90 protein-coding genes, 15 tRNA genes, 1 rRNA gene, 1 pseudogene and 1 riboswitch are annotated in these 92,162 nt (G+C 41.5%); of the genes and pseudogenes, 28 read left to right on the top strand and 79 right to left on the bottom strand.

Annotation, left to right across the window (positions count from 1 at the left end; genetic code table 11):
- Positions 1-553 (top strand): hypothetical protein (locus tag BLL40_RS13470; protein WP_073712391.1); only part of this gene is annotated, 553 nt, incomplete at its 5' end.
- A 49-nt stretch (positions 554-602) separates the two neighbouring features.
- Here BLL40_RS13470 and BLL40_RS13465 read toward each other — a convergent pair.
- Genes BLL40_RS13465 through BLL40_RS13450 form a run of 4 tightly spaced genes read right to left on the bottom strand, consistent with a single transcriptional unit; the run spans position 603 to position 3,315 of the window.
- Complete coding sequence (locus BLL40_RS13465; protein ID WP_083566524.1) at positions 603-1,508, bottom strand: RluA family pseudouridine synthase; 906 nt, start codon at positions 1,506-1,508, stop codon at positions 603-605.
- Positions 1,486-2,280 carry an NAD kinase gene (locus tag BLL40_RS13460; RefSeq protein ID WP_073712390.1) on the bottom strand — a complete coding sequence of 265 codons (795 nt, stop codon included), beginning with the start codon at positions 2,278-2,280 and terminating at the stop codon, positions 1,486-1,488. The genes BLL40_RS13465 and BLL40_RS13460 overlap by 23 nt, the downstream gene beginning before the upstream one ends.
- A 25-nt stretch (positions 2,281-2,305) precedes the next feature.
- On the bottom strand, positions 2,306-2,923 hold the full coding sequence (yjbM, locus tag BLL40_RS13455; RefSeq protein WP_073712389.1) for a GTP diphosphokinase: 618 nt from the start codon (positions 2,921-2,923) through the stop codon (positions 2,306-2,308).
- A gap of 11 nt (positions 2,924-2,934) precedes the next feature.
- Positions 2,935-3,315 (bottom strand): UPF0738 family protein, encoded by a 381-nt coding sequence (locus BLL40_RS13450; protein ID WP_073712388.1) that lies wholly within the window; start codon positions 3,313-3,315, stop codon positions 2,935-2,937.
- 130 nt (positions 3,316-3,445) lie between these two features.
- On the opposite strand from BLL40_RS13450, the gene BLL40_RS13445 reads away from it, so the two are divergent.
- The 4 genes from BLL40_RS13445 (at position 3,446) to BLL40_RS13430 (ending at position 5,946) form a co-directional block, all read left to right on the top strand.
- Complete coding sequence (locus tag BLL40_RS13445; protein WP_073712387.1) at positions 3,446-4,018, top strand: CYTH domain-containing protein; 573 nt, start codon at positions 3,446-3,448, stop codon at positions 4,016-4,018.
- Between the two features lies 1 nt (position 4,019).
- Positions 4,020-4,631, top strand: a complete 612-nt coding sequence (locus tag BLL40_RS13440; protein ID WP_073712386.1) for a lytic transglycosylase domain-containing protein — start codon at positions 4,020-4,022, stop codon at positions 4,629-4,631.
- A gap of 92 nt (positions 4,632-4,723) precedes the next feature.
- On the top strand, positions 4,724-5,122 hold the full coding sequence (locus BLL40_RS13435; protein WP_073712385.1) for a globin domain-containing protein: 399 nt from the start codon (positions 4,724-4,726) through the stop codon (positions 5,120-5,122).
- Between the two features lie 5 nt (positions 5,123-5,127).
- Positions 5,128-5,946 carry a ClpXP adapter SpxH family protein gene (locus BLL40_RS13430; protein WP_073712397.1) on the top strand — a complete coding sequence of 273 codons (819 nt, stop codon included), beginning with the start codon at positions 5,128-5,130 and terminating at the stop codon, positions 5,944-5,946.
- Between the two features lie 198 nt (positions 5,947-6,144).
- Here BLL40_RS13430 and BLL40_RS13425 read toward each other — a convergent pair whose 3' ends face one another.
- The 8 genes from BLL40_RS13425 to BLL40_RS13390 all read right to left on the bottom strand — a co-directional run bounded on the left by BLL40_RS13425 (position 6,145) and on the right by BLL40_RS13390 (position 14,315).
- Positions 6,145-6,525: an SET domain-containing protein gene (locus BLL40_RS13425; protein WP_073712384.1), complete on the bottom strand. Its 381-nt coding sequence runs from the start codon at positions 6,523-6,525 to the stop codon at positions 6,145-6,147.
- Positions 6,526-6,593: 68 nt separating this feature from the next.
- Complete coding sequence (locus BLL40_RS13420) at positions 6,594-7,679, bottom strand: CotH kinase family protein (protein WP_073712383.1); 1,086 nt, start codon at positions 7,677-7,679, stop codon at positions 6,594-6,596.
- Positions 7,680-7,954: 275 nt separating this feature from the next.
- A complete protein-coding gene (locus BLL40_RS13415; RefSeq protein WP_143180122.1) occupies positions 7,955-8,395 on the bottom strand; it encodes a hypothetical protein in 441 nt (146 codons plus the stop codon).
- Positions 8,396-9,074: 679 nt separating this feature from the next.
- Complete coding sequence (gene pepF / locus BLL40_RS13410) at positions 9,075-10,889, bottom strand: oligoendopeptidase F (RefSeq protein WP_073712381.1); 1,815 nt, start codon at positions 10,887-10,889, stop codon at positions 9,075-9,077.
- Between the two features lie 67 nt (positions 10,890-10,956).
- Positions 10,957-12,084, bottom strand: a complete 1,128-nt coding sequence (locus BLL40_RS13405; protein ID WP_073712380.1) for a competence protein CoiA — start codon at positions 12,082-12,084, stop codon at positions 10,957-10,959.
- A 147-nt stretch (positions 12,085-12,231) separates the two neighbouring features.
- On the bottom strand, positions 12,232-12,873 hold the full coding sequence (mecA, locus tag BLL40_RS13400) for an adaptor protein MecA (RefSeq protein ID WP_073712379.1): 642 nt from the start codon (positions 12,871-12,873) through the stop codon (positions 12,232-12,234).
- 216 nt (positions 12,874-13,089) lie between these two features.
- Positions 13,090-13,485: a transcriptional regulator SpxA gene (spxA, locus tag BLL40_RS13395; RefSeq protein ID WP_073712378.1), complete on the bottom strand. Its 396-nt coding sequence runs from the start codon at positions 13,483-13,485 to the stop codon at positions 13,090-13,092.
- Positions 13,486-13,733: 248 nt separating this feature from the next.
- The gene (locus BLL40_RS13390) at positions 13,734-14,315 is read right to left on the bottom strand and encodes a GNAT family N-acetyltransferase (protein WP_073712377.1); all 582 of its coding nucleotides are present in this window, start codon (positions 14,313-14,315) and stop codon (positions 13,734-13,736) included.
- A gap of 156 nt (positions 14,316-14,471) precedes the next feature.
- Between BLL40_RS13390 and trpS the strand changes: the two genes are divergently transcribed.
- Complete coding sequence (gene trpS, locus BLL40_RS13385; RefSeq protein WP_159434226.1) at positions 14,472-15,464, top strand: tryptophan--tRNA ligase; 993 nt, start codon at positions 14,472-14,474, stop codon at positions 15,462-15,464.
- A 35-nt stretch (positions 15,465-15,499) separates the two neighbouring features.
- Here the strand turns inward: trpS and BLL40_RS13380 are convergent, their stop codons facing one another.
- The 5 genes from BLL40_RS13380 to BLL40_RS13360 form a co-directional block, all read right to left on the bottom strand.
- The gene (locus BLL40_RS13380; RefSeq protein WP_073712376.1) at positions 15,500-16,240 is read right to left on the bottom strand and encodes a DUF3603 family protein; all 741 of its coding nucleotides are present in this window, start codon (positions 16,238-16,240) and stop codon (positions 15,500-15,502) included.
- A gap of 56 nt (positions 16,241-16,296) precedes the next feature.
- Positions 16,297-16,485 (bottom strand): YuzI family membrane protein, encoded by a 189-nt coding sequence (locus BLL40_RS13375; RefSeq protein WP_073712375.1) that lies wholly within the window; start codon positions 16,483-16,485, stop codon positions 16,297-16,299.
- A gap of 80 nt (positions 16,486-16,565) precedes the next feature.
- A complete protein-coding gene (gene fabF, locus BLL40_RS13370) occupies positions 16,566-17,807 on the bottom strand; it encodes a beta-ketoacyl-ACP synthase II (RefSeq protein ID WP_073712395.1) in 1,242 nt (413 codons plus the stop codon).
- A 29-nt stretch (positions 17,808-17,836) separates the two neighbouring features.
- Positions 17,837-18,769, bottom strand: a complete 933-nt coding sequence (locus tag BLL40_RS13365; protein WP_073712374.1) for a beta-ketoacyl-ACP synthase III — start codon at positions 18,767-18,769, stop codon at positions 17,837-17,839.
- 135 nt (positions 18,770-18,904) lie between these two features.
- Positions 18,905-19,087, bottom strand: coding sequence for a YjzD family protein (locus BLL40_RS13360; protein WP_073712373.1), 183 nt, complete (start codon positions 19,085-19,087; stop codon positions 18,905-18,907).
- 298 nt (positions 19,088-19,385) lie between these two features.
- Between BLL40_RS13360 and BLL40_RS13355 the strand changes: the two genes are divergently transcribed.
- Positions 19,386-19,571 carry a ComZ family protein gene (locus tag BLL40_RS13355; RefSeq protein ID WP_073712372.1) on the top strand — a complete coding sequence of 62 codons (186 nt, stop codon included), beginning with the start codon at positions 19,386-19,388 and terminating at the stop codon, positions 19,569-19,571.
- A gap of 95 nt (positions 19,572-19,666) precedes the next feature.
- Here the strand turns inward: BLL40_RS13355 and clpB are convergent, their stop codons facing one another.
- A complete protein-coding gene (gene clpB / locus BLL40_RS13350; protein WP_073712371.1) occupies positions 19,667-22,252 on the bottom strand; it encodes an ATP-dependent chaperone ClpB in 2,586 nt (861 codons plus the stop codon).
- 162 nt (positions 22,253-22,414) lie between these two features.
- Here clpB and BLL40_RS13345 point away from each other — a divergent pair, with 162 nt between their 5' ends.
- Positions 22,415-23,107, top strand: coding sequence for a Crp/Fnr family transcriptional regulator (locus tag BLL40_RS13345; RefSeq protein ID WP_073712370.1), 693 nt, complete (start codon positions 22,415-22,417; stop codon positions 23,105-23,107).
- 42 nt (positions 23,108-23,149) lie between these two features.
- Here BLL40_RS13345 and BLL40_RS13340 read toward each other — a convergent pair whose 3' ends face one another.
- Positions 23,150-23,458 (bottom strand): metal-sulfur cluster assembly factor, encoded by a 309-nt coding sequence (locus tag BLL40_RS13340; RefSeq protein WP_073712369.1) that lies wholly within the window; start codon positions 23,456-23,458, stop codon positions 23,150-23,152.
- A gap of 145 nt (positions 23,459-23,603) precedes the next feature.
- Here BLL40_RS13340 and BLL40_RS13335 point away from each other — a divergent pair, with 145 nt between their 5' ends.
- Both BLL40_RS13335 and BLL40_RS13330 read left to right on the top strand, forming a co-directional pair.
- Positions 23,604-24,422: a Cof-type HAD-IIB family hydrolase gene (locus tag BLL40_RS13335; RefSeq protein ID WP_073712368.1), complete on the top strand. Its 819-nt coding sequence runs from the start codon at positions 23,604-23,606 to the stop codon at positions 24,420-24,422.
- Between the two features lie 24 nt (positions 24,423-24,446).
- The gene (locus tag BLL40_RS13330) at positions 24,447-25,337 is read left to right on the top strand and encodes an aldo/keto reductase (RefSeq protein ID WP_073712367.1); all 891 of its coding nucleotides are present in this window, start codon (positions 24,447-24,449) and stop codon (positions 25,335-25,337) included.
- Positions 25,338-25,846: 509 nt separating this feature from the next.
- On the opposite strand, the gene BLL40_RS13325 is transcribed toward BLL40_RS13330, so the two are convergent.
- The 11 genes from BLL40_RS13325 to BLL40_RS13280 all read right to left on the bottom strand — a co-directional run bounded on the left by BLL40_RS13325 (position 25,847) and on the right by BLL40_RS13280 (position 41,311).
- A complete protein-coding gene (locus BLL40_RS13325; RefSeq protein ID WP_159434225.1) occupies positions 25,847-27,349 on the bottom strand; it encodes an alpha-amylase family glycosyl hydrolase in 1,503 nt (500 codons plus the stop codon).
- A gap of 130 nt (positions 27,350-27,479) precedes the next feature.
- The gene (locus BLL40_RS17430) at positions 27,480-27,620 is read right to left on the bottom strand and encodes a hypothetical protein (RefSeq protein ID WP_159434224.1); all 141 of its coding nucleotides are present in this window, start codon (positions 27,618-27,620) and stop codon (positions 27,480-27,482) included.
- A 90-nt stretch (positions 27,621-27,710) separates the two neighbouring features.
- A complete protein-coding gene (locus tag BLL40_RS13320; RefSeq protein ID WP_073712365.1) occupies positions 27,711-28,058 on the bottom strand; it encodes a DUF1516 family protein in 348 nt (115 codons plus the stop codon).
- A 40-nt stretch (positions 28,059-28,098) separates the two neighbouring features.
- Positions 28,099-28,956, bottom strand: a complete 858-nt coding sequence (locus BLL40_RS13315; RefSeq protein ID WP_073712364.1) for a fumarylacetoacetate hydrolase family protein — start codon at positions 28,954-28,956, stop codon at positions 28,099-28,101.
- A gap of 2 nt (positions 28,957-28,958) precedes the next feature.
- The gene (locus tag BLL40_RS13310) at positions 28,959-30,131 is read right to left on the bottom strand and encodes a DUF418 domain-containing protein (RefSeq protein WP_073712363.1); all 1,173 of its coding nucleotides are present in this window, start codon (positions 30,129-30,131) and stop codon (positions 28,959-28,961) included.
- Positions 30,132-30,192: 61 nt separating this feature from the next.
- Complete coding sequence (gene addA / locus BLL40_RS13305) at positions 30,193-32,670, bottom strand: helicase-exonuclease AddAB subunit AddA (protein ID WP_245797951.1); 2,478 nt, start codon at positions 32,668-32,670, stop codon at positions 30,193-30,195.
- Positions 32,671-32,743: 73 nt separating this feature from the next.
- Positions 32,744-34,540 (bottom strand): group II intron reverse transcriptase/maturase, encoded by a 1,797-nt coding sequence (gene ltrA / locus BLL40_RS13300; protein ID WP_083566525.1) that lies wholly within the window; start codon positions 34,538-34,540, stop codon positions 32,744-32,746.
- Positions 34,541-35,319: 779 nt separating this feature from the next.
- Positions 35,320-36,570, bottom strand: a complete 1,251-nt coding sequence (locus tag BLL40_RS13295) for a UvrD-helicase domain-containing protein (protein WP_083566523.1) — start codon at positions 36,568-36,570, stop codon at positions 35,320-35,322.
- Positions 36,548-40,024 (bottom strand): helicase-exonuclease AddAB subunit AddB, encoded by a 3,477-nt coding sequence (gene addB / locus BLL40_RS13290; protein ID WP_073712360.1) that lies wholly within the window; start codon positions 40,022-40,024, stop codon positions 36,548-36,550. Before addB ends, BLL40_RS13295 begins: the two co-directional genes overlap by 23 nt.
- 91 nt (positions 40,025-40,115) lie before the next feature.
- Positions 40,116-40,697 carry a TVP38/TMEM64 family protein gene (locus BLL40_RS13285; RefSeq protein WP_073712359.1) on the bottom strand — a complete coding sequence of 194 codons (582 nt, stop codon included), beginning with the start codon at positions 40,695-40,697 and terminating at the stop codon, positions 40,116-40,118.
- Between the two features lie 23 nt (positions 40,698-40,720).
- Positions 40,721-41,311 carry a competence protein ComK gene (locus BLL40_RS13280; protein WP_073712358.1) on the bottom strand — a complete coding sequence of 197 codons (591 nt, stop codon included), beginning with the start codon at positions 41,309-41,311 and terminating at the stop codon, positions 40,721-40,723.
- 168 nt (positions 41,312-41,479) lie between these two features.
- Between BLL40_RS13280 and BLL40_RS13275 the strand changes: the two genes are divergently transcribed.
- Complete coding sequence (locus tag BLL40_RS13275; RefSeq protein WP_073712357.1) at positions 41,480-41,713, top strand: IDEAL domain-containing protein; 234 nt, start codon at positions 41,480-41,482, stop codon at positions 41,711-41,713.
- A 97-nt stretch (positions 41,714-41,810) separates the two neighbouring features.
- Here BLL40_RS13275 and BLL40_RS13270 read toward each other — a convergent pair whose 3' ends face one another.
- The 3 genes from BLL40_RS13270 to BLL40_RS13260 all read right to left on the bottom strand — a co-directional run bounded on the left by BLL40_RS13270 (position 41,811) and on the right by BLL40_RS13260 (position 43,640).
- Positions 41,811-42,113: an AzlD domain-containing protein gene (locus BLL40_RS13270; RefSeq protein WP_073712356.1), complete on the bottom strand. Its 303-nt coding sequence runs from the start codon at positions 42,111-42,113 to the stop codon at positions 41,811-41,813.
- The gene (locus tag BLL40_RS13265) at positions 42,113-42,823 is read right to left on the bottom strand and encodes an AzlC family ABC transporter permease (RefSeq protein ID WP_073712394.1); all 711 of its coding nucleotides are present in this window, start codon (positions 42,821-42,823) and stop codon (positions 42,113-42,115) included. Before BLL40_RS13265 ends, BLL40_RS13270 begins: the two co-directional genes overlap by 1 nt.
- A gap of 82 nt (positions 42,824-42,905) precedes the next feature.
- A complete protein-coding gene (locus tag BLL40_RS13260) occupies positions 42,906-43,640 on the bottom strand; it encodes an MBL fold metallo-hydrolase (protein WP_073712393.1) in 735 nt (244 codons plus the stop codon).
- A 219-nt stretch (positions 43,641-43,859) separates the two neighbouring features.
- On the opposite strand from BLL40_RS13260, the gene yhfH reads away from it, so the two are divergent.
- Complete coding sequence (yhfH, locus tag BLL40_RS13255) at positions 43,860-43,994, top strand: protein YhfH (RefSeq protein ID WP_073712355.1); 135 nt, start codon at positions 43,860-43,862, stop codon at positions 43,992-43,994.
- A gap of 172 nt (positions 43,995-44,166) precedes the next feature.
- On the opposite strand, the gene BLL40_RS13250 is transcribed toward yhfH, so the two are convergent.
- The 4 genes from BLL40_RS13250 to hemE all read right to left on the bottom strand — a co-directional run bounded on the left by BLL40_RS13250 (position 44,167) and on the right by hemE (position 49,604).
- Positions 44,167-46,449 carry a YhgE/Pip domain-containing protein gene (locus BLL40_RS13250; RefSeq protein WP_073712354.1) on the bottom strand — a complete coding sequence of 761 codons (2,283 nt, stop codon included), beginning with the start codon at positions 46,447-46,449 and terminating at the stop codon, positions 44,167-44,169.
- 74 nt (positions 46,450-46,523) lie between these two features.
- The gene (locus BLL40_RS13245; protein WP_073712353.1) at positions 46,524-47,096 is read right to left on the bottom strand and encodes a TetR/AcrR family transcriptional regulator; all 573 of its coding nucleotides are present in this window, start codon (positions 47,094-47,096) and stop codon (positions 46,524-46,526) included.
- A 458-nt stretch (positions 47,097-47,554) separates the two neighbouring features.
- Entirely contained in the window at positions 47,555-48,499 is a 945-nt protein-coding gene (hemH, locus tag BLL40_RS13240; protein WP_073712352.1) for a ferrochelatase, read from the bottom strand.
- Between the two features lie 73 nt (positions 48,500-48,572).
- Complete coding sequence (gene hemE / locus BLL40_RS13235; protein WP_073712351.1) at positions 48,573-49,604, bottom strand: uroporphyrinogen decarboxylase; 1,032 nt, start codon at positions 49,602-49,604, stop codon at positions 48,573-48,575.
- 179 nt (positions 49,605-49,783) lie between these two features.
- Between hemE and BLL40_RS13230 the strand changes: the two genes are divergently transcribed.
- Entirely contained in the window at positions 49,784-50,293 is a 510-nt protein-coding gene (locus tag BLL40_RS13230; RefSeq protein ID WP_073712350.1) for an antibiotic biosynthesis monooxygenase family protein, read from the top strand.
- A 21-nt stretch (positions 50,294-50,314) separates the two neighbouring features.
- On the opposite strand, the gene BLL40_RS13225 is transcribed toward BLL40_RS13230, so the two are convergent.
- Genes BLL40_RS13225 through BLL40_RS13215 form a run of 3 tightly spaced genes read right to left on the bottom strand, consistent with a single transcriptional unit; the run spans position 50,315 to position 52,838 of the window.
- On the bottom strand, positions 50,315-50,893 hold the full coding sequence (locus BLL40_RS13225; protein WP_073712349.1) for a phosphatase PAP2 family protein: 579 nt from the start codon (positions 50,891-50,893) through the stop codon (positions 50,315-50,317).
- A complete protein-coding gene (locus BLL40_RS13220) occupies positions 50,890-52,104 on the bottom strand; it encodes an ABC transporter permease (protein ID WP_073712348.1) in 1,215 nt (404 codons plus the stop codon). The genes BLL40_RS13225 and BLL40_RS13220 overlap by 4 nt, the downstream gene beginning before the upstream one ends.
- Positions 52,101-52,838 carry an ABC transporter ATP-binding protein gene (locus BLL40_RS13215; RefSeq protein WP_073712347.1) on the bottom strand — a complete coding sequence of 246 codons (738 nt, stop codon included), beginning with the start codon at positions 52,836-52,838 and terminating at the stop codon, positions 52,101-52,103. The genes BLL40_RS13220 and BLL40_RS13215 overlap by 4 nt, the downstream gene beginning before the upstream one ends.
- A gap of 126 nt (positions 52,839-52,964) precedes the next feature.
- On the opposite strand from BLL40_RS13215, the gene BLL40_RS13210 reads away from it, so the two are divergent.
- The 6 genes from BLL40_RS13210 (at position 52,965) to BLL40_RS13185 (ending at position 56,576) form a co-directional block, all read left to right on the top strand.
- Positions 52,965-53,375, top strand: a complete 411-nt coding sequence (locus BLL40_RS13210; protein ID WP_073712346.1) for an HIT family protein — start codon at positions 52,965-52,967, stop codon at positions 53,373-53,375.
- Positions 53,376-53,474: 99 nt separating this feature from the next.
- Positions 53,475-53,843, top strand: a complete 369-nt coding sequence (locus BLL40_RS13205) for a YtxH domain-containing protein (RefSeq protein ID WP_073712345.1) — start codon at positions 53,475-53,477, stop codon at positions 53,841-53,843.
- A 172-nt stretch (positions 53,844-54,015) separates the two neighbouring features.
- Entirely contained in the window at positions 54,016-54,588 is a 573-nt protein-coding gene (locus BLL40_RS13200; protein ID WP_073712344.1) for an HTH-type transcriptional regulator Hpr, read from the top strand.
- A 143-nt stretch (positions 54,589-54,731) separates the two neighbouring features.
- Positions 54,732-55,280 (top strand): DUF3267 domain-containing protein, encoded by a 549-nt coding sequence (locus tag BLL40_RS13195; protein WP_073712343.1) that lies wholly within the window; start codon positions 54,732-54,734, stop codon positions 55,278-55,280.
- Positions 55,281-55,359: 79 nt separating this feature from the next.
- Positions 55,360-55,548 (top strand): hypothetical protein, encoded by a 189-nt coding sequence (locus tag BLL40_RS13190; RefSeq protein ID WP_073712342.1) that lies wholly within the window; start codon positions 55,360-55,362, stop codon positions 55,546-55,548.
- Positions 55,549-55,658: 110 nt separating this feature from the next.
- Positions 55,659-56,576 carry a peptidylprolyl isomerase gene (locus BLL40_RS13185; RefSeq protein WP_073712341.1) on the top strand — a complete coding sequence of 306 codons (918 nt, stop codon included), beginning with the start codon at positions 55,659-55,661 and terminating at the stop codon, positions 56,574-56,576.
- 23 nt (positions 56,577-56,599) lie between these two features.
- On the opposite strand, the gene yhaM is transcribed toward BLL40_RS13185, so the two are convergent.
- A complete protein-coding gene (yhaM, locus tag BLL40_RS13180; protein WP_073712340.1) occupies positions 56,600-57,544 on the bottom strand; it encodes a 3'-5' exoribonuclease YhaM in 945 nt (314 codons plus the stop codon).
- 132 nt (positions 57,545-57,676) lie between these two features.
- On the opposite strand from yhaM, the gene BLL40_RS13175 reads away from it, so the two are divergent.
- Entirely contained in the window at positions 57,677-57,856 is a 180-nt protein-coding gene (locus BLL40_RS13175) for a YhzD family protein (protein WP_073712339.1), read from the top strand.
- 49 nt (positions 57,857-57,905) lie between these two features.
- Here BLL40_RS13175 and BLL40_RS13170 read toward each other — a convergent pair whose 3' ends face one another.
- Entirely contained in the window at positions 57,906-59,162 is a 1,257-nt protein-coding gene (locus BLL40_RS13170) for a DUF445 family protein (RefSeq protein WP_083566519.1), read from the bottom strand.
- Positions 59,163-59,412: 250 nt separating this feature from the next.
- Between BLL40_RS13170 and BLL40_RS13165 the strand changes: the two genes are divergently transcribed.
- Positions 59,413-59,622 (top strand): alpha/beta-type small acid-soluble spore protein, encoded by a 210-nt coding sequence (locus tag BLL40_RS13165; RefSeq protein WP_073712338.1) that lies wholly within the window; start codon positions 59,413-59,415, stop codon positions 59,620-59,622.
- A 52-nt stretch (positions 59,623-59,674) separates the two neighbouring features.
- On the opposite strand, the gene fumC is transcribed toward BLL40_RS13165, so the two are convergent.
- From fumC to BLL40_RS17835, 12 genes and pseudogenes are all read right to left on the bottom strand, one after another.
- The gene (gene fumC, locus BLL40_RS13160; protein WP_073712337.1) at positions 59,675-61,072 is read right to left on the bottom strand and encodes a class II fumarate hydratase; all 1,398 of its coding nucleotides are present in this window, start codon (positions 61,070-61,072) and stop codon (positions 59,675-59,677) included.
- A 581-nt stretch (positions 61,073-61,653) separates the two neighbouring features.
- A complete protein-coding gene (gene leuD / locus BLL40_RS13155; protein ID WP_073712336.1) occupies positions 61,654-62,253 on the bottom strand; it encodes a 3-isopropylmalate dehydratase small subunit in 600 nt (199 codons plus the stop codon).
- Positions 62,254-62,269: 16 nt separating this feature from the next.
- Positions 62,270-63,682: a 3-isopropylmalate dehydratase large subunit gene (leuC, locus tag BLL40_RS13150; protein WP_073712335.1), complete on the bottom strand. Its 1,413-nt coding sequence runs from the start codon at positions 63,680-63,682 to the stop codon at positions 62,270-62,272.
- Positions 63,683-63,788: 106 nt separating this feature from the next.
- A complete protein-coding gene (leuB, locus tag BLL40_RS13145) occupies positions 63,789-64,898 on the bottom strand; it encodes a 3-isopropylmalate dehydrogenase (protein ID WP_073712334.1) in 1,110 nt (369 codons plus the stop codon).
- A gap of 18 nt (positions 64,899-64,916) precedes the next feature.
- Positions 64,917-66,464: a 2-isopropylmalate synthase gene (locus BLL40_RS13140; protein ID WP_245797950.1), complete on the bottom strand. Its 1,548-nt coding sequence runs from the start codon at positions 66,462-66,464 to the stop codon at positions 64,917-64,919.
- Positions 66,451-67,473 (bottom strand): ketol-acid reductoisomerase, encoded by a 1,023-nt coding sequence (gene ilvC, locus BLL40_RS13135; RefSeq protein ID WP_073712332.1) that lies wholly within the window; start codon positions 67,471-67,473, stop codon positions 66,451-66,453. Before ilvC ends, BLL40_RS13140 begins: the two co-directional genes overlap by 14 nt.
- 38 nt (positions 67,474-67,511) lie before the next feature.
- A complete protein-coding gene (gene ilvN / locus BLL40_RS13130) occupies positions 67,512-68,033 on the bottom strand; it encodes an acetolactate synthase small subunit (RefSeq protein WP_073712331.1) in 522 nt (173 codons plus the stop codon).
- Entirely contained in the window at positions 68,030-69,766 is a 1,737-nt protein-coding gene (gene ilvB / locus BLL40_RS13125) for an acetolactate synthase large subunit (protein WP_073712330.1), read from the bottom strand. The genes ilvN and ilvB overlap by 4 nt, the downstream gene beginning before the upstream one ends.
- A 452-nt stretch (positions 69,767-70,218) precedes the next feature.
- A complete protein-coding gene (gene ilvD / locus BLL40_RS13120; protein WP_073712329.1) occupies positions 70,219-71,886 on the bottom strand; it encodes a dihydroxy-acid dehydratase in 1,668 nt (555 codons plus the stop codon).
- A gap of 251 nt (positions 71,887-72,137) precedes the next feature.
- Positions 72,138-74,096: a transglycosylase domain-containing protein gene (locus BLL40_RS13115; RefSeq protein WP_073712328.1), complete on the bottom strand. Its 1,959-nt coding sequence runs from the start codon at positions 74,094-74,096 to the stop codon at positions 72,138-72,140.
- Positions 74,097-74,273: 177 nt separating this feature from the next.
- Positions 74,274-74,450 carry a twin-arginine translocase TatA/TatE family subunit gene (locus BLL40_RS13110; protein ID WP_073712327.1) on the bottom strand — a complete coding sequence of 59 codons (177 nt, stop codon included), beginning with the start codon at positions 74,448-74,450 and terminating at the stop codon, positions 74,274-74,276.
- 144 nt (positions 74,451-74,594) lie between these two features.
- Positions 74,595-74,750 (bottom strand): annotated as a pseudogene (locus BLL40_RS17835) (cation:dicarboxylate symporter family transporter); the annotation flags it as partial.
- 202 nt (positions 74,751-74,952) lie between these two features.
- Here BLL40_RS17835 and BLL40_RS13100 point away from each other — a divergent pair.
- Positions 74,953-75,390, top strand: a complete 438-nt coding sequence (locus BLL40_RS13100) for a low molecular weight phosphatase family protein (RefSeq protein ID WP_073712326.1) — start codon at positions 74,953-74,955, stop codon at positions 75,388-75,390.
- An 81-nt stretch (positions 75,391-75,471) separates the two neighbouring features.
- Positions 75,472-76,296 carry an EcsC family protein gene (locus tag BLL40_RS13095; RefSeq protein ID WP_073712325.1) on the top strand — a complete coding sequence of 275 codons (825 nt, stop codon included), beginning with the start codon at positions 75,472-75,474 and terminating at the stop codon, positions 76,294-76,296.
- 42 nt (positions 76,297-76,338) lie between these two features.
- Here the strand turns inward: BLL40_RS13095 and BLL40_RS13090 are convergent, their stop codons facing one another.
- Positions 76,339-77,664: a SpoVR family protein gene (locus tag BLL40_RS13090; RefSeq protein WP_073712324.1), complete on the bottom strand. Its 1,326-nt coding sequence runs from the start codon at positions 77,662-77,664 to the stop codon at positions 76,339-76,341.
- Positions 77,665-77,746: 82 nt separating this feature from the next.
- Positions 77,747-79,480, bottom strand: coding sequence for a phospho-sugar mutase (locus BLL40_RS13085; RefSeq protein ID WP_073712323.1), 1,734 nt, complete (start codon positions 79,478-79,480; stop codon positions 77,747-77,749).
- 150 nt (positions 79,481-79,630) lie between these two features.
- On the opposite strand from BLL40_RS13085, the gene BLL40_RS13080 reads away from it, so the two are divergent.
- Together BLL40_RS13080 and BLL40_RS13075 are read left to right on the top strand one after the other, a co-directional pair.
- The gene (locus BLL40_RS13080; protein WP_073712322.1) at positions 79,631-80,050 is read left to right on the top strand and encodes a disulfide oxidoreductase; all 420 of its coding nucleotides are present in this window, start codon (positions 79,631-79,633) and stop codon (positions 80,048-80,050) included.
- Positions 80,051-80,053: 3 nt separating this feature from the next.
- On the top strand, positions 80,054-80,527 hold the full coding sequence (locus BLL40_RS13075) for a thioredoxin family protein (protein ID WP_073712321.1): 474 nt from the start codon (positions 80,054-80,056) through the stop codon (positions 80,525-80,527).
- A 43-nt stretch (positions 80,528-80,570) separates the two neighbouring features.
- Here BLL40_RS13075 and BLL40_RS13070 read toward each other — a convergent pair whose 3' ends face one another.
- The gene (locus tag BLL40_RS13070; RefSeq protein ID WP_073712320.1) at positions 80,571-80,927 is read right to left on the bottom strand and encodes a DUF5365 family protein; all 357 of its coding nucleotides are present in this window, start codon (positions 80,925-80,927) and stop codon (positions 80,571-80,573) included.
- 90 nt (positions 80,928-81,017) lie between these two features.
- Between BLL40_RS13070 and BLL40_RS13065 the strand changes: the two genes are divergently transcribed.
- Both BLL40_RS13065 and BLL40_RS13060 read left to right on the top strand, forming a co-directional pair.
- Positions 81,018-81,920, top strand: coding sequence for an RluA family pseudouridine synthase (locus BLL40_RS13065; RefSeq protein ID WP_073712319.1), 903 nt, complete (start codon positions 81,018-81,020; stop codon positions 81,918-81,920).
- A 51-nt stretch (positions 81,921-81,971) separates the two neighbouring features.
- The gene (locus BLL40_RS13060) at positions 81,972-82,151 is read left to right on the top strand and encodes a hypothetical protein (protein WP_073712318.1); all 180 of its coding nucleotides are present in this window, start codon (positions 81,972-81,974) and stop codon (positions 82,149-82,151) included.
- Positions 82,152-82,297: 146 nt separating this feature from the next.
- Here the strand turns inward: BLL40_RS13060 and yhbH are convergent, their stop codons facing one another.
- Positions 82,298-83,428 carry a sporulation protein YhbH gene (gene yhbH / locus BLL40_RS13055; protein WP_073712317.1) on the bottom strand — a complete coding sequence of 377 codons (1,131 nt, stop codon included), beginning with the start codon at positions 83,426-83,428 and terminating at the stop codon, positions 82,298-82,300.
- Positions 83,429-83,498: 70 nt separating this feature from the next.
- Here yhbH and BLL40_RS18135 point away from each other — a divergent pair, with 70 nt between their 5' ends.
- Positions 83,499-83,675 (top strand): hypothetical protein, encoded by a 177-nt coding sequence (locus BLL40_RS18135; RefSeq protein WP_425429425.1) that lies wholly within the window; start codon positions 83,499-83,501, stop codon positions 83,673-83,675.
- A gap of 29 nt (positions 83,676-83,704) precedes the next feature.
- Here the strand turns inward: BLL40_RS18135 and BLL40_RS13050 are convergent, their stop codons facing one another.
- The 21 genes from BLL40_RS13050 to rrf all read right to left on the bottom strand — a co-directional run bounded on the left by BLL40_RS13050 (position 83,705) and on the right by rrf (position 92,143).
- A complete protein-coding gene (locus BLL40_RS13050; protein ID WP_073712316.1) occupies positions 83,705-85,588 on the bottom strand; it encodes a PrkA family serine protein kinase in 1,884 nt (627 codons plus the stop codon).
- 306 nt (positions 85,589-85,894) lie between these two features.
- Positions 85,895-86,368: a tRNA (uridine(34)/cytosine(34)/5-carboxymethylaminomethyluridine(34)-2'-O)-methyltransferase TrmL gene (gene trmL / locus BLL40_RS13045; protein WP_073712315.1), complete on the bottom strand. Its 474-nt coding sequence runs from the start codon at positions 86,366-86,368 to the stop codon at positions 85,895-85,897.
- A 27-nt stretch (positions 86,369-86,395) separates the two neighbouring features.
- Positions 86,396-87,532: a tRNA epoxyqueuosine(34) reductase QueG gene (gene queG / locus BLL40_RS13040; RefSeq protein WP_073712314.1), complete on the bottom strand. Its 1,137-nt coding sequence runs from the start codon at positions 87,530-87,532 to the stop codon at positions 86,396-86,398.
- A 221-nt stretch (positions 87,533-87,753) separates the two neighbouring features.
- Entirely contained in the window at positions 87,754-89,505 is a 1,752-nt protein-coding gene (gene thiC / locus BLL40_RS13035) for a phosphomethylpyrimidine synthase ThiC (RefSeq protein ID WP_073712313.1), read from the bottom strand.
- Between the two features lie 122 nt (positions 89,506-89,627).
- Positions 89,628-89,742, bottom strand: a riboswitch (TPP riboswitch).
- Positions 89,743-89,827: 85 nt separating this feature from the next.
- Positions 89,828-90,544, bottom strand: a complete 717-nt coding sequence (locus BLL40_RS13030) for a metallophosphoesterase family protein (protein WP_073712312.1) — start codon at positions 90,542-90,544, stop codon at positions 89,828-89,830.
- 133 nt (positions 90,545-90,677) lie between these two features.
- A tRNA-Leu gene (locus tag BLL40_RS13025) sits at positions 90,678-90,761 on the bottom strand.
- Positions 90,762-90,770: 9 nt separating this feature from the next.
- A tRNA-Cys gene (locus BLL40_RS13020) sits at positions 90,771-90,844 on the bottom strand.
- A gap of 13 nt (positions 90,845-90,857) precedes the next feature.
- Positions 90,858-90,932 (bottom strand) — tRNA-Gly (locus tag BLL40_RS13015).
- Positions 90,933-90,936: 4 nt separating this feature from the next.
- Positions 90,937-91,011, bottom strand: a tRNA-Gln gene (locus tag BLL40_RS13010).
- 16 nt (positions 91,012-91,027) lie between these two features.
- Positions 91,028-91,103: transfer RNA gene (locus BLL40_RS13005), tRNA-His, on the bottom strand.
- Between the two features lie 19 nt (positions 91,104-91,122).
- A tRNA-Trp gene (locus BLL40_RS13000) sits at positions 91,123-91,196 on the bottom strand.
- 5 nt (positions 91,197-91,201) lie between these two features.
- Positions 91,202-91,285 (bottom strand) — tRNA-Tyr (locus tag BLL40_RS12995).
- Between the two features lie 26 nt (positions 91,286-91,311).
- Positions 91,312-91,384 (bottom strand) — tRNA-Thr (locus tag BLL40_RS12990).
- 7 nt (positions 91,385-91,391) lie between these two features.
- Positions 91,392-91,464, bottom strand: a tRNA-Phe gene (locus tag BLL40_RS12985).
- A 20-nt stretch (positions 91,465-91,484) separates the two neighbouring features.
- Positions 91,485-91,561, bottom strand: a tRNA-Asp gene (locus BLL40_RS12980).
- Between the two features lie 5 nt (positions 91,562-91,566).
- A tRNA-Met gene (locus tag BLL40_RS12975) sits at positions 91,567-91,640 on the bottom strand.
- A gap of 18 nt (positions 91,641-91,658) precedes the next feature.
- Positions 91,659-91,734, bottom strand: a tRNA-Val gene (locus BLL40_RS12970).
- Positions 91,735-91,737: 3 nt separating this feature from the next.
- Positions 91,738-91,812 (bottom strand) — tRNA-Glu (locus BLL40_RS12965).
- A 30-nt stretch (positions 91,813-91,842) separates the two neighbouring features.
- Positions 91,843-91,934 (bottom strand) — tRNA-Ser (locus tag BLL40_RS12960).
- A gap of 4 nt (positions 91,935-91,938) precedes the next feature.
- Positions 91,939-92,013, bottom strand: a tRNA-Asn gene (locus BLL40_RS12955).
- A gap of 14 nt (positions 92,014-92,027) precedes the next feature.
- A 5S ribosomal RNA gene (gene rrf / locus BLL40_RS12950) occupies positions 92,028-92,143 on the bottom strand.
- Positions 92,144-92,162 lie beyond the last annotated feature (19 nt).

Raw genomic sequence — 92,162 nt, 5'->3', positions numbered from 1 at the left:
TCTGTTTGACGAACAGTCCGCTCTATACGCGCCCGGCAATCACTGCAATAAATTATACCGTTATCTTGTTGGAAATAAGGTTCAAAAAACACACGGTTTAGAAACAACAGTAGCTGAACTCGATTCGCTTTCAGCACGGGACTATAAAAAGATTCGCAACCGCTTTTTATCGATGTATGAACAGTCGCCGCTTTATCAAATGGTGGACAGTGGGGCGCTCATTATTGCCCATGCCGGCATACGCGCTGACTACATCGGGCGGCATGATTCACGAGTGAAAACATTTGTCCTCTATGGGGATATTACCGGCGAGAAACATGCGGACGGTTCACCTATTCGGCGCGACTGGGCAAAAAATTATACTGGTGATCCATTTATCGTGTATGGACATACGCCTGTTAAAGAGCCTCGTGCATTAAACGGAAGCATCAACATTGATACTGGTTGCGTCTTTGGCGGCAAACTGACAGCACTCCGCTGGCCTGAACGCGACACCGTATCGATCCCTTCCAAACAGCCTCTCGTTCCAGAAAAATTCCGAGAGTTTGATTGAACATAATAAACATAAACAAACCGTACTCCATAATGGATGTACGGTTTGTTTAGTTAAGCATTTCTTTCATATCATCCGGCATTGGCATGACAATGTTCATCTCTTCACCCGTCAACGGATGCATAAATGAAAGATGACCGCAATGCAATGCTTGCCGCTTTATCCGCTGCAGATGGCCGCCATACAAATCATCGCCAGCAAGCGGATGGCCGATATGGGCCATATGTACACGAATTTGATGCGTTCGGCCCGTTTCCGGTTTCACTTCAATGTGCGCGAAGTGAGCGTACTGCTTCAACACACGATAACCGGTCCGCGCTATTTGCCCGTCCGGCCGTACTATTCGCTCAATAATGCTGTCATCACGCCGGCCAATCGGCGCATCAACAACACCGTTTTCATCAGAAAATACACCTTCAGCGAAGGCTTCATACCGGCGAAAAACGAGTTTCTTTTTCTGCATTTCAGACAGTAAATGATGAATATAACGGTTTTTTGCGACCATCACAATGCCCGATGTATCCCGGTCGAGCCGTGTAATAATATGAGCCGTTGCTGCAATCCCCCGCTCTTCATACAATCCGAGCAATCCTGCAGCAAGCGATCCGCCCGGATGTTCACGCGACGGAATAGTATTCATTCCTGTCGGCTTCCCAATCGCGATCAGCACCTCATCTTCATACAGTACATGAAGTGCTATTCGTTCTGCCTGCATACTGTCTGACGGCACTTCCCTCGGAAAAATGACCCGTACAGCGTCACCCGTTTTCAATACGTGACGTACGTTTACTTCCGCTCCGTTTACTAAAATAAAACCACCGGCAAATTTTATGTCAGTAAGCGCCCGCTTTGAAATCGACTTTTTCTGCAAAAATGTTCGCAGTAGCATGCCATCTTCATCCGCCGTCCAGTTTAATTCAAAGGGTATCATGTTAGTTGCTGACAAACGAATCATGCACCCTTTTCCAAAACGGGAAAGGACGGAAACGCGCAAATCGAATTTTTTCACTGGCAACACGATATTGAATCGACTTGACGTCTTTGTGCAAAATTGTCAAATGGTCAATGGTCACCAAAAAGTCCAGCCGGTTGACCGGTTTTAACATACATGTGTGATGTGCCGGTAAAATAAGCGGTGAACCGACTGTCCGAAACACACGGTTATTGATCGAAGCCATTTCCGCAAGCTGTAATGCACGGATAGACGGATGCAAAATTGCTCCACCAAGCGCTTTATTATATGCCGTACTTCCAGATGGAGTCGACACACATAATCCATCGCCGCGAAACCGTTCAAAATGTTCGCCGCGTATTTCAACATCCATGACAAGCGTCCCATCCACACTTTTCACCGTTGATTCGTTTAATGCCAAATAACGCGTTTCTTTGCCATCATGCTGGTAGCGAATAATCGCTTCTAAAAGCGGATATTCGATAATTTGATAGGGCGTCCGTGCAATAGCAATGACAAGCTTCTCAATTTCATTCGGCGTCCAGTCTGCATAAAAGCCGAGGTGCCCGGTATGAACTCCCACAAACGCCGTTTTATCCAGCCGTCCGCTATACCTGTGAAACGCGTATAGAAGTGTTCCATCACCGCCGACTGATATGACAATATCCGGCTCATTTTCATCATAAGCCAGCTTAAAATCAGTTAAATAATTACGAATTTTATGCATTAATGCATTGGACTTCGCATCACCTTTTGACGTAATTGCAAACTTCATCTGCCTCACCTCTGCCGATTATTCTTCATTCCTTTTTCTTCGTAAAAAACTTTTGCGCTTCCTGTATTTCTTCACGGATGAGCGACATCTCTTCATCAAGCCGAAATGCTGCTTCTGCCGCGCGTTGCAAACGCATTTGAATTTCTGTAGGAAAGTCGCCATTATATTTATAGTTTAGCGAATGCTCTATCGTTGCCCAAAAATTCATCGCCAGCGTCCGAATTTGAATTTCTGCCAAAATTTTCCTTTCTCCTTGAATCGTCTGGACCGGATACTCTATAACCACATGATAAGACCTGTAGCCGCTCGGTTTTTTGTGGGATATATAATCTTTTTCTTCTACAATTCTGAAGTCATTTCGCTTACGGATAATATTAACAACCTTTTTAATATCGTCGACGAACTGGCACATCATACGCAACCCGGCAATATCCTGCATATCACAGTGAAGGCGGTCCATCCGAATTTTTTTCTTATTCATTTTATCAAGGATGCTCGGGACCGGCTTCACCCGGCCTGTGACAAATTCGATTGGTGAACGATCATCATTCATCGTAAATTGCTTTCTAATACCCCGCAGTTTCACCTTCAATTCTTCTACTGCCTGCTTATACGGAGATAGAAACTCATCCCAATTGTCCATTGCACCCTCCATCAGCGCTGTTCAGCGAAAAAGACTCGTTCTACTTTCTCCACCATTTCCTCACCGTAATTGCCATTCCCCTCAATATTAGCAACTAGCTCTTCCATTTCTTCTTGAAAAGAAGAAAGTGTGAATACTCCGTCCGTACCGACTGCTTCGAGTGGATGCTTGCCATCAATCGCTTTTTTTACATCTAGCCATGTGCTTTCATGCAAATATACATACACATATCCTGGCTCTGCTTCAGCCAAGTATACAAAGGCAACAGCATCTGAATCAGTAATTACCTGGTTTCTTGCCTTCAAGTGTGTGACTTCAACGTCTTCTTCCGATAATAGACGAAGCACCCCGTCCACCCATTCTGTCTTCGTAAAATGCCATTTTGTTCTCATGTCTAATTCTCCTTTATAACGTCCGTTCATTCAAAACATCGTAACCATTTTACCACATTTTGTCCTTTTAAACATTGCCTGAACAGGATACAATGAGAGAAAAGAATTTTTTCAAAAAAGAGGCAGATAAATGAATCAAGAAATTGAAATTGAATTTAAATGTTTGCTGTCAAAAGAACAATTTGAGCAATTAGTTGAATCCTTTCAACCCGGCCCTTTTGCCACGCAGCATAACCATTATTTCGACACGGCTGACTTTTCACTGAAAGAAGCCGGGGCTGCTCTGCGCATTCGCGAAAAAAAGGGATGCGCTGAAATGACATTAAAGGAACCGGCTGAAGTCGGACTGCTTGAATCCACCGTTGCTCTCTCAATTGATGACGTAACTGCTGCCCTATCTGGTGCCATTCCGGATAACGATGTGATGGCTACTGCCCGTAAACGTGCCCCTGTGAATGAATTTCTTCATTTCGGCACATTGTCCACATCGCGGGCAGAAGTAGAGTATAAAGGCGGGGCTCTTGTTTTTGATCATAGCACCTATGTGAACCAAGAAGATTACGAGATTGAATATGAGGCAAAAGACCTTTCAGGTGAGCAGACTTTTCTTGCACTTCTAAATTCATTCAATATCGAATATAAACCGGCTAAAAATAAAATTCGCCGTTTTTATGATGCACAATTTCAAAACGGAGGCCATTAACATGGATACAAGCTTCTTTAATACGATGATTCGTTCAACGATGATAAATGCCTTGTCAGAAACGAGGAATCCTTCTCCTATTCCGACATCAACAGCTCATTCTATGGGCTTTGGATCCATTTTACAGCAAGCGCTTCTGCATGGATTTGAAATTATGAATGCAAATGAAACAATTCCCTCTGCCGGCGGGCCCGCTCTTTATACGAAAGCTGGTGCAGATATTTTATCGGCCAAAGCAACACATTATGATGAGATTATTACAAGAGCTGCCGACACATATCATGTGCCGAAAAAACTCATTCAATCTGTGATCAAACAAGAATCCAATTTTAATCCGAACGCTGTCAGCTATGCAGGCGCGTCCGGACTTATGCAAATCATGCCAGCAACCGCACGTGATCTTGGTGTACAAAATTTGTTTGACCCAGAACAAAATGTGTTTGGTGGTACCAAATATTTGCGTCAAATGCTCGACATGTTTGATGGCAACACAACACTGGCACTTGCAGCCTATAATGCCGGGCCAGGCAACGTAAAAAAGTACGATGGCATTCCGCCATTCAACGAAACACAAAATTATGTAAAAAAAGTAACCAGCTACTACAATGCGTAGAGCTGGTTTTTTTGTATGAAGCACTTCATTTGTTTTATAACAGAAGCCTTGTTAAAATGAATATACACTATGAAATAAAAGGAGAACATTTTATGGCCAAGCAATCCAATGTTCCATACGACATCATTGGCGAAGAACAGCTTTCAAAGCTAGTTGACGCATTTTACAGCCGTGTTTCGCAACATCCGGATCTTGCGCCGATTTTTCCTGATGATATGACGGAGACGGCTCGGAAACAGAAACAATTTTTGACACAATTTTTGGGCGGTCCTCCCATTTATACAGACGAACATGGACACCCTATGCTTCGGGCACGCCATATGCCATTTCCGATCACACCGGTACGGGCAGAAGCCTGGCTAACTTGCATGAATGCAGCAATGGATGAGGTGCAGTTACACGGAGAATTGCGGACTTTCTTTTTTGAACGGCTTACACAAACGGCACGCCACATGGTGAACCGGCCGAATGATAAGGATGATGTTCTGTGAATTCAATGCAATTACCTGATCGGATTTGCTCTAACCGGCAAAAACCACTCGAACTATATGTATTTGTTGATCCACTTTGTCCAGAATGCTGGGCTCTTGACCCGATACTTCGGAAGCTGCAGCTAGAATACGGACATTATTTTACGCTAAAGCAAGTGCTAACCGGAAAACTGTCCTCTTTAAATGCACCAAGACAGCCCCTTGCTGTTGAACATAGCGGACTTGCTTGCAATGAATCACTCTGGTTAGATGATACTGTTTCCTCACCTTTCCTTGCATCGATTGCGATCAAAGCAGCAGAACTGCAAGGAAGACGGGCGGGAAGTAAGTTTTTGCGTAAACTGCAAGAACAGTTTTTTTTAGACAGAGAGAATGTATCTGATATAGTTGTATTGAGCCGCTGTGCAGAAGAAGCGGGACTCGATAAAGGAGAATTTTTAAATGATATTCATTCTGCTGGAGCGACGAAAGCCTTTCAATGTGATATGACCATCACATGTGAAATGGATGTAGACAAAGCGCCAACAGTGGTGTTTTTCAATGAACGAATAGAAGATGAAGGCATTAAAATTGCTGGACTTTATTCTTATGATATTTACGTTCAAATTTTGCAGGAAATATTAGAAGAAATACCCGAACCGCTCGATCCACCGCCACTTGAAGAATTTATGCAATATTTCAGGATTGCGGCAACGACCGAAATTAGTGGAGTGTACGACTGTTCAGAAGTTTATGCTTTACGTGAAATGAAAAAGCTGCTGTTACAACAAAAAGTACGCAAAATCGATACAAAGCATGGTACCTTTTGGGAATACACACAATAAGAAAAGACGTCGTTGGCGCCTTATATTTTCAACAACTCCGCTTTTCAACAGTTCAACTTGAAGCGAGGTTGTTTTTTATTTATTTCATTTGTTTCATTTTAATAAAGGCAGATCTTGTCTTCAAAAGAAGACGAGATCTGTCGGTTGATGTTACCATTTTTACACTCAGCGATGGCTATTAGCACGACATCACTTAGGTTAATCAATGACATCAAACCATAATGGAGATGTATCTTCATGGTCCCAGTTATAATTTATCGTGATTTCTTTATCCTCCTTAATGTCAGCTATTGCAAAAAATGCTATCGATAAAATATCTGGTTTGTATATAAACGTCGCATTGGGAGTATATGAATGATTAAATAGCGATCCATATCCCAGAGCAATCGCTTTATGCTCATAATTTTCACCCCAAGTGAAGTAGTATTCAGAAAGTATTGTCTTCTTCAAATACTTCCATTCGGTTTGAGGGGATACTATAACAGGTGATACTTCAATACATTTACCTGCTTTAATATCACGTGTAGCATATACCCCTCTACCGTACTTTCCACTATCTTTTATACATAATGATTCCAAAGTGGTTTTCCCCTTCCTGGATGCTTGAACTTCCCCCAAGTTGGACGATTGAGATGGCGATTATTCTTCTAGTCAAGTTTATTTAGGCGCTTTTTTAAATAGCTGTTGCGTTTGCGAATAAAATTAAAGATAAACTCGGGTTCTTCATCGAATGTATCAATCGCTTTCTTTTTATAAGGATCTAGAATGATGTGTGGTCGTAGAGACTGATGGAGTGAAATTACCTTATGTTCTAAGTATTCGACTGTAAACTTAGTTTCCAAAGTTTCTTCTAATATGTTCCGATAAAGTTTGCGGAATTCTGGTACTTGCAGGAGAAGATTGCAAAGATGGTTTGCCTTCTTTCCTTTAATAGAAACGTAATTGTGCTCCATGATTCCACCGTCGACTTTTCGTCCCCATGTTGCATCATAGTCCCAAGGAATTATTTCGAACAAACCAGTCTCATTATTTCGGTACAGTGCATAGTTATGAGTAAACCCATCATTATTCATTGTACAAACAGCTCCAACGAGCCAGCGTAAAAAAGCCTCAATATTAAGGTAGCGAGGGATTTTATTAGGTAAATCAAATAGGGAAGTTGTGTTGATTTTGTATATTAATTCATGAAGGAGATCATCGTCTGATTTACTTCCTAACACTCGTCTATAACCCGAAAGAAGTGACTTTTTTCTCTTCCCATCTCTTGCTAGGGAAAAATTAGCATTATTGTTGACAGCATAATAAATGGCCCCCGAAGGAAGACCTCTCTTTTTCAAGAACAAATCATCAACGGACTCCAATTGCAAATAGACTCCTTTAAAAGAGCCATTTCGTATTAAATTTATATGTTGACTATTTGGCGATAGAATACCAAGATCCTGGAAAAAATCAAAAGAAAGTTTATTGCGGATAAGAGAGGGATCCCTGTATTCCGCATTGAGATGAATGATACGGGCCCCAGAGCATCTATTTGGATTGACAAATTCAATCCAGAAAGATCTTTTGCGAAATTTCCGCGTATAGGATCCCCGGTAGGCAATGTTAATATTATAGGTGACGTTTCCCACCTTTAAATAGGCGGAAACAGGGTTATCACTTGATACATCTCTTCTTAGATCATCTAGATTACTTTCTTTGATTATCAAAAAATAAGATGGAATTAGATAAGGCATACACTCTCTATCCTTTCTTTGATAATACCGATGCGCTCACGTATTATCTTTTTTCACTGTTATTATCACTATTGTACGCAGCTACTGAATAATAAAGGACATAAACTTAATTCATGATCTACAAATAAAAACCTAGAGATCATATCCTAGGTTTTGAATTTTATACAATATTTGATTATTTAATCTTAAGAAGTTTTTCTATTTAAATGATCTCAAATCAACTTTGGTACTATACTCACTTTTTTGAATGATCCTTTAATTTAGTCTATAGAGTACTATTTAAGAATTAAATGCTTCCGCCTGATCAATGGATGATTGATCAAGCAGAAGCATTTGTTTGCTCTATCTTCTCTATTATCGTTTCCTTTTAGAACCTTTGCTTTTATGTTTACCAGTGCTTGTTTTACCAGTTGTAGTACAGTTTCATCAGTTGTAGTACAACCAGTGCTTGTTTTACCTGTACTCGTTGTTTTTCTTTTAGGTCTTTTCCCTTTAGGACCCTTCCCTTTAGGACCTTTTCCTTTAGGTCCTTTCCCTTTATGTTTACCAGTGCTTGTTTTACCAGTTGTAGTACAACCAGTGCTTGTTTTACCAGTTGCAGTACAACCAGTACTTGTTTTATCAGTTGTAGTACAACCAGTGCTTGTTTCATCAGTTGTAGTACAACCAGTGCTTGTGGTCTGGTACCTTTTTTTCTTATTTCTATCTTTCCCCACAAATATCCCTCCCTTTTAATTGAATACAAATACAGTGTATGCAAGCGGTCACAAATATGAACCAATGGAGCACCTATTTAGCATTTTCAAAAAAAAAGAATATTCAATCATAAAAGAGGTTATAAAAATAATTTATAAAAGCCTACAGAATAAATATGATGGCTAGGGAGGGTCTATAAACGTAAAAGTTAACCTCACTTGGCTAGACTACGCTATTTGTTAATAAGCAAATCGTTCGTAAAGATACACTCGTATTGATTATCAAAAGTCAGACTAACCTTTCCTATGAATGTTACATTAATTATTTAGATATAACGCCATTTTGGTATGTCATTTCGGTAGTAGCGCTCCTACAAGAAACATTCGTTGAAAACTAGCGAGAGACAATTTGACTTGCGAAAAGAAGTGGTGATTAAACTGTTTGATTCTGCGGTTTATGTTCATCATCTAACTGATATGAGTTTTTATCTCAATTAGAAAAAGCCCCGCCAAAGCGGAGCTTTTCCTTACGAACAAAGGGGATGGAAGAAATTTTTCACAGTCAAACAAAGGGGTATATGTTTATAAGTGATCAATTTCACACCCTTATCCTATCATACTTGGCATACATATTGCAAGACGTGTCTGATCCATTCACTTGATTGTCATAACAATGGATTTGACAGTATTAAATCCCATATTAAGACAACAATTTTTCCATTTCTTCAAGTGACTGTTCAAACACTTTGCACGCAGATTCAATAGCATCAGCTGCCGTCATATCTACACCCGCACTCTTTAATACGTCAATTGGATCAGCTGAGCTGCCTGCCTTCAAAAATTCATTAATGTATCGTTCTGCAGCGGGCTCGCCGTCTTCTAAAATTTGTGAAGACAACGCAATCGCCGCACTTAAACCAGTCGCATATTGATATACATAATAATTATAATAGAAATGTGGAATTCGTGCCCATTCAAGGGCAATTTCTTCATCAATGACCATATCGTCGCCAAAATATTTTTTATTTAATTCATAATACGCCTCGCTTAATCCGTCCGCTGTCAATGCTTCTCCATTTTGCGCTTTTTCATGAACAAGATGTTCAAATTCAGCAAACATCGTCTGGCGGAATACCGTACCGCGGAACGTTTCCAAAAAGTGATTCAACAAGTACATACGCTTTTTCGCATCTTCTGTCGTTTTCAGCAAATAGTCATTCAATAGCGATTCGTTGCACGTGGATGCCACTTCCGCAACAAAAATTGAATAATCACCATAAATATATGGCTGATTCCCACGCGTATAGTAACTGTGAATGCTGTGACCGAATTCATGAGCGAGTGTAAATAAGTTATTTACATTATCTTGCCAGTTCATTAAAATGTATGGATTCGTGCCATACGCACCGGATGAATACGCCCCGCTGCGTTTCCCTTTATTTTCAACAACGTCCACCCAGCGGCCTTCAAGCCCTTGTGCGAGAATGCCATTATACTCTTCCCCAAGCGGTTTCAATCCTTTCAATAAAAGGGCCTTTGCTTCATCATAATTCACGTCAAACTTGCCTTCTGCGACGAGCGGCGTGTACAAATCGTACATATGCAGCTCATCGAGGCCAAGTACTTTTTTACGCAGCGCGATATACCGGTGCAAAAGCGGTAAGTTTTTATTGATGGTGCTGACGAGATTGTCATACACCTCTTCCGGAATATGATTACGTGATAACGCAGATTCACGCGCACTTCCATAATGTCTGACATGAGCGGAAAAATTATCTTTTTTAATTTGCCCTGATAACGTAGAAGCAAACGTGTTTTTGAATTTTCCATATGTTGCGTATACCGCTTTAAATGCTTCTTCGCGCACACGGCGGTCTGATGACTCTAAAAAGCGAACATAATTGCCATGCGTTATTTGCACGTTTTCCCCATTTTCATCTTGAATGACCGGAAACTCAAGATCTGCGTTATTCAGCATCCCAAACGTTGCACTTGATGATCCAAGTACGTCTGACGCCTGTGCCAGCAAGTTCTCTTCCACCGCCGACAATACGTGTGGACGCTGCTTATTCAAATCATCAAGCACTTTTTTGTAAAGTAAAAGCGGCTCGTAGGAAGCAACAAAGCCATTAATTTTTTCCTCATTAATAGACAAAATTTCTGGATCAGCAAACGACAATGCGCCGGCAATTTGTGTATACAGCATCTTCGCCCGGTCATTCATTCCTTGATAATGGCCATTTTGTGTATCTTCATCGTAACGCATATGTGCATACGTATACAGCCTGCCCATGCGCTCTAAAAGTGTATCCTGCCACGTAAAAAACGAATATAGCTGCTCTGCACTGTTACCGAGTGTGCCATTATAAGAGGCCGCAGCACCAGCAAGCTTCCCGATCGCTTTAAATTCTTCTTCCCACGCTGTATCTGTTTCAAAAATATCTTCCAGACGCCACTTTAATTCTTCCACAATCTCACTGCGTGCCGGAAGCTGTTTTACTTGATTGTCTGCCACGTTAAAAAACCTCCTTCTATTTATAAACCATTCTCCTTCTTTATTGTATATTCCTTTATCTTATTCCTCAAAAAATCAGCCTGTCTATAATTCGTTTTTCATGTAAGAGACAAAATTCTTCTTCTCTCCGTATTTTTCCACCCCTCGATTGACTGTCTATCCCTCTTTTTATCTTGATTTCTTTAAGAAGCGCTACGTAATCTTCTGCTGCTTGTTCCGGTGTCATCATCGGAGCGAGCGGCATGATCGTTTCTTTTAAATGACCCTTCTGAATCCGTCTGCGGACAATGTTTGCCGCTTCTTTCGCCGATCCGTTTTTACGATCATATGCAATATAAAACTGCCACTCGGCCGCATGATTACGAATGGCCATGCCGCTTCGTACCGGCAGACCGATTTCTTCCGACAATAAGTGTGGATTTCGACCTGATTCATAAACAGTTCGAAAAAACGGATGATTTCGTGCATTGCTGTAATTAAGCGATTGGTCAATCCATTTTCGTTTTTCATCAAAAAAGGGTGCTAGTGGATACGTAAATTCAGTTAAAAATACAGCAGACGGCGGAAAGGGCATATCCTCTACTTTTACATCAAGGCGCACTGCCAGACAGAGCGATATAGTTACCGGTATGATCCGTCCATAAATGGTGAAAAACTTCAAATCTGGGCAATACGAAATGAAATAAAAGCCAAGCTGTGCATGATAGCGTAAAAAAAGCCGTTGAAACGGTGTTAATTTCACATATCGCCCTTTTCGTTCAATCGAAGGACCACCATATATCCAAAACGGATTTAAACCGCCCACCCTATATTTCTTCGTCCGTTCCCGGAATAACGAAGCTGAGATGGTTGAACATTGGTATTCAACGGCAATCGTTCCTGATAATATATCAGGCCGCTGCGATCCATTGGGCAGACGTGCTTCCATTACAGCATCGTGCGTTCTTGTTATCCAGTTAAATAAATCGATTTTGGCTGCAAGGTGACGTGGTGATTCATGTTCAGAAAAAGAGTCACAGGAAGAGTATGTTTCGTGAGCAAAGTGCGGAATGTTGACATCTCCCGCTTTAATGACGACCGGGCAGCCGCACTGCGGGCAAAAATGAGGGGTTTTTTTCAAACTTAATGCTGTCTGTTTCGCATCAGTTCCGGCAAGCACAACGGAAGATCCATTTATATCGACTGCCGCTAGCATATAACCACTTCCTTTCACACTGTATGATTCGACATATGATTAGGAATTCCTTTTAGTTAAACGTCATACATGATCAAAATCTCCACTTAAAATCCTTCTTTCTACGCAGGTCGACAAAAAAGCCTTCTGAATCAGAAGGCTCTCCCATTATGAAAAGTATTGGCGTACTGTTTCAAATACATTTTCATTTATTACACATTTTCCGTATTCTTGCAGCGTATGAATGGTCATTCGTGATTCGTGCGTATATTCAAGCAAAATGCTAAGCGCATCGTCAATAGCTTTTTCTCCAAATAGCTCTTCTTCAAATTCAACAAATAAATAATAGCGGTTTTCATGTGCGTAAAGAGATGTGATCAAATGATCGAGACCGCCACGATTGCTAATCGTAATGACATCTTCAAAATCTTGGAACGAAAGAACAAAATCAAGTGGTTGTTCATCTTCTTCCGCCCGATCAAAATGCTCTTCAAGCAAGTCTTCAATCTGTCCTTCTACATCAAGCTTATCACTTGTGAATGGAAGCTCAAGCTTTTGGCCGTCTTTCGTTAAGTTTGCTTGTGTTACTAAAATTTCAAGCCCTTTATCAAGTGCATGCACTTGAATCCAGAGGGGACCATCCACTGTGAAATCTTCTTCATCATGGACTTCCTCCATCATATCCCAGAACAGTTCTTCGCTCCGCTCCCTGTTGTACCAGATTTCTTCGCGATCAAATCCCCGTTCTTCTATATCAACATACGATATGAAAAACTTCACCGTATTCTCATTAATGCGTTCGATTTCCATAATTGCGGTCTCTCCCTTCCATTTAGAGGGTTGTCGGGAGTACGGAAAATAAACTCCTCATCCCTTTGTTCTATTGTATGATAAACAGGTCATAAATGAAAATAGAAAGACTCCAAAATCGGAGGGCTGTCCGCTTATTCTATCTGAATTTTTTGATTTATTCAAGTGAATTATACAAAAAAAATCCCTGCATGATTGGCAGGAATTCTCTCTTCATTAGTTAACCATACGCCGTGCTTCCAGCAACTGGAACGTACGAACTTTCCTTGGTAAAAAGCGGCGGATTTCATCTTCATTGTAACCGACTTGCAAGCGCTTTGCATCCATAATAATTGGACGGCGAAGCAATCCCGGATTTTGGCGAATCAATTCAAACAAATCTTGAAGTGGAAGCGTTTCAAGATCTACATCCAATTTTTGAAAAGTCTTTGAACGTGTTGAAATGATTTCATCTGTTCCATCCTCCGTCATACGCAAAATCTCTTTAATTTCGTTAATGCTTAACGGTTCAGAGAAGATATTGCGTTCCACGTAAGGTATTTCGTGTTCTTCCAGCCATGCTTTCGCTTTACGGCAAGATGTGCAGCTTGGTGATGTGTATAGTGTAACCATTCCTCATTCACACTCCTTAATTAAAATGTATAATACCTGTCAATTTACACCTGTAAATTTGAGGAATTGAACGTTCATGGAGATTTCAAATAGTTAGTGAAACTCCTCAACAACCGGCTACATTAGTATTATACCATGAAATGACATTCATTGAATATGATTTTCATTATATCGTAAAAATTATGTGTTTTGTTCTACACAATAGATTATACCCGAGAAATATGTCCACTAAACGTCAAAATCATTTTTTAAACAAGTATAAATGGTTTTAAAATATTTTCATTTCGTTCTTCTTCAAAAGAGAGTGTCCGCTCAACCGATTCAAATGGCGCACCGTATATTTCTGTATCTTTATATTTATGAATGTCGCGATAGGTTGTCACCATTGCATCATAAATGACTTCTTCATCTGCCTCATTTGGGCTCCAATATAAAATTTCCATAACTGTGTCTTGCCCCGTTGTCAACGACCGCCGGCAATAGCCAATTTTTGATGCGTGCTGAAATTCCTCTCTCGCATAAAAGCGTAGCCTTTTTTCCGTATCAGTGTCTTCATAGTGTACGGGTTCAACTTCGAGAATAACCGGTTTGTTTTTCGACTTTAATTTATTGATCAGCTGTTTACCCAGCCCTTGTCCCCGCGCCTCCCGCGACACAAACAAATAGTCGACGAAAACAAACCCGTTAAACTCCACGTAAATAAGCACATGGTGAGGGCCTTCATCTTTATGGTACACATCACCGCGCTCTTTTAAAAGTAAATCCATCTGCTCTTTTGATTTCATTTCTTCAATTGGAAAATATTGATTCAATTTTTTATACCAGTTCATGCATTTCTCCTTTGTTAAATAATTTTTTGGGAACATGTTCTTTATTAGTATAAGCATAGTTCTAATTTGATTACAACCGCGCACTCCTTGAATATTCAGTCTGCTTTGTTTATAATCAAACTCATAATAATGATAAAGCGAAGTGAGAATTGACTTATGATGAAAACGATTTTTTCCGGCATTCAGCCGAGTGGAATGATCACACTAGGAAATTATATTGGCGCATTAAAACAGTTTGTAGAACTGCAAGATGATTATAATTGTTATTTTTGCATCGTCGATGAGCATGCCATTACCGTACAGCAAGATCGTCTTGAATTACGAAAAAATATTCGCAGTCTGGCAGCGCTTTATGTCGCCGTTGGACTTGATCCAGCAAAAGCAACATTGTTCATTCAATCCGAAGTGCCCGCACATGCGCAAGCAGGATGGATGCTACAGTGTGTTGCCTATATTGGTGAGCTTGAGCGTATGACACAGTTTAAAGACAAATCAGCAGGCAAAGAAGCGGTCTCAGCGGGTCTCCTTACTTATCCGCCATTGATGGCTGCCGATATTTTGCTCTATAATACGGATATTGTGCCGGTTGGCGAAGATCAAAAGCAGCATTTAGAATTAACACGTGATTTAGCGGAACGCTTTAACAAAAAATACAATGATATTTTTACGATTCCTGAAGTGCGCATTCCGAAGGAAGGCGCGCGCATTATGTCTTTGCAGGAACCGACGAAAAAAATGAGCAAGTCTGACCCGAATCAAAAAGCATTCATCACACTTCTCGATGACCCGAAACAAATTGAAAAAAAAGTAAAAAGTGCGGTCACAGATTCTGATGGCATCGTAAAATATGATAAAGAAAACAAACCAGGCGTTTCCAACTTGTTGTCCATTTGTGCTGCCTTTGAAGGTGTACCTGTTGCGGAAGTCGAAAAGCGATTTGATGGAAAAGGGTACGGCCATTTCAAACAAGAAGTGGCCGACATCATTATTCGTAATCTTGCTCCCATTCAATCCCGCTATCATGAGCTTATTAACTCAGATGAACTGGATCGTATTCTTGATGAAGGTGCAGAAAAAGCGCGCCGTACAGCAGGCAAAACGCTTAAGAAAATGGAAAATGCAATGGGCCTCGGCCGTAAACGTAAATAAAAGAATCCCGCCAAACTGATTGGCGGGGTTTCTTTCTATGTGGCTACACTCATCTCATGCTCATACATTTTCTCGAAAAATGGACGCCCTTTAATAATTTGACCGCATATTTGTTCATGTCGTGAGCTCCATCCAATTTTTACTGACTCACTAAATGTGCTCGCTGCCATATCCCAATCCATTTCTCGAATCTCTTCATATCGCTCCGGCATCCATTCCGTCAGCCAATACTTTAACTCGGGTACATTTTTTGATTCAATAAGCTGATCAACAGCGAGTAATAATAACTGCTTTAACTGCCGTTCTTTCCGCGTCAGACCGGTCATCCATTCGGGTGCTGGCTCAATTAAGCTGTATGTTTTCTCATTCATTTCTGGAAAATAAAATGGTTCTGCTGCATGACAGTCCGCCATTTCACGGACAATTAGTTCATGCTGTGGCATAAGGCGACTTTTTTTCACAGGTACACGGTACCCCATCGTCTCAATCGCCATCATTCGTTCTCCGTCTGAAGCAATAAAACAGTATTCCAACATTTCCACCTTACTGCCTTTTCGAATAAACGCTTTGCTTTCAATTTTTTTCAATAAATCATCAGGTAGTTCTCCTAGCGAATTTTCCATATAATCCATGGCTGATTTTCTCACAATCAATACAGGGACCTGATCCAACATCACCATGCCGTCATCTTTACGCCACTCATGAAACAGACATACATTGCATCCATTTTCTTCTCCCTCAAACCAGTTGACCCATACATCATGAAGGTATAGCATCAAATTCCTCCTTGAACTCCTTATTATGGGTTCATTATCGTCACGTTTCCGTTAATTTATTCCTTCAAACCCAAAATAATGAGTATCCAGCCAAGGAAAAATAAATAACATTCTGGCCTACTGATTGTAAAAGATAAATAATCTGTCCATGTTATACCTGCTGCAAGAAAATTGAAATACATAATAAAACTAACACCGCCAGCAACAGCAAAGCCGTATCCTGTTAAAAAGATCATGAATCGCATCTGCTCACATCCCCGCTGCTTGTCCTGTATGTATATGCGGCACCAAGACAAAAAAAAACAGGCCGCGGCCTGTTTTAAGATTAATCATTATATTTGGTTAACACGATCGTTGCATTGTGACCGCCAAATCCGAGTGAATTGCTCAGCGCGGAACGAACTTCTTGCTTTCGTGCTTCATTCGGCACATAATCCAGATCACATTCCGGATCGGGATTGACTAAATTAATCGTTGGCGGTACAAGATCATTTTTAATAGTCAACGCCGTGAAAATCGCTTCCACTCCACCTGCTGCACCGAGCATATGTCCCGTCATTGATTTCGTAGAGCTAATCGAAAGTTTTCGTGCATGGTCGCTGAAAACCGTTTTAATGGCATCTGTTTCGTACTTATCATTGTACGGTGTACTTGTACCATGTGCATTGATATAATCAATATCTTCTGGTGCAAATCCTGCATCATTAATGGCCATTTGCATTGCACGTGCTCCGCCTTCACCTTCTGGCGTAGGTGCTGTAATATGATAAGCATCACCTGTCGAACCATATCCAACAATTTCCGCATATATAGTCGCACCACGTTTTTTCGCGTGCTCCAATTCTTCAAGAACGACAATACCTGCTCCTTCGCCAATGACAAACCCATCACGATTTGAATCGAAAGGACGGCTTGCTGTTGCTGGATCGGGATTACTTGAAAGCGCCGTATTTGAACAGAAACCAGCTACGGACATTTGGGTAATCGGAGCTTCTGCACCACCTGAAATCATCGCATCTGCATCGCCGCGTTGAATCACTTTAAACGCATCTCCAATGGAGTTTGTGCCCGATGCACATGCGGTTACGGTACATGAGTTTACTCCTTTTGCACCTAAATAAATGGATACTTGTCCTGATGCCATATCAGGAATGATCATCGGCACAAAAAACGGACTGACCCGGCGATAGCCGCGCTCTAAAAATATTCTATATTGGTTTTCAAATGTTTCCATACCGCCAATACCCGAACCGATCCAGACACCGATGCGTGGCGCATTTTCATCATTAATATCAAGGTTCGCATCAGCAACCGCCATTTTCGCCGCTGCAACAGCATATTGAGTGAAACGATCCATTTTACGTGCTTCTTTTTTTTCCATAAATTGTTCAGGATCAAAGTCTCTAATTTCTGCCGCCACTTTGGCAGGATAATCGTCTGCGTTCAATCTGGTTAACTGCTTAATACCACTTTTTCCTGTTGTGACGCTTTCCCAGGCCTCTTCTATTGTACTTCCAACCGGTGAAACAATGCCGAGACCGGTAATGACTACTCTTCGCTTTTCCACGTTTTCCACCTCTTCATTGTATTCTGCTATTAGCGTCCCCACTTCATCGCGATAGCGCCCCATGTTAACCCTCCGCCAAAACCGACCATCACAATAACATCATCATCTTTAATCTTTCCCTTTTCCAATTCTTCTACAAATGTAATCGGAATCGACGCAGATGATGTATTACCAAATTGATTGATCGTCACCGACATTTTTTCAGGCGGCAAACCGAGACGTTCACGGGATGATTCCATAATGCGAATATTTGCCTGATGGGGCATTAAAAAGTCAACATCATCTTTTGTTAAACCCGCTTTTTCGATCACGTTAATCGCTGATTCACCCATTTGACGAACAGCAAATTTAAATACTTCACGGCCATTCATTTTTACGTATTCATCCTGATATAAATGCTTCGCTCCCCGTCCATCTGCACCGAGTTCAAATGAAAGGATACCCCTCCCATCTGCAACTGGCCCTAGAATAGCCGCTCCAGCACCATCTCCAAATAAAACGGCTGTATTACGGTCTTCCCAGTCAACGGATTTTGACAATTTTTCCGCACCAATGACGAGAATATGTTTATACGTGCCTGTTTCCACAAACTGTTTCCCTGTAATGATGGCGTACATAAACCCCGCACATGCTGCACTTATATCCATCGCTGCCGCATTTACTGCACCGATTTCGTGTTGAATCAAACATGATACAGAAGGAAAACGTTGATCCGGTGTCACCGTTGCTGTAATGATAAGATCAATTTCTTCCGGATGGATCCCTGCATGCTCAATCGCTTTTTCCGCTGCTTTAATCGCCATGTACGACGTGTCGACATCATCTCCAGCAATACGGCGTTCTTCAATACCTGTACGCGTGCGAATCCATTCATCTGACGTATCCATTCTTTTTTCCAGATCGGCATTCGTCACCACATTTTCCGGAATGTATCTGCCCATTCCCCATATTCCAGCGTTCATCAAAACGCACCTTCTTTCACATACATTAGTAATATCAATTATTAAGACTTGGTCCTAATTTTACTGAAAACAATTCACGATTGCAACTAAAAAAACGAAAGCGGACTCCTATGACTAGGAACCCGCTTTCATCTATCAATGTTTCTCAATAGGATCGTTTGGAATAAGCGCTGTCAAAATGAACAACAAAATCGTAGCGATAACGGCAATCAAAATACCTGTTTCAACATGAAACGGAGCGCCGTTCATCGATGACACAACGTATACAACCATTTCAGACAAGACAAGTGTCCAAACAAATGTCATAATATATTGCACGGGTAAACCTCCTTCACCTTACATTTATGTACTCTGTTCATAATCTTAGCATATTACGGGATCAGCGGCATGAAAAAGTTTTTCTTTTTCTTGACGATTTTTGCAGTAAAATAAAGGGAAACTGCATTCAGTGGGGGTTTTCTTCATCCCCCACTGGATGTTAGTTGAACCAATCGGGCTTTTACGGGCAGTAATCCCCCGCTTAGAAGTCTTGATAGCGGGGGATTACTGCCCGTTAATGCGGGATAAAAATAAAAGAATCTAGGCCATAACCTGGATAAAAAAGGGAGATAATACGATGGATAACAAACAGATGGAATTTATGCAAATTGCGATGAACTACTTACCGGATGCACAGGAAAAAATGAAAGAAGCCGGTATCGAATTCTCACCTGCGATGGCAGAGCCCTTTTTTGGCTTATTTATGAACGTCATGCAAGAAGCGTACGAACTCGGCAAAAAAGATGCACAAACGGAAAAATAAGAAAAAGCGGTGCTGTCCATAATGCAGCACCGCTTTTTATCTCATTACATATTGTTTCTAACCACTTACATCGTTTTATGACCATTCTCTGACCATCACTTTCTAACAATGAGTTCCCCTTCTTTTACATCAATGACTGCCGTTGCACCTGGCAAAATTTCACCTGCAATAATTGCACGTGCTACTTTTGTTTCAATTTGCCGTTGAATAAACCGTTTCAATGGACGGGCACCGAAGACTGGATCATACCCTTTTTCGACAATGATATCTTTTGCCTCATCCGTTACAGAAAGGGTAATTCCCCGATCTTCAAGACGTTCATCCAATCCAGCCAAAAGTTTACTTGCAATGCCTTTTAAATTGGCTTGTGTGAGTGGTTTAAATAGCACGACATCATCGACCCGATTCAAAAACTCCGGACGGAAATGAGCATGTAGCTGATTCATCACATTAGTTTTTGCTTCTTCCGGAATTTCTCCTTCGCCTTCTATTTCAAGCAAATGAGATGATCCAATATTAGACGTCATAATGAACACTGTATTTTTGCAGTCCACCATGCGCCCTTGCGAATCGGTAATCCGGCCATCATCAAGTATTTGCAGCAATATATTAAACACATCCGGATGCGCTTTCTCCACTTCATCCAGTAGCACAACAGAATATGGACGGCGGCGGATCGCTTCAGTCAGCTGACCTCCTTCTTCATATCCAACATACCCTGGAGGTGCTCCAACAAGCCTCGATACAGAGTGTTTCTCCATATACTCCGACATGTCAAGACGAATCATCTGCTCATCACTGTCAAACAGTACATCGGCAAGTGTCTTTGCCAGCTCCGTTTTCCCGACCCCGGTTGGCCCAAGGAATAAAAAAGAGCCGATTGGACGATTTGGATCTTTAATGCCTGCCCGCGCCCGCAATACTGCATCACTGACTAGCGACACTGCTTCATCCTGTCCGATCACCCGTTCATGTAAAATGTCCTCAAGACGCAGTAACTTTTCCCGTTCACCTTCTACCAGTTTCGTTACCGGAATACCCGTCCAGCGTGCAACAATCGATGCAATTTCTTCCTCGGTTACTTCTTCACGAAGGAGCCGGTTCTCTCTTTCATCCGCAGTGCCCGCTTCCAATTCTACTAATTCTTTCTCTACGGCCGGAATTTGTCCGTGGCGCAGTTCAGCTGCTCGATTTAAATCATAACGGCTTTCCGCATCTTCTAGTTCACGGCGCAGACGGTCTAGTTCTCCCCGCTTCTCTTTCACATCCATAATTGCTTCTTTTTCGCCCATCCATTGGGCTTTCATCGTGTCTGCTTGTTCTTTTAAATTGGATAATTCCTTTTGAATGTGAACGAGACGCGTAGCACTTTCTACATCTTTTTCTTTTCGTAAGGCTGCTTCTTCAATTTCAAGCTGCATAACACGTCTCATTACGGCATCGAGTTCCGTCGGCATCGAATCAATTTCCGTCCGGATCATCGCACATGCTTCATCCATCAAGTCAATTGCTTTGTCTGGTAAAAAACGATCTGTAATGTAGCGGTTGGACAAGGTGGTAGCCGCAACGAGCGCCCGGTCGTGAATATTCACGCCATGATGAATTTCAAATCTTTCTTTTAAGCCACGCAAGATCGAAATGGTATCTTCAATCGTCGGTTCTGATACGAGTACGGGCTGAAAACGCCGCTCCAGCGCGGGATCTTTTTCAATGTATTGGCGGTGTTCATCAAGTGTCGTTGCACCGATACAATGAAGCTCTCCTCGTGCGAGCATCGGCTTGAGCATATTGCCGGCATCCATCGATCCTTCTGTTTTCCCCGCACCGACAATGGTATGAATTTCATCAATAAACAATAAAATATTGCCGTCGCTTTTCTTTACTTCATTCAACACCGCTTGTAACCGTTCTTCAAACTCCCCGCGAAATTTTGCACCAGCAATAAGTGAACTCATATCAAGCGAAAAAATCGTTTTATCCTTCAACCCATCTGGTACATCTTTGCGAACAATTCGCCAGGCTAATCCTTCTACAATAGCGGTCTTTCCTGTCCCCGGCTCTCCAATTAATACTGGATTGTTTTTCGTTTTCCGCGATAAAATACGAATCACATGCCGGATTTCATCATCACGGCCAATGACTGGATCGATTTTCCCTGCGCGCACTTCTTCAACTAAATCACGCCCATATTTTGCTAGTGCTTCGTAGCCTGCTTCTGGATTTTGTGTCGTCACTTTTTCATTCCCCCTGATCTCTTGAATGGCTCTTAAGATAGCCTTTTCCGTCACATTTTCTTTTTTCAATACGTCTACAATCACTTTGCCTGCTGAAAAAATTGATGCAGCCATATGTTCAACAGATAAATACGCATCATCAAATTCTTTTTGAATATTCGTTGCTTTTTGAAACCATGCGTTCAATGCACTTGATAAATAAGCACCGTACTGCGCGTCTCCAGAAACGATCGGCTTTATTTGAATCGCTTGCTGCAGGGCGCGGAGCAACACAGCTTTTTTCATTCCTGCACGTTCGAGAATCCGGCTGAACAATCCGACTTCTTTTGAAGCGAGTGCCATCATCATGTGTACGGTGTCCACGTCAGAATGATTTCGTTCAACGGCGCTTTGCTGAGCTGAAGTAAGTGCTTCTTGCATCGTATATGTCATGTTGTCCATCTTCACCTAAAAACCCCCTTGACCTTTCTTGACCTTTCATTCATTTTAATTTATCCCCTTCTTTTTGGCAAAGAAAATGGTTTGAAAAACTTATTTTATACTTATAAATAACTAGTTGTTATGCACACTTAACACCTTTACAATAGGAGATAAGGAGGTTGGACTCGAGTGGTATTTGATCCGTCGCTTTTACGTACACTGGAAGCCTTATTTGCAGAAGAGCAACATGTGCGATCGTTTAAAAAAGGCACTTACTTGTTTCAAGAAGGAGATTCAGCATCTAACATTTTCTGGATGCAGTCTGGCAAAATACAGATTAGCAAATTTATACCGGATGGCCGTGAGTTGACCATTCGGATTTCAAAAGCTCACGATATGCTGATTGAAATGGCACTGTTTGAAGAAGATGCGAATTATACAATGAATGCGAAAGCCATCGAATCTGGTGAAGCACTTGTCATCTCCCGCCACAAATTAGAATCAGCGTTGTCATCAAAAACGGAATTAATGGTGCATTGGCTTCGCTATACACATAACAACCATTTACGGACGCAGTCAAAGCTTCGTGATCTCGTCTTAAACGGAAAAAAAGGCGGTGTTTATTCAACACTAATCCGGATGGGTAACACATTTGGGGAAAAAACGGCAGAGGGTCTACAAATAAATGTGTCGCTGACGAACCAAGAAATGGCGAACTTATGCGGCACGTCCCGTGAAGTCGTCAACCGGCTGCTTTCGGAACTGAGAAAAGAAGGCATTATTAAAATGAAGCGTAACCGCATCACATTATGCGACATTGATTATTTAAAACAGGAAATTAACTGTGAAAACTGTCCGATTGATCTGTGCCAAATTGATTAAAAAAGATGGAGGATCCCCAGATATCTGAGTCCTCCATCTTTTTTATTGAATGCCTAATGCAATTTTTGCATAGCGTGACATCATGTCGCGTGACCATGTCGGCGTCCATACGATGTTCGCTTCGACTTCTTTCACCTCTGGAATATCGGCAAGCGCTGCTTTCACTTGATCGACGATAACCCCAGCAAGTGGACAACCCATTGACGTCAATGTCATCGTAATTGTTGTTTTTCCTTCCTCGTCCATATCAACGTCATAGACGAGCCCAAGGTTGACGATGTCAATACCGAGTTCCGGATCGACAACCTGCTCAAGCGCACCCATAATATTTTCTTTTAAATCTTGATCCATGTTGAAAAACACTCCTTCCTTTTCTCATCTCTTCTTATCATAACAGACAAATATATAAATAAACAAAAAGCCTGCCTCTTTACAAATAAGGACCCTACCCTCTACACTTAAAAGGAGAAACAGGAAAAGGAGAGAGAGATGCAGAATGGAAAAACATTTAATTGTACTTGATCTCGATGGAACGCTATTGACGGATGAAAAAACGATCTCTTCCCGAACAAAGCAAACGATTCATGCCGCAATGGAGCAAGGCCACGAAGTAATGATTGCAACAGGCCGCCCTTTTCGCTCTAGTATGCCATATTACAGCGAGCTTGGATTAAAAACACCGATCGTCAACTTTAATGGGGCATTCGTTCATCACCCTGGCAATGCGGGATGGGGAATGTTCCATGAACCGATGGAGTTAAAAACAGCAATCGATATCGTTGAAGCATGTCAATCGTTCACTTTTCATAATATCATCGCTGAAGTACTCGATGATGTCTATCTCCACTATCACGATGAAAAACTCATCAATGTATTCGAAATGGGAAGTGCCGGCATTACAAGCGGTGATTTGCGCAACATGCTGACGGATCATCCAACGAGTATGCTCATTCACGCGACAGAAGAACAGGTGCCAGAAATACGACGGCATTTAAGCGATGTTCATGCCGAAGTGATCGATCACCGGCGTTGGACAGCCCCATGGCATGTTGTTGAAATCGTTAAAAGCGGCATGAGCAAAGCAGTTGGCTTAAAGCGCATTTCCGACTGGATGGGCATTCCGCCCGAACGCATTATTGCTTTCGGTGATGAAGACAATGACTTAGAAATGATCGAGTTTGCCGGCACCGGTGTCGCAATGGGCAACGGGATTAAGGAATTAAAATCGATCGCGAATGAAACGACCGCTTCAAATCAAGAAGACGGCATTGCCCTTTTTCTAGAAGAACGGTTATCGCTAAACCTACACGTTTAAACTGAATAAACAAGGATGGTTACGATGGAACGCATTCAATTAACAAATGATCTGTCATTTTCCCGATTCATTCACGGATCATGGCGGCTTGCCGACTGGCAATATTCTACTAAAAAAACACTTGATTTAATTGAGCACGCAATGGAGCGTGGGATTACAACGTTCGATCATGCTGATATTTATGGAGGCTATACATGTGAAACGCTATTTGGCGACGCACTAAATGAAAAACCGTCATTGCGTTATCAAATGGAACTCGTCACGAAATGCGGCATCGTTTTGCCATCTGAACAGCTTCCTAAACATTATAATACGACGAAATCCCATATTATCGCGTCTGTTGAGCAATCATTGCGTAACTTGCGAACGGACTATATTGACTTGCTGCTTATTCATCGACCTGATCCGTTTATGGACCCTCATGAAACGGCCGATGCATTTGTTCAGTTAAAAGAAGCGGGGAAAGTACGCCACTTTGGTGTGTCCAACTTTAAAGATCATCAATGGCGTATGCTTGAATCATACATGACGTTTCCGCTCGTAACAAATCAGTTAGAGTTATCTGCCTATCATCTTGAAAACTTCGAAGACGGCACACTTCATTTATGCCAGGAAAAACGAATTGCACCTATGGCCTGGTCGCCACTGGCAGGCGGTTCTATTTTTAATGGGACCGATGAAAAAGCGGTCAGACTTCGGCAAACACTTCAAGATGTCGGCCATGAAATCGGTGCAGACAGAATAGACGAAGTCCTTTACGCATGGCTCATTCGTCATCCGGCGCAGATTATGCCGATCATTGGTTCCGGCAAAAAAGAACGGATTGACGCTGCTGTAAAATCGCTCGATCTATCACTCAATCATGGCCAATGGTTTGCTATTTTGCACAGTTCTATGGGCCATAGTGTCCCATAAAGTGAAACTTCATTCAGTGGGGTTAGATTTACAGGATGTGAATTATGCAGACGTTGTCACAGGACGTGACGTTCTTAGTCTGCCTTCCTCTTAGCCCTACTGAATAAACAGGAACTCAAGTAAAGAGCGCCGCGTCCTGTGGCAAGACCTTAGTAACCGGCTTCAGCCGGCCCGAACCAATCGGGCTTTTACGGACAGTAGATCCCCCGCTTATCCACCTTTTCTTTTCGACATCTTTAAGCGAGGGTCTTACTGCCCATTAATGCGGGATAAAGTAATACTTCATTCAGTGGGGTTTTCTTCATCCCCCACTGAATGTTAGTTGAACCAATCGGGCTTTTACGGGCAGTTGATCCCCTGCTTATCCTTCTTTTCTTTTCGAAGTCTTGAAGAAGGGGATCTTACTGCCCGTTAATGCGGGATAAACAACGCTAATCTATCTTTTTCAAACAAAAAATAGAGCTGCCCTAGGTCAGTTATTCCCTGACTTTTGGGACAGCTCTTTTAGTTTATTCCTTACTTGCTGCACGTTTTCCACGTTTCCAGACGACGTAAAGGAAAATGATAAAGGTTATATAAACGGCGGTCATTGCACCGACAAATGCATAGTTGATCCCTGTTTTTTCCGCAAGTGCATAAACTTCCGCTTCTTCACGGTCTAAAATAATAGTGAACTCCCCATCTGCAGCACGTGACATATCACCCGCTAAAAGTCCGCGCAATTCTTTGTCAGGATCAAGTTCATCTGCAGATATCGTTACTTTTTGTGTTTCTCCTGTATTATTAATCGCAACAATCAACGTCTCATTTTCATATTCCCGTTTAAAAACGGATAGGCCCTCTTTTTCGTAAAGGGGCTCGTACGACCCTTGTCGCAGTGCCGGTAAATCGGCACGCAGTGTAGCAATTTGCTTTATATAGTCAACAAGTTCCTGATCCGTCCGAAAATTCATTAATCCGTGTGCAGCAACACCAGATTCTCCATTTTGCGCAATTTCTGATCCGTAAAAAACAGCCGGTGTTCCCGGTGTCGTATACATATACGTCAGCGCCATTTTCCAGCGTGCGCCAGGGAACATGTTCTCATTCGCCATATCAAGCGTAAATCGGTCTGTTAACGCAGAATCTGCCACATGGATGATCTCCAATGGATCTTTGAACACATCCTGCTCTTTAAGCAGAAGCTCTTTCACTTCTTCTGAAGAACGGTCAACCGTCGCAAACTGCTTGCGAAGCGGCTCTTGCATCCATGAAGCTGTCACGGAATCAAGTCCTGCTTCTTCATAAGCAGCTGCCTCTTCCGGCGTCACATCATTCATTTCACCGATTAAGTGAAGAGCTGGTAATTTCTCATCAAAAGCTGTCCAGAAAGAAGGATCAGCGCCAGATGCATTGCTGAAAAAGTATCCGTCAATGCCTGTATCATTGGCAAGATTAACCGCTGCATTAACAAGCGCACTTTGCACGTCTACATTTGCTGTATCAAGCTCAGCCATGTCTCCTAACCAATTTGGCTCTTGTGCGCTTGACAGCGACACAAACCAATCTGCTTTAGCAGGTTCAGTTGTCCACACATGCTCCGTGCTCACACGCGTTGCAGGAAAATCTACAAGAACCCGAATATCCAGTTCATGCGCCTTTTTCACGAGATGCTGCAGTTCTTTTTTCGATCCGAACTGCTCATTCATTTTGCTATAATCCGTCACACTGTAGCCATGATAGGCCCCTGCCTTATTTTCAAAAACAGGCGACATGACAATCGATGTGATCCCGATTTTTTGCAAATAATCAAGCTGGTCTTCCACACCTTTGAAATCTCCACCTTGATAAGCTGTTGGATCTTCATTGTTTACTTGCGCATTATTCGTAGGATCACCATTCATAAAACGGTCTGTCATTAAAAAATACATCGTTTCATCATGCCATTCCTCGCTTTTTTCTTCCGCGAATACGGTACTTCCAGAAAAAAGGAGAAGCGGGATCATGACGAGCGAAAATAATCGTCTTTTCACTGCCTTTTCCCCCTGCGTTAAAGTCATTATACTAACCTTTAGAGTACGCTTTTTACTACTTTGCGTCAAACAATGTTGACATTGTTCAAGAAACGGACAAAAAACGCCTCTTCCTTTTCGGAAAAGACGGTTATTTGTCAGTCGGTTCTTTTTCAGTTGAAGAAGATTCGGGAGAGATCAACGTTTCAGACGGTGCCATATGAATCGACACAGCCCTCACCGTGTATATAAACAAAACGGATACAAGCAGCCATAGTAAAACAGGAAACACTAGATCAGCTCCTTTTCTGTTTATGTTAACAAAAAAGCTGCACTTTTAAATAACCGCGCAGCTTTTTTTCGCCGAACTAGGAATCTACTTTTAAGCGATTCCTGGTAGTGCAAAACCAAGAATAATTGTAATAAGCAGCAAAAGAATAGCCCCAACTAGCACGCCGCCTGTCCCTTTGCCTTTCTTTTTGCGGACAAGTGTCATTTCCATTAAACCAATCGTTAAAATTCCGCCAAGCATTTTAAGTCCGTAAAGCATCGGATTTAAACTGTCAAATGTTACAAACAGCATGAACCCTGTGATCAAGATGAGCACGTAAAACAGGCGCAGTGCCATATGCAACCCTTTAGATGGTTTGCCAAATGCAATAAAAAACAAAATAATTGCCACGACCCATGTTGTAATGTGCACATGTGTTGATGATGTCAAAAAGTCCATAATTTCCCCTCCTTTTCCTCACTATTATCTTACCACATAATCACTGTACGTTATTTGTCAAAGTACCGACACCTTCAATTGTAATATCAACAGAGTCGCCAGCTTTCAGCGTTCTTTTTGGATTCATTGCATAACCAACACCAGACGGAGTACCTGTCGCGATAATGTCACCCGGTTCAAGCGTCATACCTCTTGATAATACATGAATAATTTCATCGATTGGAAAAATCAACTGTGATGTATTCGACTGCTGTCGTACTTCTCCATTTACTCTCGTTTCAATCGACAGGTTATGCGGATCTTCAATCTCCTCTTTCGTTACAATCCATGGCCCCATCGGACACGTTGCATCCAAACTTTTTCCTAGAAAAAACTGGTGATGGCGATTTTGAATGTTGCGTGCTGTCACATCATTTAAAACGGTATAGCCAAAAATATAGTCAAACGCATTTTCACGGTCAATCTCTTTTCCTTTTTTACCGATAATGACCGCCAATTCACCTTCATAATCAAGTGAATCCGTCAACGATTCATATGCTGGAATCAGTGCATTTTGTCCTGATACCGTTGTTGGTGCTTTTGTGAAAATGATCGGGTGCTCCGGAATACTTGCGTCTCCACCCATTTCAACTGCATGATCTCGATAATTTTTTCCAATACAGAAAATATTTTTCGTTGGTCTTGGAATCGGTGCCAGCCACTCAACGTCTGATACTTTTATTCGTTTTAATGTGGTAGAAAAATCCACAGCCGCTTTCATAAATTCGGGCTGGCCGATTGCTTCGCACAGTGTTTTTGGTGCACCGTTCATTTCTATTAAGCTTACAACCGTCTTGTCAGAGTCATTATAGATTCCATAATGTTCAACCTCTTTATAAACAAAGCTAATCCATTTCATTATTATTTCCTCCCTGTTCCGTATGTAATAGTATGCCAAAGCGACTCCATCGGTCCCCGTTTAAATCGTTCAAGCCATAAATTCGATACGATCACTTGTACAGCGAAAATGGACACACAAATCCAAATGCTAGTTAGAATGGTTATTTGACCATAATAGCCGAGACCATACTGATAAAAAAGGAGTGTCCCGATGACAGACTGCATTAAATAATTAGTTAATGACATTTTCCCTGCAGCAGCGAACGGTTGCAGCATTTTTTTCGGCCATTGAAATGTGCACACTAAAACAATGAGTACTGCGTATGATATGGCTAATATCGGACCGCCAATCGAATCTTGCACGTACATGTACGCAATATTATTACGGTCAAGAACATACGGTACCCCTTTTAACAAAAGGCCGGCAATAAAAAACACAAGAAAAGTGAACATCGTTTTTTTCGGATGCGTTGTCCATTTGTCAACGACATTCAATTTATAAGCGCCTGCACCAATGATTAAATGTGGAAAGATTGAAATGAATGGGAATAAAAATCCCCCATCCACAAGGTTTGCGTTCATCCAGTCATGTATGCGCTGCGTCGTAATTTCCATATACGACCCACTTCCATAAGCGGCAATAGATTGTGAAACAGACGCAATATCTGTCCAATACAAAGCGTTATATGGATCTGTATAAGCAGCTAGCATGAGCAGCATGCTTAACAAAACGGCTGGCATAAACAAAAGAACGAGACCAACAATAAGTAGCATACGTCCAGAAAAACGTAAAAAAAGCAATAGAAAAAAGCCGTATACTGCGTAATTGAATAAAATATCGCCAGGCCAGATAAAGAAGGCGTGAACGAGGCCGAGCAGCAGTAAAAAAGTAAAACGGCGAATACCGGTCCATGTAAAAGACCTTCCATGCTCTCTCGCTTTTGCATACTGCATCGCAACGCCAAAACCAAACATCATCGCAAACAATGGATAAAAACTAGCCTGTACGAAAACATCAATCCAGGAATAAATGGTTAAATCCTGCGACGTTTTCCACCATTCATATGGATTGTAATAAAGATAAGGCGAATGAAACGAAAACATATTGACGAGAAAGATACCGAAAAGCGATAGCCCTCTCAATACATCAATCGCTAAGATTCGCGGTTTTCCCCCTGTTGATAAAGACTGCAAGCAAAACGCTCCTTCCAGGTTATAATATGACTTTCATAATCATAACAGAAAAAGGCGATTTTCACGTATACTCAATGACGTGTGCACCGTCCATAAAGAAGACAAACTTTTTATGCAAAGGCCGTTTCCAGATGCGTTCTATTGCTTTTGCATACAACGTAATTTGCATGTCATATCGTTTACGCAAAACAGACTCTGCTTCTGTAAACCCGCCTGCAAAACGATCGGTGATGCGATCGGTTTTATAATCAAGCAAATATAGCTTTCCTTTATACTCAAACAAACAGTCAATGACCCCTTGAATTAACACTTTTTCATCTAAATCCTCGGTTCCGGCTTCACGTGCTGACATCCCCATATTAAACGGCAATTCACGATGGACACGGTCAGCTGCCAGCAGCATTTCCCCCGGTTCTGATTTGAAAAAGGCAGCAACCATTTCGGTATGGATGGCTTCCGTCTGTTCGACTGTTAATAATTCTTTTTCAATCAGCTGCTCCAAAAGACGTTCCACTTCCACTTCTTCTGGTGCTTTTTCAAGGCTTATGTGCTGCATAACCGTATGAACAGCCGTTCCAATTTCGGTTGGTGACAACTGTTTCATTTGCATAAAACGCGGTCGTCTAAATATAGGACGTCGATATTCGCTCGCTGTCTCATTCGCAGCCCCTTCACTGTAAATATCATTCATTCGTTTTAAGTCGGAGACCGACTGTTTTGAACGAAGACTCACCGCTTTGGGAAACGCATACTCCCACCTCATCCGTTCTTCAATCTCTCCTTTGTCCGGCGACTGTTCCGGATACAGCTGACGTTTTTTTATGTACTCCAGCCAAGTATCCTGCTCGACCTCTTGTTTTTTTGCATCGATTAAAAAGAGTTCCTCTGATTCAATGACAGAAAAAGTGAAACGAGATGGATGATCTGCCAATAACAAATGAGAACCATCAAGATCCGTATGGCGCATTAAAACAGGGCCGATCCAGTCCATATAAGACGTAGCAGATGCTCTTACGGCATCACTTAGCATCATCGATTCTTTTTCAGCTGATAATACCCAGTTGGCCTGTTTCTTCTCGGACCTTTTTACAGAACCGGTAATAATCAGTTTTTCTTTTGCACGGGTCATCGCGACATAAAGGACACGCATTTCTTCTGCAAGCAACTCCAGTTTCTTTTTCCGCTGGAAAGCAAGTTGAACAAGAGAGGGCCAAGCAATTCTCTTATCAGGATTCATGTATTTAACCGCCACGCCGTAATCTTTATCAAACAGCACACGGCCATTTAAATCCATCATATTAAAGCGTCGTCCCGCCGCAGCCATATACACGATCGGAAATTCAAGCCCTTTGCTTGCGTGAATCGTCATAATACGGACGACATCTTCCTGCTCTGACAACGCACGGGCCGTCCCAAGATCATCGCCCCGTTCACGCATTCGCTCAATAAAACGCAGAAAACGGAACAAACCTCGGAATGATGTTTCCTCATACTGACGAGCCCGGTCATATAAAGCACGTAAATTTGCCTGACGCTGCTTCCCACCTGGCATTCCGCCCGCAAATGCATAAAACTGCGTATCACGATATAATTCCCATATTAAATCGGACAATGCACCACTTCGGCCAATGGAACGCCATTTTTCCAGATATTCTAAAAACGGACGCACTTTTTCTTTTAAAGATGCATCACTATTTCGGTCATCCATAAAAGCTAACAATGATTCAAAATAACTGCCTTTTTTCGATGCAAGTCGAATTAATGCAAGTTCATTTTCACTGCAGCGTACAATCGGTGAACGCAAAACAGCAGCCAGTGGAATATCTTGATACGGGTTGTCAATGACTTGCAGTAAAGACAGCATGACAGATATTTCTGTCGCTTGAAAATAACCCCCGGATGTGCTCGCATAAACCGGAATACCGGCATGTTTAAATTCTTCCATCATTTCCGGCACCCATGTGAGAGAACGCATTAATATGACAATATCCCGATACTGTACAGGCCGCTCTGTTTTCGTTTTCGGATCGTAAACAGGTTGTCCCGATTTAATTAACTCTTTTATTTTGGACGCAATATACCGCGATTCAATCTGTGACTGTTCCGCATCTTCACGATCGATGCCTTCTTCTACTATTTCATCTGGTCCATCGCTGCTAATTAACGCGATTTCAACAGGATAAGAGCCATCTGAGTAATCTGCACCCGGTACGAGCGCTTCTTCTGGACCATATTCGATTTCGCCGACATCTGTACCCATAATTTGCTGGAACAAATAATTTGTTCCGTCGAGCACTTCACTGCGGCTTCTAAAATTGCGCGATAACCCTATTTTAAGCCCCGAAGCAAGGCCATCTGTACTGAAACGCTTATATTTCCCAAGAAACAGCCCCGGTTCCGCAAGTCGAAACCGATAAATGGACTGCTTCACGTCGCCTACCATGAACAAGTTGCCTTTTTGTTCATCATTTGCCGAAACAAGGCTGACGATTTTTTCCTGTACCATATTAAATATGGATAGGTAAGCCTTTGAAGTCATCTCCAGCTTTTCCCCCCATTCACACCGTACGTGAGAGTTTCCCCTCATACGGCGTTCCATCAGTTTATAGGTCTTACATTATCATTTCATTTCCAGCTTTGGCTCTTAGCTTATTCACTTTACCGATTTCAGTTTCTGATAACTTTAGCTTTAGAAGGTATCTGTTCATCGTTTCTGACTGTGTCGCATGTATTAACTTGTGTATATCTGTTGATACGAACGTCAGATTACTGTAACAGTCCGTCCCACCTAAATGCGTTGGTAAAATATGATGTAGTTCCATATTAAATAATTCCAACTCATTTTTCATTACTGCACATTTCCCTTGTTGGGCAATGTACTTAGAAATCCGATTGTCATTATATTCGATGCTTCGATTTTTGACTGGATTACTCATTAAATAACGAATCACTTTTTGTGATGTGGTTTTGACCGTCTTGTGAATTAAACTTCTTCCTTCTTCAGTGTAGTTATTCATTTCCTGTGTAAAGTTTTTAGGGTTTTTATGTTTCACTCCATCAATCGGAAAGATTCCGACTCCTGCAACGAAAGCTATTTTCCAGTGCAGATAGTCTTTGTATCGGTCAACATAAAACTTGCTTAAATACCCTTTTGATTTCGAAGCTTTGCCTAAGCTGTTGTATAAGGTCCGTTTGACTGTAAATGCAATTTCACTGAAATCTTGTGAGACCATGGTCGCTTGTTGATAAAAGTTTTGTAATCCCAGAATCGTTGCATTGAATTTAGATACCTCTGTTGCAACTGAATTCTTTTTCACTTTCTCAATTTGCTCTTTGATTTTGGTTATAGCATTATGTTTCGCTTTTTCACACATGTGTGAATTCACAACTAGTTTTTCACCTTTTGTTACGACTTTAAATTTAAAGCCGAGAAATTGAGAGTAATTTCTGCGTAAATTAACGACTTTCGATTTTTCTTGGCTTATTTCTAAGTCAAGTCGTTCTCTTAGCCATTTCTTTACTGCCTCGAATATTTTAAAAGCGTCTTGATGATTACGACAGAAGATTTTAAAGTCATCGGCGTATCGGACAATGAACATTTCTTTTAGATTCGATGTTTTTAACATTCGATATTTTAATGTTCTATCTAGCCTCATCTTGCCACTTATGATACGCTTTCTTTCGTAATTCTTTTTAGTTTCAAATGTCTCCCACTGACTGCTTATCCACCAATCTAATTCATTTAAAACGATATTGGATAGTAGTGGAGACAATATGCCTCCTTGTGGTGTTCCTTTAGCAGGTGTGCCTACACCTGCTATTTCCGCTTTTAGAAGTTTGCTTATGATGCTAATAACCCGCTTATCCTGAATCCCCAAATGCCACATTTGTTTCAAAAGCTTTCCATGATGTACATTGTCGAAAAATCCTTTAATATCTATATCCACAACATAATGCAGCTTGTTTCTATTAGCTAATGTTACTGCTCTTGAATACGCATGAAGTGTACCTCTATTCGGTCTAAAACCATAACTGTGTGGATGGAATTTCGCCTCACAGATCGGTTCAAGAATTTGTTTGATACATTGTTGATTGATGCGATCTTCAATCGTTGGGATACCTAATGGTCGGATACCGCCATTTGGTTTCGGAATTTCTTTTCTTCGAATGCGCTGTGGCTGGTAATTTTGTAAGCGACTGCGGACATATCGTACTAGCTTCTCTGGTTCCTTTTCAGCAATTGTTAAAATTATCGTTTGGTTGACACCTGGTGTAAAGGAGCCTTTGTTTTTCTTAATATTACGATACGCCAATAATATATTTTCTCTCGCTGTTATTAGCTCATATAACTTTGTAAACTTCTTATTATTCTTACTCTCAAGATAAAGTTGGTCTAGTTGTGACTGCATACCATAATACTCATTATTTCTCAAAGCCTGTCTCTTTAAAGCTTTTGTAGCTTTTGTAGCCTTCGCTGTTTCAGTCAATGTACTCACCTCAATCCTTCAAAGGATATTTCAGTGAATCCATTTCTCTTAGTCATACCCGAACCTGAAAATATGAAATGTAATAATAAGTGTTCTATTCACTGACTAATGGCTATCCCTCCACCGCTTATTATCACGGCTTCACTGGTACTGTGCCATCACTTTCACTAGCTTAAAATGAAGTTATGCTGACGCTTTCCTTCATACCGTTTCGTCGAGTGCAATCTCTCCACGTAACCAGCTTCCCACGTTCCAAGAATCCTATCTGTACATACAAAATCCTTAGGTCATTCCTTTAGCCCTGTTAGCTGGATGATGCCTGTAACATCATAAGGTATTTCATAAAGACGATTCTTACTCTACCTCACTAACCCAAACAAGTTGGACTGCCCTTTCGAACAGCTATACCTCTAGAGCCGTACATTCGGAATTTCGTCATTAAGTAATTTTTCACTTAAATTCTAACCATAGATTTTCTTATAGACCCCCAGCCTATCTATCACACAAGATACCTCTATCCCGCTTTCCTTCTTTCGATTAGGGTGATATTCAGCTGACTTCACCGAGCTTATCACGCCATTCTGATTGCACATAATGACGCAATTCGGAGGATTAGGCTGAGCCTTTCAGGACGTTACCCCGTCATTCGACTCATCAGATTCTTAGTTCTCCTAGATTCCTCTAGTGGCTAACCTTTTCAGTTAGCAACGTGTCGCACCATCCTGATATTCATCAACGAGCACTTCCTTGAACCGACGTTTATACGATTCAGCCGCTTTTGAAGGCTCTCCATTTGTCATTAAAATCGACAACGTGTAATGCTCCAGATCACTGAAATCAGTAATAGCACGTTCTCTTTTTACGGTTTCATACCGCTTTGAAAAAGCAATAACGAGCTCAGTAAGCCGTTCTACAACAGGCTTCATTTCATCTATATCACGCAGCCAATTTTCAGGCTTACGGGCAAAAAACGTATCCTTTAACTCATTGATCAACTTTTTCGCATTGTCCCGAACTGTTTTCGACCGCTCCTTCAGCCCCTCATCATAGTCGTCCCCTTTGCACATTTTTAGTGTCGGAAATCGAATCGTTTGAAACGCATTGTACATCTCTTCCCACGTTTCACATTCCAAAATGGATTTTACCATCCGGGCATCTACTAAAAAATTTTCTGCTCTTGGTACAGGTCCTCCTGGTAATTCCGTCATCATCAAGCCTTCATCTAAAAACGCCATCGCACTTTCAAGCTGGAAGCGGATATCCTTTTTTAGAGGATCAATAAAAGAAAGATCATCAATGGATTCTGCTGTTTCATATAACGATGATAGTTGATGAAGCCATCCGTCCGGATTGGGGTGTGACCTGGAAAAATCAAAAAGACGAATAACCGCTTTTTGCAGTTCGACATCGCTCCGATCGCCAGAAAATGTATCGACCAATCGATAAAATGATTCATTGTTCTCTTTTCCATATTCTTCTTCAAGCAAATCTTCTAACACTTCATCACGGATTAACACCGCTTCTGTATCGTCCGCAATTCGAAAAGACGGATCAATATCAATCATATAATAATATTTCCGAATGACTTCCAAACAAAATGAATGCAATGTTGATATGGATGCTTTATTTAAAAGACGGAGCTGACGGCGCAGCCGGATGGATGCCGGATCACGCTCAATTTCCCGTTCCAGCGCTTCACCAATCCGATGTCTCATTTCTGCCGCGGCGGCATTTGTAAAGGTCACAACGAGAAGCTCATCCACTTCAACAGGTGATTCTTCGCGGATGATCTTTTGAATAATTCGTTCAACAAGCACGGCAGTTTTTCCAGAACCCGCTGCTGCCGCAACTAAAATATCGCTTCCATGTGCGTAAATCGCTTTCCATTGATCATCGGTCCAGAGCGCATCTGTCGGCTTCTCGGGGATATTATACAATTCCGTCATCATCATTCTCCTTCATCTTCTGAATGATTTCTTCATTTTTATGTGGTCGAATCAGTCTATAGTTGTTTTCATCTAATGTATCGTCGAACTGGCACACTTGCCGGTATGAACAAAATGTACACGGTGTTTTTTTGTTGTAACGATACGGTGTAATATCAACGGCTCCGGATACAATATCATTGCCTGCATCTTCGTATAATTTCCGAACATGACGCCGCATCGTTCCAAATGAATCATCATCCACTGTTTTTGAGCGGGCGGTCAGCGTTCCATCCTTTTTAAAACCTGCTGGAATAATAAGCGAGTCTCCCGTTTCAAGCTGCTCATCCATTAAATGAATGGCTTCATCTTCACCTAGAACAAGCCCTTTCATACGGAAACTTTTCATCATTTCTTTTTCAATTTCTTCAATTGTCATAAATTTTTTCGTATTTAAATATGGGTTATGCACATGGAAATAAAGAACGCCACCCGGACGTGCTTCTTTACCAGTTAAAATGGACGAATTCGTCAACACGATATCAAGATACGTTAACATTTGCATCGCAAATCCGTAATAGATTTCCGTCATATCAACATCTCTGCTGCCCGACTTATAATCAATAACACGCAAATATGTATCGTTATTCCCTACCGCTTTATCCACACGGTCAATTCGGCCAGCGAGCGACATACGTGCACCATTTTTCAACTGAAAGACGAGCGGAGGCAATTCAGACCGTGGACCAAATGCAAGCTCAATACCAAGCGGCGAAAAACCGCTCACTTTTGCTTGGTCACTCAGTACCGTTGAGGCACGGGCAATAATTTGCTCAAGTTTATGCTGGATATATGAATATCGATTGGAACTCATTAAAATTCGATTTTGAAGCTTTGGTGCAAGCTCTTCCACTGCACTTTTTGCAAATATACGGCACTGTTCCGATGTAAGTTCCGGCCACTTCATTCCACGCTTTTCAACTTCTTCAGCGATCCATTTCAATGCACCATGAAACAGGTCGCCAATATCTGGGGCCTCGAGACGATACACAAGGCGGTCACGCAACTTTAACCCATGCCTTGCAAAATGGCTGAACGGGCACGAATGGAACGTTTCCATTCGTGACACACTCGCAATCATATCCGTTCCGTATAAATCAATACCGGTCTGCGGCTTTAGCACGGCAGTTTTATTCTCGTAATATAAGCCATCTAAAACGAGCCCTGCTTTTTGTTTAAGCGGACTTTCCATATAAATGTTGTACACATCCCACCAGAACGAGTGGAGTGGATATCCGCGTTTCTTCAATTGAAGTTGGGATGTTAAATAAGACAGTGTCGGCCCAGGATAACCAATGTAATCGAGTTGCTCTTTTGGCTGCAAATCAGCTGGATCATTAGCTAAAAGCTGTTCATTTAAACCACCAAAAAGTTCTCTTATCCTTTTAATATACGGTGACGGCTGCAACGATTTCCCTTCGGAATCGGCAATCGGCCATGAAATATATAAGCGGCTCGCAGGTACAGTCACCGTACGGTACGCAACGAATTCTTCATCAAGAAGCCTCGTTTTGCTTCCCGGTGCAACATTCATCCCCGCTGCAATGAGCGCTGTCCGTTCCTCGTCGTCCAAAATACCATCTTCCATTTGACGCGACGGAAAAACACCGTCATTCATGCCAACGACAAATGCAGCTTCAATGCCGGCCAGACGTGATCGTTCAGGATTCGCTACAATGACTTGATCTGCAGCCGGCGGAACAATTGAAAACTCAAGCGCTTCAAGACCAGCATTTAAAACAGAAGCGAATTTTTTTGCATTCATCTGCTCATCTCCTGCCACTTCCGCAAACTCATCCAGCATGCCGATGACCGCATCCCACGCCTGATTATGCTGAGCCGCGGACGCTAACTCGCCCCGTTCTTCCGCTTCGATTGATAGTTGTTCGATCTTTCTTGGAATATTCAAGTCTTCAATAAATTGATATAAAGATCGACAACATTCAAGTGCATTTTTTGCGTGTTTTAACCGCCTTTCTAAACGATACAGCGGTGTCGAAACAGCTTCTTTCATCTCATTTAACTGAATCTCAAACGCACGCTCTTCATCCGTTTGAGCGACACTTGTAAATTCAAGGCCCATATAACGGCGGTACGTCCACCTTTCGCCGTTCGTCCAGCGATCGCCGTATATGCCATGAGCCAGCACATAATTTTCAAGTAAATCCATGCGGCGGCGCACGTTTTCACGCGGTTCATCAAATGGAAAAAGCAAATCGGTTTTAACAGCACGGAAAATGGCTTCATACCGCCACTTTCCACCGATCACTTCAAGAGATGAGCGGATCAATTCAATAAGCGGATGATTGAGCATGGGCCTCTTTTGATCAATAAAGAAGGGTATATTATAATCATCAAATACCGTTTCAATAATAGACTGATACTCTTCTCCATTGCGGATAAGGAGCGCGATTTGTTTATAGCGATAGTTTTCTACACGCGCCAGACGACGAATTTCACGTGCCGTGCCTTCTATTTCTGCCCTTCTTCCTGCCGCCTGCATAATCGTTAAACCGGAACAACTTTCATGTATATTTGCTGGCCGTTTGTCAAACTGTGTTTCGAGATGAATTAATGATTCATTTTTTTGCCGCTTATGTCCTTGAATAACGATATCGTCTTTAATATCGATACCTGCTTCAATTGCATTTTCATATAAATCATGATACGTCCGGCCTGTTAAACGGAATAATTCAGTATCATCGGGATCCTCATACCGGAATGGTCGATCGATCGTCAATGATATTGTCACATGCTGCGCTATGTCCATCAAAACGCGAATTACATCATGTTCCTGTGGTGTAAAGCTGTGAAATCCGTCTATATAAATAGTTGATTCCCGTATGTAATCTGATTTAACGATCATTTCAGCAAGAAGACGCATATAGTCTTCGGAATCCGTATATTTATCTACAAGTGCCCGATCAAATTCTGTATAAATTTTTTGCAAATCATTTAATTTATCCGCAAGTGCGGCCGGAACACTTCTACGATGTTCTTCCATATCATCCGGGGTAATTAAATATTGCCGGAATTCAGTAAGCATCCCTTCCACCGTGCTGACAAAACCAGTTTTATCTGCAGCTTTTGAAAAAACCGATAACTCTTCCCGTTTTTCTTCAATAATTTTTCGGATTAAAATATTTCGGCCCGCCGGGGTAATGTGCTGCCTGCTCATCCCGCCTTCTTCCTGCAACACACGCCAAGCGAGACGGGTAAAGCTGTATACTTGCGCACGAATGGTACCGCCAAGATCCTCATCTGCAGCCAGCACGTATTCAGATAAAAAAGACATTTGCTCCGGCACGAGATAAATAATCGGCTTTCCTTCCGGATCATCGAGTATACGTTTTTTTATTTCTGAAATCATCCAATCCGTCTTTCCAGAACCAGATCGGCCAATAACAAATTGCAGCCCCATCCCAATCCCTCCATTTCCTTCTCACTACTATAACAAAGATCATACGTTCGATCAAAAGAAAAATGAAAAACCACATCTATGATATGGATTTTCATTTTTCAAGTCGCTTTTCTAATTGTTTCCCGCCAAACCAGAGAGCGATCATAACACTAGCGATTACAGCCGTTCTGCCTGGCTGATGAATGAGCGCGGCCACATCATACCCGACATAGCTAATCGTGAAGATCATCACTGTTTTCCCCGCCATCACAGCAAGCAAATATTGAACGATGCTAATTCTGGACAAACCGGCCACGATGTTCACAATAGCAGATGGTGTAAATGGAAAACAAAGTAACAAAAACACGGGTGCAAACCCATGGCGGTCTACCCAATTCATCATTTTGTTTATCTGCTTATTTTTTTGCAAAAAGGATAAAAATTTTTCACGGCCGTACCTACGGATTAATAAAAAAACAATAAATGAACCGGTTACAGCACCACCCCATGAAATGAAAAAGCCAAACCACAGTCCGAACGCATTTACATTAGCAAGAACGAATGCGAACAGCGGCAGGAATGGTAAAAATGCTTCTAAAAGTGGCAAGAGAAAACCTGGTAGCGGTCCAAACGATTCATATTGATTAATCCAACCCATTATTCTTTCTATTGATAACCATTCACTCAAGTTCATTCTTTAAATCCCTTTCAATTCAATCAACGTTTCAAATCTTTTTCCTGTTCACTTTCTGTCCAATCGGAAAACGAAATAATCATTCTTTTTTTGCCTTTTACCCATTTTTTGCGTTCCACTTTCTCTATCGCACCGTTGAACGTAATGGTTTTCGTTCTTTTTTGAAGTTCATTTGCCAGTGCTAATTGACTGAATGCGACGTGTATCGAAACATTCACGATTACTTTTTGTCCATCTTTAAACAGTACTTCTGTCCTTTTCTTATCGATAATTTTTAATTCCTTTACATGAAATAAAGATATCCAGACACAGTCAGGTTTTAAATGTGAAGCAATGGGGAAGAGATAAATACCCTCGATGTGATCAATCACGATGGGAACTTTTGATCTAATGCCAAGAACCAGCTTTGATGCTTCCCTTCTTCCATCGTAAGTAGACAAGTGATGGAGACAGCTTTTCCGAATAATGGTTAATGATTTTTCGTTCATTAGAACCGGCTTCCTATTGCTTTCATACATCCATGTACTCTCACCAAATTGGACTGGTTTTACCATCAGTGTTTCCGACCGTACAAGAAGCAGTTTCTCAGCCTGTTCTAATGGATTTCTTGTCATCTTGCTCATCCTTTTCACCTGAATTGTTCTCACATTTTCATGGTAACATGCCGCTGTTACATTTGTCCCTTTTGTCATAAGATTTAATTTTCTAAAAATTTTAAACTTTCTGTTGATTAGTTGCTTAAAATTTCATATAATATAAAAAAGGTATCCGAGGTGATTATAATGGAAAACAATAATTATTTTGCCGAGATGATGAAGTCCCCGATGCCCCGTGAAAAAGAAAAAACAGCGATAAGTGAATTTATCGATAACTTTCTTAAGGATATTTTATACCAAAAAGAAAAAGCTATGTTAATGGATAAAATTGATCATTCTCTTGATAACGACGATCGGTCAACATTTATGACACTTTCAAGTGATTTAAAACAGTTGGAGAAGAGCCATCATATATCATAATTTCCTCCAACCATAATGAATACCTCAATAATTCAACCAAAAAAGCCCCCCGTATCTATTTGATGCGGGGAGCTTTTAAACGTGTACTTCCTCTTTTTTATAACATTGATAAAATCGTTAAAACCCCAATAGAACCGAGTACTGTAAAAATAATGTTAACACCCATAAAAGCAATTAGAAATGCAGCTGCTGCCCCAGCAATGCCAAACCAACTATTTTCATGAAACGTTAATATACCCGGAAAAATAAGCGCACCGAGTGTTGCATGTGGAACATTTCTTAAGATGCCCTGCCAGAACACCGGCAGTTCTTTCTCTTTAAACATAATAAACGGAAGCATACGTGGTATATAAGTGACTGCTGTCATGCCTACTACGATTATGACCATCGATAGACTCATTACAATTTCCCCTTATGTCTCATTTGATCAACTGCTTCAATCGAGACGGCGGCCAGCAATGTCGACATAATAATTGCCCAGCCGCTTGAAAATGTATGAGAATAAATAAAAATACAATTTAATAATGCGGCCGTTGCTGCTAATATAACTGCTTTTGTATGTGTTTTCAATGAGGGGACTAGTAAACCGATAAACATCGCATAAAGTGCGACACCCATACTCTCCTGGACAACTTGTGGCAAAACATTTCCTACTATGTATCCAAGTCCCGAACTGATACCCCAGCTGGAATACGAGATAATAATTAATCCTGCCATATAAGCCGCATTAATCGAGCTGCGGCGCATGGCAGCAACCGAAAATGTTTCGTCTGTTATACCAAATGCGTACGCTGCTTTTTTCCAAACTGCTTCATTTTCTGCTTTTTCATTCAATGCAGCGGACATTAAAAAGTGGCGAATGTTCAAAATGAACGTCGTCAACACAATTTCAAAGATGCCTGTTCCAATCACAATTAAGTTGAGCGCCATGTATTGGGCAGCGCCCGCATACACAAAAATGCTCAGCGATAACGTTTCTGTTAATGAAAGCTCTGCACTTTTCGCCAACAGACCATATGTGAGCGCTGCCGGTATGTATCCGATAGCAATGCCTATCCCTGCGTATAATCCTTCTTTAAATTCGCCGTATTTCGCAACTAGCGATGCCATTTTCTTCCTCCCAACTTTCATTCCCAACAAATTATATCGCTTTGCTCCTACTTCGACAACAAAAAAAGCCGCAAACGGCGACTTATAATCCAATCTCCAAATATTCATGTGCCAGTACGATCGTCCCCTCAAACAGTTGAGCTGCTTCCTCTTTTAACTGTTTGATATCACCAAAATGTGGCAAGTGTGTTAAGGCCAGTGTCCGAACACCTGCTTTTTGGGCGATGATACCCGCTTCTTCTGACGTCATATGACCAGCGGAAGTACCGTCCATTCCTTTATATAAATTACTTTCTGCAAGCAATATGTCTGCTCCCTTTGCAAATTCAATCATTTCTTCTTTGTACGCTGTATCTGCTGTGTACACAATCGTATGACCATTTGCTTCAAGTCGCATGGCGAAGCAGGGAACCGAATGATTTGTTTTCAAAAATGTGATCTCAAAAGGACCAATTTGAATCGCCTCATCAGGATGATAAGCTACACCTGTAGTTATATTTTTATATGTAAGTGTGCTAAAGCCTTCACTCTCTTGATGACCATAAATAGGCAACGATTCTTCACGTGTTTTCATTGTAAATGAATCAATAAGCAGTGCGTGCTGAAGTACACCAATGTCCGCAATATGATCAGCATGGTAATGTGACAAAATAACCGCGTCCAGTGCGGCAGGTTTTGTGTAGTTTTGCAGTTTGGATAAGACACCACTTCCGCAGTCGAGCAATAATTGAAAGCCGTCTTCGTTAATTAAATAGCCGCTGCTCGCTTCGTTTATTTTTGGAAAACCACCCCAGCACCCAATAACCGTTATTTTCATGTTCATTTCTCCCCGCTTTTCATTCCGCATTAATAAGTAGTAATTACCTCCACTTCAAGAATTCAAAAAGAACTGTATGTAATTTCACTTTAACTTTATATTATTCCCTTTTACACAAAAATTAAAATAGATTTTCAAAAAATAGTTGACGACACTCTATCTGTTATAATACAATAAACCCATAAAACAAAACAGTTATATAACAAAGGGGAGAGCTACATGATCAAAAGCATCGTTGAATTTTTCAAAAACTTACCCGCCAAAGAATGCGCAAATTGCGGCTTATACATTGAAGAACAGCATGACTGCTATAGTAACATATGTCCTACTTGCTCAAATATTAAAGACATTTAATAGACTTACCAACATATTTCATATAAAACACCGGCCAAGGCGCAGCTGGTGTTTTTTGCTGTTTAATGATTCAGATGACTTGCCCTATCGCGACCCATTTCCGCATAAATAATATGTGTGAAATAACTATGGTAATTATTTAGAATGAAAAAAAGACGGCTATTTGCCATCTTTAAACTGTTTCAAATCGACCATACTGACGCTTAAATTGACCGCGGAAATAAATCGCCGTCATCGTCATATTAAACAACGCAAACCCGATTAAGACCGCTGCGTTTCTCCACATAAAGGCATAATCACCGCTTGATATAACCGCCCGGAATGCATCAATCGAATACGCCATCGGCAGCAGTCTGTTTATATACTGCAGAGCATTCGGAATAAGTTCAAGCGGGAATGTACCGCCACTCGCTGTCAATTGGCTGATTAAAATTAAAATCGCAATAAACCGGCCCGGATTACCAAGAATCGTCGCGAGCATTTGAATCAGCGTCATAAATGATACACTGGAGATGACTGCCATAACGAAAAAGCGTGGCACACTTTGCACATGAAGATCGAGTCCAATTAGCAAAAAGATCGCAGCCGCCATCGCCTGTACAAACCCGACAAGAACAAATACGCCCAGTTTTCCTGCAAACCAGGATCGTGCACTTTTCGGTTGCACCGGCGGTTCTTTCAATGAAAAAATAATCGTCAGCATAATCGCTCCGACAAATAAACCAAGTGATAGCATGTAAGGCGCCATGCCCGTTCCGTAGTTCGGTACGCTATGAAAAGCTTTCTTGTCCACAGTGACTGGTTCTGCCATCATGTCATACGTCTTGTCATCTGACTGTATATCGCCTGCTTCTTCCGCTGCTTTTATTAGCTCTTCTTGCAGTTCTTTCGTGCCTTTTTCAAGTTCTGTAGAGCCCAAAGCAAGTTCCGCTGATCCGTCCACTAGCTTGCCTGCACCGTTCGACAACTCGTGTGATCCTCCCGCAAGTTCAGACAAACCGCTGGATAAATCCTTAGCGCCTTTCGTAAGCGTATCAGAGCCTTTTTTGGCTTCATTTAACTTCTCCGCCATCGTATTTAATCCTGTCACAAGGTCCTGCTCACCGCTTTGAAGCTGTACCGCACCTGTATTTATACGTCCTGCGCCTGCTGCCATTTCTCCAATTCCCGATTGTAGTTGCGTCTGTCCATCTTGTATATTGCCGAGAACGTTTGACAACTGATCCATATTTTCTGTTAAGGCACCGGATACAGATTGATTTATCTCATTTGCACCGGATACAAGTTGAGCGCTGCCCGTTTGCAACTCATCAAATCCCGCTTCAATGCTGGCATTCATTTTCTCCTTATTTACTTTCATAGATGTTTGCATTGCTTCCAGCTGTTCTTCTGTCATTACTTGGGCTAAAATCGGCTCCAACTGTTCCATCTGCTCGGTTTGAGCAGCACTAATCTGATTTTTCAATTCTTCTTCAAACTTTGTCATGCCCGTAGTCAAATTAACAGCACCGTCCGCGATCATGCCTGTACCGTCTGACAGAACAGGCAGTTTTTCACGAAGTTGATCCACACCTGCTTTGACAGACGACGTGCCTTCCGTTAATTCCATCATTCTTTCATTTACCTTATTAAGACCTGTTTCAAGTTCAGCAGCACCTGATGCTAGCTTTTCTGTTCCTATTTGTAGCTGTTTGCCGCCATCAATTAGTTGTGATTGCCCTTCACTAAGTTGTATGAATCCACTAGATAACCGATCAGCTCCCATTACAACATCCTTGGATCCTTCACGCGCTTTTTCAATACCGGATGAAAATGTTACTGAACTGTTTGCCAATGTTTCTAGATTTTTTTTCAATTTATTCGTGCCCTCTGTCATTTTCAGCGCACCTTCATCAAGTTTACCCGCGCCATCTCCTGCTTCTACGTAACCGTCACCCATTTTCTTTATGTTATCAAACATTGTTTCAGCATATGTTTTTGTCACACTTTTCTGCAGTGATGCTCGAATTTCTTTCATCGCGGACTGGCCAATTTGTGACGAAACAAAATTATAACTTTCATTCGGAATATACGTTAATTCAAGCTTTTTCGGCTTTTCATTCATTAATGTTGTCGCATTTTCCGAGAAATTTTTGGGGATTTCAATAACCATATAATATTCCTGCTGTTCAAGACCATCCTGTGCTTCTTTCGGTGTCACAAAATCAAAATCAAAATCACTTCTTTCACGTAATTCCTCTTCCAATTTATTACCGAGTTCCAATTGTTCTCCTTCAAAATCTGCACCTGTGTCGCTGTTGACAACCGCTACCGGCAGCTTATCAAGATGACCATATGGATCCCAAAATGCCCATAAAAACACGCCTGAATAAAGGAGAGGTATGATCATAATAGCAATGACAGAAATAAGCAGCATCCGGCTTTTTATGATCGCTTTTATTTCTTTTATAAACATCTAAATCCCTCCATATATAAATATGACCATTTTATTCATTTGGTCATTTCTCTTCAAAATTAAAAGGACAGCCATTAAATGGCCAACCCTTCAAAGACATACAATTCAAACAGCTGGGCAATTTCTTCTTTACTTAGTGCATTGCCGCGCCGTTCCCAATCAACGACAAGCGTGACATATAGCTTCATCATTATAAATGCTGCAATTTCCGGATCGCACTGCTTAATTTCATTCCGATCAATTGCCGCGGATACTTGATTCGTTATATAACCAACAATAGCATTTTCCATTTTTCTTACCGCCTCACTCACAGCCGGTGTACCCATTTCTTTTTCCTCCTGAAATAGTTTAACAGCCAGCTGATGCTTCGTGCGGAACTGAAGCATTTCAAATAAAGCAAGATGGACATTTTCTTGAAAAGAATTCGTCTCTTGAACGACCGATTCCGCTGCCTGTTTCATTTCTTGAATGAGTGTTATCATAATGTCTTCAAACAGTTCTTCTTTATTTTTAAAAAACGTATAAATAGTCCCTTTGCCTACGCTAGCAAGTTTAGCGACTTGATCCATCGTCGTCGCTTTGTATCCAAACAATGTAAATGATTTTGTTGCTGCTTCGATAATGAACCTTTTACGATCAACTGCCATTCATTCCACCTCTTTTTGACCATAATAATAAATTGGTCATTTAGTTCAATTTTTATTCTATGTCTTTTCTCATTTCTTGTCAATAAAAAAAAGCCTGTTCAAAAGGTCAGAGATTATCTGACCCGAACAGCCTCTTTTCACAATCTATTTTTTATCCCGCATTAACGGGCAGAGCCTGGTCACTCAGGTATTGCCGCAGGACGCGGCGCCCTTTACCTGAGTTCCTGTTTATTCAGTGGGGGATAGACAGAACGCAGACTAAGATCGTCACGTCCTGTGACAACGTCTGCATGATTCACATCGTGTGAACCTAATCCCCACTGAATGAAGTTTCACTTTATTTTTAGCAACGAATGGATACTTTTTTGCGACAAATACTCGCGTTTTAAAAAAAGCTGATAATTCTGCCGTCGAGACCCACTTCTTTTTTACAATGGTATTCTACAAAATTAGCCTTTTTAACGGTTCGCGTTTTCTTTCAAATGTTTCATGACGATATCACCCAGTGCTTCAATAAACTCTGGACGCGCATTTGGCATAGCTGGACGATAATAAGCTGCACCTACTTCATCCGTGACAACCTTGCATTCGTAATCATTGTCATACAGCACTTCAAGGTGATCCGCTATAAATCCCGCCGGCACATATATAAATGCTTTATATTGATTTGTTTTATACAAATCGCGCGTTAAATCCTGCACATCTGGACCGATCCATGGCTCTGGCGTATTGCCGGCACTTTGCCAGCCTACTGCGTAACGTTCGACGCCTGCAGCATCTGCCAAAAGATCCGCTGTCTCTTTTAACTGATCCGGATATGGGTCACCCGCTGCAATAATTTTTTCCGGCAAGCTATGGGCCGAGACGATTAAGACAAAATTTTCTTTTTCTTCTTTTGTCATTGAATCGACTGTTTCTTTAATTTTGTCTGACCAGTATTGAATAAATTTCGGCTCACGATACCAGCTTTCAATCGATGTAATTGAAGGCCCTCCAATTTTCGCGGATTCTTCCGCGGCCCGACCGTTGTACGACTTTACGCTGAACGTCGAGAAGTGTGGTGCAAGAACGATAGATACTGCTTCTTCAATGCCATCGTTTTTCATTTGTCCAACAGCATCTTCAATAAACGGTTCAATGTGTTTTAAGCCAATATACATTTTGAATTCGATTTCATCTTGCATTTTGTTTAAAAACGACTCAAGTTCCGTTGCCTGTTCTTCCGTAATTTTTGCAAGAGGAGAAATACCTCCGATCGCTTTGTAGCGGCTTTTCAAGTCGTCCAGCATGTCATCTGATGGTTTGCGGCCGTAACGAATGTGCGTGTAGTATCGTTCAATATCTTCTTCTTTATAAGGCGTACCATACGCCATTACAAGAAGACCCATTTTTTTCTTTGTCATATATATCCCACCTTATTATTGATTCATTCTCTTTATTTTGACACGAACGTACTTCTAATTCAAAAAGGATTGCTTATTTTGCGCTATATTCATGAATAAATGATGTTAAACGCTTTAATGTATCGGGACTTACTTCAGGGAAAACACCGTGCCCAAGGTTAAAAATATGCCCTGGAGCAGCCAGCCCCTGATCTAAAATGTCTTTCACACGCTCTTCAATCACTTCCCAAGGAGCCAACAAAAGGGATGGATCAAGGTTGCCCTGCAATGTTTTCGTTAATCCCATCGCCCGTGCTTCCTTGATTTGCAGACGCCAGTCAAGACCTACAACATCCACTGGAAGACTGTGCCATTCTTTTGCAAGATGGCTCGCACCGACACCGAATGTAATAAGCGGTACATTTTCACTGCGCAGTTCGCTGAAAATACGTTCCATAATTGGTTTAATAAATGTACGGTAATCGGCAACGTTCAATGCCCCGACCCATGAGTCAAAAATTTGAATCGCTTTTGCGCCTGCCTTTACTTGCGCACGCACATATGTCACCGTCATATCTGCAAGTTTATCCATAAGCGCAAACCAAGCTTTTGGCTCTGTGTACATAAATGCTTTCGTTTTATTGTAGTTTTTAGATGGTCCGCCTTCGATCATATAACTGGCAAGTGTAAACGGTGCACCAGCAAATCCTATGAGCGGCACATTTAGCTGCTCTTTCGTTAACAATTTAATTGTTTCAAGAACATATGGAACATCACGTTCAGGATCGATTTGCCCAAGCTTTTCCACGTCTGCTACGGAGCGAATAGGGTTCGATATAACTGGACCAATGCCTGATTTAATATCGACATCCACACCAATGGCAGGCAGCGGTGACATAATGTCTTTGTATAAAATCGCTGCGTCCACATTGTACTCCTCAACCGGCAAACGTGTCACATACGCACAAAGTTCCGGTTGATGGGTAATTTCAAATAACGAATATTTTTCTTTTAACTTTCTGTACTCCGGTTGCGAACGGCCTGCCTGCCGCATATACCAGACTGGTGTATAATCCGTTTTTTCTCCCCGTGCCGCTTTTAAAAAAGTCTCATTAATTTGCCTCATCTTGATTAATTGCCACCTTTCACCGATTAAAATAACTATTGCCTATTATAGCCCACCATCCCAATGTTTTCACTATAAGGATGCTTTGTTCGAAAATTTGCCAAATGAACTTGTCCATGAGTGTTAAAATTGGAAGAAAGGGTTTACATCACGGTATAATACTCCTTGAGGTGATGAGGATGAATGTATACATTACAAACGGAACATATGATTTCTTAAAAACGATTCAAGCGAAGCATGCAGCAGAAACGATCGTGCTAATGGAAGGTACAGAAGGAGCCGCTCTCGTTCATGAAACGAATGGGAAAAGCGTGTTTGAATCACCGCGTCGCTATGAAGTGGTCGATGGTGCTGGGATTATAGAGGAACGTGGCTATGTGGTGTTGAATAACATTCCTGTTACAGACGAAGGCCGCCCATTATTTGAACATCGATTTAAAAACCGGGCTGGAGCTATTGAGAATGAACCTGGTTTCATCTCAATGCGCGTATTGCGTCCCCTTGACTCGGATACGTACGTCATTTTCGCGCAATGGGAAGACGTAAAAGCGTTTGAAAACTGGAAAACATCCGATGCTTTCAATCACGCACATAAAAAACGGGGAACAGAAGAAGGGCTTGATAAACGCCCAAATATCTTCTCAGGTCCATCTTATTTGACGGCCTATACGATTCCTATAGAAGAGTAAGGACTAAAAAAGCTGCCTGCATTAGGCAGCTTTTTTAAATACATAGTAGTTAAGTATCGAAACCAGCAAGAAGAAAATTGCTGCACCGAGCAGCCATCCCCCTGCTACATCGGTTGCATAGTGCGCCTTTTCAGCGACTCGGCTTATACCGGATAAAAAAGCAAGAAGCAATGCGATGCTGTATACGACCTTTTTTTTATTCGTATACATTGATAGGAAGTATGCGAGTAGCAAATAGAAAATAATGCCGACCATTGCATGTCCACTTACAAAGCTAAATCCATCTTCACTGTGTGGAAAAGCCGGACGCTCTCTTGCGACCCATTCTTTTAATGCTTTATTTAATATGTTACCGCCACCCACACCGATCAAAACGACAATGACGCCGATGATATTACGCTTCCAAGCAAGAAAACAAATAAGTAGAACAGCTCCCCCGCCCAGCATCATTTCTGAGCCTAGAAATGAAAACATAGGCAAGATAGAGTTTCCACTCAGTGTTTGGAATACACGATCATCTAATACCTCTGCCCATTCGGACTCCCATCCTGTTAATGTAATGACAAATAAAATGAGACATACCAATACACCCCAAATCATCGGACACTGCTCATTTTTGCCAGCCTAGAAGGAGCATAGATTTTCGAAAAAAAGAGAGAAAAGACGAGGGTAGCAGCAAGCACGATCACTGCACCGTTTAGCGTTCCATTTATGATGGAGAGCCCGCCGAAAAGAATAGACTGTATCAACATGATGCGCATCAGTAACTTTTGTACCGCTGCCTTTTTTTCACCATTGCCTGCCGGATAAAGACGCGGCCATATAATATGATCGTGGCGCGCCGCAATCGGCATAATCTGAAAGCCTGTTAAATAGAGGAACAAAAGGGCGGCAATGAGCTGTACAGCCATCGTGCCACTAAACAAAATAATAAAGGCAGCAATAATCGTTAAACGAATATACAAACCAAAATATTCATTCATCCGTACAAAAGTCCGGAACAGCAAATACGTGTGTGTTCCGCTTTGCGGCCCTGGTAATAGTCCGTCAAGCCACGCCCTCCGCTTTACGGCCCCGCGTAAATGCGGCACATCGGTAAACATATTGGCAATCCGGTAAAAACCGGTTAGCCTTTTTTCCTCCAGATCCGCAAGCAATTCCCACTTAAGCGGACGGTTTCCTTGACGGCCCATATAGAAAAGCCAGAGCAGCATGAAAAAGACAACAAGTCCAGCAATGGCTATGTAGCTGGAAAACACAGCATACAAAAGCGCAAAGTTTTGCAATAATCGTACGGCCAGGTCGATCATCCTTTTTTCATTAGACGGTAAATTAAGTGCCTCCAGCCGGCAAAACAAATTCCAAAGCTTAGCAGTCAGAAGTATAGCTAGAAAGATAAAAAAGCTTCCAAACCCAATTTCTCTCACAGCGGCATACATCGGCATTAAAAATGCAAGTAATGCTACTAAAACATAAATTTGTGCAGCAAAGCTTGTCCATACCGCTTTCTGTAAATAGGTTTCCATCTCTTCTTCTAGTGGCAATAAATACACCGTATCCGGCCGTTTTATGTACGTATATACCGGACTCCAAACAAGAACAATAGCTAACATGCCCGCCATTAAAAACGGGGCTGGAAACGTATCATCAATTGTTTTCACCCAGCCGCTGTAATAATAAAGAATGGCACCTAGTGCGAAGACAAGGACGAATAATAAATGATCATTGAACATGTAGCGCGTGTATTTGCGGACTTCAGCGTAATACGACGCGACCCGTTCTTTAAAAAGCGCATCTGCTGAAAACTTCATAGCGATTCTTCCTTCGTTAATTCTACATAAATATCATCAAGCGCAGCTCCTGGCATACTGAATTCACGGCGCAGCTCGTCCATCGTCCCTTTCGCCCGTACACGTCCTTCATGCAAAATAATAAATTTATCGCAATACTTTTCCGCTGTCGCAAGAATATGTGTCGACATTAAAATGCCTGCCCCACCTTCTTTCATTTTGCCCATCCAGTCAAGGAGTGAGCGAATACCAAGCGGATCAAGTCCAACGAATGGTTCATCAATAATATAAAGCGCGGGTTCAGTTAAAAACGCGCCCATAATCATGACTTTTTGCTTCATTCCTTTTGAAAAATGAGCGGGAAACCATTTCATTTTCGATTCTAATCTAAATTCTTTTAAAAGCGGCCCGATTCTTTTTTCATAATCCGATTTTGACAAGCCGTACGCCATCGCTGTGAGCCTCATATGTTCTTCTAATGTCAATTCATCATATAAAACGGGCGTCTCCGGTACGAATGAAAATTGACGGCGGTACTCAGACGGACTTTTTTCAAGTGTCTGGCCTTTAATCGTCACCTGTCCTTTTACTGGTTCCATCAAGCCAATAATATGTTTAATTGCTGTACTTTTGCCGGCACCATTTAAACCAATAAGTCCGACAATTTCATTTTCACTAACGTCAAATGAAACATCATGCAGCACCGGTTTGCGTGTATAGCCGCCGGTCAAATCCTTTACTGTTAATAAAGACATATCGCGCGTCCTCTCCTTCTTATCCATTAACTGTATTGTATCAAAAAGAGAGATAGTACACACAGTTTCCCGTCCTGTCATTGTGTGCTAAAATTTTGGTAATGAACCTTAAAGGAGTGTTTGATAATGAATGATTGTATTTTTTGCAAAATTGTAAACGGTGACATTCCCTCCGCAAAAGTGTATGAAGATGAACACGTTTATGCGTTCTTAGACATTAGCCAAGTGACAAAAGGCCATACACTCGTTATTCCGAAAGTACATAAAGAAAATATTTTTGAACTGACGCCTAATCTGACTGCTCCATTATTTGAATCCGTCAAAAAAGTTGCAGATGCGATCCAAGCTTCTTTTTCACCGAATGGGCTTAATTTGCTTAATAATAACGGTGAAACCGCCGGTCAAACAGTATTTCACTATCACATTCATTTAATCCCCCGTTACGGATCCAATGACGGTTTTCACCCTGTTTTCAAAGAGAATGATGAGTCATATAATTTAAAAGAAATTGCGGCATCCATAAGTGCTCACCTGTAACGGAGCCATTCCATACGTTTGTGAAAGATGAGATTCGGGAAAAGTTATTCTATACATGTATGTCGTTTGGCTATAGAAATGATGAATGAGGTGAAAGGATTGAATAAAAAGTCTTTATGTATAGGATTATTAATAGGCCTCCCAGCAGGTGCAGCAACAGCTCTTTTAAACACACCTGCGAGCGGCCGTGAAACGCGAGGCAAGATGAAAGATGCACAAGTCTCGGCGAAATTGACTGCGCTGGAAGTTAAAGATAATGCCGGTCAAGTAAAGGAATCCGTTAAGCGTCTCATTGTTGCCGCAAAAGAGGACGTTCCAGGAGTGATCAGGAATGTTAAAGTGAACGCCACACTTTGGAAAGAAAGTATAGAACCAAACAAACAGGCATTGCAATCTGAAATTGCTAGCCTTCAAAAAACAGTAGAAGATTTGCAAGAAAGTCTTCCACAGCCCGTTCCAAAGAAGTAAAAAAGCGCGCAGAAGATGGTGTACATCCTCTGCGTGCTTTTTTATTTTCATTTATTTCGAAAATTTAGTTAATTAAATCCTTTCTATTTTTTTATTTTATTGGCATAATATATATCAATCAGTCTATTTGATTTGGGATGGGATAGAGAAAATAAAAAAAGAAGGTGCAAATATGTCAAATCATCAATATTCGATGAAAGAAGCATTTATGTTCAGTCAGCGTATGGCACAATTGTCGAAGGCACTATGGAAAGCCGTTGAAAAAGATTGGCAGCGCTGGATTAAACCGTACGATTTAAACATTAATGAACATCATATTCTTTGGATTGCGTATCATTTAAAAGGCGCCTCCATAACGGACGTTGCAAACTTCGGCGTGATGCACGTATCCACCGCTTTTAATTTTTCAAAAAAGTTAGAAGAACGTGGGTTTTTAACTTTTTCGAAAAAAGAAGAAGATAAGCGAAACACATACATCGAAATTACAAAAGAAGGCGAGCAGCTGATTTTCGACTTAATGGAGCAATATGACCCTGAAACAAACCTTGTATTTACAGGTAGTGCACCGCTTCGTGAACTATTCGGAAAATTCCCCGATCTCTCTGAACTGATGGCTATTATTAAAAATGTTTACGGCGATGACTTCATGGACATTTTTGAAACATCTATCTACAATATTGAAAAAGACTTTGATGAAGTGAGCGGAAAATTAAAACAGGCAGCACAAACAAAAACATCCGGTTAATCACCTAGCAGTTTCGCTGTTTTCATTTTCGTAAAAAATACACTTGCTTTTTAAGCTCTTCCGTCGTAAATTATGTATTATTATGTACGGCATGTATTATTATGTACGGCATGTATTATTATGTACGGCGGAGGTTATGTTTTATGAAGTGCTGGCGAATTTATAATTTCGAAAAAACGTATGGTTTTAATAAACTGTTTTTCGTTTCATTCGTGACGACGATGATTGTTTTTACGCTCGCCTTTTCATCCATGCAATCTTATTATTCAGAGCCCCTGTATGCAACAGGTTTTGCCTGGTTCGCTGCCGGTCTTCTTGCGGTTTATCCGCTTCATAAATTGCTTCACCTTCTCCCTTTGATCACGCATCGTCCAAAAATGACGTGGGAGTTAAAGTATTCTTTTTTGCCCGTTTTAACTGTGACCACTCGAAAACCGGTCTCCAAAAACCGATTTATTACTTGCTTAATATTGCCGTTTTTTAGTATGACGCCCCTTCTTTTAGCCAGCGCGGTACTATTGCCGCACTATTTACACTATTTCACAATGGCTGTGGCTTTTCATACCGGCATTTGTTCATTTGACTTTCTTTATTTAAAAACAATTGTCTCATGCCCTAAAGACTCAATCATCGAAGAAGATTTGGATGGATTTGAGATTTTAGTTCCCGATGAACCACCCGCCTGGCGCTGATGCCGGCGGGTTCTGTTTTCATTTTAGACGACAGTTTGATATAGTAATTGATACAGGAGAAAAAGGGGGAGGTTATACTGTGATTACGCTTATCATTACGTTTGTTATTTTTTCAATATTTATTTTGTTCCATATAAATCGAATGACGAACTTACTATGTATCCAAAAAGAAATTCCAGAAGAGCGTCATAAAAAAATTTTCCGGACAGTAAATATTTTAATCGTTATCTTGTTGTCCACTTCTTACATTGAAATACTATACGTCTAGGTCCGCCTTTCCTTTTCCATGTTCTTGAATTATGTTATAGTTGTTTTTGATATCTAGACTAAAATTTCTGTCACAATACGACAGAAGATAACTAGGGAGTTGTTATTTAGATGAAGAAATGGGCACTGCCTCTTTCATTAGCAGCGGGTGTTCTCGCACTTTCTGGCTGCAATGGAGCTGGCGACGGCAACGTCATCGCAACATCAAAAGCAGGCGACGTTACCGACATGGAATTGTATGCAGAAATGAAGGAAAAATACGGTCCACAAATGGAGCAGGCACTGCAAGAATTAATGCAGAAAAAAGTCCTCTCTGAAAACTATGAAGTAACGGATGATGAACTGGTAAAAGAATTGAAAAAAGCAAAAGAACAGCTCGGCGACCAGTATGAAATGTTTTTAGCACAATATGGACTTGATGAAGACGGCTTTAAAGAATTTTTGAAGCTCGAACTTCTCCGCGAAAAAGCAGCGCTCGCTGATGTAAAAGTAACAGACGATGAAGTGAAAAAATATTATGATGCTTGGCAGCCTGAAATTAATGTAAGCCACATTCTCGTTGAAGATGAAGCAAAAGTGAAAGAAGTACAACAAAAGCTCGCTGATGGCGGTGACTTCGCCAAACTTGCTACAGAATATTCAACCGATCCTGGTTCAGCTGAAAACGGCGGAAGCCTCGGTTGGATTGATAACGCAGGACGTGCACAGTTCGTTCCTGAGTTTACTGAAGCACTTGGCACATTAAAAGTAAATGAAGTGAGTAAACCAGTAAAGTCCGATTATGGTTATCACATTATTAAAATTACGGATCAAAAAGAAAAAGGCTCTTTCGAAGACATGAAGAGTCAGATGACAGATGAAGTAAAAAAATCAAAAGTCGATTCTGACACCCTCCAAACAAAGCTTGAGAAAGAAATGAAAGCAGCAGATGTGAAAGTCATAGATAAAGACTTAAAAGGCGCATTTGAAACAAATGATGACACAACATCAGAACCAAAAGATGATGAAGAATCAAAAGAAGCAAAGTAAAAAAGCACCCTCACGGGTGCTTTTTACTTTATAAACAGTGGTTTATAAAAAGATCGGTTATCGAGTGGAAAAATACGTTCAGAAAACTCACCGGGCTTCGTTCGTTCCATCGCTCGGTCAAGCATATTCATTTTTGCATCGAGGTTATCAATGTAATGAAGCATTTCCGCTTCTTTAATCATTGGTGGCTTCGGACTCCCCCATTCCGCTTTCCCATGGTGAGACAAGACCACATGTTGAAGGACCATCACTTCTTCTCCTTCAATGCCAAGCTCTTTCGCCATCTGACCGATTTCGTTTACCATAATAGAAATGTGGCCAATCAAGTTCCCTTCTGCTGTATATGTCGTCGCGACTGGACCCGATAATTCCGTTACTTTGCCAAGATCATGTAAAATGACGCCAGCATAAAGTAAATCACGATCCAATGATGGATAAAGATCTGCGATGGATTTCGCTAGCTTTAACATCGATACAACATGATATGCAAGGCCTGATACAAATTCATGATGATTTTTCGTAGCAGCTGGGTATTCAAAAAATGGTTGATAGTATTTTTTCAATAAAGAACGGGTAATGCGCTGTATATGGGGATTTTTCATTTCAAAAATAAACTGCGTAATCGTCTCGGCCATTTCTTCCTGGCTGAGCGGAGCTGTTTCGAGAAAGTCTCCTGCATCCATTCCATCTTGCTTTGATGCCGGGCGAATTTGACGAAGTTTCAACTGCATCCGTCCGCGGTAATTTTGAATGTCACCTGCTACTTTTACAATGGTCTGCGGTGCATACATTTTTACTGTCTCATCTTTTGCATCCCACAGCTTCGCTTCAATTTCTCCACTCGTATCTTGCAGCATAAGCGTTAAATATGGATTTCCATTCACAGCTGTACTTTTGACAGCTGATTTGATCATTAAAAAGCAATCCACACTTTCGCCTGCTTCATACTGTGTAATTCCTTTATCCAAGACGTCACCCTCCTCTTTATACTCTTCTGTTTATTATACCACAGATCGTATGTTCCTTTAATAGAGATCATACTTTTTTCTTTACTGAAAATCGGATACAATAATCGTATCATGTCTACAAGGAGATGGAACATGTATAAACTAACTGTTTTTAAAAAAGACGGAAAAAAATTACTTGATCAATCTTTTGAAGCCAAAACAGATGATGAAGCGAAAGATCGAGGTTCACAAATTTTACATGCACATGCATATGAAAACTATACTTATCGATGCACATCACCTGAAGGAAAATTACTTCTTTTCCATCAGTAGGTAGATACGCGTTTAAAATATGAAATAAAACATGAAAATCATTGCCCGATCATGTGGGAAATGCTGTCACAATCAGTGCTTGTACAACACCAATTAAGCCGCCAAGTAAAGCACCGAGCAATGTTATCATTTTTAATTCACGATGTGTTATATTAAGAACAATCATTTCCAACCGAGCTATCGAGAACGTTTCAATTTGCTGGCGTACAATATCAGCAATTTTCAGTTTTTTCATGAATTCCGGAATGCATACTATGATTTTCATAATACCTTTATCCATTATTCCTGGAATGAGTACGTCAGTGATTTTTTTTTCAAATGGAAGCGCATAGACCGATACTGGCTTATTAAAAATCATTTGAATATCAAGTTGTCCGTCAATGAATGTCTTCGCTTGATTTATAACCTGCTCATCAGAAAATTTACCAATTACGCCGGCCCACTTCCATTCGATTATTTTATTCCATTCATCTTTCAAAATAACATTTAATAAGTCTTTCGTGCCCGGGCTCGTTAAAAACTTAATCATTTCCGGACGAATTTTATCTTCAATCGACGTGTTGCCAAGTACCTTTTGAATCATCCCACCAAACTTGCCCCGTTCTGCGAGAAAATTATTGGTCATTCTTTTCACACGATAACGGCCAGCTTCACCAGAAAAATATTCAATACCTTTTTGTAAAATATAAGAAGACACTTCTGGAATTTTATTTTCTATTTTATCAAGCCATTCGACTGGCAGCGATTCTTTTACAATTTGATCGCTGTAAAAATCTTTAATGGAATTGTATTTTTGACCAATCCATTCATTTATTTTTGCTTCTACTTTTAGGCCCACTTCCGGAATGTGTACCTTTTCAAAAAATTCTGTTACGGTCATGTTAGATTGAATCCACTTTTTCACCTCTGCCTGCAAAAATAATTCCATTTCACTGCGAAATTCAGGTTCATTTAATTTTTGTTCAATCGTTTCTGGTGTCAATAACTGTTCATCAACAATTTTGCCCACCTGCTTCGCCAGTTCTGCACGTCGTTTCGGGATTAGTCCTGGTGTGAATGGAATACGCCATTTGCCAATGTAGCGGGCCTCGTGGGGTTTGAAGAGCATCCGAATGGCTACTGCATTCGTGATACTGCCAATCACCGCACCAATGATACCCATAAATAAAATGAGCCAAAAATCATTCAACATGTGCCCACCTTCCATGTACGTAAAAATGATGCTGATTCCTAAGTGGAACGGCATCAATTCAACTTTTTGCTTTTTAGCAATTAGATGAGCCGCTTTTTGAATTGCGTCACCCACTTTTTATTCCATTAACTGAGAATTATGTATGAATACTATAACATATCATCCAAAAAAATACTTGTGAGGTCTACTCCCCATTAATAGGAAACAACTACCTGCTTATGCTTTGTATAAATGAGTGCGTACAATCCATACTACTAGCATAATCAACAACGGGTCGCACCGGCAGCTCCGGGCGATCAATCACACGCGACGGTGCAACTCCGTCAGACCCGACCAAAACAAGAAAAGGGAGATGTGAACAGTAATGGCAAACAACAACAACAGCAATTCAAATCAATTGGTCGCTCCAGGTGCTCAACAAGCAATTGATCAAATGAAGTATGAAATCGCGTCTGAATTTGGTGTTCAGTTAGGTGCTGACTCAACATCCCGTGCAAATGGTTCTGTTGGTGGGGAAATTACAAAACGTCTTGTTCAAATGGCCGAACAGCAATTAAGCGGCTTCCAAAAGTAAATATTTAAAAAGGGAGCCATCTCAAAAGCTTAGCTTTTGAGATGGCTTTTTATTATTCTTTTTTCTTTTTCTTTTCAGACAGATTTACCATTTGCAACGGATCAATCCAACGGTTGTAGTCGTTTTCGTTCACATAACCTGATGCAAGCGCTGCTTTCTTTAGCGTTGTTCCATCTTTATGTGCCATCTTAGCGATTTTCGCCGCTTTTTCATAGCCAATATGCGGATTCAATGCCGTCACAAGCATAAGCGACTGTTCCATTAATCCACGAATGACGTCAAGATTCGCTTCGATTCCTAATGCGCATCGTTCATCAAAAGATCGAATTCCATCTGCTAACAGCCGGATCGATTGGAGCGTATTATATACAATAACCGGCTTAAACACATTTAATTCAAAATTCCCCTGACTCGCAGCAAATCCGACGGCTGCATCATTACCGAATACTTGAACAGCTGCCATTGTGAGTGCTTCACTTTGCGTCGGATTCACTTTCCCTGGCATAATGGAACTGCCCGGTTCATTCGCTGGAATCGATAATTCTCCAAGGCCGCTTCGTGGACCGCTTGAGAGCCAGCGAACGTCATTGGCTATTTTCATTGAATCGGCTGCTAGTGCTTTTAAAGCACCATGTACAAAGACTATTTCATCATGACTCGTTAACGCATGAAATTTATTTTTCGATGAAACAAACGAATAACCTGTCTGCTTTTTCAGTTGTTTGGCTGTTTTATCACCAAACGTTGGGTCCGCGTTAATGCCAGTTCCGACCGCTGTCCCGCCAATAGCGAGATTTAGTAGTCCTTCTTTAGCCTGGTCGATCATTTCTTCACTACGGACAATCATATGACGCCATCCAGAAATTTCCTGACCAAGCGTTAATGGCGTCGCATCTTGCAAATGAGTACGGCCGATTTTAATGACATCCATATATTCTTTTTCTTTCTTTTTCAATGTCTTCTTAAATTGCTTTAATGCCACTTTTAATCGCTTTTCAATCTCATCGTACACTGCGATATGCATAGCTGTTGGAAATGTATCATTCGAGCTTTGTGACATATTCACATCATCATTTGGATGAATAAACCCCTCTTTGCCCACAAGCTCTGAAGCACGTTTCGCCACCACTTCATTCACATTCATATTAGATTGCGTACCGCTACCTGTCTGCCAAACAACGAGTGGAAATTGTTGATCCCATTTTCCAGTTAAAATTTCATCACACGCTTCAATAATCACATTCATTTTGTCTTCAGGTAGCTTGCCGAGTTCACCATTTGCAACAGCCGCTGCTTTTTTTAAATGAGCGAATGCATAAATCATTTCAATTGGCATTTTTTCCGTTCCGATGGGGAAATTTTCTACACTGCGCTGTGTCTGTGCTCCCCAATATTTATCTGCGGGCACTTTCATTTCACCGAGTGTATCTTGTTCAATTCTAAACTCCATTATTCATTCCTCCTTCAAAATTCATCTCTTTACACGTTTCCCTTTTTCCCTCATATCATGCCTACAAAATAGAATAGTCGTATAAATATTTCCAACAGTTCATCCATCTTTCTTCTTTTCATCACTTTTTTCATAAAGTGAAACTTCATTCAGTGGGGGTTAGGTTCACACGATGTGAATCATGCAGACGTTGTCACAGGACGTGACGATCTTAGTCTGCGTTCCGCCCATCCCCCACTGAATAAAAAGGAACTCAGGTAAAGAGCGCCGCGTCCTGCGGCAATACCTGAGTGACCGGCTTCGGCCGGCCCGAACCAATCGGGCTTTTACGGGCAATTGATCCCCCGCTTATCCTTCTTTTCTTTTCGACGCCTTGAAGCGGGGTCTTACTGCCCGTTAATGCGGGATAAAGGTTTAAGTAGTAAAGATAGCGGGAATGTTATTCAAAACAAATGCTTATGAGGTGACGCAGAAATGTTAAAAACAATTTTAATGATTATTGGTGCCATTGTTGTTATTTCATGGATTATTTCGATTCTTTAACATACAAAAGAAGGATTCCACCATGGAATCCTTCTTGTTTAGCTATATTGTTGGCCATACACTTTTTCTTCGTATTGACGAATGTAATCTTCCTCTGTAAGTGTAACAGAAATTTCATCCCAGCCATTTAAAAGCATTTTTTTCCAATATGGATCAATATCGAAATGAGCCACAAACCCATTTTCATCGTTTACCGATTGTTTTTCAAGATCAACATGTAGACGATAGCCTTCTTCTTTTGAGCGCTCCATAACCACTGCTACTTCTTCTTCCGTTAACTTGAGCGCAAGAATACCATTTTTCACACTATTGTTATAAAAAATATCCGCATAGCTTGGCGCAATGATAATCCGGAAGCCATAATCAAGCAATGCCCATGGCGCATGTTCACGTGATGAACCACACCCAAAGTTTTCACCGGCAACCAGTATTTCGGCACCTTCATATTGCGGTTTATTCATAATAAAATCTTCTCGTTTATTACCCTCTTCATCAAAACGCCAGTTGTAAAAGACAAACTGACCAAAACCTTGGCGCTCAATTCGTTTTAAAAATTGTTTCGGAATAATTTGATCTGTATCAATATTTGTACGGTTAAGTGGACAAACAACACCAGTAAATTGATTAATCGGCTGCATATTGTACCCTCCTTTATTATAAGTTAACGCTTGATAATTCACGAACATCCGTAAAGTGACCTGTCACAGCTGCTGCTGCAGCCATTGTTGGACTGACAAGATGCGTTCTCGCACCATTACCTTGACGTCCTTCAAAGTTACGGTTTGATGTTGATGCACAACGTTTCCCTGCCGGAACAACATCATCGTTCATCGCAAGACACATGGAACATCCAGAGTCACGCCATTCGAAGCCTGCTTCCATAAAGATTTTATCAATTCCTTCTGCCTCTGCTTGCTGCTTTACTGTTTGCGAACCCGGTACAACAATGGCTGTTACATTGCCTTGTACTTTACGGCCTTTCGCTACTTCAGCCGCTGCACGTAAATCGCTAAGACGAGAGTTTGTACATGAGCCAATAAAGACGAAATCAACAGGGATATCCGTTAGCTTTGTACCTGCTTCAAGACCCATATAGTCTAGTGCAAGGCGAACGGACTCTTTATCTGCTTCACGCTCAAATTGATCAGGAGATGGAACAGTACCTGAAATACCGCTGCCCATTGACGGATTGGTTCCCCATGTCATTTGCGGTTCGATTTCCGTTGCATCAATTTCAAGTGTTTTGTCATATGCTGCTCCTTCATCTGTCGCCAAAGCCAGCCACTTTGCGGCTGCAGCTTCAAATTCTTCACCTTGAGGAGCATAGCGCCGTCCGCGTAAATATTCAACGGTCGTTTGATCAGGGCTGATGAGACCTGCACGTGCCCCTGCTTCAATAGACATATTACAAATTGTCATACGCTGTTCCATTGTTAAATCACGAATTGCTTCACCTGTGTATTCCATGATATAACCCGTGCCAGCATTTACACCAAATTTTGCAATAATCGCAAGAATAATATCTTTTGACTGAACACCAAACCCTAGTTTTCCATTCACTTTAATTTGTAATGTTTTAGGACGTTGCTGCCAGATTGTCTGCGTAGCAAGAACATGTTCTACTTCACTTGTACCAATACCGAATGCAAGTGCACCGAATGCGCCATGTGTAGACGTATGACTATCTCCACATACAATCGTTTTACCCGGTTGTGTCAATCCAAGCTGTGGACCGATAACGTGAACAATTCCTTGATCTGGATGGTCAATATCTGCAAGTTCAATACCAAACTCACGGCAATTTTGCTCAAGTGTTTCAATTTGTTTTTTAGAAACTTGGTCATTGATAATATGACGATCAATCGTTGGTACGTTATGGTCCATTGTCGCATACGTTAAATCAGGCCGTCTCACACGGCGTCCACTAATTCGTAATCCTTCAAATGCCTGTGGAGATGTTACTTCATGTACAAGATGCAAATCGATATATAGAAGATCTGGCTTCCCTTCTGTTCTGTTTACAACATGATTTTCCCAAATTTTTTCGATAACATTTTTCTTCGTCATACCCAGTCCCTCCTCTTACATATGTGTGTTTTTGATAAAAAACGGGGATCCCTTCCTTCCCTGCAATATGTGCAAGTAAGAATAGAATCCACCGTGGCTTTTCCCTTTACATATAAACAATAGTATCAGTTGCAACATCTGATCCGTTTGCTACTCGCTGTGTCACAAGTTCAATCATTTTATCCGTTCCAACCACTGTACTGCCTTCCATTTGTAAATCCTGGGTGCAGTATCCATCATTTAAGACAGACTGTACAGCACGCTCAATCGCTTCTCCTTCTTCACGCATGTTAAATGAGTATTTCAACATAAGCGCAGCCGATAGAATCATCGCAAGTGGATTTGCTTTATTTTGTCCGGCAATATCTGGGGCAGAACCGTGGACCGGTTCGTATAGACCGATGCCGCTTTCTGACAAACTTGCAGATGGCAACATACCAAGTGAACCAGTAATCATGGATGCTTCATCACTCAAAATGTCTCCGAATAAGTTTTCTGTCACGATGACATCAAATTGTCCAGGGCTTGAGATAAGCTTCATCGCCGCAGCATCAACATACATATGATCAACTGTCACATTCGGATAATCTGCTGCTTTTTCATTGACGATTTCGCGCCACATACGGCTTGATTCAAGTACATTCGCTTTATCAACAGACGTTAATTTGCCTCCTCGTCCGGCGGCAAATTCAAACGCTTTGACAACGATTCGTTCAATTTCAGCACGCGTGTATTGAAGTGTATCGACAACGATGTCATTGTTCTCACCGCGTCGTTCACTTGGTTTCCCAAAGTAAAGGCCGCCTGTCAACTCACGAACGATCAGCATATTTACATTTCCGGCAATTTCAGGCTTTAGCGGAGAAGATTGCACAAGTTTCTGAAACGATGGAATTGGACGTAAATTCGCAAACAGTCCAAGTTCTTTACGAATCGCGAGCAAACCGCGCTCCGGACGTTCTGCTGATGGCAAGTTATCCCACTTTGGACCACCTACTGCACCGAGCAGCACAGCGTCACTATTCCGAGCAAGTTCCAATGTTGATCCCGGAAGCGGTGTGTTATGTGAATCGATCGCTGCACCACCGATATCCGCATACTCAATTTCAAATTCGTGGCCGAAACGCTTACCTGCTGCCTGCAAAACGGCAACAGCTCCTGATGCGATTTCCCGGCCAATTCCATCACCTGGCAATACGGCAATTTTCTTCTTCACGTAAACCCCTCCGTTGCATTAAATGTGTGCTTTTTCAACTCCAGATTGTCGCGCTTGTAATGTGACCGCACGATTCACTGCATTTAAATACGCAAGCGCGGATGATTCAAGAACATCCTGTACTGTGCCGCGTCCACTTGATTCCATTCCATTCCATTGAATACGAACATGTACTTCAGCGAGTGCATCTCGTCCGCCGCCAACCGAGTTGATTTTGTAATCAAGTAACTTCACTTCTTCGTCTACTATTCTTTCAAGCGTGTTATAAATGGCTTCAACGCTTCCTGAACCGGTACCCGCTTCAGTTACATTTTTCCCATCAGGCAAGACAGCTGAAATCGTTGCAGTCGGAATATGCTCTGTTCCATACTGCACTTGTATGCTTGACAATTTATAGCCTTTTACATCCGTTGCTTGCGTTTGCTTGTCAGCAAGAATAGAGAATAAGTCTTCATCTGTAATTTCTTTTTTACGATCAGCAAGTTCTTTAAACGTTTTGAACGCATCATTAAGTTTTTCTTCTGTTAATTCAAAACCGAGTTCCGCTGCTTTACTTTTAAAAGCATGGCGACCGGAATGTTTCCCCATCACGAGCTTATTCGCACTTAATCCAACCAATTCTGGCGTAATGATTTCGTATGTTGTCTTTTCTTTCAACACACCATCCTGATGAATTCCCGATTCATGAGCAAATGCGTTGTCGCCAACGACTGCTTTGTTCGCCGGGACGATCATGCCTGTTAATTTGCTGATCAAGTTGCTTGTGCGTTTAATTTCGTTTAGCTTCAAACCAGTTGTCGCTTTGTAAAAATCATTACGTGTGTAAAGAGCCACTGCCACTTCTTCAAGCGCCACGTTGCCAGCCCGTTCACCGATTCCGTTAATTGTTCCTTCTACTTGACCCGCCCCGCCTTCAATCGCTGCAAGTGAGTTTGCTGTCGCCATGCCAAGATCATCATGACAATGAGTAGATAAAATCGCTTTGTCGATATTGCGGACATTTTGTGTTAAGTATTGGAATATTTCTTTAATTTCCCGCGGGGTAATATAACCGACCGTATCAGGAATATTGATAACCGTTGCACCGGCATCAATCGCTGCCTCTGCCACACGAGCAAGAAAATCAAGTTCTGTCCGGCACGCATCTTCTGCAGAAAATTGTACTTTTGCAAAATTTTGTTTTGCATATTTAACAGATTCCACTGCACGTTCAATCACTTCTTCTTTACTCATCTTCAATTTATACTCTCGATGAATCGGTGATGTTGCGATAAAGACATGAATGCGTGGTTCTGCTGATCCTTTTAACGCTTCCCACGCTGCATCAATATCTTTTTTGTTTGAGCGAGCAAGACCGGTTACAGAACTGTTTTTTACAGTATTCGCAATTTGTTTGACAGCGTCGAGGTCACCGGGAGAAGCGGCTGGAAAGCCCGCTTCGATGACATCTACACCTAATCGTTCTAGTTGCTTTGCAATTTCGAGTTTTTCGATTGTATTTAAGTTTACACCTGCGGATTGTTCTCCATCCCGCAAAGTTGTGTCAAAAATCTCAATTTTTCGCACCAGAACCCACTTCCTTTTTGCCTTGTTTAATAAATGGCATTAATGCACGCAGCTCTTTCCCAACAACTTCAAGTTGATGTTCACTTTCACGACGAGTGATTGCTGTAAATTCTGGACGATTTAGTTGATTTTCCTGCAACCAGCCTTTTGCAAATTTACCTGTTTGAATATCAGTCAATACATCTTTCATACGTGCTTTCGTTTCCGATGTAATTACGCGTGGACCGGAAACATAGTCACCCCATTGTGCTGTATCTGAGATTGAATAGCGCATGCCTTCAAGGCCGCCTTCATACATTAAGTCAACAATCAATTTCAATTCATGCAAGCACTCAAAGTATGCAATTTCCGGTTGGTATCCAGCTTCAACAAGTGTTTCAAAACCAGCTTTAACAAGTTCTGCTGTACCTCCGCAAAGGACGGCTTGCTCCCCAAATAAATCTGTTTCTGTTTCTTCACGGAAAGTTGTTTCAAGAATACCTGCACGACCTGCTCCTACACCTTTTGCATAAGCAAGCGCAATGTCTTTTGCTTGTCCAGTTACATCCTGATAAATAGCGAATAGTGCAGGTACGCCTGCGCCTTGCTCATACGTACGGCGAACAAGATGGCCCGGACCTTTTGGTGCAGCTAGGAATACATCAACATCAGCAGGAGGTACGATTTGGTTAAAATGTACGTTAAAACCATGAGCGAATGCAAGTGCTTTTCCTGCAGTTAATTCAGGCTCAATTTCTGCTTTGTAAACAGCTGTTTGATATTCATCTGGAAGCAGGATCATGATTAAGTCTGCTGCCGCACTTGCCTCACGTACTGTTTTTACGTCAAAACCGTCTGCAGTTGCTTGATCAAATGATTTACCTGGGCGAAGTCCTACAACTACATTTACGCCGCTTTCACGAAGGTTCAAGGCATGTGCATGGCCTTGAGAACCATAACCGATGATTGCAACCGTTTTGTTAGATAGTACCGCTTCGTTAATGTCACCATTGTAATATACTTTTGTCATTTTCTTCATCCTCCAAAAATTGTTTGATTTTTTTTATTTTAATTTAAAATAGAAAACGGTTTTGATTCCGACACGAGGCGCTGTGAACCGCGTTTAATCGCTGTTTGTCCTGTGCGGGCTACTTCTTTAATTCCATAAGGGCGAAGAAGTTCAATCATCGCTTCGATTTTCTCGAAGTTTCCGACAACTTGAATAGTAACACTATCTTTCGCCACGTCAATAATTGTTGCACGGAACGGCTCGATAATGACGTTAATTTCAGCGCGCGTTTGCGGTGTCGTCATTACTTTAAGAAGCGCAAGCTCACGCGTCACAATCGCCTGATCCGTAATATCATTTACTTTTAACACATCAATTTGCTTATTGAGCTGCTTTAGAACTTGCTCAACCATACGGGCATCTTCCACATGAATGACGAATGTCATTTTTGACACGCCTTCTGTTTCTGTTGCACCGACTGTAATGCTTTCAATATTAAACTGGCGGCGTGTAAATAACCCGGTAATCCGGTTTAAAACACCGCTCTGATTAAACACCGTTGCTGTTACGATTCGTTTCATTGCGGTTTCACCCCGATCATTTCATGAAGTCCTTTGCCTGGCGCGATCATCGGATAAACCATTTCTTTCGGCTTAATACGACAGTCAATTAAGACCGGTTCATTATCCGTCAATGTTTCACGCAATACTTTCTCCGCTTCTTCCTCAGTGGATACTTTGTAACCGCGAATTCCGTATGAGTCAGCCAGTTTGATAAAATCTGGCTGTACTGGAATAAGAGACTGTGAATAGCGCTCTTCATAAAATGTTTCCTGCCATTGACGAACCATTCCGAGAGCCATGTTATTATACACGATAATTTTAACCGGCAACTTCAATTCAGCAACAATACCTAGTTCTTGAAGCGTCATTTGGAAACCGGCATCACCAGCAATCGCTACAACGGTTTTATCTGGTTTCGCAATTTGGGCACCAATCGCTGCTGGAAAACCGAAGCCCATTGTACCTAAACCGCCTGATGTTACCCACTGATCTGGTTTGTTAAAACCATAATATTGCGCTGTCCACATTTGATGTTGTCCAACGTCTGTCGTTACAATGGCATCGCCTTCTGTAATTTCGTGAATCATTTTCGTTAGGAGCTGCGGTGAAATTCCTTCGCCATCTTCCGTATTCCAAAGTGGATTTTCCATTTTATCCTGTTGTAGTTTCACACGCCATTCATCCGCTTTTGGCGCTTCAAAATCAAGGCTCATAATCTTTTTCAAAGCCTCGCATGCATCTGCAACGATTGGGATGTGTGTTTCAACATTTTTACCGATCTCAGCAGGATCAATATCAATATGAGCAACCGTTGCACTAGGTGCAAAATGAGCCAGATTTCCTGTCAAACGATCATCAAAGCGTGCACCGATATTGATAAGTAAGTCTGTTTCATAAAGGGCCGTATTCGCTGTATTTGTGCCATGCATTCCCCCCATACCAAGGAACAATGGATGATTCGCTGGGAATCCGCCAAGGCCAAGTAATGTGTTAACGACCGGAATTTGCATTTTTTCAACAAATTGAAGCAACTCTTCAGATGCCTTTGCATGCAAGACTCCTGCTCCAGCCAAAATAACCGGTTTTTTCGCCTGTGCAAGCGCACCCCGAAGCTTTTTTACTTGCAGGCTATTCGGTTTAAAGTTAGGCTGATAGCCTGGAAGATCGACTTCCGTTACAAATTCAGCTTCACCAATCATGCCTGCAATATCTTTCGGAATATCGATTAATACTGGACCCGGACGTCCTGTTGTAGCAATATGAAACGCTTCATGAACGATTCTTGGTAAATCATTCATATCACGAACTTGATAGTTATGTTTTGTGATAGGCATTGTAATCCCAATTACATCCGCTTCCTGGAATGCATCTGTACCAATAACACTTGTCGCAACTTGACCTGTAAAAACAACAAGTGGAAGGGAATCGATCATTGCATCCGTAATACCCGTTACAAGATTTGTCGCACCTGGACCAGACGTAGCAAGTACGACACCTGGCTTACCAGATACACGTGCATATCCTTCAGCTGCATGAATCGCTCCTTGCTCGTGGCGGGCTAAAACGTGACGAATTGGGTTTTTATATAACGCATCATAAAGTGGAAGAACCGCGCCACCTGGATATCCAAAAATCACTTCTACATTTTCTTTTTTTAATGATTCAATGAATAAATCAGCACCGTTTATCGGACCTGCTGAGGCTTCTGTTATGCCTGTATTCAATTCTTTTACCTTTGCATTTTGGCTCATTATTGTTCTCCCTCCAAATATTGGTTATTGTCCGTATTGGCAAGAGGTGACTTCTTCTGGGACTATGTGACCTCGGTCACGAAAACATTACGAATACCCCAGGTCATGGCATTGTTAGCCTTTGTTCTTAAACAAAAAGAAAAGTCCCTTCACGCCTGCGCCTGCCTAAACAGTATACGCAGGGGTGAAAAGACTTCATCACTTTTCACGGTACCACCCTGATTCACAGCATTTTTCTCAAAAGCTGCCTTATGGACCGCCGATAAACCGACCGGTCCTTTTGATAACGGGTGACTTGCACCCGGCTCTCCCTACTGGATGACGTTCAGGAAAGCACTCAGAGGGGATGTCGCGGCAGGATGTATTCCCGGCTCTCAGCAATAACCGGTTCTCTGTGAAATACAAATTCCTGAAACTTTTTCCTCTTCAACGTGTTTTATATACGTAATTCATTAAATTTTCATAACGCCGCCTGTATTAGCGGATGTAACAAGCTTCGCGTACCGTGCTAGCCAGCCCTTTTTAATTTTTGGTTCAGGCTGTACAAAGTTGGCTTTACGCGCTGCCAATTCTTCATCTGTTAAATCAACATTCATTGTACGATTAGTTAAGTCGATAATAATTTTATCACCATTTTTGACGAATGCTATAGGGCCACCTTCAGCTGCTTCTGGAGATACATGACCGATTGAAATACCGCGTGATGCACCAGAGAATCGCCCGTCTGTCATTAAAGCGACTTGTTTAGCAAGTCCGCGTCCCGCAATAGCAGATGTTGGTGTTAACATTTCCGGCATACCAGGGCCGCCTTTTGGTCCTTCGTAGCGGATGACAACAACATGACCTGCTTTTACTGTACCATTGTTAATATTTTCAACTGCTTCATCTTGTGATTCAAAGACGATCGCTTCTCCTTCAAAAACTTTAATAGAAGGATCAACAGCTCCGACTTTAATTACTCCGCCATCTGGCGCAATGTTTCCATAAAGGATGGACAAACCGCCAACCGGGCTGTATGGATTTTCTTTTGTACGAATCACTTTATCGTTTGTGATAACAGCATCTTTTACATTTTCATAAACTGATTTACCTGTAATTGTAATACGTTCGTTATCAAGCGCACCTTTGATTGAACAAAGTTCGTTAATAATCGCACTAATTCCACCAGCATCATGAACATCGGCCATTGTGTAATCCGATGCCGGACTGATTTTAGCCAAGTATGGAATTCGTTTTGCCACTTCGTTAATCTCATTTAAATCATAATCAATTCCTGCTTCATTTGCAATTGCCAATGTATGGAGAACCGTGTTCGTTGAACCACCCATTGCCATATCAAGAGCAAATGCATCATCAATCGCTCTTTTTGTCACAATATCGCACGGTTTTAAATCATTTTCAATGGCATTCATTAAATGTTGTACCGCTTCTTTAATTAGACGGTGACGTTCGGTTGATGTAGCTAAAATCGTTGCGTTACCCGGCGGTGTTAAACCGAGCATTTCCATCAATGAATTCATTGAATTTGCAGTAAACATACCTGAACATGAACCACATGTTGGGCAGGCATTTGTTTCAATATCGTTAAGCTCTTCTGCTGTAATTTTACCTGACAGATGAGCTCCGACACCCTCAAATACAGATGTGAGTGTAAGTGGTTGGCCTGTTGATGAAGTTCCGCCTTCCATCGGACCGCCGGATACGAAGACAGATGGAACGTTCGTTCTTACAGCTGCCATCAACATACCTGGTGTAATTTTGTCGCAATTTGGAATATAGAATACGCCATCAAACCAGTGTGCATTAATAACGGTTTCTGCCGAATCCGCGATTAGTTCCCGACTTGGAAGTGAATAGCGCATTCCGATGTGACCCATTGCGATACCGTCATCAACACCAATTGTGTTGAATTCAAACGGAACACCGCCCGCTTCACGGATTTCCTTCTTTACGACTTCCGCAAATTTATTTAAGTGAACGTGACCCGGAATAATGTCTATATACGAGTTACACACCCCAATAAATGGTTTATGTAAGTCTTGCGTCTTAACGCCGGCTGCATAAAGCAAACTCCGATGTGGGGCGCGTTCGATCCCTTTTTTGATCATATCGCTACGCATTGTATCTCCTCCAAGATGACTGGCCATGCATGCATGTATTCATTCATGCTTTTGACATAGATTTAAATATTTTTTAATCTGAAAATTAAATTTATATTGTGTCCAATGATAACGCTCTTTTCCACTTTGGTCAACACCTTTCAACCATTTTTCCGTCATAATTAGACTTATTTTTTAATCTTTTATTTCGAAAGCGCTTTCGTTTAAATACTACCAAATACAGCCGAATGGAATTCCATTCAGCCGCATGATTAAAACCATTCATTTAACTTATCAACAAGTTGATCATACCAATTTTTTTCTTCTATTTTTGCATCTTGATCTATTGTATCGACATCAAATGATGTTTCTCCTATATATGGAATTATTTCTTCGACAATTTCCGAAAACAATGGGACAGCACCATCTGAACTATTGCCGGATAAGTAACTTGTTTCACTGACTTCTTCCACGCCTACCCAAACAGCTCCAACTAAATTTGGGGTATACCCTATAAACCATTGATCTTCTGTTCCGTTAATCCCTTCAATTGGTACTTGTGTAGAACCTGTTTTACCAGCAATATCAACGCCATCCACTTGAGCTTTTCGTCCTGATCCCCGTTCAACGACTCCAAGAAGCATCGATGTCATCATATCCGATACATCTTCCGTTGTGGCTTTCACTTCTTTTGGCTCCCATTTTGGTTTAATCTCACCTTCTGGTCCAACAATTTTTTGAATAAAGAAGCTTTCCTTCCGAACCCCTCTATTCGAAAACGTCGTATAAGCTTCAGCCATTTGAAGCGGTGATACTCTTGGTTTTATATCTCCGAGTGCGATGCCCAATGTTTCATCTTCCGTTTTAAAACCGAACCGGTGTAAAGCATTAAGCCCTTTTGTTAATCCTATTTGATCGAGCAGCCAGACAGCCGGGATATTGAGCGATTTTTCAACGGCGCGGTACATCGGTACCTCTCCTTCGTATGTACCGCTGAAATTCGATGGCGAATACCCGCCTTCCCCTTCCCCAAATGTCATCGGTTCATCTTTCAGCATATCTGTAGGCCTGTACCCGGCTTCAAGAGCTGGCGTGTAGACAACAAGCGGTTTAATTGTAGAGCCTGGTGACTTTTTCATCTGCGTCGCAAAACTGAAACCACGGAATACATGTTCACCACGCCGGCCAACAACAGCCAGTACACCACCTGTTTTCGGGTCCATCAAAACGGTGGCGCTTTGTGCATTTTCCCCACTCACCGTTTGAGGAAAAATGGAGCTGTTTTCGTATACATTTTCAAGTCCCGATTGTATATTCTGATCAAGCGTTGTATAAATATTGTAGCCTTGTGTAAGTAAATCATCCTGTGTTAAACCATAACGCGAAATCGCTTCATTGATCACTGCGTCTGCAAAATGCGCATATTTTCCTTTTAGCGGATCTCCGCTTGCATCTTTAAGTACGACACTTGTATCGGCTGTTTCATCTGCCTGCTGTTGCGTTATATATCCATATTTAACCATTTGATTCAAAACGACTTTCCGCCGGTGGAGCGCATTGTCCATATTATCAATCGGATTATAGCGTGACGGTGCTTTTACCATTCCTGCAAGCATCGATGATTCCGCTCTCGTTAAACTTGACACATCCTTTCCAAAATATTTTTTGGACGCATTTTGAACACCCCATGCACCATTTCCAAAATAACTCGTATTTAAGTACATCTCTAATATTTCTTCTTTTTTATACACTTTTTCAATTTCAATCGCGAGAAATAGTTCCTCTATTTTCCGTCGATATGTTTTTTCTGGCGACAACAGCGCATTTTTCGTCAACTGCTGTGTAATCGTACTCGCTCCCTGCACGCGTGATCCTGCTGTAACATTTGTAAAAGCGGCCCGGAATATGCCTTTTACGTCAAATCCGCCGTGTTCATAAAAACGATTATCTTCAACAGCAACGATCGCTTCCTGTAAATGCTTCGGTATCTTGTCAATAGATACACTATCTGTTCGGTTCGCAGAAAGTTTGCTTGCTTTGTTCCCGTCACGGTCATAAATGAGTGTCGACTGGGACAACCCTTGCTTCAATGTCTCCACATCTGCTGATTTCATAAAATAAAAACCAAATCCAAGTCCCACAAGCAAGACAATGGACGCTAGCAAAATTGTAACCTGTGTCATATGAAACTTGTGCCAAATATGTTTTATAAACCTTTTCATTATGTTCATTTCTGTCTTTTTCCCTTCTGAAAAATGCGATACGGACTGTTTTCATTTTAAGCACACTCTGTCAAATTGCAACGAAAATGACTAAAAGCAGGGTGTATACTTATACGAATCAGGTATATAATGAGTTCCGTTCTATCGAAAAAAAAGATAAAAAAAATAAGCGTGGCAGCTGCCCGCTTATTCTATTTCTGATTTCTTTTTATCGTCATCGTCTTCCATAACATTTTTCATGCCTCGTTTAAACTCATGTAATGTTTGGCCTGCTGCACGGCCAAGCTGCGGAAGTTTCGACGGTCCAAATAATAAAAGCGCCACAATTAAAATGATTGCTACTTCGCCAAATCCAAGATTCATTATGCGTCAGGCTCCTTTGTGGTAATTGTGCATATCCAGTATAATCGAAAAAATTTTTTTTGAAAACAAAAAAGGAAAATGAACGATAGACTCACTTTCCTTTTTTATCATTACACTTCCATGCGCTGACGTTAATTGTCTTGTCTTGTTTTTTTCTGTCTCTGCCACGTACATAGTACATGCAACATCATCTGAAATGTTACTAGCTGTTCTTGTCATGTCAAGAAGACGATAAATCTCAATAATAAGACCGATACCTGCAACAAGAAGCCCTACACTGCCCAGTACCATGGCCAACAAATATTTAAACAAAAGTTTCAGCATGATATTATGTTGAAACTCGTAGTAATTCTGCATACTACGTTTAACTTTCTATACTGTTGGTAATATAGTGCTATTACGTTCGCATTATTGTCTAGCGTTTATTTTAGTTACTGATGCTTAATTTACATAGAGACTGGGTATAAAAAGGATAACCATCATACCAAAGGGGTCATCTGTCATGAAAAATAAAACAATCTTATTTCTGTCACCTGTTAATCATCTGACCATGATGGCAGAAGGATGGGCAGCCCGCTTAAATAAACCATCTTGGAATGTAATCAGTACTTCTTGTATGAATGCTGATTACGATGCCTTGCCTGTTGAAGCGATGAAAGAAGTTAATATTAACATCGAGAGTCCGACACCACTTTTACTCAAACCTCAGCTTATTCATGAAGCTGATATCATTGTTGCTATTTATGATTTTCAGCGTGACAGTTTACCGGTGCTTCCTGATGGAGCAGGACAGAAAGTATTGCGCTGGAATATACCCAATCCAGTGCATTATGATAAAATGCCCGAGCGATGGGCGACGTACCAAATCGTCTGTGATGAACTAGCCATCAAAATGAAAGAACTTGAAAAAGAGTTAATTATGCCCCCTCCTTCGAAATAACGTTTGCCGAAGCAGGGGATTTTTTTGAAACTTCTCACGTTGTTTATACGTATATATCGTTGAAAGGCAGGGGTTATGTAGGTGGAAACGAAAGAACAACTATTTGAAGAACTTGAATCAATTAAACGATGGGAAAACGAGCAAAAAGGATTATGGATCTGGGATAAACTTGCTCGTCTTCCATTCGCTTTTCTCGATCGAATGACTCCTTCATTTATCCAAAAGCGAATCGGTGCCCTTCTGGATGAACTAGGTTACTACATTCAAAGCGGCGGCAAATATTTAACACAGCAACGTAGTACTTTAAAAAAACTGGAACGCAATGCAAGGATGCCTGTTCATACTATTGAAGATGTTACAAGGATTCCGCTCAGAGCAATGGATGAAACAGCCCTTTCTATTCAGAAGGCTCACGCAGGTGCAGCAACCGTACAAGGTGCCACAACTGGCGTCGGCGGGTTTTTAACTCTCGCTGTAGATATTCCGGCAACGCTTGCTATTTCATTGAAAACATTACAGGAAATCGCCGTTTCATATGGATATGACCCAAACGAACGTGAAGAGCGCATCTTTATTATTAAATGTTTGCAGTTTACGTCATCAGATGTGGTGGGCAAAAAAGCCATTTTACAGGAGCTATCTGATTATACGAACCGAAGTAATAACAAACAAATGATTTCTCATTTGCAAGGCTGGCGTGAAGTCGTTCTTGGTTATCGAGAGCAGTATGGCCTAAAAAAACTACTCCGTCTCGTACCGATCATCGGCATTGTATTCGGAGCCATTTCAAATCGTTCCATGATTGAAGACATCGCCGATGCAGGGATGATGCTGTACCGAAAACGCCGTATTTTAGAACGGATAATATCTCTAGATGCAAAAAATGAATCTGAAAATCGCCTTTAATGCGGTTTCTCAGATTCGTCTTTATCGTTCCTGTGCATTTGTTTACGTAAACGCTTTTCCATATTTTCGCTTAATCCCATCTTTTCCATGTGTAAAGACCGTCGTTCGTCCGTCTACAACCGTTTCAATATGAACCGGTCTTCCCCACAATGTATATATGTGCGGCATCGTATGTTCTAAATAACTAAGATCCAGCTCTGTACCTTCATACGAATGAATGATATATAACTCACCTGCATTTATATAATTGCTGTCTGTCACACTTAAATATGGGAAGCCGCTATTCACTTTGGATGCGGTCAAATGATCCCGGATATTCTCCCAGCTTTTTTCTGTAATCGTCCAGTGGTTCCCCTTTTTTTCGTACAAGTACATTTCTTCTTTTTCCACAAATTCTTTCGTCATATAATTTCGCAAAAACGATAGATCTGATTCCATCGCACGTACCTCAAACAGTTTGTCACGGCTTCCATACTGTTCTTCAATGTGCTCGTACAGCTTCACACCGACATAATATGGATTTAACCCCATTTTTGATGGCTGGACAACTTCTGCGTTTAGACGAGCATAGTCGATGGCTTCTGCTTCAGTCAAATCAAGCTCACGCATAATTCTCATATGCCAGTAAGATGCCCATCCTTCATTCATAATCTTCGTTTCCATCTGCGGCCAAAAGTAAAGCATTTCTTGACGCACGATCATAATGATTTCTCGCTGCCAATCTTTCAAAATAGGACTGTTTTCCGCAATAAATTTAAGTAGATCTTTTTCATTTATAGGTACATCAACTATCGGCTCTTCTTTTACTGAAGGGTCCCATAAGTCATCATACAAATGCTTTCTTGGAGCCGTTATTAATTGATCACCGCCCCCAATTTCTCCATGCGGATCGACATGCTCTTCAATCGACAACACCGCATCTAAAAATGTTTCCACTTGGTCGATACCAAACTCATCTGTTAACGCTTGAATACGGGCAGCAGCCGACTCCATTGACGTCACCATTTTCCGATTTGTTTTTTTGAAGTGCGCATTGTTTTTAAAAAAGTCGGCATGAGCGAGTACGTGCGCCACAATTAATTTGTTTTGAACCAGTGAATTTGTATTTAGCAAAAACGCACTGCACGGATCGGTATTAATAACCAGTTCATATATTTTACTGAGCCCCATTTCATACTGGAGCTTCATTTTATAAAACCGTTTTCCGAACCGCCAGTGCGAAAAGCGGGCGGGCATCCCATATGCACCGAACGTATATATAATATCAGCCGGACAAATTTCATAGCGCATCGAATAAAAATCGAGACCAAAACCGGCGGCGATATCTGTTATTTCATCAATTGCATATTGAAGGTCGTTTTGTTTCATCTACCATCCCCCCTGCCTCATTTTATGCAGATGGATGATAAACATGAAAAAAGAGAGACAGAAATAACCTGTCTCCCTTTCCTTATCTTAGCAAACTTTTAACATTTTCCATAAACTGCATTTGGATACGTTCAAGTTTTTTAGATACATCTTCAAATGATTTATCCCTCACACCGAAATAAAATTTCACTTTCGGTTCAGTTCCAGATGGACGTGCACATACCCAAGTGCCATCTTCAAGGAAATATTTCAATACATTTGATGACGGCAGGTCAATTGTTTCTTTCGTCTTTGTCATGATGACCGAACGTTCACCTGTCTGGTAATCTTCAATCGATGCGATAGGAATGCCTGCTATGTCAGCTGGTGGACTTTCGCGGAATGATGCGAGAAGCGCATCAATTTGTTCAGCACCATCTTTCCCTTTCAATGTCAACGATTGTAGACCTTCTTTATAGTAGCCTACACGTGAATATAAATCCATTAGCGCATCGTGAAGCGTTTTGCCTTGCTTTTTATAATAGGCACATGCTTCAACAGCCATAAGCGCTGCTTGTACTGCATCTTTATCACGGGCAAAATCGCCGATTAAATATCCATAGCTTTCTTCATATCCAAATAAAAATGTATACTCGCCTGTTTCATTATATTTTTCAATTTTTTCCCCGATAAATTTAAAACCGGTTAATACGTCTTCACATGAGACACCGTATTGTTCCGCAGTAACTCGTCCGAGTTCAGAGGTCACAATCGTTTTAAATATACGGCCATTTTCAGGGATAGTCCCTTTTTCTTTTTTCTGGGAAAGAACATAATCAACCAGTAAAGCACCCGTTTCATTCCCTGTTAAAAGTACGTACCCCCCTTTGCCATCTTTCACAGCAACGCCAAGCCGATCTGCATCCGGATCGGTTGCGATTAAAATATCTGCATCGACTTTCTGTCCATCACGGATGGCCAGTTCAAAGGCTGCTTTTTCTTCTGGGTTTGGTGAAGTCACCGTTGAAAAATTTGCATCCGGCTTCTCTTGTTCTAGAACGACTGTTACGTTTTTATAACCGAGTGCGTCGAGTGCCTGGCGAACTGGCTTATTGCCTGTCCCATGTAATGGAGTAAATACAATACGAATATCTGTTTCTTCTGCTGCCTGAGGGCATTCAGAAATCGTAACGAGCTTATCTACATAGGCAGCATCCATATCGGCGCCGATCATTTTAATCAGCCCATTTTCTTTCAATACCGCCTCATCTTCTACTTGAATATCAAGTTCGTCGCCTGCTGCATATACTTTCTCAATAACACGGTCGGCCGCAGCCGGTGCCAATTGTGCTCCGTCCGGGCCATATACTTTATAGCCGTTATATTCAGGTGGATTGTGGCTCGCTGTAATCACGATCCCTGCATATGCGTTTAGTTGACGTACAGCAAATGACAGTTCGGGTGTTGGCCGGAGTTCGTCGAATACGTATGTTTGAATGCCAGCAGAAGCGAGTGTTTTAGCGCTTTCTATTGCAAATTCAGGTGATTTATGACGCGAATCATACGCAATGACGACACCGCGTTTTTTTGCTTCAATCCCCTGCTCTACTATGTATGCAGCAAGACCTGCCGATGCTTTGCGGATCGTGTATACATTCATGCGATTTATACCGGCACCAATTTCGCCGCGCATTCCGCCTGTACCAAATTCAAGATTTTTGTAAAAAGCGTCTTCTAAACTTTTTTCATCCGTTTCAATCTTCACAAGTAATCCACTTATCTCTTGATCAAGCGCCGGATGATTTTTCCACCGGCTATACTCTTCTTTCCAGGCCACAGGCAATCCCTCCAAACTCTTATTTTCACTATCATACCACCAGTTTACGGAATTTTACAGTATGAATTTGGCACACATTGTTTTACTTTTTATCTTAATTCGGACTATAATGCTATTGTCCACAAATTAAATTCATAACAGGCAGGGATAATGATGCTAAAAAAAGACAATCTACTTTTCATCGCATGGGCTACATCTTTTACAGCGATGCTCGGCAGTCTTTATTTCTCGGAAATTGTCGGATATGAGCCGTGCGAACTTTGCTGGTATCAGCGTATTTTAATATATCCACTCGTTCTTCTGCTAGGACTTGCTGTCGTAAAAAAAGATATAAAAGCAGCGATGTATTCATTATTAATGTCTGGAATTGGCGGTCTCATCTCGCTTTACCATTACGGCATTCAAAAAGTGACCTTTTTAACAGACGCTGCCCCGGCATGCGGACGTGTTCCATGTACGGGTATGTATATTAACTGGCTCGGATTCATTACAATTCCGTTTTTAGCTCTTACGGCGTTTACAATTATTTTCATTGCCAGTTTATTGATTTTAAGAGGAAAAGGAGAATAAACGTTGAAAAAAGTAATGATTTTTGCGGTGGTGCTCGTACTAATCTTCGGTGGTATTGCCTTTATTACACAGTATCAGAAAGAAAAAGCTTCGGAAGGAAATCCATACGGTAAAGATGATCTTCATACTGAAACGGTGAAACAGCTTGATGATCCAAACTATCAAAATATCGTACAGCCCAACACACTGGAGGAAAAACTTGAAAATGGCGAAGATACCGTTGTGTATTTCTTCAGTCCTACTTGCCCGCACTGTCAAGAAACGACACCTGTGTTAATGCCCATTGCAGATGATGAAAATGTAGACGTTCTGCAATACAACTTGCTTGAATTTGAGCAGGGATGGGAAGATTATAAAATTGAGTATACGCCAACCCTTATTTACTTCGAAGGCGGAGCCGAAAAAGGCCGTCTTGTCGGCAGTCAGCCGGATAGCGAATGGCAGTCATTCCTCAGACAAACGAAAAAGCAACAATAAAAAGCTGTCTTCTGCAGTCAAAAAGCAGAAGACAGCTTTTTTATTAAAAAAATTCAGCCTGTTTTCGTTCATGAAAAAACGATAATGGAAACGGAAAATCAATCTGATAACTTCGCAGTGTATCCACACTTTCACTGAAAAGTTCCTCATATGAAGAAGATATATGCGTTGTTTCTAGGATAGAAATAATCGTGTTTAACGCTGTAATTACACGGGAAGCATCTTTTAATGACTCCACATAAGCAAGCGTTTCATCTTCAATTTGAAAAAACTTTTCTGCTTTTATCACATCAGCCATTGTCGAATCGATATAACGTGGAAAGACATGATGCGACAAATAAGTGCTTAAACTTTTTATTTTTTCTTCCTGTTCAACTGTAGAAGACATGATCATCGTCATGTGACAGCCACCTTTACTTGCAGTCTCCTATAAGAATACCATACAATCTTATTACAATGCATCGTTATTTTTCAGAAAAGGATGAATGGAATGAACACAATTCGACAAGGTTCGATGTTAACCATAAGTATCTCAAACGAATGGGCTAATATAACGGTAGAAGAACTATTTTTAACGATTTGGAAGTTGCCAAAAAAATTGCTGCATCGCTGGCGAATGGATCGCCTCGTTACATTGGATGGAAAGCTGATCGATTGGCGTGTCCCAATGACATCTGGTTCCCGTCTTTCCGTCCCATTCTTTCAGCCCGGCCCATTCGGGGCTGATCCCGTTTATCCAGCTCCTTCTATACTATATGAAGACGATCACATGATCATCGCCAATAAGCCGGCTGGCATGAAAACACACCCAAATTCAGATAATGAAACAAATACGCTGCTAAATGGAGTCTGTTATCATGTTTCACTCTTAGGTGATACACTGCCTGTCCGTCACATTCATCGCCTTGATGAAGGAACGAGCGGGGCTGTATTGTTTGCAAAGCATGAAGCGGCCTATGCTGTTTTTTCACGTCTGCTCGAAGAAAAAACGATTTATCGGACATATTTTGCTGTTGTAGATGGAGTGATGAAAAGAAATTCGGGAATCATCAATCAACCGATCGGCAAAGATCGTCACCATCCGACACGGCGGCGTGTTTCACCAACCGGTCAAAAAGCTGTGACACATTATAAACGAATCGCTGTGCATAATGGTTATTCACTGCTTGAATGTCGTCTTGAAACAGGACGAACCCATCAAATACGCGTTCACCTAGCATCACTCGGTTACCCGATTGCGGGCGATAGCCTTTATGGCGGATCTAACTCATTTGATTATCCATTGCTTCACGCTGCGAAATTGACAGTGCCTAACCCTTTTACGAATGACTGCTTGACGGCTGAATCTCCTGTACCTATTATATTGAAAAAGCTTTTTCCTCAGATAAAATAAGTCTTTTTCCTAAAAAAATTTAGTATTCTTAAATCGGTATGGTGATTGTTTTTGATACAACTGTCTCTCATTATTGTTGGTTTCCGTATGATAGACAATGTTGAAAAAATTAACTGGAATGAATCCGATGAAGCGTTCCCGGCCTTTCTTATCATTTTAAGCATATCGCTCACATCAAGTATTGCAAAACCGGTATTACAATCAGATTTGTTTCATGTGTGTACACTATAAAGACATTCACCTGCTCCCTTACATTTTCGCTGTGTTATTCTTTTATCATCTTGCTTTTTACCTTATTAAAAGACCTCATCAAAGCCGGGAATATTGGTTTTGTTGAGGTCTTTTTTTCTGCTCTGGAATGTGGATTAAAACATCCTTTACTTTTCAGGTGTGAAAAAATACGTCAATGCGGGGTATACTTCTTCACGCTTTTTGATTACATATGAACGAAACAGCGGATCCTGTACTTTTCGAAAAGCGGACATGAGCGGCGTCGTCCGGTTATATTGATTCACTTCACCGTAACCAAATAGCCGACAATGTGGCAATAATTTCTCTAGAACCTTTACACACTGTGGATTATCCGATGCTAAGTTATCTCCATCGGAAAAGTGAAATGGGTAAATATTGTAGCGATCCGGTGAGTATGTTTTCTCTATTAAATCGAGCACAAGTGAATAAGCAGATGAACAGATCGTACCTCCACTTTCTCCTTTTGAAAAAAAATCTCCTTCTTCTACAATCTTAGCTTCTGTATGATGTGCAATAAACACAATATCAACGGCCATATATTTTTTTCTTAAAAACCGTGTCATCCAAAAGAAAAAACTACGGGCAATATATTTTTCAAATGGCCCCATACTGCCGCTCGTATCCATCATCGCAAAAATAACAGCTTTTGACTGCGGTGTTTTTTCTTCTGTAAACGAGCGAAATCGTCTGTCTTCCGGCAGCACTGGAAAAAAAGATTGTGTGCCGGATAATGAATTGCGTTTAAAAGAGGCCATCAATGTTTTTTTCTTATCAATACGTGCAGTCACACCTGTTTTGCGGATATCATTGATTTTCCAGTCCGTAATGAACGACGTCGATTTTTCTTTTTCAATTAAATGCGGCAGTTCCATTTGCGAAAATAATGCTTCTTCAATTTCAGCGAGGCTGACGTCCGCTTCGTAATAGTCTTCACCACGCATATTCCCTGCTTTCTTTCCCTGTCCTGGTGCCGGCTCTCCACCCGCTCGGGCAATCTGATCCCCCACATCTCCTTTTCCCTGTCCTGCATGACTGCTTTTTTCTTCCGTATACCGAATTCTATATTCTTGAAGTGAACGGATCGGCAGTTTCACAACTCGCTTGCCATCCGACATAATAATTTGCTCTTCTGTTACCATATCTGCCATATTTTTTTGAATAGCTTCTTTCACTTTTTGACGATGCCGTTCTTGATCGTCAAACCCTTTGCGGTGAAGCGACCAATCTTCTTCAGTTAGATGATAAAATTTCTCCAATTACTTAGCCTCCCGGTTTAATTTTTCAAACGACGGGTAAACTTACAGAAAATAATATATGAGGTGACTTATCATAAATTTTAAAGTGAATGAGGTCGAGCCTGTCAATTCTATGGTCACGAATTTTGAAGATATGAAACAACTGGGACGTCAAATGGAACGCCAGCGTACAATTGATGAATTAAAACAGCATGATCGCCAGCCTGATCCAGTTCAGTATGATAAACAAACAGATGGAAAACAATAACCCGGTTAGCTGTTAACCGGGGTTTTTTATTATCGATTCAGCAAACCGCCAACGTAACGAAGCAGTTCATTTGCTGAAACGGAATTGTAACCACATTCATCAATAAGCCGCGCGGTTACATCATTCATCTTTTTCATATGTTGTTCATCGGGTGTAACCGACGATGTCGTAATTTTTACAACATCTTTTAAATCAGAAAACAGCTTTTTCTGGATCGCTTCACGGAGTCTGTCGTGCTCGCGGTAATCAAATTTTTTCCCTTTTCGAGCATAAGCTGAAATCCGAATGAGCATTTCTTCACGAAATGCTTTTTTCGCGTTTTCTGAAATGCCGATTTGTTCTTCAATCGAACGCATTAACCGCTCATCTGGGGTCATTTCCTCTCCAGTCAATGGATCATCAAGCTTCGTTTTATTACAATACGCTTCCACATTATCAAGATAATTATCCATCATGGCCCGCGCAGATTCTTCATATGAATATACAAATGCTTTTTGCACTTCTTTTTTTGCTGTTTCATCATACTGCTTACGTGCTTCTGAAATGAACTGCAAATATTTATCCCTTACGTCTTTTGTAATAGATGGATGGCTGTCAAGTCCATCTTTCAATGAGCGCAGTACATCAAGCGCATTGATCGAATTTGTTTCTTTTTTAATAATTGCCGCGGAAATCCGATTCATGACATAGCGTGGATCAATGCCATCCATTCCTTCATCAGAATGCTCTTTTTTCAACTCTGCCGCATCTAAGCCAGTCAATCCTTCCACGGCAGCTCCATCATACAGCTTCATTTTCATCACTAAATCAATATTTGAACGGCTTGATTCTTTCAAACGCGTTAAAATAGTAAACATCGCAGCTGTTCTAAACGTATGCGGAGCAAAATGAATGTCTGCCGCTTCGCTTTCATGCACCATTTTCTCATATATTTTTTCTTCTTCTGTCACCTTTAAATTATATGGTACTGGCATAACAATCATCCGTGAATGGAGGGCTTCATTCTTTTTATCCTCAATGAATGACCGGTATTCTGTTTCATTCGTATGCGCAATGATCATTTCATCGGCTGAAATAAGTGCAAATCGACCTGCTTTAAAATTCCCTTCCTGTGTAAGAGACAGTAAGTGCCATAAAAACTTCTCGTCGCACTTTAGCATTTCCTGAAACTCCATTAGTCCTCTATTCGCGATATTTAATTCTCCGTCAAACCGGTAAGCACGCGGATCTGACTCTGATCCAAATTCAGCAATCGTCGAAAAATCAATGCTGCCGGTTAAATCGGCAATATCCTGCGACTTCGGATCAGATGGACTAAATGTTCCGATCCCTCGGCGTTTGTCTTCCGAGAAAAAAATACGCTCTACAGGCACATCTTCAATACGTCCGCCAAATTCATGCTCAAGCCGATAAGCATTCAGCGGTGACAGTGATCCTTCAATACGTATTCCATACTCAGCAAAAAAGTCATCACGCAGCTCTCGTGGAATTAAATGAAGTGGGTCTTCTGCCATTTGACACTGTTTAATCGCATATACAGCGCCCGCATCCGTTTTTGTAAATTGTTCCATTCCTCTTTTAATCTTCGACACAATCGTTGACTTCCCGCCTCCAACCGGTCCCATTAACAATAAAATCCTTTTCCGTACATCAAGCTTCTTCGCTGCTGGATGAAAATATTCTTCTACAAGCCGTTTAATCGCTCCATCCAGTCCAAACAGTTCATCGCTAAAAAAGGAATATTGACCACCTTCAATGCCAGCAGACCGAATCATTTCATATATACGTGCATGGGCCGGCATAGCAATATGCGGATGCTTTTTAACTAACTCCAAATATTCACGAAACGTCCCTTCCCAGCGTAGCTTTTCTTCTTCAGCACGACATAATTGAATTTTTTCTAGTATTGACATTAATAGCTCCCTCCGCTCCGCTCATAATGGGCGTATTTAACGGATTTTATGCAATCGTATCTTCATTTATGAAAAAACAACGGTCATGACTTTGAAAAAAGAAACGTTCACAATACCGCCCATATCCGCTATAATGAGAACAGATCTGTACTTTCACGTTGAAGGAAGGAGTATGAATCCATGAGACTATTAGGTGTTCTTGTTGTTTGCGGGGCATTTTTAACCGCTATTTTTACAGCAGGCTATGATGACAAACCAGGGACTAAATAATAAAAAGGCTGTACCGAATGAATCGGTGCAGCCTTTTTAATGTAGTCCCGGAAAATTTTGCTGGCGAAGTGCTTCATACACAAGAATCGCCGCCGTATTCGACAAATTGAGTGAACGCACATGATCGTTCATCGGAATTCGCAAGCAACGATCAATATTAGCTTGAATCAGATCTTTTGGCAAGCCTGTCGTCTCTCTTCCAAAGATAAAATAATAGTCCTGCTCCGGATCACTATAATCAAAACTCGCATGATCCTGCGTGCCGAACTTCGATAAATAAAACATATTGCCACCCTTATTTTTCTCAAAAAAATCATCGAGCGAATCATAATAAGTAATATGAACGGACTCCCAGTAATCAAGACCAGCCCGTTTTAACATTTTATCATCCGTCGAAAAGCCAAGCGGTCGAATTAAATGAAGCGGTGTAGCCGTCGCAGCACACGTTCGTGCAATATTCCCCGTATTTGCCGGAATTTCCGGCTGATATAACACAACATGAACAGTCATTAATTATCACCTCTTTTCAAACACTCATTATAGCACGGAACGCAGCGTTTGAAGTGCTTTTTCCATTTCAAAAAGGACCTCTTCTTCCTTTTCCCGGCTAAGTGCCTGCTTCAAAGCCCGTTCTGCTTCCGCACCGCCAATTTGTCCGATTGCATACGCTGCTGTTCCCCGCAAAACAGGGCGTGGATCTTCTTCAAGCACATGAACAAGTGCTCTGATTGATGATTCTTCTTTAAAGTGGGCAAGTGCAATGATCGCATTACGTTGAATCGGCTTTTTCCCACGCCACGAACCGGACATCTCACCGAATCGCTCTTTAAATTCTTTGTTGCTAATAGATAATATCGGCTCAAGAAGCGGTTTTACCTGTTCTGGCTCGGGTATCATCTCCTCATGAATCAATACATGCTTTCCTTTATTTTCTGGACAAACCGTTTGACACGTATCACAGCCGTATAAACGGTTCCCCAGATGTTTGCGAAACTGCTCCGGCAGAATACCTTTCGTTTGTGTCAAATAGGCAATACAGCGCTGCGAGTTTAATTGGCCGCCCTGTATAAGGGCACTTGTCGGGCATGCATCGATACATTTCGTACAGCTTCCACACTGACTCTCCATCGGTACATCTGGTTCAAACGGTACATTCGTCAACATTTCACCAAGATATACGTACGAACCAAACTCTGGCGTAATGATCGCACAATTTTTTGCACTCCAGCCAATACCGGCACGCTCTGCTACCGCACGGTCCGACAATTCACCCGTATCGACCATTGAACGCAATTGGACATCCGGCAGACGCTCTAATAAAAACGATTCAAGCATGGCAAGCTTTCGTCGAAGTATCGAATGATAGTCTTCGCCCCACGACGCCCGGCAAAATAAACCGCGCCGTTCGCCTTTTTTTCCTTTCGGTGCATTTTCAAGCTTCGATGGATAAGCTAGTGCAATGGCGATAATGGATCGCGGCTGATCAATCAAAAGTGCTGGATTCACACGCTTTTCAATGTCTTTTTCTTCAAAACCAGAAGCGTAGCCCAGCTCTTGCTGATTGATCAATTTTTGCTTCAACTCCAGAAATGGGTCGGCCGCCGCAAATCCGATTTTATCAATGCCGATTTCTTTACTGTAGTTGATCAAGTCCGTTTTTAATTGCTGATACATTTTTCCACCTCTTCACAGAAAAACAAGTAAGCGGAACACAGTCCGCTTACTTGTCCATTATGTTAGCCCGTCCACTGCTTCTAGTATTTTCGGTCCGAGATTGTTCATTGTGCCTTATCTCTTTAGAAAACATATCGTCTTCCTTTTAGAATAAGTAAAAGTCCCTTATAGAGATGTATCAAATTATTTCACAACTCAAAAGAAAAGTCGACTATTGCGCATCAGCTGTAAATTTTACTTCCTGTCTCGATAAATTCTTCTGATTTTTGTTTCATACCCATTTCCATAAATTCTTCGTCTTCTGCTGCCTGTTTGCGCAGGTCATGTGAAATACGCATCGAGCAGAATTTCGGTCCGCACATCGAGCAAAAATGAGCTGTTTTTGCGCCTTCTGCTGGTAGTGTTTCGTCATGGTATTCACGTGCCCGGTCTGGATCAAGCGATAAATTAAACTGGTCATGCCATCTAAATTCAAAGCGTGCTTTGGATAAAGCATCATCACGTTTTTGCGCACCTGGATGACCTTTTGCAAGATCCGCAGCATGAGCAGCAATCTTATATGCTATGACCCCTTCACGAACATCATTTTTATCTGGTAATCCTAAATGTTCTTTAGGTGTCACATAACAAAGCATCGCCGTTCCGTGCATCGCAATCATCGCTGCACCGATCGCTGATGTAATGTGATCGTAACCTGGCGCAATATCAGTTGTCAATGGGCCAAGTGTGTAAAACGGAGCACCTTGACAAATCTCGATTTCTTTATCAATATTTTCTTTGATTTTATGAAGTGGTACATGCCCAGGCCCTTCAATCATAACCTGAACATCATGCTTCCAGGCAATTTTCGTTAATTCACCAAGTGTTTCAAGCTCCGCAAATTGTGCTTCATCGTTCGCATCAGCAATTGATCCTGGGCGAAGACCATCGCCAAGCGAAATGGATATATCGTACGCTTTTAAAATCTCACAAATCTCTTCAAAATGCGTGTAAAGAAAATTTTCCGTATGATGAGCAAGACACCACTGTGCTAAAATGGAACCTCCACGCGAAACAATACCCGTCGTCCGTTTAATCGTCAGTGGAATGTAACGAAGCAGTACACCAGCGTGAATTGTAAAATAGTCAACACCTTGCTCAGCCTGTTCAATTAATGTATCACGGTACACGTCCCACGTTAAATCTTCAGCTACTCCGTTTACTTTTTCCAGTGCCTGATAAATCGGTACGGTTCCAACTGGTACCGGCGAGTTGCGAATAATAAACTCACGCGTTGCATGAATATTTTTCCCTGTTGATAAATCCATGATGGTGTCCGCTCCCCAATGCGTCGCCCACGTCATTTTTTCTACCTCTTCCTCAATCGATGAGCTGACAGCTGAGTTCCCGATATTTGCATTCACTTTCACATGAAAATGACTGCCGATAATCATTGGTTCATTTTCTGGATGATTAATATTCGCCGGAATAATTGCACGGCCAGATGCGACTTCTGCACGAACTACTTCCGGATCCATGTTCTCGCGAATTGCAATGTACTCCATCTCCGGGGTGACTACTCCCTTTTTCGCATAATGCATTTGAGTGACATTTTTTCCAGACAAAGCACGGCGCACTACGTGATTAAAATCCGGCTTAAACATTGAAGCCGTATCTTTCGCCCCATTATCTTCCGGCTTCACTTCACGTCCAACATATGTCTCTGTATCATTGCGCTCTTTAATCCAATTCTCTCTAGTCCTTGGCAGTCCTTTATGGACATCTGCAATAAACCCAGGTTCCGTATAGGGACCACTCGTGTCATACACAGTAATAGATTCATTTTTAAATGTTCCAGCATCGGTTCTTGTATCACTTAATTCAATCTTGCGAAATGGAACACGTACATCGGAACGAGCACCTTCCACATACACTTTTTCACTTGCTGGGAATTGCGATTGAAGCTCAATTTTTTCACTTTCCAGTCGATTCATTTCTATTTCCTCCTCATTATTGCTGAACCGGATCTGGAAGACACACAATACAAACAAAATAAAAACGGGTTCTTTTAATAAATAAAAGAACCCGTGAAATAGTGTGGTTAACGACGTATATAAGCCGTCTCTCCCTACTTCCCTACGCTGGTATCAACCAGATCAGGTTCGAAGGGTTAAAGAGCCTTATTCGCGCTCTTCTCTCAGTCCGGCTAACGGACACCCCCAGCAGATATCAATATGAAACTGTTTACAATCCTACCATAGACAAAATAGTCTGTAAAGTAATATTTTTCAAAGAACAGATACTAATGTAGTTATACTATATATGGGCATTGCGAATAACATTTTCCATGTTTTGATTTGGATAGTCTAAATCTTCATATTGTTTTATTACTTTTTCCCAGTCAAATTCTACCCGTTCAATCGATGTGCTCACGCGCTTATCTTCAATGTCAACAATTGCGTAAGATGATTTTCTCACGCCATCAAATGGCAGCCCAACACTTCCTATATTAATGATAGTTTTCCCATTAATATAACGTATATAAGGCTTATGAATGTGGGCATACACATAAATATTCGCGTCTGCTGATGTCATTAACTTTGTTTTAATCGTATCATCCGATTCAGCAGGAAGAACAATGTCAAACAAACTGTCTGGTGTCGCATGAAAAGCATTAATCGTAAGTCCAGCTGCTTCAAAATGGAGTTCTGTTGGAAGTCCTTGTAAATAATCAATATCTTCTTTATTTAATTTTGATACGATCCAATCTCTCTCTTTATTCATTATCTCCAATACTTGATCAGGCACTTCATCCTTTTTTATCCCCCTTACAACCCATTCGTCCGCATTTCCTTTAATCACATTCACATTTAATGACTGTACTAACTGCAAAGATCGTTTCGGTTCTGGACCACGATAACAAATATCTCCAAGTACATAAATCGTATCTACCTGTTTTCTTTCAATATCTTTCAAAACGGCTTCAAGTGCAACAGCATTGCCATGAATATCAGAAAGAAAGGCAATTTTCATTTATAAAACATCCTTTCATACTATGTAGTCCTTTCATGTTAACATGTATTTTATCAAAAGGTAAAACTGTACAAAAAAAGAGTTCCTACTGTACGTAGGAACTCTTTTTTTGACGTCTTAAAACGTCCTTTTATACCGGTGGCCGGGGTCGAACCGGCACGATCTTGCGATCACAGGATTTTGAGTCCAGCGCGTCTGCCAATTCCGCCACACCGGCAATACTTTATGGAGGCGGCAACCGGAATCGAACCGGTGATAAAGGTTTTGCAGACCTTGGCCTTACCGCTTGGCTATGCCGCCTTAAAATAATATATGGAGCGGAAGACGAGGTTCGAACTCGCGACCCCCACCTTGGCAAGGTGATGTTCTACCACTGAACTACTTCCGCAAAATGGCTGGGCTAGCTGGATTCGAACCAGCGCGTGACGGAGTCAAAGTCCGTTGCCTTACCGCTTGGCTATAGCCCAATAAAAATTAAATTTATGGGGCGATCGAGGGGAATCGAACCCCCGAATGTCGGAGCCACAATCCGATGCGTTAACCACTTCGCCACGACCGCCATGATATTGTTTAATAATTGGCAGGGGCAGTAGGAATCGAACCCACACTGGAGGTTTTGGAGACCTCTGTTCTACCGTTAAACTATGCCCCTATAGATGGTGGAGGGGGGCAGATTCGAACTGCCGAACCCGAAGGAGCGGATTTACAGTCCGCCGCGTTTAGCCACTTCGCTACCCCTCCATTTTATAAACTGTTAAAAACAGTGATGCCGGCAAGAGGACTTGAACCCCCAACCTACTGATTACAAGTCAGTTGCTCTACCAGTTGAGCTACACCGGCTAAATAATGGCTCAGGACGGAATCGAACCGCCGACACAAGGATTTTCAGTCCTTTGCTCTACCGACTGAGCTACTGAGCCAAACAAAACATTTAATAAATTGGCGGTCCGGACGGGACTCGAACCCGCGACCTCCTGCGTGACAGGCAGGCATTCTAACCAACTGAACTACCGGACCAATGATTGCGGGGGCAGGATTTGAACCTGCGACCTTCGGGTTATGAGCCCGACGAGCTACCGGGCTGCTCCACCCCGCGACGATCAAAGTTTATATATGGTGGAGGATGACGGGATCGAACCGCCGACCCTCTGCTTGTAAGGCAGATGCTCTCCCAGCTGAGCTAATCCTCCAAATGGTGACCCCTACGGGATTCGAACCCGTGTTACCGCCGTGAAAGGGCGGTGTCTTAACCGCTTGACCAAGGGGCCAATCTTTTATCTATGTATACGAGAGTTTTCTGGCGGAGAGCAAGGGATTCGAACCCTTGAGACAGTGGTAACCGCCTACACGATTTCCAATCGTGCTCCTTCGACCTCTCGGACAGCTCTCCAAAATGGCTCCGCAGGCAAGACTCGAACTTGCGACCGATCGGTTAACAGCCGATTGCTCTACCACTGAGCTACTGCGGAATAGTAGATAAATCGCCAGGCAGCGTCCTGCTCTCACAGGGGGAAACCCCCAACTACCATCGGCGCTGAAGAGCTTAACTGCCGTGTTCGGGATGGGAACGGGTGTGACCTCTTCGCTAATGCCACCTGACTATGAAGCTTGGAAAGAA

This window comes from Domibacillus mangrovi, from assembly GCF_001906925.1.
GTDB classification, from domain to species: Bacteria; Bacillota; Bacilli; order Bacillales; family Domibacillaceae; genus Domibacillus; species Domibacillus mangrovi.
Note: the sequence above shows the minus strand (reverse complement) of the source record. Positions and strands in the feature narration are given on the sequence as shown.

Excerpts from the sequence above, each read along its gene's own strand:
- BLL40_RS13465 (WP_083566524.1), bottom strand. The coding sequence starts at position 1,508 with ATGATTCGTTTGTCAGCAACTAACATGATACCCTTTGAATTAAACTGG.
- BLL40_RS13460 (WP_073712390.1), bottom strand. The coding sequence starts at position 2,280 with ATGAAGTTTGCAATTACGTCAAAAGGTGATGCGAAGTCCAATGCATTA.
- yjbM (WP_073712389.1), bottom strand. The coding sequence starts at position 2,923 with ATGGACAATTGGGATGAGTTTCTATCTCCGTATAAGCAGGCAGTAGAA.
- BLL40_RS13450 (WP_073712388.1), bottom strand. The coding sequence starts at position 3,315 with ATGAGAACAAAATGGCATTTTACGAAGACAGAATGGGTGGACGGGGTG.
- BLL40_RS13445 (WP_073712387.1), top strand. The coding sequence starts at position 3,446 with ATGAATCAAGAAATTGAAATTGAATTTAAATGTTTGCTGTCAAAAGAA.
- BLL40_RS13440 (WP_073712386.1), top strand. The coding sequence starts at position 4,020 with ATGGATACAAGCTTCTTTAATACGATGATTCGTTCAACGATGATAAAT.
- BLL40_RS13435 (WP_073712385.1), top strand. The coding sequence starts at position 4,724 with ATGGCCAAGCAATCCAATGTTCCATACGACATCATTGGCGAAGAACAG.
- BLL40_RS13430 (WP_073712397.1), top strand. The coding sequence starts at position 5,128 with ATGCAATTACCTGATCGGATTTGCTCTAACCGGCAAAAACCACTCGAA.
- BLL40_RS13420 (WP_073712383.1), bottom strand. The coding sequence starts at position 7,679 with ATGCCTTATCTAATTCCATCTTATTTTTTGATAATCAAAGAAAGTAAT.
- BLL40_RS13405 (WP_073712380.1), bottom strand. The coding sequence starts at position 12,084 with ATGCTAGCGGCAGTCGATATAAATGGATCTTCCGTTGTGCTTGCCGGA.
- mecA (WP_073712379.1), bottom strand. The coding sequence starts at position 12,873 with ATGGAAATCGAACGCATTAATGAGAATACGGTGAAGTTTTTCATATCG.
- spxA (WP_073712378.1), bottom strand. The coding sequence starts at position 13,485 with ATGGTTACACTATACACATCACCAAGCTGCACATCTTGCCGTAAAGCG.
- BLL40_RS13390 (WP_073712377.1), bottom strand. The coding sequence starts at position 14,315 with ATGAACTGGTATAAAAAATTGAATCAATATTTTCCAATTGAAGAAATG.
- trpS (WP_159434226.1), top strand. The coding sequence starts at position 14,472 with ATGATGAAAACGATTTTTTCCGGCATTCAGCCGAGTGGAATGATCACA.
- BLL40_RS13380 (WP_073712376.1), bottom strand. The coding sequence starts at position 16,240 with ATGCTATACCTTCATGATGTATGGGTCAACTGGTTTGAGGGAGAAGAA.
- BLL40_RS13375 (WP_073712375.1), bottom strand. The coding sequence starts at position 16,485 with ATGCGATTCATGATCTTTTTAACAGGATACGGCTTTGCTGTTGCTGGC.
- BLL40_RS13365 (WP_073712374.1), bottom strand. The coding sequence starts at position 18,769 with ATGAACGCTGGAATATGGGGAATGGGCAGATACATTCCGGAAAATGTG.
- BLL40_RS13355 (WP_073712372.1), top strand. The coding sequence starts at position 19,386 with ATGGATAACAAACAGATGGAATTTATGCAAATTGCGATGAACTACTTA.
- BLL40_RS13340 (WP_073712369.1), bottom strand. The coding sequence starts at position 23,458 with ATGGATCAAGATTTAAAAGAAAATATTATGGGTGCGCTTGAGCAGGTT.
- BLL40_RS13335 (WP_073712368.1), top strand. The coding sequence starts at position 23,604 with ATGGAAAAACATTTAATTGTACTTGATCTCGATGGAACGCTATTGACG.
- BLL40_RS13330 (WP_073712367.1), top strand. The coding sequence starts at position 24,447 with ATGGAACGCATTCAATTAACAAATGATCTGTCATTTTCCCGATTCATT.
- BLL40_RS13320 (WP_073712365.1), bottom strand. The coding sequence starts at position 28,058 with ATGGACTTTTTGACATCATCAACACATGTGCACATTACAACATGGGTC.
- BLL40_RS13315 (WP_073712364.1), bottom strand. The coding sequence starts at position 28,956 with ATGAAATGGATTAGCTTTGTTTATAAAGAGGTTGAACATTATGGAATC.
- addA (WP_245797951.1), bottom strand. The coding sequence starts at position 32,670 with ATGACTTCAAAGGCTTACCTATCCATATTTAATATGGTACAGGAAAAA.
- ltrA (WP_083566525.1), bottom strand. The coding sequence starts at position 34,540 with ATGCAGTCACAACTAGACCAACTTTATCTTGAGAGTAAGAATAATAAG.
- BLL40_RS13295 (WP_083566523.1), bottom strand. The coding sequence starts at position 36,570 with ATGATGATGACGGAATTGTATAATATCCCCGAGAAGCCGACAGATGCG.
- addB (WP_073712360.1), bottom strand. The coding sequence starts at position 40,024 with ATGGGGCTGCAATTTGTTATTGGCCGATCTGGTTCTGGAAAGACGGAT.
- BLL40_RS13285 (WP_073712359.1), bottom strand. The coding sequence starts at position 40,697 with ATGAACTTGAGTGAATGGTTATCAATAGAAAGAATAATGGGTTGGATT.
- BLL40_RS13280 (WP_073712358.1), bottom strand. The coding sequence starts at position 41,311 with ATGACAAGAAATCCATTAGAACAGGCTGAGAAACTGCTTCTTGTACGG.
- BLL40_RS13275 (WP_073712357.1), top strand. The coding sequence starts at position 41,480 with ATGGAAAACAATAATTATTTTGCCGAGATGATGAAGTCCCCGATGCCC.
- BLL40_RS13270 (WP_073712356.1), bottom strand. The coding sequence starts at position 42,113 with ATGAGTCTATCGATGGTCATAATCGTAGTAGGCATGACAGCAGTCACT.
- BLL40_RS13265 (WP_073712394.1), bottom strand. The coding sequence starts at position 42,823 with ATGGCATCGCTAGTTGCGAAATACGGCGAATTTAAAGAAGGATTATAC.
- BLL40_RS13260 (WP_073712393.1), bottom strand. The coding sequence starts at position 43,640 with ATGAAAATAACGGTTATTGGGTGCTGGGGTGGTTTTCCAAAAATAAAC.
- yhfH (WP_073712355.1), top strand. The coding sequence starts at position 43,860 with ATGATCAAAAGCATCGTTGAATTTTTCAAAAACTTACCCGCCAAAGAA.
- BLL40_RS13250 (WP_073712354.1), bottom strand. The coding sequence starts at position 46,449 with ATGTTTATAAAAGAAATAAAAGCGATCATAAAAAGCCGGATGCTGCTT.
- BLL40_RS13245 (WP_073712353.1), bottom strand. The coding sequence starts at position 47,096 with ATGGCAGTTGATCGTAAAAGGTTCATTATCGAAGCAGCAACAAAATCA.
- hemH (WP_073712352.1), bottom strand. The coding sequence starts at position 48,499 with ATGACAAAGAAAAAAATGGGTCTTCTTGTAATGGCGTATGGTACGCCT.
- hemE (WP_073712351.1), bottom strand. The coding sequence starts at position 49,604 with ATGAGGCAAATTAATGAGACTTTTTTAAAAGCGGCACGGGGAGAAAAA.
- BLL40_RS13230 (WP_073712350.1), top strand. The coding sequence starts at position 49,784 with ATGAATGTATACATTACAAACGGAACATATGATTTCTTAAAAACGATT.
- BLL40_RS13225 (WP_073712349.1), bottom strand. The coding sequence starts at position 50,893 with ATGATTTGGGGTGTATTGGTATGTCTCATTTTATTTGTCATTACATTA.
- BLL40_RS13220 (WP_073712348.1), bottom strand. The coding sequence starts at position 52,104 with ATGAAGTTTTCAGCAGATGCGCTTTTTAAAGAACGGGTCGCGTCGTAT.
- BLL40_RS13215 (WP_073712347.1), bottom strand. The coding sequence starts at position 52,838 with ATGTCTTTATTAACAGTAAAGGATTTGACCGGCGGCTATACACGCAAA.
- BLL40_RS13210 (WP_073712346.1), top strand. The coding sequence starts at position 52,965 with ATGAATGATTGTATTTTTTGCAAAATTGTAAACGGTGACATTCCCTCC.
- BLL40_RS13200 (WP_073712344.1), top strand. The coding sequence starts at position 54,016 with ATGTCAAATCATCAATATTCGATGAAAGAAGCATTTATGTTCAGTCAG.
- BLL40_RS13195 (WP_073712343.1), top strand. The coding sequence starts at position 54,732 with ATGAAGTGCTGGCGAATTTATAATTTCGAAAAAACGTATGGTTTTAAT.
- BLL40_RS13185 (WP_073712341.1), top strand. The coding sequence starts at position 55,659 with ATGAAGAAATGGGCACTGCCTCTTTCATTAGCAGCGGGTGTTCTCGCA.
- BLL40_RS13175 (WP_073712339.1), top strand. The coding sequence starts at position 57,677 with ATGTATAAACTAACTGTTTTTAAAAAAGACGGAAAAAAATTACTTGAT.
- BLL40_RS13165 (WP_073712338.1), top strand. The coding sequence starts at position 59,413 with ATGGCAAACAACAACAACAGCAATTCAAATCAATTGGTCGCTCCAGGT.
- fumC (WP_073712337.1), bottom strand. The coding sequence starts at position 61,072 with ATGGAGTTTAGAATTGAACAAGATACACTCGGTGAAATGAAAGTGCCC.
- leuD (WP_073712336.1), bottom strand. The coding sequence starts at position 62,253 with ATGCAGCCGATTAATCAATTTACTGGTGTTGTTTGTCCACTTAACCGT.
- leuC (WP_073712335.1), bottom strand. The coding sequence starts at position 63,682 with ATGACGAAGAAAAATGTTATCGAAAAAATTTGGGAAAATCATGTTGTA.
- ilvC (WP_073712332.1), bottom strand. The coding sequence starts at position 67,473 with ATGACAAAAGTATATTACAATGGTGACATTAACGAAGCGGTACTATCT.
- ilvN (WP_073712331.1), bottom strand. The coding sequence starts at position 68,033 with ATGAAACGAATCGTAACAGCAACGGTGTTTAATCAGAGCGGTGTTTTA.
- ilvB (WP_073712330.1), bottom strand. The coding sequence starts at position 69,766 with ATGAGCCAAAATGCAAAGGTAAAAGAATTGAATACAGGCATAACAGAA.
- ilvD (WP_073712329.1), bottom strand. The coding sequence starts at position 71,886 with ATGCGTAGCGATATGATCAAAAAAGGGATCGAACGCGCCCCACATCGG.
- BLL40_RS13115 (WP_073712328.1), bottom strand. The coding sequence starts at position 74,096 with ATGAACATAATGAAAAGGTTTATAAAACATATTTGGCACAAGTTTCAT.
- BLL40_RS13110 (WP_073712327.1), bottom strand. The coding sequence starts at position 74,450 with ATGAATCTTGGATTTGGCGAAGTAGCAATCATTTTAATTGTGGCGCTT.
- BLL40_RS13100 (WP_073712326.1), top strand. The coding sequence starts at position 74,953 with ATGAAAAATAAAACAATCTTATTTCTGTCACCTGTTAATCATCTGACC.
- BLL40_RS13090 (WP_073712324.1), bottom strand. The coding sequence starts at position 77,664 with ATGAAACAAAACGACCTTCAATATGCAATTGATGAAATAACAGATATC.
- BLL40_RS13080 (WP_073712322.1), top strand. The coding sequence starts at position 79,631 with ATGATGCTAAAAAAAGACAATCTACTTTTCATCGCATGGGCTACATCT.
- BLL40_RS13070 (WP_073712320.1), bottom strand. The coding sequence starts at position 80,927 with ATGACGATGATCATGTCTTCTACAGTTGAACAGGAAGAAAAAATAAAA.
- BLL40_RS13065 (WP_073712319.1), top strand. The coding sequence starts at position 81,018 with ATGAACACAATTCGACAAGGTTCGATGTTAACCATAAGTATCTCAAAC.
- BLL40_RS13050 (WP_073712316.1), bottom strand. The coding sequence starts at position 85,588 with ATGTCAATACTAGAAAAAATTCAATTATGTCGTGCTGAAGAAGAAAAG.
- trmL (WP_073712315.1), bottom strand. The coding sequence starts at position 86,368 with ATGACTGTTCATGTTGTGTTATATCAGCCGGAAATTCCGGCAAATACG.
- queG (WP_073712314.1), bottom strand. The coding sequence starts at position 87,532 with ATGTATCAGCAATTAAAAACGGACTTGATCAACTACAGTAAAGAAATC.
- thiC (WP_073712313.1), bottom strand. The coding sequence starts at position 89,505 with ATGAATCGACTGGAAAGTGAAAAAATTGAGCTTCAATCGCAATTCCCA.
- BLL40_RS13030 (WP_073712312.1), bottom strand. The coding sequence starts at position 90,544 with ATGAAAATTGCCTTTCTTTCTGATATTCATGGCAATGCTGTTGCACTT.